At 36.9% G+C, this 112,940-nt stretch carries 124 protein-coding genes, 1 tRNA gene and 1 other RNA gene (2 of these 126 cut by a window edge); 51 read left to right on the top strand and 75 right to left on the bottom strand.

Going from position 1 to position 112,940, the window contains the following annotated elements; all coding sequences use genetic code 11:
* Both V3Z67_RS03605 and V3Z67_RS03610 read right to left on the bottom strand, forming a co-directional pair.
* Positions 1–31 carry the 5' portion of a hypothetical protein gene (locus tag V3Z67_RS03605; protein ID WP_330442014.1) on the bottom strand. Its footprint begins 200 nt before the window's first position, so 31 of the gene's 231 nt are visible here — the first part of the coding sequence; its start codon is at positions 29–31; its stop codon lies beyond the left edge, outside the window.
* A 170-nt stretch (positions 32–201) separates the two neighbouring features.
* The gene (locus tag V3Z67_RS03610; RefSeq protein WP_330442015.1) at positions 202–435 is read right to left on the bottom strand and encodes a hypothetical protein; all 234 of its coding nucleotides are present in this window, start codon (positions 433–435) and stop codon (positions 202–204) included.
* Between the two features lie 353 nt (positions 436–788).
* On the opposite strand from V3Z67_RS03610, the gene V3Z67_RS03615 reads away from it, so the two are divergent.
* The 4 genes from V3Z67_RS03615 (at position 789) to V3Z67_RS03630 (ending at position 3,240) form a co-directional block, all read left to right on the top strand.
* A complete protein-coding gene (locus tag V3Z67_RS03615) occupies positions 789–1,559 on the top strand; it encodes a hypothetical protein (protein WP_330442016.1) in 771 nt (256 codons plus the stop codon).
* Between the two features lie 5 nt (positions 1,560–1,564).
* Positions 1,565–1,780, top strand: a complete 216-nt coding sequence (locus tag V3Z67_RS03620) for a hypothetical protein (protein ID WP_330442017.1) — start codon at positions 1,565–1,567, stop codon at positions 1,778–1,780.
* Positions 1,781–2,040: 260 nt separating this feature from the next.
* Positions 2,041–2,265 (top strand): hypothetical protein, encoded by a 225-nt coding sequence (locus V3Z67_RS03625; RefSeq protein WP_035130248.1) that lies wholly within the window; start codon positions 2,041–2,043, stop codon positions 2,263–2,265.
* 171 nt (positions 2,266–2,436) lie between these two features.
* Entirely contained in the window at positions 2,437–3,240 is an 804-nt protein-coding gene (locus V3Z67_RS03630) for an SRPBCC family protein (RefSeq protein WP_330442018.1), read from the top strand.
* A gap of 95 nt (positions 3,241–3,335) precedes the next feature.
* On the opposite strand, the gene V3Z67_RS03635 is transcribed toward V3Z67_RS03630, so the two are convergent.
* Positions 3,336–3,491: a hypothetical protein gene (locus V3Z67_RS03635; protein WP_157482097.1), complete on the bottom strand. Its 156-nt coding sequence runs from the start codon at positions 3,489–3,491 to the stop codon at positions 3,336–3,338.
* A 164-nt stretch (positions 3,492–3,655) separates the two neighbouring features.
* Here V3Z67_RS03635 and V3Z67_RS03640 point away from each other — a divergent pair, with 164 nt between their 5' ends.
* The 5 genes from V3Z67_RS03640 (at position 3,656) to V3Z67_RS03660 (ending at position 8,188) form a co-directional block, all read left to right on the top strand.
* On the top strand, positions 3,656–4,192 hold the full coding sequence (locus tag V3Z67_RS03640) for an ATP-binding protein (protein ID WP_330442019.1): 537 nt from the start codon (positions 3,656–3,658) through the stop codon (positions 4,190–4,192).
* A gap of 7 nt (positions 4,193–4,199) precedes the next feature.
* Positions 4,200–6,092, top strand: a complete 1,893-nt coding sequence (locus V3Z67_RS03645) for a RecQ family ATP-dependent DNA helicase (RefSeq protein WP_330442020.1) — start codon at positions 4,200–4,202, stop codon at positions 6,090–6,092.
* The gene (fmt, locus tag V3Z67_RS03650) at positions 6,092–7,039 is read left to right on the top strand and encodes a methionyl-tRNA formyltransferase (RefSeq protein ID WP_330442021.1); all 948 of its coding nucleotides are present in this window, start codon (positions 6,092–6,094) and stop codon (positions 7,037–7,039) included. The genes V3Z67_RS03645 and fmt overlap by 1 nt, the downstream gene beginning before the upstream one ends.
* 189 nt (positions 7,040–7,228) lie before the next feature.
* Entirely contained in the window at positions 7,229–7,501 is a 273-nt protein-coding gene (locus V3Z67_RS03655) for an HU family DNA-binding protein (RefSeq protein ID WP_035130259.1), read from the top strand.
* A 126-nt stretch (positions 7,502–7,627) separates the two neighbouring features.
* The gene (locus tag V3Z67_RS03660; RefSeq protein WP_035130261.1) at positions 7,628–8,188 is read left to right on the top strand and encodes a YqgE/AlgH family protein; all 561 of its coding nucleotides are present in this window, start codon (positions 7,628–7,630) and stop codon (positions 8,186–8,188) included.
* On the opposite strand, the gene V3Z67_RS03665 is transcribed toward V3Z67_RS03660, so the two are convergent.
* Entirely contained in the window at positions 8,185–9,027 is an 843-nt protein-coding gene (locus V3Z67_RS03665) for an aminotransferase class IV (protein WP_330442022.1), read from the bottom strand. The two genes, V3Z67_RS03660 and V3Z67_RS03665, sit on opposite strands and share 4 nt — an antisense overlap.
* 52 nt (positions 9,028–9,079) lie before the next feature.
* Positions 9,080–9,472 (bottom strand): START-like domain-containing protein, encoded by a 393-nt coding sequence (locus V3Z67_RS03670; protein WP_035130265.1) that lies wholly within the window; start codon positions 9,470–9,472, stop codon positions 9,080–9,082.
* Positions 9,473–9,623: 151 nt separating this feature from the next.
* Between V3Z67_RS03670 and V3Z67_RS03675 the strand changes: the two genes are divergently transcribed.
* Both V3Z67_RS03675 and V3Z67_RS03680 read left to right on the top strand, forming a co-directional pair.
* Positions 9,624–9,697: transfer RNA gene (locus V3Z67_RS03675), tRNA-Met, on the top strand.
* A gap of 55 nt (positions 9,698–9,752) precedes the next feature.
* A complete protein-coding gene (locus tag V3Z67_RS03680) occupies positions 9,753–11,021 on the top strand; it encodes a tyrosine-type recombinase/integrase (protein ID WP_330442023.1) in 1,269 nt (422 codons plus the stop codon).
* Between the two features lie 182 nt (positions 11,022–11,203).
* On the opposite strand, the gene V3Z67_RS03685 is transcribed toward V3Z67_RS03680, so the two are convergent.
* The 21 genes from V3Z67_RS03685 to V3Z67_RS03785 all read right to left on the bottom strand — a co-directional run bounded on the left by V3Z67_RS03685 (position 11,204) and on the right by V3Z67_RS03785 (position 25,500).
* Positions 11,204–11,707, bottom strand: a complete 504-nt coding sequence (locus tag V3Z67_RS03685) for a hypothetical protein (RefSeq protein ID WP_330442024.1) — start codon at positions 11,705–11,707, stop codon at positions 11,204–11,206.
* Between the two features lie 105 nt (positions 11,708–11,812).
* Entirely contained in the window at positions 11,813–12,106 is a 294-nt protein-coding gene (locus tag V3Z67_RS03690) for a hypothetical protein (protein ID WP_330442025.1), read from the bottom strand.
* Positions 12,107–12,310: 204 nt separating this feature from the next.
* Positions 12,311–12,709, bottom strand: coding sequence for a hypothetical protein (locus V3Z67_RS03695; protein ID WP_330442026.1), 399 nt, complete (start codon positions 12,707–12,709; stop codon positions 12,311–12,313).
* Between the two features lie 15 nt (positions 12,710–12,724).
* Positions 12,725–15,013, bottom strand: coding sequence for a zincin-like metallopeptidase domain-containing protein (locus V3Z67_RS03700; protein ID WP_330442027.1), 2,289 nt, complete (start codon positions 15,011–15,013; stop codon positions 12,725–12,727).
* A 2-nt stretch (positions 15,014–15,015) separates the two neighbouring features.
* The gene (locus V3Z67_RS03705; RefSeq protein WP_330442028.1) at positions 15,016–15,474 is read right to left on the bottom strand and encodes a hypothetical protein; all 459 of its coding nucleotides are present in this window, start codon (positions 15,472–15,474) and stop codon (positions 15,016–15,018) included.
* Positions 15,475–15,477: 3 nt separating this feature from the next.
* Positions 15,478–15,957, bottom strand: coding sequence for a M23 family metallopeptidase (locus V3Z67_RS03710; protein WP_052123180.1), 480 nt, complete (start codon positions 15,955–15,957; stop codon positions 15,478–15,480).
* Entirely contained in the window at positions 15,930–16,487 is a 558-nt protein-coding gene (locus V3Z67_RS03715; protein WP_330442029.1) for a hypothetical protein, read from the bottom strand. The genes V3Z67_RS03710 and V3Z67_RS03715 overlap by 28 nt, the downstream gene beginning before the upstream one ends.
* Before the next feature lies 1 nt (position 16,488).
* The gene (locus V3Z67_RS03720) at positions 16,489–16,740 is read right to left on the bottom strand and encodes a hypothetical protein (RefSeq protein WP_035130276.1); all 252 of its coding nucleotides are present in this window, start codon (positions 16,738–16,740) and stop codon (positions 16,489–16,491) included.
* Entirely contained in the window at positions 16,740–18,116 is a 1,377-nt protein-coding gene (locus V3Z67_RS03725) for a hypothetical protein (RefSeq protein WP_330442030.1), read from the bottom strand. Before V3Z67_RS03725 ends, V3Z67_RS03720 begins: the two co-directional genes overlap by 1 nt.
* 55 nt (positions 18,117–18,171) lie before the next feature.
* Entirely contained in the window at positions 18,172–18,648 is a 477-nt protein-coding gene (locus V3Z67_RS03730; protein ID WP_330442031.1) for a hypothetical protein, read from the bottom strand.
* Entirely contained in the window at positions 18,648–19,097 is a 450-nt protein-coding gene (locus tag V3Z67_RS03735) for a hypothetical protein (RefSeq protein ID WP_330442032.1), read from the bottom strand. Before V3Z67_RS03735 ends, V3Z67_RS03730 begins: the two co-directional genes overlap by 1 nt.
* Positions 19,098–19,108: 11 nt before the next feature.
* Positions 19,109–19,534, bottom strand: coding sequence for a hypothetical protein (locus V3Z67_RS03740; protein ID WP_330442033.1), 426 nt, complete (start codon positions 19,532–19,534; stop codon positions 19,109–19,111).
* Between the two features lie 3 nt (positions 19,535–19,537).
* On the bottom strand, positions 19,538–20,026 hold the full coding sequence (locus V3Z67_RS03745) for a hypothetical protein (protein ID WP_330442034.1): 489 nt from the start codon (positions 20,024–20,026) through the stop codon (positions 19,538–19,540).
* A 16-nt stretch (positions 20,027–20,042) separates the two neighbouring features.
* Positions 20,043–20,237, bottom strand: coding sequence for a hypothetical protein (locus V3Z67_RS03750; RefSeq protein ID WP_330442035.1), 195 nt, complete (start codon positions 20,235–20,237; stop codon positions 20,043–20,045).
* 28 nt (positions 20,238–20,265) lie between these two features.
* A complete protein-coding gene (locus V3Z67_RS03755) occupies positions 20,266–21,060 on the bottom strand; it encodes a hypothetical protein (RefSeq protein ID WP_330442036.1) in 795 nt (264 codons plus the stop codon).
* A 3-nt stretch (positions 21,061–21,063) separates the two neighbouring features.
* On the bottom strand, positions 21,064–21,351 hold the full coding sequence (locus V3Z67_RS03760) for a hypothetical protein (protein ID WP_330442037.1): 288 nt from the start codon (positions 21,349–21,351) through the stop codon (positions 21,064–21,066).
* Between the two features lies 1 nt (position 21,352).
* Positions 21,353–21,718 (bottom strand): hypothetical protein, encoded by a 366-nt coding sequence (locus V3Z67_RS03765; RefSeq protein ID WP_330442038.1) that lies wholly within the window; start codon positions 21,716–21,718, stop codon positions 21,353–21,355.
* 79 nt (positions 21,719–21,797) lie between these two features.
* Positions 21,798–22,370, bottom strand: coding sequence for a hypothetical protein (locus V3Z67_RS03770; RefSeq protein WP_330442039.1), 573 nt, complete (start codon positions 22,368–22,370; stop codon positions 21,798–21,800).
* Between the two features lie 63 nt (positions 22,371–22,433).
* A complete protein-coding gene (locus tag V3Z67_RS03775) occupies positions 22,434–22,988 on the bottom strand; it encodes a hypothetical protein (RefSeq protein WP_330442040.1) in 555 nt (184 codons plus the stop codon).
* Between the two features lie 23 nt (positions 22,989–23,011).
* Entirely contained in the window at positions 23,012–24,025 is a 1,014-nt protein-coding gene (locus tag V3Z67_RS03780) for a hypothetical protein (protein WP_330442041.1), read from the bottom strand.
* Entirely contained in the window at positions 24,025–25,500 is a 1,476-nt protein-coding gene (locus V3Z67_RS03785; RefSeq protein ID WP_330442042.1) for a hypothetical protein, read from the bottom strand. The genes V3Z67_RS03780 and V3Z67_RS03785 overlap by 1 nt, the downstream gene beginning before the upstream one ends.
* A gap of 208 nt (positions 25,501–25,708) precedes the next feature.
* On the opposite strand from V3Z67_RS03785, the gene V3Z67_RS03790 reads away from it, so the two are divergent.
* Both V3Z67_RS03790 and V3Z67_RS03795 read left to right on the top strand, forming a co-directional pair.
* Positions 25,709–26,800 (top strand): hypothetical protein, encoded by a 1,092-nt coding sequence (locus V3Z67_RS03790; RefSeq protein ID WP_330442043.1) that lies wholly within the window; start codon positions 25,709–25,711, stop codon positions 26,798–26,800.
* An 8-nt stretch (positions 26,801–26,808) separates the two neighbouring features.
* Positions 26,809–27,798 carry a hypothetical protein gene (locus tag V3Z67_RS03795; RefSeq protein WP_330442044.1) on the top strand — a complete coding sequence of 330 codons (990 nt, stop codon included), beginning with the start codon at positions 26,809–26,811 and terminating at the stop codon, positions 27,796–27,798.
* Positions 27,799–27,981: 183 nt separating this feature from the next.
* Here V3Z67_RS03795 and V3Z67_RS03800 read toward each other — a convergent pair whose 3' ends face one another.
* The 8 genes from V3Z67_RS03800 to V3Z67_RS03835 form a co-directional block, all read right to left on the bottom strand.
* The gene (locus tag V3Z67_RS03800) at positions 27,982–28,527 is read right to left on the bottom strand and encodes a hypothetical protein (protein WP_330442045.1); all 546 of its coding nucleotides are present in this window, start codon (positions 28,525–28,527) and stop codon (positions 27,982–27,984) included.
* A 905-nt stretch (positions 28,528–29,432) separates the two neighbouring features.
* Entirely contained in the window at positions 29,433–29,672 is a 240-nt protein-coding gene (locus tag V3Z67_RS03805; protein ID WP_330442046.1) for a hypothetical protein, read from the bottom strand.
* 25 nt (positions 29,673–29,697) lie between these two features.
* Positions 29,698–30,039 (bottom strand): hypothetical protein, encoded by a 342-nt coding sequence (locus V3Z67_RS03810; RefSeq protein WP_330442047.1) that lies wholly within the window; start codon positions 30,037–30,039, stop codon positions 29,698–29,700.
* The gene (locus tag V3Z67_RS03815) at positions 30,036–30,266 is read right to left on the bottom strand and encodes a hypothetical protein (protein ID WP_035130336.1); all 231 of its coding nucleotides are present in this window, start codon (positions 30,264–30,266) and stop codon (positions 30,036–30,038) included. The genes V3Z67_RS03810 and V3Z67_RS03815 overlap by 4 nt, the downstream gene beginning before the upstream one ends.
* A 3-nt stretch (positions 30,267–30,269) precedes the next feature.
* A complete protein-coding gene (locus tag V3Z67_RS03820; RefSeq protein ID WP_330442048.1) occupies positions 30,270–31,979 on the bottom strand; it encodes a hypothetical protein in 1,710 nt (569 codons plus the stop codon).
* Between the two features lie 86 nt (positions 31,980–32,065).
* The gene (locus V3Z67_RS03825) at positions 32,066–32,377 is read right to left on the bottom strand and encodes a hypothetical protein (RefSeq protein WP_330442049.1); all 312 of its coding nucleotides are present in this window, start codon (positions 32,375–32,377) and stop codon (positions 32,066–32,068) included.
* Between the two features lie 181 nt (positions 32,378–32,558).
* Complete coding sequence (locus V3Z67_RS03830) at positions 32,559–32,771, bottom strand: hypothetical protein (protein ID WP_330442050.1); 213 nt, start codon at positions 32,769–32,771, stop codon at positions 32,559–32,561.
* Between the two features lie 71 nt (positions 32,772–32,842).
* Positions 32,843–33,040: a hypothetical protein gene (locus V3Z67_RS03835; RefSeq protein WP_157482133.1), complete on the bottom strand. Its 198-nt coding sequence runs from the start codon at positions 33,038–33,040 to the stop codon at positions 32,843–32,845.
* Positions 33,041–33,139: 99 nt separating this feature from the next.
* Between V3Z67_RS03835 and V3Z67_RS03840 the strand changes: the two genes are divergently transcribed.
* The 3 genes from V3Z67_RS03840 to V3Z67_RS03850 all read left to right on the top strand — a co-directional run bounded on the left by V3Z67_RS03840 (position 33,140) and on the right by V3Z67_RS03850 (position 37,753).
* Positions 33,140–33,538 (top strand): helix-turn-helix transcriptional regulator, encoded by a 399-nt coding sequence (locus tag V3Z67_RS03840; protein WP_157482134.1) that lies wholly within the window; start codon positions 33,140–33,142, stop codon positions 33,536–33,538.
* Between the two features lie 55 nt (positions 33,539–33,593).
* Positions 33,594–34,022, top strand: coding sequence for a lipocalin family protein (locus tag V3Z67_RS03845; RefSeq protein WP_330442051.1), 429 nt, complete (start codon positions 33,594–33,596; stop codon positions 34,020–34,022).
* Between the two features lie 662 nt (positions 34,023–34,684).
* Positions 34,685–37,753, top strand: coding sequence for a T9SS type A sorting domain-containing protein (locus V3Z67_RS03850; RefSeq protein WP_330442052.1), 3,069 nt, complete (start codon positions 34,685–34,687; stop codon positions 37,751–37,753).
* Positions 37,754–37,861: 108 nt separating this feature from the next.
* Here the strand turns inward: V3Z67_RS03850 and V3Z67_RS03855 are convergent, their stop codons facing one another.
* Entirely contained in the window at positions 37,862–38,116 is a 255-nt protein-coding gene (locus V3Z67_RS03855) for a hypothetical protein (RefSeq protein ID WP_330442053.1), read from the bottom strand.
* Positions 38,117–38,347: 231 nt separating this feature from the next.
* On the opposite strand from V3Z67_RS03855, the gene V3Z67_RS03860 reads away from it, so the two are divergent.
* A complete protein-coding gene (locus V3Z67_RS03860; protein ID WP_330442054.1) occupies positions 38,348–38,608 on the top strand; it encodes a hypothetical protein in 261 nt (86 codons plus the stop codon).
* Between the two features lie 43 nt (positions 38,609–38,651).
* Here the strand turns inward: V3Z67_RS03860 and V3Z67_RS03865 are convergent, their stop codons facing one another.
* The 3 genes from V3Z67_RS03865 to V3Z67_RS03875 form a co-directional block, all read right to left on the bottom strand.
* A complete protein-coding gene (locus V3Z67_RS03865) occupies positions 38,652–39,167 on the bottom strand; it encodes a hypothetical protein (RefSeq protein ID WP_330442055.1) in 516 nt (171 codons plus the stop codon).
* A gap of 37 nt (positions 39,168–39,204) precedes the next feature.
* Positions 39,205–40,149 (bottom strand): 1-phosphofructokinase family hexose kinase, encoded by a 945-nt coding sequence (locus V3Z67_RS03870; RefSeq protein WP_330442056.1) that lies wholly within the window; start codon positions 40,147–40,149, stop codon positions 39,205–39,207.
* Between the two features lie 111 nt (positions 40,150–40,260).
* A complete protein-coding gene (locus V3Z67_RS03875; RefSeq protein WP_330442057.1) occupies positions 40,261–40,560 on the bottom strand; it encodes a hypothetical protein in 300 nt (99 codons plus the stop codon).
* Positions 40,561–40,988: 428 nt separating this feature from the next.
* Here V3Z67_RS03875 and V3Z67_RS03880 point away from each other — a divergent pair, with 428 nt between their 5' ends.
* From V3Z67_RS03880 to V3Z67_RS03905, 6 genes are all read left to right on the top strand, one after another.
* Positions 40,989–41,288: a hypothetical protein gene (locus V3Z67_RS03880; RefSeq protein ID WP_330442058.1), complete on the top strand. Its 300-nt coding sequence runs from the start codon at positions 40,989–40,991 to the stop codon at positions 41,286–41,288.
* 220 nt (positions 41,289–41,508) lie between these two features.
* Positions 41,509–41,796 (top strand): DUF493 family protein, encoded by a 288-nt coding sequence (locus V3Z67_RS03885; protein ID WP_035130375.1) that lies wholly within the window; start codon positions 41,509–41,511, stop codon positions 41,794–41,796.
* 11 nt (positions 41,797–41,807) lie between these two features.
* Complete coding sequence (locus tag V3Z67_RS03890) at positions 41,808–42,500, top strand: DUF4290 domain-containing protein (RefSeq protein WP_330442059.1); 693 nt, start codon at positions 41,808–41,810, stop codon at positions 42,498–42,500.
* Positions 42,501–42,515: 15 nt separating this feature from the next.
* On the top strand, positions 42,516–43,826 hold the full coding sequence (murA, locus tag V3Z67_RS03895; RefSeq protein ID WP_330442060.1) for a UDP-N-acetylglucosamine 1-carboxyvinyltransferase: 1,311 nt from the start codon (positions 42,516–42,518) through the stop codon (positions 43,824–43,826).
* Positions 43,827–43,903: 77 nt separating this feature from the next.
* Positions 43,904–44,353 (top strand): c-type cytochrome, encoded by a 450-nt coding sequence (locus V3Z67_RS03900; protein ID WP_330442061.1) that lies wholly within the window; start codon positions 43,904–43,906, stop codon positions 44,351–44,353.
* Entirely contained in the window at positions 44,350–44,820 is a 471-nt protein-coding gene (locus V3Z67_RS03905) for a hypothetical protein (RefSeq protein WP_330442062.1), read from the top strand. Before V3Z67_RS03900 ends, V3Z67_RS03905 begins: the two co-directional genes overlap by 4 nt.
* 72 nt (positions 44,821–44,892) lie before the next feature.
* Here the strand turns inward: V3Z67_RS03905 and V3Z67_RS03910 are convergent, their stop codons facing one another.
* Positions 44,893–47,370 (bottom strand): DUF5686 and carboxypeptidase regulatory-like domain-containing protein, encoded by a 2,478-nt coding sequence (locus V3Z67_RS03910; RefSeq protein ID WP_330442063.1) that lies wholly within the window; start codon positions 47,368–47,370, stop codon positions 44,893–44,895.
* 200 nt (positions 47,371–47,570) lie between these two features.
* Here V3Z67_RS03910 and V3Z67_RS03915 point away from each other — a divergent pair, with 200 nt between their 5' ends.
* A complete protein-coding gene (locus V3Z67_RS03915) occupies positions 47,571–47,834 on the top strand; it encodes a hypothetical protein (protein ID WP_330442064.1) in 264 nt (87 codons plus the stop codon).
* Here the strand turns inward: V3Z67_RS03915 and V3Z67_RS03920 are convergent, their stop codons facing one another.
* The 3 genes from V3Z67_RS03920 to V3Z67_RS03930 all read right to left on the bottom strand — a co-directional run bounded on the left by V3Z67_RS03920 (position 47,835) and on the right by V3Z67_RS03930 (position 51,417).
* On the bottom strand, positions 47,835–50,312 hold the full coding sequence (locus V3Z67_RS03920; RefSeq protein ID WP_330442065.1) for a DUF5686 and carboxypeptidase regulatory-like domain-containing protein: 2,478 nt from the start codon (positions 50,310–50,312) through the stop codon (positions 47,835–47,837). It lies immediately after the preceding gene.
* A gap of 3 nt (positions 50,313–50,315) precedes the next feature.
* Positions 50,316–50,732 (bottom strand): type II 3-dehydroquinate dehydratase, encoded by a 417-nt coding sequence (aroQ, locus tag V3Z67_RS03925; RefSeq protein ID WP_330442066.1) that lies wholly within the window; start codon positions 50,730–50,732, stop codon positions 50,316–50,318.
* 130 nt (positions 50,733–50,862) lie between these two features.
* Positions 50,863–51,417: a porin family protein gene (locus V3Z67_RS03930; RefSeq protein WP_330442067.1), complete on the bottom strand. Its 555-nt coding sequence runs from the start codon at positions 51,415–51,417 to the stop codon at positions 50,863–50,865.
* Positions 51,418–51,706: 289 nt separating this feature from the next.
* Between V3Z67_RS03930 and V3Z67_RS03935 the strand changes: the two genes are divergently transcribed.
* Together V3Z67_RS03935 and V3Z67_RS03940 are read left to right on the top strand one after the other, a co-directional pair.
* Positions 51,707–52,276: a porin family protein gene (locus tag V3Z67_RS03935; RefSeq protein WP_330442068.1), complete on the top strand. Its 570-nt coding sequence runs from the start codon at positions 51,707–51,709 to the stop codon at positions 52,274–52,276.
* A 206-nt stretch (positions 52,277–52,482) separates the two neighbouring features.
* Entirely contained in the window at positions 52,483–53,073 is a 591-nt protein-coding gene (locus tag V3Z67_RS03940; RefSeq protein ID WP_330442069.1) for a porin family protein, read from the top strand.
* A gap of 79 nt (positions 53,074–53,152) precedes the next feature.
* Here V3Z67_RS03940 and V3Z67_RS03945 read toward each other — a convergent pair whose 3' ends face one another.
* On the bottom strand, positions 53,153–53,767 hold the full coding sequence (locus V3Z67_RS03945) for a porin family protein (protein ID WP_330442070.1): 615 nt from the start codon (positions 53,765–53,767) through the stop codon (positions 53,153–53,155).
* Between the two features lie 93 nt (positions 53,768–53,860).
* Between V3Z67_RS03945 and xerD the strand changes: the two genes are divergently transcribed.
* The 7 genes from xerD (at position 53,861) to V3Z67_RS03980 (ending at position 63,457) form a co-directional block, all read left to right on the top strand.
* A complete protein-coding gene (xerD, locus tag V3Z67_RS03950; RefSeq protein WP_330442071.1) occupies positions 53,861–54,760 on the top strand; it encodes a site-specific tyrosine recombinase XerD in 900 nt (299 codons plus the stop codon).
* 161 nt (positions 54,761–54,921) lie between these two features.
* Complete coding sequence (locus V3Z67_RS03955; protein WP_330442072.1) at positions 54,922–56,358, top strand: sensor histidine kinase; 1,437 nt, start codon at positions 54,922–54,924, stop codon at positions 56,356–56,358.
* Entirely contained in the window at positions 56,348–56,740 is a 393-nt protein-coding gene (locus V3Z67_RS03960) for a response regulator (RefSeq protein WP_330442073.1), read from the top strand. Before V3Z67_RS03955 ends, V3Z67_RS03960 begins: the two co-directional genes overlap by 11 nt.
* A gap of 119 nt (positions 56,741–56,859) precedes the next feature.
* Complete coding sequence (locus tag V3Z67_RS03965; RefSeq protein WP_330442074.1) at positions 56,860–57,456, top strand: TetR/AcrR family transcriptional regulator; 597 nt, start codon at positions 56,860–56,862, stop codon at positions 57,454–57,456.
* A 193-nt stretch (positions 57,457–57,649) separates the two neighbouring features.
* Entirely contained in the window at positions 57,650–58,786 is a 1,137-nt protein-coding gene (locus V3Z67_RS03970; protein WP_330442075.1) for an efflux RND transporter periplasmic adaptor subunit, read from the top strand.
* Positions 58,787–58,817: 31 nt separating this feature from the next.
* Positions 58,818–62,003 carry an efflux RND transporter permease subunit gene (locus tag V3Z67_RS03975; protein ID WP_330442076.1) on the top strand — a complete coding sequence of 1,062 codons (3,186 nt, stop codon included), beginning with the start codon at positions 58,818–58,820 and terminating at the stop codon, positions 62,001–62,003.
* A gap of 44 nt (positions 62,004–62,047) precedes the next feature.
* Positions 62,048–63,457, top strand: a complete 1,410-nt coding sequence (locus tag V3Z67_RS03980) for a TolC family protein (protein ID WP_330442077.1) — start codon at positions 62,048–62,050, stop codon at positions 63,455–63,457.
* 85 nt (positions 63,458–63,542) lie between these two features.
* On the opposite strand, the gene rny is transcribed toward V3Z67_RS03980, so the two are convergent.
* The 4 genes from rny to V3Z67_RS04000 form a co-directional block, all read right to left on the bottom strand.
* A complete protein-coding gene (rny, locus tag V3Z67_RS03985; protein ID WP_330442078.1) occupies positions 63,543–65,108 on the bottom strand; it encodes a ribonuclease Y in 1,566 nt (521 codons plus the stop codon).
* 57 nt (positions 65,109–65,165) lie between these two features.
* Positions 65,166–65,272: non-coding RNA, 6S RNA (gene ssrS / locus V3Z67_RS03990), on the bottom strand.
* A gap of 56 nt (positions 65,273–65,328) precedes the next feature.
* Complete coding sequence (locus V3Z67_RS03995; RefSeq protein ID WP_157482164.1) at positions 65,329–65,625, bottom strand: cell division protein ZapA; 297 nt, start codon at positions 65,623–65,625, stop codon at positions 65,329–65,331.
* A gap of 6 nt (positions 65,626–65,631) precedes the next feature.
* Positions 65,632–65,922 (bottom strand): hypothetical protein, encoded by a 291-nt coding sequence (locus tag V3Z67_RS04000; protein WP_330442079.1) that lies wholly within the window; start codon positions 65,920–65,922, stop codon positions 65,632–65,634.
* A gap of 181 nt (positions 65,923–66,103) precedes the next feature.
* Here V3Z67_RS04000 and V3Z67_RS04005 point away from each other — a divergent pair, with 181 nt between their 5' ends.
* From V3Z67_RS04005 to V3Z67_RS04015, 3 genes are all read left to right on the top strand, one after another.
* Positions 66,104–67,822: a M23 family metallopeptidase gene (locus V3Z67_RS04005; protein ID WP_330442080.1), complete on the top strand. Its 1,719-nt coding sequence runs from the start codon at positions 66,104–66,106 to the stop codon at positions 67,820–67,822.
* Positions 67,823–67,835: 13 nt separating this feature from the next.
* The gene (locus V3Z67_RS04010) at positions 67,836–70,295 is read left to right on the top strand and encodes a carboxypeptidase-like regulatory domain-containing protein (RefSeq protein ID WP_330442161.1); all 2,460 of its coding nucleotides are present in this window, start codon (positions 67,836–67,838) and stop codon (positions 70,293–70,295) included.
* 67 nt (positions 70,296–70,362) lie between these two features.
* A complete protein-coding gene (locus V3Z67_RS04015) occupies positions 70,363–71,091 on the top strand; it encodes a hypothetical protein (protein ID WP_330442081.1) in 729 nt (242 codons plus the stop codon).
* On the opposite strand, the gene V3Z67_RS04020 is transcribed toward V3Z67_RS04015, so the two are convergent.
* The 6 genes from V3Z67_RS04020 to V3Z67_RS04045 all read right to left on the bottom strand — a co-directional run bounded on the left by V3Z67_RS04020 (position 71,088) and on the right by V3Z67_RS04045 (position 77,654).
* Entirely contained in the window at positions 71,088–71,786 is a 699-nt protein-coding gene (locus tag V3Z67_RS04020; protein ID WP_330442082.1) for a DUF2971 domain-containing protein, read from the bottom strand. The genes V3Z67_RS04015 and V3Z67_RS04020 overlap by 4 nt on opposite strands.
* Positions 71,787–71,858: 72 nt before the next feature.
* Positions 71,859–72,482, bottom strand: a complete 624-nt coding sequence (locus tag V3Z67_RS04025; protein WP_330442083.1) for an HAD family hydrolase — start codon at positions 72,480–72,482, stop codon at positions 71,859–71,861.
* An 87-nt stretch (positions 72,483–72,569) separates the two neighbouring features.
* Positions 72,570–74,396, bottom strand: coding sequence for an ABC transporter ATP-binding protein (locus tag V3Z67_RS04030; RefSeq protein ID WP_330442084.1), 1,827 nt, complete (start codon positions 74,394–74,396; stop codon positions 72,570–72,572).
* Entirely contained in the window at positions 74,397–76,124 is a 1,728-nt protein-coding gene (locus V3Z67_RS04035; RefSeq protein ID WP_330442085.1) for a phospho-sugar mutase, read from the bottom strand.
* Between the two features lie 45 nt (positions 76,125–76,169).
* On the bottom strand, positions 76,170–77,120 hold the full coding sequence (locus tag V3Z67_RS04040; RefSeq protein ID WP_330442086.1) for a glycosyltransferase family 2 protein: 951 nt from the start codon (positions 77,118–77,120) through the stop codon (positions 76,170–76,172).
* A gap of 3 nt (positions 77,121–77,123) precedes the next feature.
* Positions 77,124–77,654, bottom strand: a complete 531-nt coding sequence (locus V3Z67_RS04045; protein ID WP_330442087.1) for a DUF4199 domain-containing protein — start codon at positions 77,652–77,654, stop codon at positions 77,124–77,126.
* Positions 77,655–77,907: 253 nt separating this feature from the next.
* Between V3Z67_RS04045 and V3Z67_RS04050 the strand changes: the two genes are divergently transcribed.
* The 3 genes from V3Z67_RS04050 (at position 77,908) to V3Z67_RS04060 (ending at position 80,067) form a co-directional block, all read left to right on the top strand.
* Positions 77,908–78,159 carry a type B 50S ribosomal protein L31 gene (locus V3Z67_RS04050; protein WP_035130459.1) on the top strand — a complete coding sequence of 84 codons (252 nt, stop codon included), beginning with the start codon at positions 77,908–77,910 and terminating at the stop codon, positions 78,157–78,159.
* A gap of 161 nt (positions 78,160–78,320) precedes the next feature.
* Complete coding sequence (locus V3Z67_RS04055; RefSeq protein ID WP_330442088.1) at positions 78,321–79,496, top strand: GlmU family protein; 1,176 nt, start codon at positions 78,321–78,323, stop codon at positions 79,494–79,496.
* A 10-nt stretch (positions 79,497–79,506) separates the two neighbouring features.
* A complete protein-coding gene (locus V3Z67_RS04060; RefSeq protein ID WP_330442089.1) occupies positions 79,507–80,067 on the top strand; it encodes a thermonuclease family protein in 561 nt (186 codons plus the stop codon).
* A 76-nt stretch (positions 80,068–80,143) separates the two neighbouring features.
* Here V3Z67_RS04060 and V3Z67_RS04065 read toward each other — a convergent pair whose 3' ends face one another.
* The 4 genes from V3Z67_RS04065 to V3Z67_RS04080 all read right to left on the bottom strand — a co-directional run bounded on the left by V3Z67_RS04065 (position 80,144) and on the right by V3Z67_RS04080 (position 84,302).
* The gene (locus V3Z67_RS04065) at positions 80,144–80,581 is read right to left on the bottom strand and encodes a PepSY-like domain-containing protein (RefSeq protein ID WP_330442090.1); all 438 of its coding nucleotides are present in this window, start codon (positions 80,579–80,581) and stop codon (positions 80,144–80,146) included.
* 69 nt (positions 80,582–80,650) lie between these two features.
* Positions 80,651–81,916 carry a sensor histidine kinase gene (gene porY / locus V3Z67_RS04070; RefSeq protein ID WP_330442091.1) on the bottom strand — a complete coding sequence of 422 codons (1,266 nt, stop codon included), beginning with the start codon at positions 81,914–81,916 and terminating at the stop codon, positions 80,651–80,653.
* Positions 81,917–82,588, bottom strand: a complete 672-nt coding sequence (locus V3Z67_RS04075) for a response regulator transcription factor (protein WP_330442092.1) — start codon at positions 82,586–82,588, stop codon at positions 81,917–81,919.
* 103 nt (positions 82,589–82,691) lie between these two features.
* Positions 82,692–84,302 carry an ABC transporter substrate-binding protein gene (locus tag V3Z67_RS04080; RefSeq protein ID WP_330442093.1) on the bottom strand — a complete coding sequence of 537 codons (1,611 nt, stop codon included), beginning with the start codon at positions 84,300–84,302 and terminating at the stop codon, positions 82,692–82,694.
* 87 nt (positions 84,303–84,389) lie between these two features.
* Between V3Z67_RS04080 and mtaB the strand changes: the two genes are divergently transcribed.
* Positions 84,390–85,745, top strand: a complete 1,356-nt coding sequence (mtaB, locus tag V3Z67_RS04085) for a tRNA (N(6)-L-threonylcarbamoyladenosine(37)-C(2))-methylthiotransferase MtaB (RefSeq protein ID WP_330442094.1) — start codon at positions 84,390–84,392, stop codon at positions 85,743–85,745.
* A gap of 57 nt (positions 85,746–85,802) precedes the next feature.
* Here mtaB and V3Z67_RS04090 read toward each other — a convergent pair whose 3' ends face one another.
* From V3Z67_RS04090 to V3Z67_RS04110, 5 genes are read right to left on the bottom strand one after another with little or no spacing between them, the layout of a single operon-like run.
* Positions 85,803–86,336 carry a DMP19 family protein gene (locus V3Z67_RS04090; RefSeq protein WP_330442095.1) on the bottom strand — a complete coding sequence of 178 codons (534 nt, stop codon included), beginning with the start codon at positions 86,334–86,336 and terminating at the stop codon, positions 85,803–85,805.
* Between the two features lie 39 nt (positions 86,337–86,375).
* Positions 86,376–87,011, bottom strand: a complete 636-nt coding sequence (locus V3Z67_RS04095) for a class I SAM-dependent methyltransferase (protein ID WP_330442096.1) — start codon at positions 87,009–87,011, stop codon at positions 86,376–86,378.
* A gap of 6 nt (positions 87,012–87,017) precedes the next feature.
* Positions 87,018–87,734: a 3-ketoacyl-ACP reductase gene (locus tag V3Z67_RS04100; RefSeq protein WP_330442097.1), complete on the bottom strand. Its 717-nt coding sequence runs from the start codon at positions 87,732–87,734 to the stop codon at positions 87,018–87,020.
* A 19-nt stretch (positions 87,735–87,753) separates the two neighbouring features.
* Positions 87,754–88,041, bottom strand: a complete 288-nt coding sequence (locus V3Z67_RS04105; protein ID WP_330442098.1) for a GNAT family N-acetyltransferase — start codon at positions 88,039–88,041, stop codon at positions 87,754–87,756.
* A 5-nt stretch (positions 88,042–88,046) separates the two neighbouring features.
* Entirely contained in the window at positions 88,047–88,769 is a 723-nt protein-coding gene (locus V3Z67_RS04110) for a pirin family protein (RefSeq protein ID WP_330442099.1), read from the bottom strand.
* Positions 88,770–88,887: 118 nt separating this feature from the next.
* Here V3Z67_RS04110 and V3Z67_RS04115 point away from each other — a divergent pair, with 118 nt between their 5' ends.
* Both V3Z67_RS04115 and V3Z67_RS04120 read left to right on the top strand, forming a co-directional pair.
* Positions 88,888–89,556, top strand: a complete 669-nt coding sequence (locus V3Z67_RS04115) for an alpha/beta hydrolase (protein ID WP_330442100.1) — start codon at positions 88,888–88,890, stop codon at positions 89,554–89,556.
* A gap of 48 nt (positions 89,557–89,604) precedes the next feature.
* A complete protein-coding gene (locus tag V3Z67_RS04120) occupies positions 89,605–90,510 on the top strand; it encodes a lytic transglycosylase domain-containing protein (protein ID WP_330442101.1) in 906 nt (301 codons plus the stop codon).
* 26 nt (positions 90,511–90,536) lie between these two features.
* Here V3Z67_RS04120 and V3Z67_RS04125 read toward each other — a convergent pair whose 3' ends face one another.
* The 5 genes from V3Z67_RS04125 to V3Z67_RS04145 all read right to left on the bottom strand — a co-directional run bounded on the left by V3Z67_RS04125 (position 90,537) and on the right by V3Z67_RS04145 (position 94,007).
* Positions 90,537–91,235 (bottom strand): TlpA family protein disulfide reductase, encoded by a 699-nt coding sequence (locus tag V3Z67_RS04125; RefSeq protein ID WP_330442102.1) that lies wholly within the window; start codon positions 91,233–91,235, stop codon positions 90,537–90,539.
* 119 nt (positions 91,236–91,354) lie between these two features.
* Positions 91,355–92,314 carry a quinone oxidoreductase family protein gene (locus V3Z67_RS04130; RefSeq protein ID WP_330442103.1) on the bottom strand — a complete coding sequence of 320 codons (960 nt, stop codon included), beginning with the start codon at positions 92,312–92,314 and terminating at the stop codon, positions 91,355–91,357.
* A 69-nt stretch (positions 92,315–92,383) separates the two neighbouring features.
* Positions 92,384–92,896: a Crp/Fnr family transcriptional regulator gene (locus V3Z67_RS04135; RefSeq protein ID WP_330442104.1), complete on the bottom strand. Its 513-nt coding sequence runs from the start codon at positions 92,894–92,896 to the stop codon at positions 92,384–92,386.
* A 16-nt stretch (positions 92,897–92,912) separates the two neighbouring features.
* On the bottom strand, positions 92,913–93,374 hold the full coding sequence (locus tag V3Z67_RS04140; RefSeq protein ID WP_330442105.1) for a GyrI-like domain-containing protein: 462 nt from the start codon (positions 93,372–93,374) through the stop codon (positions 92,913–92,915).
* A gap of 93 nt (positions 93,375–93,467) precedes the next feature.
* Positions 93,468–94,007: a DUF2892 domain-containing protein gene (locus V3Z67_RS04145; protein ID WP_330442106.1), complete on the bottom strand. Its 540-nt coding sequence runs from the start codon at positions 94,005–94,007 to the stop codon at positions 93,468–93,470.
* 169 nt (positions 94,008–94,176) lie between these two features.
* Here V3Z67_RS04145 and rpmH point away from each other — a divergent pair, with 169 nt between their 5' ends.
* Both rpmH and carB read left to right on the top strand, forming a co-directional pair.
* A complete protein-coding gene (gene rpmH / locus V3Z67_RS04150) occupies positions 94,177–94,338 on the top strand; it encodes a 50S ribosomal protein L34 (protein ID WP_026979292.1) in 162 nt (53 codons plus the stop codon).
* A 172-nt stretch (positions 94,339–94,510) separates the two neighbouring features.
* On the top strand, positions 94,511–97,363 hold the full coding sequence (gene carB, locus V3Z67_RS04155) for a carbamoyl-phosphate synthase large subunit (protein ID WP_330442108.1): 2,853 nt from the start codon (positions 94,511–94,513) through the stop codon (positions 97,361–97,363).
* 42 nt (positions 97,364–97,405) lie between these two features.
* Here the strand turns inward: carB and V3Z67_RS04160 are convergent, their stop codons facing one another.
* Complete coding sequence (locus V3Z67_RS04160) at positions 97,406–98,017, bottom strand: hypothetical protein (RefSeq protein WP_330442109.1); 612 nt, start codon at positions 98,015–98,017, stop codon at positions 97,406–97,408.
* A 149-nt stretch (positions 98,018–98,166) separates the two neighbouring features.
* On the opposite strand from V3Z67_RS04160, the gene V3Z67_RS04165 reads away from it, so the two are divergent.
* The 3 genes from V3Z67_RS04165 (at position 98,167) to V3Z67_RS04175 (ending at position 102,017) form a co-directional block, all read left to right on the top strand.
* Entirely contained in the window at positions 98,167–100,209 is a 2,043-nt protein-coding gene (locus V3Z67_RS04165) for a CotH kinase family protein (protein ID WP_330442110.1), read from the top strand.
* Between the two features lie 108 nt (positions 100,210–100,317).
* Positions 100,318–101,289 carry an ion channel gene (locus tag V3Z67_RS04170; RefSeq protein WP_330442111.1) on the top strand — a complete coding sequence of 324 codons (972 nt, stop codon included), beginning with the start codon at positions 100,318–100,320 and terminating at the stop codon, positions 101,287–101,289.
* Positions 101,290–101,435: 146 nt separating this feature from the next.
* On the top strand, positions 101,436–102,017 hold the full coding sequence (locus V3Z67_RS04175; RefSeq protein WP_330442112.1) for a T9SS type A sorting domain-containing protein: 582 nt from the start codon (positions 101,436–101,438) through the stop codon (positions 102,015–102,017).
* 96 nt (positions 102,018–102,113) lie between these two features.
* Here V3Z67_RS04175 and V3Z67_RS04180 read toward each other — a convergent pair whose 3' ends face one another.
* The 5 genes from V3Z67_RS04180 to rmuC all read right to left on the bottom strand — a co-directional run bounded on the left by V3Z67_RS04180 (position 102,114) and on the right by rmuC (position 108,495).
* Entirely contained in the window at positions 102,114–104,132 is a 2,019-nt protein-coding gene (locus V3Z67_RS04180) for an FG-GAP-like repeat-containing protein (protein WP_330442113.1), read from the bottom strand.
* 36 nt (positions 104,133–104,168) lie between these two features.
* Positions 104,169–105,260 (bottom strand): hypothetical protein, encoded by a 1,092-nt coding sequence (locus V3Z67_RS04185; RefSeq protein WP_330442114.1) that lies wholly within the window; start codon positions 105,258–105,260, stop codon positions 104,169–104,171.
* A gap of 110 nt (positions 105,261–105,370) precedes the next feature.
* Entirely contained in the window at positions 105,371–106,468 is a 1,098-nt protein-coding gene (locus V3Z67_RS04190) for a hypothetical protein (RefSeq protein WP_330442115.1), read from the bottom strand.
* A 62-nt stretch (positions 106,469–106,530) separates the two neighbouring features.
* A complete protein-coding gene (locus V3Z67_RS04195) occupies positions 106,531–107,076 on the bottom strand; it encodes an acyl-CoA thioesterase (RefSeq protein WP_330442117.1) in 546 nt (181 codons plus the stop codon).
* Between the two features lie 15 nt (positions 107,077–107,091).
* The gene (gene rmuC, locus V3Z67_RS04200; protein ID WP_330442118.1) at positions 107,092–108,495 is read right to left on the bottom strand and encodes a DNA recombination protein RmuC; all 1,404 of its coding nucleotides are present in this window, start codon (positions 108,493–108,495) and stop codon (positions 107,092–107,094) included.
* Between the two features lie 96 nt (positions 108,496–108,591).
* Between rmuC and V3Z67_RS04205 the strand changes: the two genes are divergently transcribed.
* Positions 108,592–109,245 carry a putative signal transducing protein gene (locus V3Z67_RS04205; RefSeq protein WP_330442119.1) on the top strand — a complete coding sequence of 218 codons (654 nt, stop codon included), beginning with the start codon at positions 108,592–108,594 and terminating at the stop codon, positions 109,243–109,245.
* 237 nt (positions 109,246–109,482) lie between these two features.
* A complete protein-coding gene (locus V3Z67_RS04210; RefSeq protein ID WP_330442120.1) occupies positions 109,483–110,115 on the top strand; it encodes a hypothetical protein in 633 nt (210 codons plus the stop codon).
* On the opposite strand, the gene V3Z67_RS04215 is transcribed toward V3Z67_RS04210, so the two are convergent.
* Positions 110,112–110,681, bottom strand: coding sequence for an anthranilate synthase component II (locus V3Z67_RS04215; RefSeq protein ID WP_330442121.1), 570 nt, complete (start codon positions 110,679–110,681; stop codon positions 110,112–110,114). The two genes, V3Z67_RS04210 and V3Z67_RS04215, sit on opposite strands and share 4 nt — an antisense overlap.
* 283 nt (positions 110,682–110,964) lie before the next feature.
* Between V3Z67_RS04215 and epsC the strand changes: the two genes are divergently transcribed.
* Together epsC and cysK are read left to right on the top strand one after the other, a co-directional pair.
* Complete coding sequence (gene epsC / locus V3Z67_RS04220; protein ID WP_330442122.1) at positions 110,965–111,780, top strand: serine O-acetyltransferase EpsC; 816 nt, start codon at positions 110,965–110,967, stop codon at positions 111,778–111,780.
* Positions 111,781–111,792: 12 nt separating this feature from the next.
* Positions 111,793–112,701 carry a cysteine synthase A gene (gene cysK / locus V3Z67_RS04225; RefSeq protein WP_330442123.1) on the top strand — a complete coding sequence of 303 codons (909 nt, stop codon included), beginning with the start codon at positions 111,793–111,795 and terminating at the stop codon, positions 112,699–112,701.
* An 84-nt stretch (positions 112,702–112,785) separates the two neighbouring features.
* Here cysK and V3Z67_RS04230 read toward each other — a convergent pair whose 3' ends face one another.
* Positions 112,786–112,940, bottom strand: the final stretch of a protein-coding gene (locus tag V3Z67_RS04230) for a YceI family protein (RefSeq protein ID WP_330442124.1). It continues 415 nt past the right edge of the window; only the last 155 of its 570 coding nucleotides appear in the window; the start codon falls outside the window, past its right edge; its stop codon occupies positions 112,786–112,788.

Genomic DNA, 112,940 nt, shown 5'->3' on the forward strand with positions numbered 1-112,940 from the left:
TTCCTGCAAAATTTATTTTACCATTATGCATAAAGTTGTTGGTTTGCTTAAGGTATTGAGTAGGTGAGGTTGTAGTGCAAGTTGCAACTTAATTGTTATGGTTGGCTTATAGTTTTGTGTTTTAAAGATTACAATATTATGTATACAATAAAACCCCGCTTTGAGCGGGGTTTAGATTGTTTTTTGGTCGTAAAGTGAAAATTATTGAGCGTTCTCCATAATATGGATTTTGCTTTTAGGAATGTCTCCTGAGTTGTCCTGCAGGATTTCAATTCCAAGAATTTCAAACGGACGTTCAATTTGATTGTCATTAAAGTCCAGATAGTCCAAAACAAGTTCGTCAAAATTGTCAGGATGCAACGTGATAGACACGCTGTCTGTTAATTCATTCTCAATAATAAATTCACGAATAGCGTTAAAAGTAATTTTCTCCATAAGCGTTTGGTTATTTATTTATGTTTCGATAAAAATAGATATTCTAATGAATTAAGTTTAGTTAAAATTGTTAAAACTTTAAATTTTAACACTTAAAAAAACGATGTAGGTAAAATATTGTTAGAAAAATGTTAATAAATTTTGTATTTTTAGCAGAAGTTAAAAAGCTGACAATCTGTTATATTACTATATTTTTTGTTAAAAATGTTTTTTAAAAACCAATTTTTAAATAAAATTCATGTTTCCCATGTGAAAATTAATTAAAATTGCTTTTTCTTTAAATAGCGTACCAAATGAGGTTTATTTGTAAACTAACTACTTTACTACTACTTACAATTTTTTGTCCAATAAGCTTGTTTTCACAACATAATGAGAAAGAAATCATGGAGCAGGGCAGGCTTCTCTATAAATCAGAAAAGGCATCCTGGCAGGGAACAGATATGTTTTTAGACCGCTTTCCTGAAAAAAGTAAGCTTGCAGGAGGGTATTTTTCTTATACAGAGAATGACAGGAATATTTGTGTTTTTTATGATAGAGATACTGTACCTAAAACCGTAGCGGTGTTTTCTTTTGATGATACTTATTTATCTGTAAGAGCCCAAATTGATACGGTTGCAAGAGAGTTTAGTGATTATGAAAAAGACCTGTACAGTATAAGAAAGGAAGCGATGTCAGAGCTTAACAGAAATCCTGTTTTTGAATTTTATAGCTATACTTCTTTTAACCCTGTACCCCTTATTTATAAAGAGAAAAAAATGGTTTACTTTTTTACGGGGCCTAAAAAAGGTAATGTAGTTATTTTTGGAAACGATTATCTTATTACCTTTAATGATGATAATACGGTGGAAAATGTTGAAAAATTGCATAGTAGTATGACTCCGGTAAATTATAGTAGTAATTCTTCAGAAACAAATTCACTGCATACTCATACCGAAGATGATATTATAACGGCTACCGATGTTTGTGTACTTATGCTTTATAGTCCCTACACTAATTGGGAAAAGCATTACGTATTATCTAAAACTAAAGTATCGGTTTGGGATTGTTTTAAAAATGAGTTTTATATTATAGATCGTTCAGCTTGGGAAAAAGGGCTTAACGCTGCCAAACAAAATAAAGAGTAATAATTATGAAAAAACTTTTACTGCTGTTGTTGCTTGTTCCTCTTACTGCTTTTAACGGAAGCGGGGAAAGCGATGTGTATATATGTACCGGTAAAAGTTCAAAACGATATCACTATAATAAAAACTGCAGAGGGCTTTCAAACTGTAAAGCAGAGATTAAAGAAGTTACACTCAAAGAGGCTAAAGATAAGGGACGTACTTTGTGCGGTTATGAAGACTGATTTCTTCCTGGTTTTTAAGGCGTTATTAGCCTTATTTGTTAAAAAAGACTTAAAAGTTAGCTTTTTATATAATGTTTTGTAGTGTTTAAAATCGTTTTTTACTGTATTTTATTGATTATTATGGTAGTTAAAAGATAAAATCAAGTATTTGGTCGATAAAATAAATTTTTAGGAAAATTTAAACATTTATTGGCTTTTCCTTACCAAAATTTTAAAGGTTTAAATCTCATCTTTGTAACATTAACCAACACCACGTTACCATGAGAAAAAACATCGACCTTGCTACCATTAAGAGATTTATTCTAACAAATGCCCTTAAAGGAAATGTAATGCTAATGCTTCATCCGTCTAATTTTGAAAGACTGGTAAAAGCAGGAAAAAACAAAGTGAAATCATTACGTGTTTCGGGAATCAATATCATTGCCGATAACAATAATGAGGTGAAAGAAGACGAAATAGACATACTTGAAGTGCATTTCGGTTAAACACATACACTATAAAATATTTTAAATAGTAAACCACCCAACAGGGTGGTTTTTGGTTTTTTATCACATCCTTAAGAATACTTTATCATATAGTTGGCTGTTACTGTTATTATTATTAAATAACTTTATATGAGGCAATTAATCAAAACAATCTCAAAAAAAAATAAAGTTATGGAAGCAAATATTATAAAACCTGAAGAAACAGGGAGTTCAAAAAGGAATTTTTCTAAATACGACCCCTCTGGCACTGATCCTAACCGATATGCTTCGGTTACTAATCGTGAAGAAGCAGATGAGTATCTGCATGGGAAAAAGAGTATAGTACCGGGCTTGCATGTTAATGTAGGTAAAGCAGAGAGAGCTTTAATGATAGCAGGGGGTGCTTATTTATTATATAGGGCACTCAGTAAAAAAGATGAAAGAAAAGTACTGGAGGGTATTACAGCAGGTACGATGTTGTTTAGAGGTATAAGCGGGTACTGCCCGGCATATGACGCTTTGAGTAATTCAAAACTCTTAAAAGGCGGTAGTGTGAGTATCTCATCTGCTTTTACAGTTAATAAACATGTTGCTGAGGTGTATCATGCCTGGAGAAATTTGGAATCTTTACCATTATTTATGGGACATCTTGACAGTGTTAAACAGGTAACTGATAATATATCTGAATGGAAAGCAAAAGTTCCGGGAGGACTTGGTACTATTTCATGGAATGCCGAAATACTGGACGACAGACCAAATGAATTACTAAGTTGGCATTCGCTTGCAGGGGCTGCTATTCATAATTCGGGAAAAGTAAGGTTTAAAGATAACGGTAGCAGTACAGATGTAGAGGTGACTATTTCTTATAAAGCACCAATGGGAGCGGCTGGGGAAGCGGCTGCAAAACTGCTTAACCCTGTATTTGAGAAAATGATAACTAAAGATATTGAAGGTTTTAAAAGTTATATGGAGGCCGGCAATGCACCTATGCCTTAATTTAACCGGTGCCAATTTCTGCATCTTGCCTTATTGTATAAAAAAAAACTCCCCTGTTAAAGGGGAGTTTTTCATTTAAAACGAATTGGCAAAATCTAGTTAAAAATTCCGTATAGACCGCCAATTACCATTATCGCCATAATGGTAATCACGGCAATTTCAATATATCGTATAATTGCATCCTTTCTTTTAAAAGAAAAATAGTGTGCATACTTCTTTTTTCGCGTTAATGTGTTTCCTGTGTCCTTCATAGCATTTATTCTTTATTACGTCATTAAATATATATAACGCGTTTTTTTAGTAAAAAACATTTAACATTGCGTTAAATATAATGTTTTGGTTTAAAATATTCAAATAACGTGCCATGTTTAGGTATTTTGTAAGTTTGATTAATTTTGTGCTTTAATACATTGTTTTGGAAAAGGAGATAGTAGTAATAATAGGAGGACCAGGTTCGGGAAAAACATCTTTGATTAACGAACTTGCTAAAAGGGGGTATACCTGTTACCCTGAAATTTCACGTCAGGTAACGCTGGAAGCCCGCAGGCAGGGTATAGAACAGTTGTTTTTAGAAAAGCCTTTGTTGTTTAGTGAACTTTTGCTTGAAGGTCGTAAAAAACAATATGCAGAGGCGCAGCAGGAAACGGTTCCGATAGTTTTTTTAGATAGAGGTATACCGGATGTGCTAGCTTATATGCATTATATAGGTGATGCCTACCCGGCTTTTTTTGATGAAGCGTGTAAAAATCATCGCTATACCAAAATATTCTTTTTACCGCCTTGGGAAGAAATATATACTCCTGACGAAGAGCGTTATGAGAACTTTGAACAGTCTAAATTAATTGCCGACCATTTGGCTGAAACCTATACAACTTACGGCTATAACTTAATAGAAGTGCCAAAAGAGACGCTGGATAACAGAATTCTTTTTATCTTAGAGCATCTTTCGTGATATAATTATGCAACAACCCCTTGATATCCTTAATAAGTACTGGAAGTACGAAAGCTTCAGGGATCCTCAGGAACAAATTATAAAATCTGTTTTAAACGGAAAAGATACACTCGCTGTAATGCCTACAGGTGGGGGTAAATCGGTTTGTTTTCAGGTTCCGGGAATGATGCTTCCGGGGCTGTGCCTTGTGGTATCTCCGCTTGTAGCATTAATGAAAGACCAGGTAGAGAATCTGTCCCGCATCGGGATAAAAGCAATTGCACTTACAGGAGGCATCTCTACCGATGAAATTAGTGATTTGCTGGATAACTGCCGTTACGGTAATTATAAGTTTTTATATCTGTCTCCCGAGAGGCTTCAGGCAGACTGGATACTGGAGAGGATTAAAGAGCTTCCTATAAATCTTGTAGCTATAGATGAGGCGCATTGTGTATCGCAATGGGGTCATGATTTCAGGCCGGCATACCTTAAAGTTTCGGTCTTAAAAAAATACCTGCCTAATGTACCTTTCATGGCGCTTACTGCATCAGCTACCAAGAGGGTGAGGGGAGATATGATAAAGCATTTGGAGTTGCATGATCCCGCTGTTTTTATCAAATCGTTCGCCAGGAAAAACCTGGCTTATATGGTTTTTGAAACCGAAGATAAGCTGCACCGCATACAACAGATGTTGGTTAAAAATCCGCAACCGTCGATTATATATGTAAGGAACAGGAAGGCTTGCCATGATGTTTCCCGTCAGTTAGAATCGTTAGGTTTCAGGGCTACTTTTTACCATGGAGGTTTAACCTCTTCCGAAAAGCAAAAAAACATGCAGCTGTGGATGAGCGAGCAGGCTCAGGTTATGGTAGCGACAAATGCTTTTGGAATGGGGATAGATAAGCCTAATGTGCGAACTGTAATTCATATACAGTTGCCTGATAATATGGAAAGTTATTATCAGGAAGCTGGTAGGGCAGGTCGTAATAGTGACAAAGCTTTTGCTGTACTGCTCGTTAATAAGGCTGATGCCCAGATAGGGAAAAACCAGTTCTTAGAAGTATTGCCTGATAAAAAGTTTTTAAAACAGGTGTATGTAAGGCTTAATAATTATCTCCAAATAGCTTATGGAGAGGGGATAAACGAAAGTTTTGCTTTTAATCTCAATATATTTTGCAGGCAGTATGATTTGCCTGTGGTTAAAACATATAATGCGCTACAGTTTTTAGATAGGCAGGGTATAGTTACTTTGTCTAAAGAGTTTTCTGAAAAAGTAACCATACAGTTTTTGATTCCGAGTAAAGAGGTGATGCGTTACATTAGTCTTAATAGGAATGATGAGGAAGCTATATTGACTATTTTAAGGAGTTATCCGGGAGTGTTTGATATGGAGACTAATCTTAATGCCGATTTGATTGTAAGGAAGGCTAAAATAAGTGAAGAGGGATTGATGCAGGTATTGAAGAGGCTTTATGAAAAAGAGGTAATATCTTTTAGGAGTTTGGGTAATGACAGTAAGCTAACCTTTAATGAAGTGAGGGAAGATGAGTTAACTATTAATAGGGTAGCTAAATTTTTAGAAAAGCAAAACAATATAAAAACACAGCAGTTTGATGCTGTTATCAATTACATTGAAAATTCGCATACCTGTAAAAGCAGACTCATTCTTACCTATTTTGATGAGGAGGCTACTCAAGATTGCGGAATATGTTCTTACTGCATAACAAAAAATAAAAAAGTAAAAGACCCTTCGCAGGTGGCTTTACAGGTTTTAGAGCTGATAAGTAATGAGGCTTTATCTTCAAGAGATATTGAAGAAAAGCTTGAGCTTACACCCGATGAGATTATCTTTGCAATACAAATACTTTTAGAAAACGATAAGATTAAGATTAATACCAATAATCAATATATATTAAAATAATGAATAAGCTGAGAATCGTGTTTATGGGTACGCCGGAATTTGCCGTTGGAATACTCGATACTATATATAATAATAACTATGATATTGCTGCTGTTATTACTGCGCCCGACAGGCCTGCAGGAAGGGGGCAAAAGGTAAAATATTCAGCAGTTAAAGAATATGCATTGGAAAAAGGTTTACAGGTATTGCAGCCTACTAACCTTAAAGATGAATCTTTTTTAACCGAGCTGAAAGCTCTTAATGCGAACTTACAGGTAGTAGTGGCTTTCAGGATGTTGCCTGAATCTGTATGGAAAATGCCTGAGTTGGGTACTTTTAATCTTCATGCATCGCTGCTTCCTCAATACAGGGGGGCTGCTCCAATAAACTGGGCTGTTATAAATGGAGAATCAACAACAGGTGTTACTACGTTTTTTATAGACGATAAAATTGACACCGGCGCCATGATACTTAAAGAGGAAGTTAGTATTGGAGAGAATGAGACAGCGGGAGAGTTGCATGACAGGCTTATGGAACTTGGTAAGGGTGCAGTTATAAAAACCCTTACTCTTATTGAAGAAGGTAAGGCCGACACTACTATACAACAGGATACTGATGATATAAAAACAGCTTATAAATTAAATAAGGATAACTGTAAGATAGACTGGTCTAAAACCGGAGCTCAAATTCATAACCTTGTAAGGGGGCTAAGCCCTTACCCTGCTGCCTGGACTTATTTTACAGATAATGGGCAGGAATGGAATGTAAAAGTATATGAAACAGCTTTTGAGTCGGTTACGCCAAATGAAGAGGAAGGTGCTATAGTTAGCACAAAAAAAGATATAAAAATTGCGGTTAAAGACGGGTATTTAAATATTAAAAGTTTACAGTTCCCAGGCAAGAAAAAAATGGCGGCTCATGAACTGCTTAACGGAATGCAGTTTTCTGATACAGCTAAGGCGCTGTAACCCTTGTAAATACTGATATTTTAAGAAAATTTTAATAAAACAAAGAAGTTTATTAACATTTGACTTGAAGTTATCAACAAAAAAAAGGAATTAACCTATATTTACTTGCGTAATTTGATTTTCCTATTAAATTTGTAGTACAGGATTAGAAAAACAATAATTTTAACCAAACAATTAATAACATTTATTATGAACAAATCAGAATTAATCGACGCAATGGCTGCAGATGCAGGAATATCTAAAGGTGCAGCAAAAAAAGCTTTAGAATCTTTTGTTGGTAATGTAGGTGATACATTAAAAAAAGGAGGAAGAGTATCTTTAGTTGGTTTTGGTTCTTGGTCAGTTTCTAAAAGAGCTGCAAGAGAAGGTAGAAACCCTCAAACTGGTGCTACAATCAAAATCGCTGCTAAAAATGTAGTTAAATTTAAGCCGGGTGCTGAGCTTGACGGTTCTGTAAACTAATATTATATCTTGAAAATATAAGTTAAAAAGCCTCCTGTTTGGAGGCTTTTTTAATTAAATCTTTAGGTAATTATTTTGGAACTAGGTATTTTTTCTTTAAATTTATTTTAATAAAAAGGTAAGCCCATGATTACACTAAAACCCAAAAAAGGGTATTTGCTGGTAGCAGAGCCCTCATCCATTGGAGATCTGTCATTTAGCAGGTCTGTAGTTTTACTAGCTGATCATAATGATGAAGGTTCTATAGGTTTTATACTCAATAAACCTTTAGGATATTCTATAAAAGATTTGCTTCCTGAGGTGGAAGGAAACTTCAAAATTTATAACGGTGGGCCTGTAGAACAGGACAATCTTTACTTTATTCATAATATCCCCGATTTAATACCTGATAGTATTGAAATTTCTAATGGTATATATTGGGGAGGTGATTTTGAGTCTACAAAACACCTTATCAATCAGGGTAAGATTAAAAAGGGTAATATCCGTTTCTTTTTAGGATACACAGGTTGGGCTGCTCATCAGCTTGAAGATGAACTTGAGGATAACTCCTGGATAGTATCTGAGAATCGTTATGAAAATAAGATAATAGGTAAGTCAAGCACCTCTTTCTGGAAAGAGAAAATAATGGAGCTTGGAGGTGATTATCTTATCTGGTCTAACTCTCCCGAAAATCCTTCATTAAACTAGCCTAGTCTAATAAGTACATTAAGTTTTTTTATCAGTTCGGAAGCCAGTGTGCTGCCGTATTCCTTTTTACGGTATTTTGTTATTGGTTGTATTCCTTTAATTACATTAGTGATGAAAATTTCATCTGCTTTTTGTAGTTCAAAAGGTGAAATACTCTCTTCGCTAACCTCAAGACCTTCAGTTTTGCGGGCAATGGCGAGAACCTGTTTTCTCATTATTCCGTTAAGGCACCCGTCTGTAACAGGAGGGGTAATCAGTTTTTTGCCTTTAAGCATAAATATGTTGCCCTGAAGCGCTTCAATAACATTTTTCTCGTCATTGATAAGTAGGCAGTTGTCGAGGCCGTTTTCATGTGCAAAAATGCTTCCGGTTATCTGTACCATTTTATTGGTAGATTTAATGGTCGATAAAAGCTGTTTTGTTACATAAAAGTCTTTAAACAAATCTACTTCGTAGGTTGAGTTTTCGGTAAAGCTGTATAAAGGTTCCTGTAAAGCTTCGGCAGTAATGATGAATTCAGAATCATTTGTGGTTGGAAGGTAAAAACCGCCTGATTTTCTGAAAAATGTAAGTCGGACACGGCAGGAAGCATTTATGTTTAAAGCGGTAGCCAGGTTTTTAACCTGTTTCTCCATGTATTCCATAGTGAAATGCATAGGGATTTCCATTCTTACAATTCGCATAGAAGCCATAAGCCTGAAGTAATGGTCTTCTGCAAACAATATTTTTCCGTCTACAACTTTTAAAGTTTCAAAAACGGCATCGCCGTATAAAAATCCTCTGTTTTGTTCTACTGAAATGTTTGTGTTTTCTGTAAGATTTCCGTTGTAATTAATCATAAAAAAAGCCCTGAAAATTCAGGGCAAATATAAGTCTTATATAAAAGAATTCCTAAACAGAACCTATTACATGTTTAAGGTCGGAAATTTGGTTGTCCCAAAGCTGTTTTGACTCCTCTACATCGTCTTCATCAGCAAAGTCAACAACTACTAAAGAAACATCTTTTGTAATCTCGTCAACTATAATACGAATCTCAAAATAGTAATCAGTGTCTTTATTGTCTTCATCAAGCCAACGGAATTTTACTTTCTCGCCACTTTTTTTTGAGGCAAGTCTTGCCTTTTCTTCAGAGCCGTCCCAAAGGAAGCTAAAGATTTCTCCTCTTGAATTAACATTGTCGGCAAACCATTCTGATAGTCCCGAAGGTGTTGATATATATTGATATAACAACTGTGGGGAAGATGTTATAGGAAACTCCAGTTCGTATTTTACTTTAACGTCCATACTTTGTTATTTTTTTTGAAATATATAATTTTTAGTTTTGAAATGAAAGCGTTTTGAAAAATAATTTTTTTTCTTGAAAATATATTTGCAACCTTTAAATTTAGTTTTATATTTGCACCCGCATTCAAGGACGTAATGACCGAGAATATTTGGCGAGGTAGCTCAGTTGGTTAGAGCGCAGGATTCATAACCCTGAGGTCACGGGTTCAACTCCCGTCTTCGCTACAGAAACGCAATATGCAGCCAAGCGGTTTTAAAGCAATTTAAAACCGCTTTTTTTATGCCTTCAATCAACAGGATATTACGCAATGAATACGATTTTGAATACGTTTTTGAATACAATTTGAAGAAACAAAAACAATATGGAGGGCCAACAATATACGATGGAGGCGGCGACCTTAATAGAAGGTGGTACGTTTACTATTCTTTTAGAAATCCTGAAACGGGAAAGTTAGAGCGTCAACCGCCTATATATGCAGATTTAGATAACTACAACACTGTTAAGGAAAGACTTTTACGCGCCCGGGCTTTGTGTAAGTCTGTAAAGTTAATATTGGAGGAAGGTTTTAACCCTTATACTCCTGAACCTGATAACAGCATTTTATCCGGCCAGTCAGATAAAGAACCGGTTAATATCAATTCAGCAAAAAAAGTTGCTGAAGCAATTGACTTTGCGCTCGAGTACGCAAAGAACCTACATTCAGAAAGCTCCTATAATGATTTTAAAAGCCGTATTACGAGGTTTAAGGATTGGCTAGTAGATAATAAGCCTGCTACGACAAAAATGAATGAGATTAAAAGTATTGATGCTATAGGTTTTCTCAATGAAATATTGCAACGCACAAGCCCGAGAAATAGAAATAATACGAGGGCAGCCTTATCATCGTTATACAAAATCCTTAAAAATAATCAGATAGTAAAGGAGAATATTATCGAAGGTATAGACGTGCTAAAAAGCAGCCCTAAAAAAAACAAAACCTATACTAAACAGCAGGAAGAAGATATTCTAAAATTAATGGCTGAAAAAGACAAACATTTATTGTTGTTTGTGAAATTCATATCTATTAATATGCTGCGGCCGGTAGAAGTATGTAGGCTGCAAAAAAAAGATATTCATATAGCCGATAAAGTTTTGAAAGTCCGCGCAAAGAACCAGCCCGTAAAAACTAAGATAATCCCCGATATTCTTTTACAGGATATTCCTGATTTAACACCTTATAAAAACACTGATTTTATATTTACACCCAATGGTGTGGGTGAGTGGGATGCTAAAGAGGTTAACAGACGTAATCACTTTGGGAAGCGATTTAAAACTATTAAAGATGAATTAGGGTTGGGGGAGGAATACGGCCTTTATAGCTTCAGGCATACTTATGTTACAAGGATTTATCGTGAATTAAGAAAACAGCTTACACCATTTGAAACTAAAAGCCGGTTAATGCTTATTACCGGACATACTACAATGGATGCACTGGAAAAATACCTGCGTGATATTGATGCGGAACTACCTGAAGATTATTCTCATTTATTAAAAAAAGAAAGCCGCTAAAAATCGGCTTACTAAACTAATAAAGAAATTATAATAAACGTTCCCTAATTGGGTAGTGATTACAAATTAAGCCCCGAATATGAAACCACATCTTACACGGGGCTGTAATTTAATTGACACACCTTACCTTGTCAATACTACAAAATTAAAAAAACCGCTTTAGAAAGCGGCTCTTTTTGATTTTATTTTGAAGGGTGCAAAATACCATAACTTCTACCTGCGAGAACAAGTTTAGTTTCCATCTCTGCTTTTTCTTCAGGTGTTTGCCATACTATTTGTTTAACGGCTGCTTTATTTTTTTTAAGGTATTCATTTACGATTTTACTCTTTTCAGCATCGTCAATACTATTAGTAATGGCCAGTAACTCAAAGAAATTATCTAAATGAGCAAAATTTTGTTCAAGATTTAATTGTTCGTAAACAAAGAATCTCCTTTGTTCTTCATTTCCTTCTCCTTTTAGCAAAGCTTTATTAATAATAATTAGCCACGTATTTTTAAGGTTGGTATCAAAGTCAGTGCCTTCGGATAATTGAATATCTTTTTTGTATAGCTTAACCATATCAGAAAAAGATTCAGGCTTAATTTCTCCCATGAATACTTGGTTGATACCCATAGCACTTGGGATTTCTCCTTTTACTCTTCCTTTTTCAGAGGTCATTTTTTTGCTTAATCCGTCATCGTTCATGTTTGTGTCTTTTTCATCACTACAGCTAACGAAAAGAAACATTAGGGCAAGTATATAAAATAAGGTATTTTTCATAATTTGTAAATTGTTAATTAATAAATGGTTTTAAGCTGCATCGTCGCAACAAGCCCTTTGAGCCTGATTAGGGTTTTCATACTCAACGTATCTTATCATAGTATAAGTACCATTATTATTATCACGCCAAGTTAGTGATAAAGCTGGCTCATTTTCACTAGTATAAGCTAAGCCTATTGTACAGCAATTTGAACCATTTTGACCTGAACCAAATACACTGTACTCAATAGTAGTACCGCTGGCCATTGAACCACATGCACAACGTTCAGCGTATAGTACACTAAACATTCCAAAAACTAAAAATAAAGTTAAGAACTTTTTCATAATTTAGATAAATTAAGGTTAATAATAGGTTGATTTTGTGCAAATTATAAAAAAGTGTGAAAAATACAGAATAGAGAATGTTAAAAAGTAGTTAAAACGGATAAACGGTAATATTTATCCTTAAAAATCTAATATTGTTGAAGTTATATAAGATAAAGTAAAAAGCCCTGAAAATCAATTCAGGGCTTTTTATATCAAAATAGTTTACCATCTTACTAATTTTCCGGAACTGTTTATATACTCCAGTGTATTACTTGGAATTTGGTCAAATTCACTTTGAGGTAGGTCATAAGTTTGTCTTGAACCATCAGCGTAGTACCCCTCTATACTTTGATATACCACTCTCTTACCATTAATCACCCTATACCAACCGGCATCGTTCGGGGTTCTCACTACACCACCTTCGTATTTAGCTGCAATAGCATTATTATTGCCATTAGTATTTCCAGTACTACCAGTATTACCTCCGGTGTTTGTGTTACCTCCGGTACTTATATTTCCGGGTGTGTTTTGAGTGCTGGAATCGCCAAAAATCTTGTCTTTAAAGGTTAACAAGGCTGCACCGGTTAAAAGTGTTACGCCAAGTATCATTTTTTTATTCATAACTTAGTTTTTTAATTATATAACTTCAAAATTTAATTCTTCTATATCCGTTGCAACGGGTTCGGTCTCGCCTTCAGTTTCAGGCTCAATGGGGTTGTAAATTGTACCACTGGCTATATTGTACCTAATAGTTTCGATAGGTACTTTAGTGTACCTGTTTTTATCGAAATAGGCATAATTATCAGCAAAACGCGGTTCTTTCACCATTTTTATAATTATATCACCATCAAAGACAACTTCAGCACCTCCTTTGGTTCTACCGGTGGTAGTTTGCTGAAAAATTATTACGAAAACTTTACCGTTAAACTTCTTTCGTAAATCTTCATCGAGGTGAATAGTACCTACCATTCTTACAAGCTTTTGCCAACTGTCAATAAATATTACCTCGTAATCTTTAACAAGGCTGTATAAATCTTGTGTGTCCTTCACGTCGTCAACAGTATCAATATTTGATTGTGCTGCGGGAGTTAGATAATCTTCTACTTTTTCCTTTGCTAAGGAACTGGCCGGATGCTCTTCACCTGAAATAAACAAACAACGATTACCAGGAGTAGCAAAAGCGTTCATAAACTTGTATAGTGTTGTGGTTTTACCTGCTCCCTGCTCTCCATCCATTGTAATAACTACACTATGTTTGGATTTACGTTCTACAGCTTGAAGGAACTTGCCTACTTCACCGGCGACAGTATAAAATTCAGCCGGCACTTCATTGGCCGCTGCACCTATATTTAAAACTCGAGGGTTTTTAGTTGATGGTTGTACAACGGGCGGTTGTATTACTTCCGGAACTGTTATGAGTTGTTGCGGTTCTGCCGGTGCTACACCATTAAGAACAGAACGTTTTTTATTACCGTTTAAACCAAAAAGGTTTAACTGTTCCGATTTAGAGGGTTGTTTTTTACGAGTAGTGGCCGGCTTTGGCTTCAGAACTTTTTTTGATTTGGCTTTTGGTGTTTTTTCTTTTTTCTCTTTAGCCTCTTTTTCTTTGGCTATCTTTTTCAAATCATTGAAGTATTTAGGCTCTCCTGATTTATTGTACTCTAACACGTAATCAGCTGCGGCCTGTGCCTTCGTTGCAGCACGCATTAAAAAACGGTTATCATCTTGAAGGTGAGTAAGTGCTGTATTCCATGATTTAAGGTAAGCCGGGTGATTTGTATTAGTATGCCATAATATACCAGCCTCGGCACTCAAAAAGGTTGCTGTAAATTCGGCTATCAATTCTTCAAAAGCATATTTCTTTGACCCTTTACGTCCGGTCAAATCCCTGTCAAGTCTTTTACTATATCCCGTACTATGGCCATATTCATGAAATAGCGTTCGGTAATAATCCTGTGAGGTTTCAAAATCCACAATATGTGGCATTTGAATACGGTCGGAGGTAGGTGAGTAGTATGCCCTGCCACCGCCAAAACCTAATTTTGGTTGTGGTGAAGGATAAGCTTTGATAATGGCTTCAGCTATTGGCATTTTATGCTCTTCGGTTGCCGGTAACTCATTTTCAATATATCCGCGTTTAAAGTTGTCAAGATCAAAGTCAATGCCTTCAACGTCTTTCCCGTTGAAAACCTTATAATATTTTAGGATTGGTAGTTTATTATTATTCGCAATCTGCTGGGCAGAAAGCCCTGCTTTAAATTCAGGAATATTACTTCTGTTTTCTTCAAGTAAAGCAATGAATTTTTTTAGGTTGTAACTCCCTATATCTACTTTCGTTGTAGGGTTGTAGTACTTATACAGTTCTGTAAAATATACAACAGGAATCCCTATACTTCCTTTTTTAAGTTTACCTCCTAATTCTTCAATTTGTTTAAATGTTAGGTAAAACGGGTTTTTTAATGGCTCTAAATCAGTAAGAAGATAACGGTTAATACCTCTGTACATTTTTTTTGAAACGAAATTAAAAGGTAATAGGTAGCCTTTACCATATACTTTAGCATCCCATTTTTGTACATACCTTGGGGTATTTGCTTCCCGTATTTTTTCTATCATTCTATCTGTAATCATCTGATAAATTTCATCAGGTGAAACAGCTTTACCTAAACCAATACTTTCATTATCCGAATCCTGTTCACAGTCTAAACACTTTAAAAAGCTTTCCGGTACTGTATCTATAGCCGGAATAGTATTTTTTCTAAATCTGAAAACATCATCATCCGGGTTACTTTCAAGTACATTTGTTAATCTTGAAGCCAACTTAAATTGCTCCTGTTCTACAGCTGCCCTAATAAGGGTTTTTATTTCTTCCCTTTTAATATCTTTACGCCTCCCTATGAGGCCATTAAATTTTTTTACTACTCCCATAATTAGCCCTCTATGTAATATTCTTTTCCTAATATGTCAACTACGACAACAAATGTTAGTTGTTCCACTGAAAAGCTTTCAATACTTAATGCATTTTGAATTACAATATTTGATGAAATCTGAAAGGGAACGTTTTTTAATTCAAATGAGTTGAATGCCGGTATGTTTACCATGTTAAGGTTTAGTGTGGCCATTCCTAAAAAATGACCGTTACGGTAAGCTAAAACTCTTTTAAAACTGGCAGTATTTCCGGCATTTAAAGAAAATGCTTCAGTAGTTGGGTTTTCAATAATTAGGTCAAGGTTAAAAGTAAAGTAGTCTACCCCAATCTTTACATTTCTTAGCCCTGAAGGTTGGATTTTCATTTGATTAAAAATTTCCTTCAGCTTTTGAACTTTCCTGTAACCGGCATAAGCAATACCGCCAATAATAAGACCGGCAATAACAATAGTTTTTTTCATTACTTAAAATAAGTCGGTTGGGTCAATTAATTGATTTAAACTGTTCCTTACTTCGATGTGAACATGATTAGTCATTGCAGCCCCATGTTTTGCACTGATATTTTGTGCTACCCCTATTTTATTACCGGCAGTAACTACTGAAGGGATTGCAACTGTAGGAGACATATAAAACATTTTAACCTTATATTTTTCGTTCACAATTTCAACCCCGGTATAACTTAAATCACTTGCGTACGGGTAAGCTATTCGTGTTACCTTTCCGGTTATAGGTGAATATATATCCTCACCCGGAGTGGCTATAATGTCAATGCCTTGATGTGTATGTGTTCCCCTTCGTGCGCCAAAAGAGCCACACCCCAGCGGATCGCATCCCCTTATTTTTTGTTTTTTTGTAATTGCAGCTAAAGCCTTGTTAGTGTTTGACATAAGAATAAGTATTAAAGTGGCTGCAACGCCTATGTAAATAATTTTTTTGGCAGCCATGATTTTAGTTTAGTTAGTAAATAGTTAATTAGGAACAATGCAGAACCCCATCCGAGATAAGCACTATACTTGTAGAAAACAGGAATTATGTAAACAGGTACTTCGGTTACCACTTCTTTTTTTTCCTGTTTGAACTCCTGTTGGTGCTGTTCGATATTTTCGCTTTTAGTAGCCGCTATTTGGGCTAAGACTTCTAACGTTTTGTTATGCTCGTTGTAAAGAAGTTGATACCTATTGTTTCCGGATTCAATTTCTCTGTTAATACTTTTAAGCATTTCCCTTATTCGGGAATTACAAATACTATCACAGTCAGAACTACCGGTTTTTACATCAGGAAGATAGAAAGAGGTTCTGTCTTTTATTTCTCCGTTAATCTCTGTAAACTTTTTAAAAACCTGTTTAAGACTGTCAATGTTGACAGTAGATGTGTTTTGTTTTAGAAGCTTTTGATTACGGCATCCTGAAGCCGAAAAAAGTAAAAAAAGGATAATTAAAAAGCTTACTGGCCAAGTGTTTTTTTTTGTTTTCATGTTATGCTGCTTTACAATGTTGGCACTTATTTTTCCATCCCTGTAATTCAAGGCGTAAGGATGATATTTCGGTTTTCATTTCAGTGTGCCTTTGGTTTGTGTCCTGTACAAATGTGGCATAGGCTTTTTGCAGTTCCTGTATTGCTGTGCTTTCTGTTATTTGTACTTGTGCTTTACGTGATGACCATGCTACGTAAACACTTACAAGTGTAGTACTGCCAAAAAATAAGTTTAATAAGTGAGAAATATCCATTATGGTTGTGTTGGTGTTAAATAGTATTGTGGTTCTATTCCAATCCATATTCCGTCAAAAGCTGTTTTACGATAGAGTACGGGAGTAGATACATTAGGGCAAAACACTTCAAAACCCTCAAAAGCATTCGGGTAAAGTGTATTTAATTCTTCAGCGGTTTGAAGCTTAACAATATTGTTGTTTTGGATTTTAGCTGTTATAGATATAATTCTGTACTCCGTTCCGTCATGGATAACTTCAATAGTGGTTCCCGGAACAAGTATTATGGAATCCTTTCCGTTTATAGTTCCGTTATTTGTTACTGATAAAGTAACATTGCCGTTTCCTGAAACTTTAACAATAAAAACTTTGCCTTTAAACGAGGCTGCTCCACTTAGTTGTATAGTATGACTATCGTCCGGGAATAGTTCAATGTAATAGTCTTTAGAGCCTACACCGCTTGCACCATTATATAACTTTTTGACATAGCCCCATTGACCGCGAACAAAACCGGCATCGGGTATTGTTCTATCAAACTGTACCATCCATTCGTTATTGTCAAGCTGATACTGAAAGAACCTTCTTATCTCGGTATGGTCATTATAGAAGCTTATACCAGTATCTAAATAGCCACCCTGTCCTACACCGACTTGCAGTTTTGCAAGGATTGGATTTGAATTATTACTAACATAAAATACGGGTGAATTTTGATTAGTACCATACATATTGAAAATAACACCCGGACTCAGAAAAGAGTAAGCATTGGCTGTTAATGCACCGTTTTCCTGTAGTGTGTCCATCCATGATGGTGTTCCCATATCAGGAAGTTGGCCAACTCTTAATTTCTTATCAGAAGTAACTAATAGTACATCTTTCGGCTGTATTTCATCATCTGGGTTAACAGCGGGTACATTTAAAGAAACGTCAAGGCTTCTCCTGACACTTTCATAACCTGAAAGGTCATAATCTTCAGTATTGATTTTAGGTATGAAATAAACAGGGATTGAATCGTTAAAAAGAAAATATTCAGCTGTAAATTCTGTAGGTTGGCCGTCTATAGCAATATATACTTTTGTGTTAAGCCCAGTGTCGTTAAATTCATCATTAAATATCTGTACCATTGACCTATCCTCATATCCGGGAAACGGTACTTCTGTATACAAGTCCATATTTGGTGTTTCCTGAATTTCATCGAAAGTGAAAGGTATAAAACCCTCTACAGCAACGCCATCAAGATTAAATTCTGAAAGGTTGCTTAACGATAGAGATTTACCGCCCATATCAACAGACCTATCAACCGTTGAGGCGTTATCTTCAATTCCAAATCTTCCATCACTGCGGCCGCTACTGTTGCCAATGGCAAAAGCTTCAACTCCTGTTCCTATTTGTCCGCTCATTTTCTTTTGTAGATTTTATAGCCGATAATGCCGGCAATGATTAAGGCTAAAAAGATTAGTAGCCCTTTGCTACTGCTTTTTTTTTTAACGGTACGCCAAGTATTGCAATGGCATCCCTGTAGTCTGAATCTGTTATTAGCTTGCTGTACTGCTGTCCATTTTCTACCGTTACAATGATTTTGCATAGTGCAATAAGGGTTTCCTGACTTAGTTCGATTGCAATTGTTGGTGAAATCCCTAATGTTTTTGCAACCGTTGCAACGTAACCAGCAGTATCGTTTTCAAATGCTGGTGATAGCACACTGATAAGTCCGGTAACAGTATTATTACCTTTGTTTACCTTGCTAATAATGTTTCGTATCATAGCCCTGATACCGTAACGTAACTCGGTAAACTGTTCAAATTTTCCGTCGGTATTTTGTGAGTTAGGTACTTTACCCTGCCAGTTCTCATTTGTCAGGATGATATTACCCGGATTATTATTCCTTATACCTCGGGGATAATCGTTATTGTTTAAAAAGCTTTTTGCCATTATACAGTTACTATTTTTGCTTTTGGTAATGCTTTGGGTTTAGGTTTAACCGTTGCAACGGTTTTACTTTTAGCGGTTTGTTTCTTTTTGTCCTTATTACCGATAAGTATAGCTGCTATAGCTGCTACTGCTAACGTTCCTACTGTAAAATATAAGACTGTCTTATTTGACTTTGGTCGTGTTACTGTTATTACCGATTCATCCATTGGATATAAAGGAATTGCTGTAGGTATATTTTTAGCTAAAAAAAATTGTTCCTTGTAACCCGGACTTGTTATTTTAATTTTGGAATTTTCATTATCAGCGAAAAAAACAAAGCTTCCGGTATCTTCAGCACTAAGTATATTAGCTATTTGCTGGCCGTCACTGTTTATCTCGGCTATTATTGCTTGTTGGTAAATTGGGTAGCCATCATCACCGACAACTTTACCTGTAATTTTATAAGGCATAACTTTCGTTTTTAGGTTAATTGCGGGTATTTCAGTTTAAGCTTATTGTATTCGCTTGTGGTTAATTCGTTTTTAAGCCATACCTGTAAAGGTTCTAAAGGAAGAGGATCCCACGGCGTTAAATTGATTTGATTGCCTAAATACTTGTTATAGCTTTGTTTTCCAAACTCTTTAATTACTTGGTCGAACATGATTGCATTTACATTTTTTAATGCAAGTAATATGGCCTCTTCATCAGTACCGCTTTCTTTCATAGCATTGTATAAACTATCTGCTATGACTGAAGGGTTTACCTGAATACAGTTCTGACCGTTGCCAGTGGGGTCACATTCTCCACCTGAATTATCGGTTTTTTTCCTTAATACAAAATAAAGTATCGTGCCGGCTACTATTACACCGGTTGTGGCTATGATTATTTTTTTTGTTTTTGCATCCATAGGTTAAAGTATTCCGGGTAAGATGAAGTTTATCTGTGTCCTATCGTAAGAGCTTGTAAATTGGTTATTAAGCCACTCCGTTAATGTCATATCACCACCAATTGCCGGCGAACGTTTTCCAAAGGCATTAAAAACCTCTACATAAGCATTGTAGTTAAGCCCTGCTAATGTTTCTAAAACAGTGTCAAGATTTGCACCCCAACCGTGCATAGCTTGATAAAGTGCTTCTGCTTTGGCTTTGGCTTGGTCTTTAGTAATATTAGATTTTGGGTATTTTGAGTTTGTGGTCATGCTCACAAATCGGTTTTTATACATCCTATAGGCTATATAACCACCAATACCTACAACCGCCACGATAGCTGTTATTTTAACGACTTTCAGTGTTGTATCTACAGCACCGCTTATGGCTTGTTGCCCGGCGGGAGACGAAGCAAGTGCAAGAGCCGCCGGGTTTGATAAGCCTTTTTGTTGTATGTTTTCTTTAACTGCCATTAATTGATTTTAGGTTTTAGAACATTGATTTAAGCAAATTCCAGTTTTTTTTAAGTGCTTCCCTTGCTTTTGGGTTAATCATTATTTGTTCGATTCGTTCTTGGTCTTCCATATCAAGACGGGAGAAATCCTGAAGGATTTTCTTTTTTTTCTGAAGGTCAAAGACATTTCCAGCTTTTACTTCAAAATTTAGATTCACTTCTCCACTCATATTTTCGGTGTTATTAGTATTTGACATTTTAAGTTTGTATTAGATTGTTTGTTTGTAATAGTTTTAATAGTTCAATTGAAAAGGGTTCGTTTTTAGTCATACCCGTGAGTACGGCTTCTAAGTAGTACACTATACCGTCACTTTGGTTTTTTAAGGCTTCTATCAGGTGCTTTTTTGCATCTGATATTTCGGTTGTTTCAGCGTCAGAAGAACCGTTAAGGCCACCCTGTACGCTTTTCGACTGTGATAGCATACCCATTACAGTTGGGAGTGCGCCAAGAAGTTCAGAAACAAGTTCTTTATTCCCATTAGCCTTATTGTCGGAAAAATCACGTTGCATTATTTCTTTTTCAAGACTTGCAACCTCTTTTTTTAAATTTTCATTTTCCGTTTTTAGCCTGTCGTTTTCAGTCGTTACCTTTGGGTAATCCTGATAGCGATAAGCCATGTCAAGGCCATTTAGCCCGGCCATAAGTCCGAAGATTGGGTTTTGGCCGGATGATGGCTGGTTCAGGGCAGGAGAGTTTGAAACTACAGGAGTAGCTTCATAGGAGTGTTCACCTTTGGGGCGAAGCGATAATTTAACCGGTTGGCCATCATCTTTAAATGATGTACCGTTTTTTCTTCGTGGATTGATAGCGATTTCAGTATGACCTTCTTCAACTATTTTATTAAAATATTTTTCTACGCTCCCGGCTTCTTCAACCATTTGCGATGCCATTCTGTTTGTACATACGGTTTTGTATGTTTCCCTGTCAGTAATGGTAACGGCGAAATATTGGTCGTTTTTTAGTTTTTGAATTATGGTTTCGAGTTGCTTCATCTCTTAACATGCTTGCGGGTTATAAACTCTGTAATCTAAAATGGCATATTTGCTATTACCATTGAATTTGATTTCAATGGTAAGGCTGCAGGCTGTACCATCACCGGGAAGGTTATAAGACATTGGAACACCTATTTCCGGGTTAAAAGCCGGTACAGGGCGAGGTACATCATTAACAACAACTGTTATAGGGTCAGAACCATAGTTAGATATTGTTAAGCTGGTGATGTCCTTCAATTCCGTTTTATAATCACCTCCTATATTTCGTGAGATAAGGCCTGTTTTTTCCATTTTAGCATTGTTGAGTTAAGTCGTTTTCGTAAATTAATACTAACTGACATTTAAAATCTGATTCAAAGGGCTGGTCGCTGTTTACTTCAAATTCATACATTTTTTTACCTGTTTCAAAGTATAGCGGTTTGCATCCTTCCTTATATCCGGCCTCTCTGCTTCTGTAATTTCTTATATCAGCAGGTGCAGATACCGCCTCACCGTTTTGGTCAGTGATTTTTGCAGTTACAAAACCGGGGTTTGTTGCGCCATTAGTGTAAATCACGCAGCCTATTACTAGTCCTGCCATTGGTTGAAAGCTTATAGAGCCAAATTGGCTACCGCCTGCAATGGTCAGGTTTACGATTTCTTCTTGTTTTTTTAACATGATTTTTTGAATAACAAAAGCCAAAAGCCGCAGCTTTTGGCTTTTTAATTAACAAACATTAAACTAACCCAAACTATGGTTATGATTTTGTGGCATCGGAGAAATCCAATCCATCCAGTTCAACTTTAACAGCCATACCAGCAGCTGCTGCACCAGCAGTTAAAACCTGAATGTCAAAAGGCACACCCGGACGGATAAGGAAAGGGATTACTGGCATGAACTCTACATCTTCTGATAAAGAATAGTCGTTCTTTGTATATGCACTTATAGGGTTGTTGAAAAGGTCACCCGAGCCTTCCTGTGTTATTTTAATCTCACCGTTTTTAAATGGTGCTGGGGCTTCATTTTTATAAGTTGCATTTAGCAGGGTTACGTCAACTGTAGTGTCGAATTGTAAACGCACACCCGTTACTAAGAAACTACGTCCTTCGTTAAGCATATTTCCGTTGTCAAAGTTCGTGCGGCCAATAGCTTTTTTTGTTCCTGATTCGATTAACCTACCATCAGAGGTGATGTCAGTTGTTCCGGTGATTGCAGCTGTAAAATAGGTCTTTCTTTTAACCTTTTTACCTGTTGGGCTTAAAGTAACACCATTACCGTTTTCAATACTTGGTAATAGGCGGATTATTTCTGGAAATGTTAGATGTTGCATTGTATTTTTTTTTTAGATTTTTTACTTAATTTATTTTAAAATTTTGATCGTTTGATTTATGGGTTAGGCACTTGCCGGTGAAGCCCAAATATCTTGAGCATTCCAAATGTCACCACCGGCCAAACCAATCCCGTTATCAATTCTTTCATTCTCTAAAGCTATATCTGTTTTTACATAGCGAGGGGAGAAGGTAGGGGCGTTATACATAAGGCCTTTAGTTTCGTTGCAAGGGCAACCTAAGCCGGCAATTTGAGCCACTACTTTTTGGGATTTTGTTGTGGCTGAAACTTCAGGTGTGACACCAGCGCGAGAGGCTAATGTTTTAACTACTTCTAATCCCTGTACTACTGTGATACCGATACATAAACCTTTTACAAGTGTTGCAGCAAGGTCTTTTCCGTCAATGAATACAGCAGCTGTACCAGCAGCGGCGGACATTGCTCCGCGCTTAATTAAAGCTGTGTTTTCCTGTTTTTTGGCGGCAGCTGCATCTTCAGTCGCTTTGTTTTCGTGAATTAACCCGAAAATTCCACGGGAAGCAGCACCACCGGCAAGGACACCACCAGTTAATACTATGGTGTCTTTCACTTTGTTTCCTGATGGTTTTTTTAGTTCCATGTAATTATGATTGTTTTAAATTTTTACTTGTTTTTAGTAGCCTTCTTTGCAATCGGTTTCTTTTTTTCCTTCTTTTTGGAAGCCGCTTTTGTAGCCGCAGCAGCAAGAGCAAGAAGTATTAAGCCGCCAACTACTATTTTTGTTGTTCTCGAATTTTTAGAGTTGTTGTTAGGGGTGTTTTCAGGAACATCTGTTATAATTTCTACGTCTAATACTTCATCATCTTTTCCAGTAGTATCGTTAGTTCCTTCTTTAGTCGGAATACCTCCCGTGTTAATTGGCACTTTTGGTATGGTGACTACTCCACCCGGAAATGTTGGTAACGTGATAACACCGCCCGGTTTAGTTGGAAGCTTAGAAGGGCTTAAAACATAATTTTGGCTTATAACCGTTGTAATTGGTGTCTGACTAAAAAGAGGCTGGAAATTATAATTGTTAATGGCAAAATTCACCTCTTTAATTGCAAGTGTAGCCGAACCTTTTACCTTCTCTAATCCTTTTACAGCTGCATTATGTACAACCTCTAAAACAGTATAGATATAGGCGTTTCGCTGTTCCAATGCATTTGCTGATAATCCAGCCGTTTTAGTTGCGTTGTAGTGGTCTTGTATAGCATCTATCTTATTTAAAACAGCGTTTATACCTACGAGTACAGATTTAAGGTCTTTTAGCTGTAGAGCTGCATCCACTTCGTCCAGTAATTTTTCAGCAAAAGGGTCAAATATTAAAACCCATTTGTTTAATATTTGCTGTTCAGATGCCGTAATATTGACCGTTGGTAATAGTATACTTCCGTTAAGTCCGGAATCTACAAGAGAAGTGTCGATTTGGTCTGCAACCCAATTAAAGCCTGCTTGTACATCATCGGCCAACCATGCTAAAAGAAAACTTCCCTTTAATTTATGGTACATCTTTTCACCTACATTCCTGATAACACCACCGAGCCATTTACCTACTCTGATTTTTTTTCCGAAAATACGAAGGCCTAAACCCGGTATTTGTTCCGGGCTGTAAAAGCCCTGTTTTACTAAATTCATTACTTTTTGCTTTTAGAAGTTGTTTCTGTTGATGGTTCGGGATCGTCGTCTGTTTTTTCTTTGGCTTTAGCGGGCTTATCTTTCATTTCAGAAAACAGTATAGCAGCACCGGCACTGAATATCATAAAGCCTGCAATACCACTACCTATACCGGCTTTAGTTACATTGTTGCCCTGATTGTATGGAACTCCTGTTGATGGGTCAACATTATTTCCTGGGTTATCGTTGTTGTTACTGGAATTGCTGTTTGTAAAAGAGGCTACAACTGATGTTATTCCCTGAAGGAATTGCCCTAAATCAAAGCTTTCCTGTGAGTGGTTTGATGAAATGTACTGTGTAACAACAAACTGCTTTACTTCAGTAGTGTTAGCCTTTGGGGTTAGTTTTATTACCTTTAAAGGTTGAACCTGTGTAATATCACTAAGAACATCAAAAGAGATAGGAATATCAAAGGTGTTGTTAGGAACACTATCTGTGGTAGTAGAAATATCAAAATAGTATCTTAACCATTGTTGGAAGCCAGTGTAAACAATGTTATAGTAATAGATACCCAAATCTTTATAAGCGTTTACAGCTGCCCTTGAACAACTTGATTTCCAATTGCCGGATGCTTTTAGTTCTGAATGGCTTTTTATCTGAAGGGAAATCCTGAAAAGAGCATTTACATTATCCAAGAGAGCATCGTCGCCGTACCTTACTGACATATTTGCTTTGTAAAACATATCATCAAAGGCCATTGCAACGTTAGCAAGCGTTTGGTTAAAGTGGTTCATGTTTAGAGAACCTCCTATACATGAAAAATTCCATGAACCGGAGAAAAGCCCTTTAATATCGTTGAGAGATACACCCGCAACGAGTGGTTTATCCATAACACCATTCATACCCGGGTGCGCGCCATTTAGGCCGTAATGTTCCATATCCATAAATAAATCACTGTTTTGTATATATGCTGATTCCTGAAGCGTTGCAACTGTTCCGTCAATTACGTAGTAACCTTCTTTAAGCTTGCTGTTTTTTTGATTTTTAGGTACAACTATGTACACGTGTGTCCATAAGTCAGGTAAAAAACTGGGTTGTTTTATTCGCCTTATATAATGCTTAATACCGAGGTTAGTAAGAATACAGCTTGCAATTATTGAATAACTTTTACAGTCTATCCCATCAAATCGGCTAAGCCATGAACATGAAGGGCTTCGGAGATACTGGATAGCTTTATCTGCTTTGTACTGAAAATGGTCATAGCACCATTTATGTATTTCGTTGCAGGTTCGTTGCAACGGTTTATTACTGAAGTGTTCAGCAACCTTTGACATTTGACCGTAATACTTATTAACCATAACTGCCATTTCATCTACTGAAAAATCAGTTGTACCTTTACCAAGAAAAGTGGCTTTGCAGTTGGTTTTTGGTATTAGCTTATCAAACTCGTAACCGGGTTTAACCTCTCTATGTAGTAAGTAATCAAAATCGTTCATTGGTTGCTGAATCACATTGCAAAGATGGTTTAGAGCGATTTTGAATTGAGAGCTTTTGTAGGGATAGGGGATACCTAAATACTTTTTGTAATTATTTGATAATTAATGTGAAGTTGCCGGGTTTAGTTCTAAAAAGTTTTTAAGAGTAAAATTACAATAGCTATTTTTTTATTTATTTCTATATATTTGAAAATAAAACCTTACCGATATGCTTTCTCTACAGCAAAAAGAAATTCTGAAGAACATATTAGCTCAATTGAATCTCATAAATATTGATCTTATATCAACTCACTTATCCAATAACCAAAAAGAAATATTTATTGATACGTATACTTTATCGAAAAAAAGTTTAAAGTTGTTAATAGATATTGAGGTTGAATTTCGTTTTTCTGAAAGGACTTATGGCTCTTTGCTTACTGTTTTTAATAGATTCATTAATTTTCTGTATTACTTGCAGGCTAATTCATTAGATAAAAAAGAGAGGGCTATTCCTCTTGTGTCTAATCATGAGTTAAATAAACATAGAGATGCATTAGAAGCTCTGTTTAATGTACTTTCTAAGATTGTTACAATAATAGCTAATGGAGCCTTCGATTATGATAATAATGTTTTTCAACATTACCTTAATATAATAGATGGTATATCTGATGGTGATGACGTGAAAAAAATAGAATTAGATCAATCTTTAAGAGAGTCACAACAACTATATAAATCATTAGAAGCACAAGTAGAGGAATTACGAGCCACAAATAAAGATTTGATTGAAAGCACCAGATTAGTAACTCAAGCTGCTATGTTTAATGAAGCAGCAGAAAAAAATAAGAATGAGTCTTATTTTTGGATTGCTATGATATTTGTTTCAGTGGGTATTTTTATATGGATAATATTCCATTTAATGAATAATTTTTGTTTTGACATGGCTTGCTATATGCCTGAGGAGTTAAAAAAGTTTAATTCAGTTTGTGAAACTTGTGGGCAAAGTGTACTATGGTTAGAGATTATTAAATCAATAATATTTAGATTGTTGATAATTTCTTTTGCCCTGTATTTAGTTACTTTCTGTATTAAAAACTATAATGCAGCAATGCATAATAAGACAATAAATAGGCATAGGAATAATTCATTTGCAGTAGCGTTTCATTTATTCAATAACACTACATCTAAGAATAAGGATGAGATTTTATCTAAAGCTGCTGATTCAATATTCCAATATCAAAAGACAGGATATTATGGAAAAGATAATCAGCCTATTAATCCTAACGTAATTCAAAATATTTTTGATAAACTTAGTAGTAAATAATTATTCTAATGAGCGAAGTTTTTGAGTCTATATTTAAATACTTAGCACTTGCTTTAACAAGCTGGTTTGCTGTAGAGCCTTACTTTTCTAATAAGAAAAAGAAGAAAAAGAAGAAAAAGAAGAAACAGAAGAAAAGAACTAAGTTGGGTAAATTTTTTGATGGAAACGGTAAACTATTTGTAATTTTAATTTCAATATTGATTGCTTTTATTCTTCAAATCTTAAGTGATAATGTTCAAAACGATAAAGAGGAAAATTTGCGTGAACAATTAAGCTCTCAGGATTTGCAATTAAAGGGACAAAAAAGAAAAACTGATTCTATTTATAATTTACTGGCAAATACAAGGGATTCAATCACAAATAGTATTGAGTTTAATAAGGTAAATTTTGATAGTGTTAACTTAGCTCTTTTTCGAGCTAATTCCCTTAATTCAAAACTGATTGATGATGTTTATAAGTATAAAAAACAGACTGTTTCAGCTATAGATGGCTCTGGTTATCCCGTTGTCCATCTAGTTAACTTTGAAAAAAATAATTTAACTTTTGGATTGGAAGTTAAAAATGGATATGCTTTATATGAGACTGATGTTGATATGTATAAAATGGAAGATTTGGCTCAGTGTTATGATTTTAAGAAAAAGGATACAGTAATTAGTTATGAATGTAATAATTCCTACGTAAGGCAATTGGCGATTGGAAGTAATTATTATAAAAATAGAACATACAATTTTACATACTTGTTGAATATTAAATATTTACCTCAGTTTTTTACTTTTAGAACTTCATCGAGACATTCTGTGTTTATTCAATATTCAATTTTATACTATGATAAAGATAAACATATACCAATACATTCATATCAGATATATAGGCTTGATGCAAACCATGAGTACGTTTTTATTGAACAAGATGGAGTAAAATATGACCAAGAAGTTTGGGAAGATCATTTTTTTTATAAACGTCGTGTAAGAATTTTAAGAAATAATAATATTGATTAAATAAATTTTATTCCTTCACCTTCCACATTACAAAAAGTTCTAAGTCTGTGGCAAGTTATAAAACTGACCTTAAGGAGGTAGTAACTAGCTTTTGCATAACATGGGGTAGGGTGGAGTATTCAGAGTTGAGAAGGTATAGTGTTTAGTTAAGTGATGATTAACTCTATATTAATGTGTGTAAATCTATTTATTAATTTTACTTTGAAATTCTTTATTCCATTCTGGTCTGATAGTTATAATATAGTGACAAAGAGCTCTTTTTATTTCAGCAGTTGCAATCGCTGAAATATGATTGTTTGAATCTTTTTTTTCAAAGTAATATCTTAATTCTTGAAATGATTTATTGTTTATTTCTAAAGCTTTATTTAAAGTTAGATGGACTCCATTAATGGTATATCCTCTAAACTGCTTAAGTTTATAAACATATGCATAAAAATATTTTTCAACATTCTCTTGTGCTTCAGAAGATAAGTCACTGAATAAACTTGTTAATTCATGTCCTGACCTAAAAAAATTATTATTTTCGATTGCTACAATACATTTAATATAAAGCTCAATAGCGAATATTTCATTAACTAAAAAAGGTGTGTCTAAGGAAACAACTAATGAGATTTTTTCTTTTAATTTTATAGATGCGTAATCAAAACCGGCTGCAGCAAAAAATAACTCTTTAGGATTAGTCTCAATATTAAATTTAGTGTTATGAGGTTTTGAATGAGGTTCTTTCATAATGAAGTGGTGAAAAGAATTAAAAGTTAAAAGCAACTTAAAAGTATAGAAGGGCGGTTTAAGTTTATTATCTTTATAATAAGTAAAGAGAGTAGTGCCAGAGAATTGACCATTAATTTATCAATCACTACCCTCTTTGCAATTTAATGCATTACCTGAACCAAGCGGTTCATGCCTGTGCTACTACACAGGCACCCAAATAGGAAATGGTCTCCTTTTGGCTCTTATAGTAACCCCATTTCTCACATAGGACCACCTAAAGATTAGCTTGTGTTCAACTCCGTTGATAAACTTTGTCATTGTTATACGGTTTAAACGGGGCGGGTTAATAAACGTTATTCCTGTAAATAGCCCCTGTCATTACAGGTCGCTACCTTATAGGTAACTAAAACCCTCCGATGTCTGGACATCGGAGGGTTTGTTTTTTCATCTAGTAGAGTACTTCGATAATAGACTTACTATTTCCATAATCAACCTTAGATTTTAGGAATTAGTGCTATTTAAAATAAATTTGAGTAAACGTATTAACGTTTTACTTCAAGTACTTATCGTAGGTGAGAACTACTCAACCCACTAGATGTCCGTATGTTTTGACAAATAATCAACGCTGTGAAATTAATGAATATGTTGGTTAATTGAGCTGTTTTTTTAAAAAAAATAATATTTTTAATGATATTTAAGTAGAAATACGTAGTGCTTAATACGTGTTTTTACGTATTAGATATCTTTTTAATACATATATCTTCATTCTTTTATCCTCCACATAAAACAAAGTCCGAAGCCGGTGGCGAGACAACAAAGTGACCATATTGCAGTATTGCAATTACCAATTGCAATGGATGTTGCAACGGTAATTACTACCGCTGCAACCGTTGTTATTATTTTAGCTGTTTTTAGCATGTTTATTAGTATTTATATCCTTTGGGTAGTCCGTATGTTTCTACAAATTCAATAAGCTCACAGTTCCAAATCTGTTGTTCGTAAACAGGTCGGTTAGGAGGTAGGTTGCGGTTATCTGCAATTATGGCGTTTATTCCTTCCCTTATTTGGCGTTCGGTCATGCCGCTGGCTAAATACAATGACATTAACTGTTTCTTTTTCATAGCGTGCGGCAACTTCAGTAAGTTTACTTCTTGTGTGTTCATATCGGTTAACCGGTTTAGTTGGTGATTAAATATTCTTTAGTTGGTTATCAATTATAGTTTTGTATTTTTCTGCTACATGATCTTCGTAAGGAGAGCGGTTCTGTCCTGACCACATAAAACATTTGAGTAGTGTAGCGGCTTCAGATACCTTTAGGTTAACTGTAAATTTTTCCTGAACCCCTTCAACCTTTTTCCTGAATGTTAACCATAACCTGAAGCTTATATCTATTGTAGAGATTACATTTAGGAAATCTTCTATTTCAAGGCCTTGAACGGTAGATGTTAAAGCATCTGAATAAAGTAATACCTGTTCCTGCATTACTTTTATTTCGTCCTGTTTTACTTTAATTAGATTTATATTTTTCATCCTTTGTACTCTGCTATTAGTTGTTTGGTTTTGTTGTCGTAGAATTGCAGTACTTGTGCAATTCTTGCGTAAGTGCTGTTTTGTAGCCTTCTTAACATTCCGTCAATAATTGTTTTTTCAGGTTTGTTTTTCTCTTTTTCAAGGCTGTACCAAGTGATGTTTTTTTCTCCCGGCTTAGTAAGTATTACAAGCTTTATACGGGCGGTGTTTTTGTCGAAAATTGGCATAGGTTATGGTTTAAATGTTAATTCAAGATTTTTAAGGGTTTCCGGCAATTTTGCGTAAAACTGTGCTGGTAGATTATTCTGTACATAGTCTATCAAGTCCGGGAGAGCTATTTTGTTTTTTAGGAATCTCTTGATCTGATTTTCGTATTTTTTAGCGTGGTTGATGTCCTGTAGCCTTAAAGCGGCCTTGCGTTCCATCTGTCTTTTTTTAACCGGTGCGCTTTCCATGTATTTTAAATGGTTTTGCCATGCTTTTTTAGTGTACTCAAATCCGATTTCCTTATTCGTTTTGCGGGTTATATCAAAGTAATTTGAGGGGTAAAGAGGTGTTACACCTGTACGCATGAACCATTTTCGGGCGTGTTCAAGTCTCCATCTTATTTCCTGAATTGAATCGAATACACTGGCTTTGTTGAATGGTAGCCCATTGTAAGTGCGGAATTTATTTTGCATCCAGTGGTTTAAGGCATTTTTCCAACATCCGGGATATATAGTAGCATCCCTGTACAGCTTTGTAGCAGTTTTAAACAAATCCTGAATGAATAGTTCAATATATTCTTCGTTGGTAAGTGTCCCGGAAAAAGCTTCTTTCTGTAGAATCCTTATGTCAATAGGGATGTAGTTGTTATAATCACCATCCGATAGGCCTAACGCCAGTTCATGGCGGTGGATAATACGCTCTCGTAGTTTATCACTTAAAGTTTTTTCTTTTTTAACATCTTGCGCCGCGCCGCCCACCGGTGAATTTTCTACATTGCCCCCAGTGTTCTTGTAAAAAACGGTCTTGTAGTGAAAAGAGCCTGTGACCGGAGGGAACTCCTTATCACCAAAGGAGTGCGTAGCATCCTTACTTTTCTTATATTCATCTTTATATGCTCCTGTAGTTTCATTGGTATCCGGAAACTTTTTCCCTTCTTGGGGGGTAACAGGTTGATTTTCAGTAGAGGCGTATTTGTTAGTTTGAAGGTCGAAAATTGCTATGATTTCAGGATTTAAAACCACTTTTACACCTTTTGTATGGCCTTCAAAACGCGAATTAACGAACACTCCTGCCTCTTCTAATCTCCTTCTATGGTTACGTACCGTTTTAGAGCAAATAGCTAAGCTGTGAACGTTATTTCGCTTCAGGTTGGTAAGGAAGTAGGCATTAACATCTAAATCCTGAATAGGGCGAAGGGTGCGAACGCCTAAGCCCATATATTCCCTGTTACGCTTCATTAATTGTGAATTGTACACGTGTAGCATATTTTGAAAAATCTGCTCTGTAGAGTATTTTACAGTCTGTATACGCCTTTTTAAAAGTAGCTTTTGTAGTTCGGCCGGTTGTTTTTCAATCTCTTTGTTGTATTCCCGATCTGATAGGTTTTTATATCGTTTAGGAAAGAATTGTATAAAAACAGCCTTATCTTCTGTTAGTTTCTCGTTTTCTTTGAGTTGCAACAGTTGTTTAACTTTATCATTATGGCTTTTTATAGCTTCATTTTCCTCGTGTGTACGGGTATTATATTCTGCAATAAAAGCCCGGTAGTTATTCATCGTTTTAGAAAATGCTTCGTCAGTAAAAGCAGGGTAAACAGCTTTGATGCAGTTATCAGCTGCAATATTCCTCGCTACTTCCTTTATGCTTTGTTTTTCTTCTTTTTGTTGGGGAGTACCAGCACCAAAAAGGTTAATTGCTAATTCTCCAAACTTTAAAGTTTCCTTACTTCTCATTACTCTTTTTTTTAACCTGTCCGCTGCGGGTACATATAGCACCCGCGAGCATCAAGGGAATTGAGCGTACTTTGCTCCCAGTGCTGTTATTTCTTAATGTTTGATGATGTCTCTATAAGCTTGATTTTGATAAATCGGTTTTCGGGATTTACATTGATGAAAACCGGCTTTATATCATTGCTTTTAAAGCAGTCAAGTGCTTTTCTGTAGTTCGTGTTTTCGCTGTCCGAAAACATAATGTGCAGCATGGTTGTTTTATCTTCCTGCATATGGCCGGTTATTACGCCGGCCACACAGGATAAACCTGTAAGAAGTAGTACAGGTTTTTGTAATAGAGTAGGAATCTTTTCCAGTACCGGGAAACTTCCCAATACTTGGTTAAAGTGACTATTTTCCATAATTAAAATGTTTGGTTCAGGGTCTTTTGCAACGGTTCGTTGCAACGGTGGTATTATTAGTGTGTTATTTCTTTTTGAGTAATAAAATTTTTATTAGTTTTGTCTTAATTCCATAATTAGCCGTTGCAACCGGCTAATTTGGTTTCAGGGCAGGCGAGGGTGGTACCTCGCCTGATTTTTTTTATACAGGGGTTAATGAATTAGCAAATTTTTTTGCCTTCCTGTCGTTTAATATCTTCAAAGCCATTTCTTTATATTCTTGTATTAGGTTATCCATATTCTCGTTAACCTTCTTAGTTTTTTCCTTTTTGGTCATACCCAACATTAAGAATAGCCTGTTTTTCTCCTCTTCCGGGAGAGCCTGAATAACGTTGTATGCAGTTTCGGCTTTCAATTGGTTTATAACTTGTTTTCTTACTAAAAATGTTAAAGTGGCATGGTTTTTATTCTACACCATTGCAACGGTTATGCAAGGGGAGAGTTAGAATAAGATTTTACAAATAGGATGTTCATTATAGTTGATTTACCGAGGTTAAACTCATCCATTAAAATTGGATAGGTTTCTCTACAGGTCATTATTACTTTAAGGTCTTCATATCTACTCAATATTTTTTTATTGCGGCTCAATTTCCTTTCGTTTACTCTTTCTTTGGTCGTTGCCATATTGCCTTAATTATTTAATGTCTATATTTATAAAGACAAATATAGCACAAATAACAATAATAATTACAATTTGTAGTAATTAATATTACAAAAAATAATATGAATAACTTTATAGGTTTGAATATTAAGTACTTATGTGATAAGAATTATTTATCGCAAAAAGAGTTTGGAGATCTGTTTGATATTAAACAGTCAACAGTTGCCAGCTATGTAGGAGGTCGGAGTAATCCGAACGTTGAAACTATGCAACGTATTTGTGTTCATTTTGAATTAATGATAGATGATTTTATAAATAAAGACCTAAACGCCGCACAATACACTCAAAAAGAAGTACCCGCCCAAAAGCAACACGTTAGTGTTGCAAACGAACAGAACACACCTTACAACCACGAAAAAGATGCTTTAATAGCTGCGCTGAGAGAAACTATCGATACCCAAAGAGAACTGATAGCAACCTTGCGCAGTCGGCTTGACAATACTCAGACGAAAGCGTCATAATTATTGAATGGAAGGTGTTTAAGAATTAAAATCAATTAATTTTTAATAAACACGAATGAAAAACCTATTACTTACAGGATTAATTACAATTACATTATTTTCATGCAGTAGTGACGACAACAACCAGCCAAGTCAAGATAAGATTATTGGATCATGGCAAAAAACAAGCTTAGTTGTTGAAGGAGTAAATCAGAATTTGAGCAACTGTCAGTTGCAAACAGTTTATAATTTTAATGCTTCTCAAAATAGCTTTTGGAGTAATATCTATGAAGAAAATTTTGAAGGTGAATGTACGCTGTTTACAGAGGATGGAGATTGGGAAAAATTGAGTGAATCAGTTTACACCGTTTACACTGAATCTGAAGGGACTGTAAACTATGAAGTTGAATTTCCTAATGATAATACTTTGAAGTTAACCTATAATGATGGTTCAGTAGAGCAACCACATTTGGCTGTAACTACTTTTGTAAGAGTAGATTTATAAAGAACAGCTGAATACAAATTAGAATACGATTAATAAAATTTATATATAACAAAGCTAGTAAAACCGCTTGTTTTTATTGCGTTTTCGGGAGAATTAAAATTCATAACCCTGAGGTCACGGGTTCAACTCCCGTCTTCGCTACTAAAAGTAGTAATAGGCTGTAAGTGTTTCACTTGCAGCCTTTTTTGTTTTTTGTCATTTTCAGAATAGAAAAATATTCGGTTTTATCGATGTTTTTTTTGCTTTCTCAACTTCTAAATTAGACTTTTTGATACGCTTTTTTTATTTGTTTATTCCAAACCATTCTTTTTAGTTATAGTTATTTAATTGATAGTCTTGAAAATGAAAAGAATAATTTTTCATTTTCAAGACTATCATAATTTCATTTTTATATTATTTAAAATGTGAATATATATGTTTTTTAAGACTTGTTATTTGTTATTTAAATTAAAATTATCCTTTTTTAATTAAATTATGGTTTTATTTCTTAAAAATAATGTAAAAAAATAACACTACAAGGTAACTTTGTTAGTGAGTTAACAAATAAAAAAATCTTACAAGATTTAACAGATTAAACTGGTTATATTTGTTAAACTCCTACTTTTTGTGGGGGTATATATTGAAATTACGCTAATTAATTTAATCAACTAAATTTTGTTTCTATGAAGTTAAAATTACCACGTTTTCTATTTACGTTGGTTCCTTTAATGTCACTTGGTGTGGCTGCTCAGGAATACGTACACCTGGACGTAACGACCGGGTACAATCATGATGTTGTGGCAAATGGTTCTGCCACTTCTATGGCATCTACGACTATCGAGGTGGACAACGATAGTTATGCTTTTTTAAGTACTGATTTCCTTTCGCCGGGGGGTAACTCATATGCGAGTGCACTGCCGGCTACCGGTTTAATTAACTCAGCCGCTACTGCCGGCTTAAGTTATCAAATGGCTCCGTTTGACGAGAATAATACTATGCGTATACCAACTACTTCTACAAGTTTAACGGCAGTATTCTCAAATCAGATAATGGCTAGTCAGGTTTTTCTTCTGGCTACTTCAGGTAGTGGTAGTGCAACAGTTACAATAACTGTAAACTTTACAGATGATACTTCACAGCCGGCAACAGGTGTTGCCATACCAGATTGGTATAGTGGTACATCGCAGCCCACTGCTGCTTCTGGTTTTGGTCGTGTAAACCGTAATACAGATGGTATTGATACACCATTTGGTAACCCAAGGTTATACCAATTAACTGTAAATATTGATGAGGCTAACCAGGGTAAACTAATAGAGAGTATTGAGGTAACTAAAACCTCTACTGCTGCAGGTGTAGTTAACGTTATGGGTTTTAGTGCTAATGCAATACCTACATGCCCGGCTCCGCTAGGCATTACTGCTACATCTACTGCAGATAGTGGTACAGTATCATGGTCTGACGCTCCGGTTATTCCAACAGGAGGGTATGACTACTACATGTCTACATCACCAGATGCTCCAACGGCGGAAACAGTTGTTACTAACGTAGCTAATACTGTTAATGAGGTTACTTTTAGTGAACTTACAGTAGGTACTACTTACTATGTATGGATTAGATCTAACTGTGGTGCGGAAGAAGGTAGCTGGGTAATGACGAGTTTTACTACAGGTCAAATGTCTGTTACTTACACAGAAGGTGATGGTAGTACTTTGTATAATACAACTGTAAGTGCTAACTCTACTACTCCCTGTCCTACAACAGTATCTGTTGATGTTCCTGCAGGATATCAGGTGGCATCTGTAGATGTTGCTTATTCAATGACTGCTATAAGTAATGCATGGAGATCTGAGCAGCGTTCTCTTCTTTATTGTACAACAACATCTATGGGTGAAGCATCTGTAACATCTGGTCCAGCAATAAACTCAGCAGGTACAGCTACTTATAGCCGTACAGGTCTTAGTATTGCTGACGGTGCAACAGGTACTGTAGAATTTGAATTGAGAGCATGGAGAACATTTGGAGGTTCGGATTGTGGTACTGACTTCAATAAAGTTGACAACAATACTCTTGTTGTTACTATAACTTATGAGCCTTTTGTTTGTGAATTAGAGGCTCCAGAAGCAGACGATCAAATCGCTTGTGGAGGTATAGGTTTTACAGTTTCTGATTTTGTTGTTACAGGATCTGGTAATGTAGACTTCTATTTCTATGATACTATCGATGCTCCTGAGCCTTTAGATCCGGAAACTCTTGTTGAAGAATCAGGTACTTATTATGTTTCTCAATATATAGGAGATTGTGAGAGTGACAGAACAGCATTTGAAGTTACTCTTAACTCGGTTTCTGCACCAACTGCTGATGCTGAGCAGGAAGTTTGTCCAGGTTCATTAATTTCTTCTTTATCTGCACAGGCAGATGAGGGTGGTGTTTTATTATGGTTTACATCTCAGGACGCTCCTGCTCCTGTAGGTACTAATACTGAACTTGAAGAAGGTGCTTCATACTGGGTAACACAACAAATTTCAGGTTGTCGTGGTCCAAGAGTAGAGGTTGTTGTTTCATTTACAGATGTTCCGCTTCCGGTTGCTGAAAATCAGGAAGTATGCGAAGGTGCTACAGTTGCAGATTTATATGCTGATGCTCTTGAAGGTGCCGAACTACATTGGTATGCTACTGCTGATGCAGAGTTTGCATTAGGTCAAAATACGGTTTTAGTAGAAGGATCTTACTTTGTTTCTCAAACTCCGGAAGATTGTGGAGAAAGTGATAGGGTAGAAATAACTGTATCATTTACTGAAATTCCTGTACCTACAGCTCCTGAAAACCAGTCGCTTTGTGAAGGTGCTACAGTGGGTGATTTAATGGCTACAGGTATAGAAGATGCTGCCTTAAACTGGTATGCTACTGCTGATGCCCCAACCCCGTTAGATGATGAAACGGTTGTTGAGGCAGGTTCTTACTTTGTTTCTCTTGTTCTTGAGGGATGTGGAGAAAGTGAAAGGGTTGAAGTTGTTGTTGACTTTAACGAAATTGCAGCTCCGGCTACAGAGACTAACCAGTATTTTTGTGGTAGTGTAACTGTTGATGAACTTTTTGCAGAAGGTATGGCAGGTGCTACAGTACAATGGTATGAGAGTGAAGAGGCTACTGAGCCAATCGCTGCAGGTACTACACTTGAGCCGGGAACTTATTTTGCAAGGCAGGTTGTGGCTGCAGGATGTGTAAGTGCTGCAAATGATACTCATGTGTTTGTTAACGCAGTTCCTGATGCTCCAACAGGAGATGATTATCAGGAGTTTGAATCAGGCGCTACACTTGAGTCTCTTGACTTTACAGTGGCAGAAAATGCAACTGTAACTTACTATGTAATGAACGAGTCAGATGAGCTTGTGGAAGTAGAAGCAGGTGCTGAATTAATGGATGATACGGTTTACTATGTAACTCAAACTGTTGAAGGTTGTGAGAGTGAGCCGCTTGCTATAGAGGCTGCAGAACTTCTGGGTGTTGCTACTTTTGAGTCTGCCGGACTTAAAGTATTCCCTAACCCGGTAGAAAGTGTTTTAACGGTTACCGGTAACGTTACAATTTCTCAATTAACTGTGACTAACCTTTTAGGTCAAAAAGTTGTGGAAGTTAATGTAAACGGTACAAATACCGAGCTTAATGTTTCTTCATTACCACAAGGTACTTATGTACTACAGGTAACAGGAGATACAGGAGCTTCTTACACTACTAAAATTATCAGAAAATAATATACTTTTAAACTGATATAAAAAAGGACGCTTATTAAGCGTCCTTTTTGTTTTGTAAAGCCCTATAATACTAATTTGTGAAAATTGCATACAGGGCTTTTGCTGTATCTAACGTATGACTTTTAGTTCGGTATTGTAAGCGTGTTGTTGTATACTTTCGTTTTGTGTTGTTTCAGTATATTTAATTTTAAACATAGAGCGTATTATAGTTACGGCACTAATAAGGCTTATTAAAAATACTGTAAGATGAAGCATTTTGAATATTAGGTAATTTGGTTCTCCGGATTTGGCAAATTCTAAGGAAAGGTTATATCCTGAAATTGCCATTAGTACAGCTGTAGGTATTAGCAATATCAATTTCATAACAATAGTTTTTTTGATTTGTATACTGCAATTTCGCTCTTATAAATCATAATTTTCGCTAATCATTTACTAATTAATACTTAAATTTTTTTATTGTAATGGGTTAGTTAACAATGTGATAAAATTACATGTGACTGATTGTAGTAATAATGTAAAATCTGTTACGTTTGTATTAATGTATACGTGCTACCAAAAGATGTAGTAAAGAAATTTGTAATTTTAGGGAAGAATATGAAGCTGAACGAATACAAACAACTAAGTGAAGAAAAGCAGTATGATATACTTTGGGATAAAGGTGTTTTGATAGATGCCTGTATGCAGGGAAAAGTAAAAAAACTGCTTTATGCCATAGACAATTTTTTTGTTGAACTATGGTGTGATGTTTTTTCTAATAAAGTACTTTGGAAACTAAGTTTTAAGCAGGGTAGACTCTTGGAAAAATATCTTGACAAATACCCTTTTGAATTTAATGATATTATAGAGAAGGAATAAAAAAGGCACTCAATGAGTGCCTTTTTTATAAAATAAATATGTTTTAATCTAAATTGATGGAGTTTGAAACTTTAGTCAACATAATATTGTTTGGTATATTAAAGTCAGGTTCATTAGGCTCTCTAACTCCCTGAGCTTTTTTAACTTCCCATTGAGCTGTTGATCCTAATGGATAGTTAGGTGTGAAAATAAATTGCTCTTCAATGAATCCTCTTTGGTTATTTACTGTATTGTCAATTATTGGTCCTCCAAATGATTGTGAGTAACCACTACTCATATCTCCAAAGTAGACAGCATGAGGCCAGTCTATACCACTATTGTGAACTTCTTTTTTAGAATTATATACTATTCCTGTTTGTTGTCCGTTGCTGTCAACTGTAATCATTTTGTAGTGACCTAACATTATATTGTTTGAGTCTATCCAAATAGATAAAATGAATTTTTGATTTCCATTTTGATGCTCCCATGTTCCGGTATATGGATTCGCTTGTGCAAATACATTGGTTGCGGTGAATAATGCAAGTGTAATGGTAAATACAGTTAAAAAAGCTTTTTTCATTTGTAGGTGTGTTTTGGAATATGATATTGGTATGTAATTATTTTACAGGAACAGCTTTGTCTGTTAGCCAGGTATAAAGGCGCTTGGCATCTTCTGTTTTAAATAGTCCTGTTCCCGGGTTCATGGTGGCGGCAGTACCACAGGCAACTCCCATGCATGCCATTTGTGCAGCAGTTCCGTTTTGTGCAATTATAGAAACCATGCCGGCAACCATGCTATCTCCGGCTCCTACTGTACTCAGTTTTCTAACCGAAGGGGCAGGCACATGTAAACATTCGTCTTTAGTAACCATATAAGCTCCCTGTGGTCCCATAGAAACTACTATCATTTCGGCTTTTCCTTCCTCAATAAGTTTTTTGGCGGCGTCATCGGCACTTTCATTATCAAGGTTCTCAATACCTGTAAGACGGCTTAGTTCGCCCAGGTTTGGTTTTAGCAGGTATACGCCCTCTTTAAGTATTTCGGTTAGAGCATCGCCCGATGTATCGGCAACTACCTTGGCATTATTCTCTTTAGCAATTGCTGTTATTTTTCTTAGTATATCAGGATTAGTACCGGGAGGTAAACTGCCGCTTATTACAACTATTTCCGGAAACGGACTGTAGTTGGCTATGGTTTCAAGAGTATTATCTATTTCTTGCTGAGTTAGCGGCTCTCCAGGCATCCCGAAACGGTACTGTTCGTTGCTGTTGGTGTCTACAACCGTAAAGTTTTCACGGGTTTCTCCTTTTGTTTTTACCGGTAGTATGTCTACATGCTCTTTCGTAAGCAGGTCTTCAAGCAGTTCGCCTGTACGTCCGCCGGAAGTAAATAATGCGGTTGATTTGATATCAAGGCGTACCAGTCCGCGTGATACGTTTATACCTCCGCCTCCCGGTTCATATTTTGGAGGGGCACAACGCAGCTTTTTTTCGGGTTTAATATTTTGTACCTCACTGCTTTTGTCTACAGTAGGGTTTAGGGTAATGGTAAGTACTTTCATTAAGGTATAGCTTATTATTTTAGATAAGGGCTAAATTACCAAAATGATTATTTAATGCAAGTGATTGCAGTAATTTGTAATAATAAAAAAATGGAAGGTGTGTGGGAGGGGTTATCTTAGAAAACGTTCTAAGATGCTGTACTCGTTACTTAGCTCTATGTAGTAACAGTTTTGTGGAATCTCAACATCAAATTTTGAGATTTGCTTATCAGTGAAGCCTCTTTGCTTTAGTTCTTCATGGGTGTGCAGTAAAACGGGTTCGTCGCCTACATAGTAGAGGTTGGCGTCATTTCGGCTAATTTCTTTAACCTTGCCTGATATACCATAATCCATAGAATTATAAAACAAATCTTTTTCAAGCTCTTCCTCAGATAGCTCATTAATCCACGCTTTAAGATCTTTTAGCTTCATACGCTATGTAATTTTTAAGCTTAGCCGTGGGGGACTAAAGTTTGTTTGTAAACATTAAAGTTCGGGGTAAAACTATTAAAAATTTGTTAATTTTTTATTAATTAAAGCAAATTTTATGTGCTTAAATTTGTTCTATGGCTATAAAATTATACTTCTAAAAGTTAAATTAATACTGTTATTGCTTATTTTGAGTAAGTTTTGATGTGTGTTTGGTTAGTATTTAGATAATTTTCTTCATGAAAGGTAAGTCGTATAATACAGGTAAACAGCTGCTGCATTTTTGTGTTTTCATAATGAAGGCTGTATTTTACCGAAGAATTAGGGCTAATTAAGATAAGGTTAAATACGGTTTTTATTCAATAAACCTTTTGTTTAAGCGTTATATTAGTACACAAAAAATATAGAGCTTTCAAAATGAGGGATTTTAAATGAAGAAATTAGATGTTAAGCACACAGTATACCATGTTTTGGTTGCTGTTTATTTTTTATGGGTAATTGTAATAGGTATACTGGTGGCTATGGCTATGTATAACTACATTAATACTCTAGATGCCGGGCTTAACCAGGTGTTTTTTAAATGGATAATTTATAACTTTTTAACGGGTACTATGTTGTTTGTGGTGATAAGGATGTTTAGGCAAAACAAAAAACTTAATAGGGTTGTACTTTATAGTTATACCTTTATGCTAGGAGTATCGGTTACTACATTGCTGATGATAAGGGGATAACAAAAAACCGCCACATGTAATGCAGCGGTTTTTAACCAAATAAACAATCTAAAATAACCTAACCTTTTTATGAAGATTTTATTATTAGATGCAAATAATGTAAAAAGGTTGCTTGGGTAAAGAAAATATTTGTGTACTTTGTAATTCGATGATCCTGTAGCTGATTTTTAATGAAGTTACAGGGCTATAATGTATATTTGCGTTTATTTTTTAATGAAGAATGGATAAGAAAAGCGAAGAATTTTATAAAAGACTTAAAGAAGAACTTGAAAATACTACGGCTAAATGGCCAACAGAATATTTATTTAAGTTTATAGTGCCGTCTCAGCCTCAAAAAATTGAGGAAATTGAAAAGGCTTTTGACCAAATGGGAGCTGTTATAGAAACAAACCAGTCCAAAACAGGTAAATATACCAGCGTTTCTATAAATGTAAGAATGAAAGATTCCCAGTCGGTTATAGATAAATACATTGAAATGTCGTCTATAGAAGGCATCATTTCACTATAAAAACACACAAAATGGAATACAATCCTGATAACGCCATAAACGCCTTAGAATATAATTCTGAAAGGCCTAAACTGATTATTCCCGAATACGGAAGACACCTTCAGAAGCTTATAGAACAGGCAGTGGAATTAGAAGACAGGGAAGAGCGAAACAAAGCCGCAAAATATATTATCTCGGTAATGGGAAGCCTTAACCCGCATCTTCGTGATGTGCCCGATTTTCAGCATAAACTTTGGGATCAGATTTTTATAATGTCTGATTTTAAACTTGATGTTGATTCGCCATACCCAATACCATCTAAAGAGATGCTGGAGCAAAAGCCGGAAAGGCTTGCTTATCCGCAAAACTTCCCTAAATACCGTTTTTACGGTAATAATATTACCAATATGATTGCGGTAGCTAACAAATGGGATGACGGGGAGCTTAAAACAGCCCTTATAATGGTAATCGCAAACCATATGAAAAAATCATACCTGAGCTGGAACAAAGATACCGTGAAGGATGAAGTGATTTTTGAACACTTATTGGAACTGTCGGGAGGGAAAATAAACCTTCTTAAAACAGATGAGGAACTGTCCAATTCTACTGACCTGATGAGGGTAAATAAGAAGAACAGCAATAAAACCCAATTTACCAGCAACAGTAAGCAAAAAGGGCACCGAAGCAATAATAATAAGAACCAAAATAATAAGAACAGGAAATAACCTCAAAAACGCCGCATGGGAACATTTAAAATTGAAGGTGGAATACAATTAAAAGGTGAAATAACCCCTCAGGGAGCCAAAAACGAAGCATTACAAATATTATGTGCAGTGCTTTTAACCCCCGAAAAAGTTACTATAACCAATATTCCCGATATTATTGACGTTAACAAGCTGATTAAGCTGTTAGGGAATTTAGGTGTTAAAATAGAAAAGCTGGCACATGGTGCCTATACTTTTCAGGCAGATGAGGTTAACTTAGCTTACCTTGAATCAGAAGGTTTTAAGGAAGAGGGTAAATCGTTAAGAGGATCTATAATGATTGTTGGTCCGTTATTAGCCCGTTTCGGTAAAGGATATATTCCAAAACCGGGAGGTGATAAAATAGGACGCAGAAGACTTGACACTCACTTTGAAGGATTTATCAATCTTGGTGCTAAATTCCGTTACAACAGAGAAGATTATTTTTATGGTGTAGAAGCCGACAGGCTTAAAGGTACCTATATGCTTCTTGATGAGGCATCGGTTACCGGTACGGCAAACATTATTATGGCTGCTGTACTTGCCGAAGGTAAAACTACAATATATAACGCAGCCTGCGAACCATACCTGCAACAGCTTTGTAAGATGCTAAACAGTATGGGGGCTAAAATTACCGGGGTAGGATCTAACCTTATCGAGATAGAAGGCGTAGAAAAACTGGGCGGATGTGAGCACAGAATCTTACCTGATATGATTGAGATAGGTAGTTGGATTGGTCTTGCTGCCATGACCCGAAGCGAAATCACTATTAAGGATGTAAGCTGGGATAATCTTGGTGTAATTCCTAATACCTTCAGGAAACTGGGTATTACTCTTGAGCGTAGAGGTGACGATATTTATATTCCTGCACACGAAGACGGTTACGAAATTCAAAACTATATTGACGGGTCTATACTTACCATTGCAGATGCTCCGTGGCCTGGTTTTACCCCCGATTTGTTGAGTATTGTGCTTGTAGTGGCTACACAGGCAAGAGGTAGTGTTTTAGTTCACCAGAAAATGTTTGAAAGCCGCTTGTTCTTTGTTGACAGACTGATAGATATGGGAGCTAAAATCATTCTTTGTGATCCGCACAGAGCTACGGTTATTGGGCACGACTTTAAATCACAGCTTAAAGGTATCATGATGTCATCACCAGATATCAGGGCCGGTATCTCGTTACTTATTGCAGCACTTTCTGCAAAAGGTACAAGTACCATTCAGAACATTGACCAGATAGATCGTGGTTATGAAAGAATAGACGAAAGATTACGTGCTCTTGGTGCTAAAATTACCAGAGAAGCATAATTTTTACTACAATATGAATTAAAAGGCTGAAGTTATTCAGCCTTTTTTTGTTAAATTTGGTAACAACCATTTTATCAATGATTAAACGTATTACATATGGTGTAATTTTTGGCTCTGTGCTTATCATTACCGGAGTAGTATTTTTATGCGTTTTTATAGTTTTTCCCGACAAGCTTCAAGAGGTTCTGACTGAAAAAGAGCCTGTGTTTATTTGCGGAACATCAAATCCACCACAGAAGTCGGCTAAAGGGATAGAAATTATGAGTACAAACTGTGCAGCCTGTCATAAAGTAAATGGTGATCTTGGCAACGGAGCACTTAAAGGAATTGATAAAAACTACAGTGCAGCTTTTTTAATGGGCTACATAAACAATGAGGATTCTCTCATTAAGACTAATAATAATATTGTAAAGCGACTTCATAAAAAGTATGGAGAAAACGATTACAAGCACAAAAACGAATTTACTAAAGGGGAAATAGAAAGTCTAATCTCTTATATAGTATTTTACCAAAACAACAGAAAATGAAAAGCGGATTATTATTTTATGAGAAACAACAGTTTAGGCAATGGTGGCTTTGGGTACTGCTTGCTGTAATAAACGTTGTTATGGTGTATCCGCTTATTATAAATTCAGATATTGTAAGGCTGCCGGCGCTGGTAGGAGAAACGGTTTTACTACTGATTACTTTTTGGCTATGGCGTTTAGCATTGGTCACAAAAATTGATAAAAAAGGGATTTATGTAAAATTTGAAAGCTTTCACAGAAATTTTAAATTTTACGATTGGAAAAATATCGACTACTGCGAAATAAAAAAATACAATCCTATTATGGATTATGGCGGATGGGGGATAAGGATAGGAGCTTATAATGTGTCGGGTAATACCGGAGTTTTAATATATTTTAAAGATGGTAAAAAACTTATGCTGGGCACAAATAAGGAAGAAGAACTATTTGCTGCGTTAAACCAAATAGAATCAAAAAATCCCTCCTGAAAAGAGAGGGATTTTTTTTGTGTAAAACTGATTGGTTGGATTGATGACTGAACCCTTTTTTCGGGTTTATATTTATTGAATAATATCAAGGAATTTTAAACCGAACATTACTCCGTCAGTTACATAGCCACTACCTTGGTATGATCTAACATAGTCTATTCTAAACATTCTGAATTTACCAATACCTACGTTATCAAACCCGGCAGTAAACTCATGGTAAGGAGTGTAGTTTGGAGTGGCAATACCGTGATACCCTACAACAAGATTCCATTGTAGCTTGTTCAGTAAAGGAACTTTATTCATAAGGTAGCCTTTAAAGTTGTGCTCAATATGACTTTCAAAATAAGAATCGTTTGCGCTGTGAGAGTAGTATGGTAATAGGTTAAATGCATTGGTGTTACTGTTACCCGAATTTACGTGTGTTTGATTACCGTTAAAGTGTTTGTAGTCCATAAACGCAATATTATCTGCATTGAAGAATTTACCTGCTTTAAGGTTGATGCCAAAATCCCCTTTGTTACCTAGTGTGATATTGTAATACGTTCTTGCAGCTATGAAGTCGTATTCATACTTACTGTCGCTGGCTGCAAAAGCCTTGGTGTACTGTAGTGAAATAGTAGGGTAGTTGGCAGTATTTACATTAAGTTTACCATCGGGTCTTGTAATGTATTTTTGACCAAAACGAATGGTAGCACCTATGTTAGCTTCCATTAAGTTATGGGTGTCAAAAGCAGGTGTAGTATAATCGTTTGGGTTCTGTGGATTGTTTGATGTATAATCGTGGTCGTTTTTAATAAGTACGTAGTCGGTATTATTGAAGAGTTGCTTACGCCTTGAATACTCAATGTTTGCTCCCATAGTAAGCCCTGTGAATATCTCCCTTCCATAGCTTAATCTGGCAAAGGTTTTATCGTAAAGCTTCATATAATTGTCTTTAAATAGTAAAGAGCTTATCATGTTCATAGCCGGAGATATAGGCTCGCTTGCATTAAACTGCTCTACAGTATTACCTCCTGTAAGGTAGAAAGTGCCAACTTTGCCAAAACGATGTGTAAACCATCCGTTTACCCTTAAACGATCTTCGGCTATACCATAATTAAATTTAGCACCAAAAGAAGTGTATTTCTTTTCGTCAGCATCATAATGCCTAAAGGAAAGCCCTGTATTAAATGTCCATCCCTGTACTGTATTGAATATGGGTACTTTTAAAATACCGTCGTACGAATAGCGGTTGTGTTTTTTAGAGTCTCTGTAGCTGTAGCCGCTAATAATGTCAAAAGGACGGAATTTATTATACTTTCGGTCTAATGAATCAAGATATTCAGGCGATTTGGTTACGGTATTAATACTGTCTTTCTTAAAATAATCCTTTACCTCTTCTTCGGTTAAAGGGATAGGTCTGGCAGTTTGCCAGTATAGTGAGTCTTTCTTGTTAGAGTCTTCTTCTATATACACAATTTCTTTCCCGAAGGTTTTTTTATCAAAATGATCGTGGAAAACATAATTGCTGTAAACATGAGTAAATGTACCGGAGAAAGTCATTCCTAATATTCCGGCTTTAAAATCAAATATCTGGGAGTTTTTTGCCCAAATCCTGCTACTGGTATTAAAACTGAAATTTTGTTTTAAATTCAGGTTTTCCAGTATTGGCTGTTGCATTCTGTAACCTTTAATGTCAAAGTCCACGGCATATATTGCCCAGGTCTCGTTTACAATGTAAATGTAGCCTTCAAAAACAGGTTCCTTATCGCGTTTTGGGGTTACCTGTATTTTGTTTATCAGGTTATTGTTGTCGTCAAAAAAGCTACCTTCCAGTTTAAATTTATAATAATTAAAAGCATTGTTTGCTAAAGGCGAAATCATTTTCAGGTCAAACTCCACATAGTTGTTGTAAAAGTTATAGTAGGTTCCCAGTGCGGTATTGTAGCTAAATCCGTTATCGTCGCCACTTATTTTTGAGGCGATAATTCTTTCCTTTAAGTTGTTAGGTTGTTCAAAAGTAATTTTAGATACGGTTTCCGAAAGGTATAATACCCCCGCTCCGGTAGAGTCCAGTATTTCTCCTTCCATTTCCTCTTTTACTTTTATTCCCATAATCTTATCAGGAACATCTTTTATGCGGAAAATACCTTTAGAGTAAAAATCGGCTTCAAAGCGTCCTGCTTTTTCCGAGTTTTCTTTTTTGTGGGCTATGGCCTCCCTTATAATCCTGTTGGCAGGATTTTCGGTATTGCTTATAACCACTTCATTAAGAGTGTAGGTTTCATCCTGTAGGGTTATATTTAGTGTGTAAGGGAGTGAGGTAATGTTTACTGTTTCTTTTCTGGTTTTAAACCCTATCGATTGGAATACCAGTGTGTAGTTTCCGGTTTTTTTAATGCTTAGTTCGTATAATCCGTTTTCGTTTGCAGAGGTGTTATTATAAGTGTTTTCAATACCTATGCTGGCAAAAGGTACGGGTTCGCCATTCGCAGAGGTTATTTTTCCTTTTATTTGGGCAAAGCAAGTTGTTGCAAACAGTAGTAGTAAATAAGTGGTTACTTTATGCATTGTTTAAAGGTTAAGGTATAATAATAGATTATTGGTTTTATTAGTAGACGTTTTAAAACTAAAAATGGTTGTATGAAAATTCTTTTTTTTATGATTAAGACTTGGAGAAGTATATTTTGTTACACTTTGAGTGTGCTTTATAGCGGATGATTATTGAGGTACATTGTGTATCTTTGAGCTTTATTTTTACTCACTTTGCCATGAAAAAGATTAAAGAAGCAGAGCTGCGCAAAGACAGTTCGGTTAATAAAATTCAGTTTGATAAAGAATGGTTTTATGTGGTGCACGATATGGAAGACTATCTTAATGAAGATTTAACCGGAGTAGAAACTGTTACACTGCCTATTTCGATAGACGGAGTGAAGTTTAATATGAAATGTTCTACGCTTGAAGACATTGAACGTTTTAGGCAAAAAGAACCTCTTGAAGATTTTAAAACCAGTGTTTTCAGGAATAAAAGGTAGCTATTCCAAAATGTCGAGGAAGGTTAATCCGAAAATAACCCCATCACTCATTTGTTTGCCGTCATACGAACGGATATAGTCTATCCTCAAAAATCGAAAACGATCCCAACCCAAATTATCAAGACCTACCGTAAACTCCATATACGGTTTTTGGTTAGGTACACCAAGTACATGGTAGCCTGTAACCAAGTAATAGTTTAATTTATTAAACAACGGAACCTTATTGGCGAGATACCCCTTAAAGTTATATTCGGCATGGGCTTCAAAATACTTGTCGTTGGTGCTGTGAGTGTAGTAAGGCAGGAAGTTAAATACGTTTAAGTAACGTTCTGATTTACCTACATGGGTTTGATTGCCGTTAAAATGCCTGTAATCGGTAAAGGCTATGCTGTCACTATTAAAAAACTGACCTGTACGTATGCTTATTCCTAAATCACCAACATTACCTATAGTGGCATCATAGGTTATTTTTGCCGATAGGTGATCGAAATTGTAGTTGTCTACACTGGAAGCAAATCCCTTTTCATATTTTAAAAGTATCCTTGGATATTTGGTGCCCAGGTTTATTTTTTCGTGTGGTCTCAGCATGTATTTCTGCCCAAAGGTAAATCTGGTTGAAACAGATGTTTTTATCATGTTATGCTTCTCGAAAGCAGGGGTGTCATAAGCTTCCGGGGCAAGCGGATTATTTGATGTATAAGGCTTTTTGGCATTTTTAATGGTAGAGAAATTAGTATTATTGAATAACGAACGTTTACGGTTGTATTCTACCGATCCAAAAAACTCAATACCATTTACCAGTTCTTCCTCATAACTAAACTTAATGAAGTTTACATCATACAGTTTCATGTAATTATCCCTAAAAAATAAGGTGCTCACACTATTTACCATCCTGTTAATAGGATTTTCGGGATTAAACTGTTCTATGCTACTTCCTCCGCTTAGGGTTACTGTAGGGTTGCTTATATTATTAAACTTATGAATTATAAATGCATTTGCCCTAAAGCGTTTTTCTGCAAAACCATAATTTAGGTTGATGCCATAAGTAGTATAAGCTTTAGTCTCGGGATTTGTTTTGGTAAAAGTAAAAGTAGGAGCCAAGTGATAAGCCTGTACTGTGTTGAATCCTAACTTTCTGGCAAGTCCCGAAAATGTAATTTTCCAGTTCTTATCGGTATTGTAATAGGTATAGCCTATAGGTAGTGAAAAGAGCAGGAACTTATTTTTTTTACGGTCTTGTAGTTCAATATATTCCGGACTCTCCTTTAGTTTTTCAAGACTGTCTTTTTTTATGTAGTCTTCTTTTTCTTCCTGTGTTAACGGGATAGGTCTGGTTTTATTCCAGTAGCTATTGGGTTTGTTATTAGCATCCTTGTTAAAGTCCAGTACTTTATTGGTTAGCGGATTACTTTTGAAATCAGTATCAAAATTAATGTTGCTGTACACGGCACTAAATCTACCTGATAGGCCTACATCAAAAATCTCGGCATTAAAATCAATAATCTGTACGTTTTTAACCCATGTTTCTTTTTGACTGTCATAACCAAAATTTTGATTTATGGTAAGTATGTCAACCAGTGGTTGGTCTATAAGTAATCCTTTTATGCTAAGATTCACGGCATATAGTTCCCAGCTGTTGTTTACAATATATATGTAGCCATACATAGTAGGCTCACTATCTCTTTTTGGCGTTACCTTAATTTTATTAATTAAATGACCACTCTTGTCGTTAAAAGTATTTTCCAGTTCGTAGCTGTAGTAATTAATAGCATTACCTGCGATAGGAGAGATAACACTGGTTTCAAACGGTAGGTAGTTTTCATAAAAATCAAACTCGGCGGCATAGGCATTGTTATAGCTCATGCCGTTATCGTCTCCGCTTACTTTTGAGGCAGTAATAACTTCGTTAATTTTATAAGGGCGTTTGTAACGTATTTTAGAAACAGTTTCCGAAAGGTATAATACGCCGCTACGGGTAGAATCCAGCGTACCGCTAAAATTACCTACTTCCTGTCCTAGTATTTCTTTGGGTACATCATGTATTCTAATGATTCCTCGGGAATAGAAGTCGGCTTCATAAAAAGCTGTTTTTTGCCTATTAACTTCTTTGTGTTCAATAGTTTTTTTTATGATGGTATTAGCCTGATCTTCCCTGTTTTCAATTACCACTTCTTTAAGTAAGTATTCTTCGGTGTTAAGGCTGATATTGAGTTCAAACGGAAACTCATTTATTGATAGTGTTGTCTCTTTAGTCTGATAGCCAAGGGAACGGAATACAAATGTATAAGACCCTTTCTCGGTAATAGGTAAATAAAACTCACCATTTTCGTTTGATGAGGTACCATATTGACCGTTTTTAACCGTTATGCTGGCATAGGGAACTGCATCACCCGACTGTGAAGAAGTTAACCTGCCCCTTATTTGAGCATTAGTAAGTGAGCTATATAGCAGTAATATCAGTAGCAGGCATTTTTTCATAAATTAAGGTAGTAAGGACTGTAAAGCCAAGTCATAGCTTTTTAACCCAAAACCTATAATAACACCAGCCGCAACAGGAGATATGTAGGATTGATGCCTGAAAGTTTCCCTGGAAAATGTGTTTGAAATGTGTACCTCTATAGCAGGTGTGGTGACTGCTTTAATAGCATCACCTATACCTATGGAAGTATGGGTGTAAGCCCCGGCATTAATAACAATACCATCATAATCAAATCCGGTTTCCTGTATTTTAGAGATAATTTCCCCTTCAATATTACTTTGGAAATAGCTTAATTCCAGTTGAGGGAAGCGATGCTTTAGTGTTTCAAAATAATCGTCAAAACTCCTGCTGCCATATACATCAGGTTCGCGCTTTCCAAGCAGGTTAAGGTTAGGTCCGTTTATTATTATAACTTTCATTTCAGTCTTTTTGTAAAAGTAGATAATCGGCAGTAAGAATGCATACTGCGTAAGAAAAAATTTAACATTTAAAGGCATAAAAAAGCCGGATACAAAAATGCATCCGGCCCCGAATTATAATTACCTGATTTTAGAAATAATATCCTACTGATAATTGGAACACTCCGTTTTTAACATCAACGTCGCTGTTGTCGCTTACATTGGTTAAACCAATGTTGTAACGTGCCTGTGCAAATAGTCCCATAATAATTTTTAACTCCACACCACCTGATGCGGCAAGATCAAAACTTTTGGTTTCAAAAGCATCTTCAGCATCATTTACAAGGAAAGAGAACTGTGGTCCAGCCATAAGGCTTAATTTACCCGGTACAACATAAAACTTGGCAAGTACCGGTACCGAGATATAATCAAGGTTAATATCTTCGGCTACACCGCCAATACCTTCAGCTTCGTATTTTGCTTTACCTCCCTGAGAAGAGAAAAGCCCTTCTGCCTGTACAGAGAACATTGGTACAAGGTTAAGCTCTAAAGCTAAACCGGCGTGAAAGCTTGTTATACCATCGCTGTTAATATCACCCTGAAAGTTAGAAAAGTTAGCTCCGGCTTTTACACCAAGATCAATACCCTGAGCATTCATGGCAAAACTTCCGGCAAGTGCAGCAATTAAAAAAAGGAATTTTTTCATAGTACTATATTTAAGTTGGTTACTCCACATTATTGTGGCTTGTTTTCAAACAAATTTATATAATAACTTTTGAGAAAAGTAGTACTAAAGCCAACATTTATGACAGTTTTAGGTTAAAACTTTCTTAAATACTAATTATTTATTTTTCTGTTTTTAACTTTAAATTAACTGTTTTATTATTTATTATTTAAATAATGGGTTGAAATTAATGAAATAATATTAATTAGAAGTAATTTTCTTATTAAAAAAATTATATATTTGGCGCGTAACAATTAAAACTAACAAACCAATGAAAAAAAATTTATTATCAGTTGCAGCCATAATGGCTTTCGGTTTTGCTTCACAGGCACAGGATATTAAGTTTGGTGCTAAAGCAGGTTTAAATATTGCTGATTTTGGCGGAGACGCAGAGACTGATGGTTCAAGAACTGGTTTCCATGTAGGTGCAGTTGCTGAATTTAAACTTACAGAGCAGTTTTCTATCCAGCCAGAACTACTTTACTCTATGCAGGGTGCAAGTGTAAAAGAAGGGGATATGGATGAAGATTATAAATTGGATTATTTAAACGTGCCTATTATGGCTAAATATTATCTTTTTGAAGGGTTTAGTATACAGGCAGGTCCTCAGGTAGGTTTTCTTATGAGTGCTAAATATGGAGATACAGACATAAAAGACTCATTTAAAAGTATTGATTTTGCTCTTAACGGAGGTGTAGGTTATGAGCTTCCTTTAGGAGTTTTCTTCCAAGCAAGATATAGTGCCGGTTTAGCAGATATTAATGATTTTGATGTTGAAGGAGCAGAGGCTACTAAAATCAATAACAATGTTTTCTCACTTTCTGTAGGATATAAATTTTAATTAAGTTTAGAATACACATACCAAATCTTAATGACCTCCCTTTTTGGGAGGTTTTTGTTTTTATAAAAACAATATTTTTAAGTTATTAAATAGTTATTTTGTTTTAATTTATTGATTTTCAATACTGTTTTTTATCTAAAAAATCTTACATTTTATTGTTACTCTTTCTATAATTTTGATCTCGTAACAATTAAATTCAAAAAACGATGAAAAAAGTATTATTATCATTAGCAGCAGTTTTTGCTTTTGGTTTAGCTAACGCTCAGGAGACAGAGAACAATGGTTTTGCTAAAGGAGATGTTTTCCTTTCAGGTTCTGTAGGTTTCTCTTCAGAGTCTACAGGTGATGTTAAAACAAACGGATTTAACATTACTCCAAGTGCAGGTTATTTTGTTAGCGAAAACATTGCTGTAGGGCTTTCGTTAGGTTATACTTCTACTAAAGATGAAGCTCCTAATAGAGAAGACATAAAGTACAGCGAATTTGGAATAGGCGCTTTTGGTAGGTATTATTTTACACCTGCTAACAAATTCTCTTTATTTGGTCAGTTAGGTGTTGGTTACCAAAATGGTAAGTATGAGCAAGGTTCTACTGAAGTGAAATCAGATGGTTTTAACGTTGCAGTAGCACCGGGTATTAACTATTTTGTATCAGAGCATTTTGCGCTTGAGGCTACTTTTGGTATCCTTAGCTACTCAACTTCAAAACCTGATTTTGACGGAGCAGAATCTACAGACAATTTTGATTTTGGTGTGAATTTAGATAACATCAATTTCGGTATTGTTTACAAATTCTAATTGTTTTAGTTATGTAATAAAGAACGCCTCCTGTTAGTACGGGAGGCGTTCTTGTTTTAAATGTTGTGGGGAGTGGGGTTTAGAATTTATATCCTATACCAATTTGAAATACAGAGTTTTTAACGTCTCTGTTATTTACAATATCGGTAAAGCCCTGTGTGTATCTACCTGTAGCAAATAGTCCCATAGGGGTTTCAAAGGTTACACCTGCAGCTACACCAAAATCAAAGTCTTCAGCTTCATCAAGGTTAAGGTCTCCGTCATCTGCATTAGCGTTGGCATCAATTTCCTCATTTACTTTAAATCCGAATTGCGGGCCCGCCTCAATACTCAGTCCGTCTAAAATGTACACTTTAGCCAGTACCGGTACATTAATGTAGTCAAGTTGGTACTCTACCTTACCTTCACCACCAAAAATTTCACCGTCCAGATCACTCTCAAATCCCTGTCCGGAATAAAGGGCTTCAGCCTGTAGTGAGAACATTTCCGTTAATGGGAATTCTGCCAGTAAACCAACATGGAAACTGGTTCTTGAGTCGGGACTGTCAAAATCATCTCCGGTAATACTGGCAAAGTTAACACCACCTTTTATACCAAAACTAGGTGTAAGTGCATCGCTACTTTGCGCATTTGCCGTTGTAATTGCTCCAATCATTAAAATCCCTGCCGAAAATAATTTAATTAGTCTTTTCATCTTTTTCATGTTTTTTGTTTTGCATCTCAAAATTATATTATTAATCTTGGGCTAATTATCAAGGATTTCTTAATTCACATAACTTTAACCTGTATGAAAAGTTGGACTAAATTTATATCAGACTATAAATCGTACCTCAAAATAGAGCGTGGTTTATCTGTAAATTCGGTTGAGAATTATTCCTTAGACATTAATAGGCTAGTGAGGTATTTAGAGGGTACAGGACAGGACCTTTCGCCATTAAAAATTACCGAAGAAACCATACAGGATTTTATCTATAAAATGGCCGAAGAGCTTAACCCGAGATCGAGAGCAAGGCTTATTTCCGGACTCAAAAGTTTTTTTAATTATCTTGTTTTTGAAGATTACAGGAAAGACAGCCCTATGGAACTTATTGAGGTGCCTAAAGTAGGGAGAAAGCTGCCTGATACGCTTTCTACAGATGAAATTGATGACTTAATTGGAGCTATTGATTTAAGTAGTAATGAAGGGGAACGTAATAGGGCAATGCTTGAAACGCTTTACAGTTGCGGGCTAAGGGTTTCAGAATTGGTAGGTCTTAAAATTTCAGACTTGTTTTTTGATGAGGGTTTTATAAAAATTACGGGTAAGGGTAATAAGCAACGTTTTGTACCTATTGGTAATAGTACTCAAAAATACATTAACCTATATAGGGACAGTATGAGAAACAAACTGGAAGTTAAAAAAGGGCATGAAGATACTCTCTTTCTTAACAGACGTGGAAGCGGGTTAACCCGTGCTATGGTATTTACTATTATCAGGAGACTGGCCGAAGTTATTGGGCTAAACAAAACCATAAGCCCCCATACCTTTAGGCATTCGTTTGCTACACATCTTTTAGAAAACGGTGCAGACCTGCGTTCAATACAGCTTATGATGGGGCATGAATCCATCACTACAACTGAAGTTTACATGCATTTGGACAGGAAATTCCTGAATAAAATTTTAAATACTTACCATCCAAGAAAATAAAAAATTGCATAACTCTTAAAATTTCACTAAGTTTCATTCGGATTAATTGTGCTTGCTTTCGTAGGGTAACGTACAGTTTTCAGAAAAGATATATGACTGTTTCCCAACATAGCCAAAAAATAGACGGCCTTTATAAAAAACTACTAAATCAACTACCTGATATGATTTTCTACATATCATGGGATGAGGTGAATGGTTATACGGTACTTTTTTTAAGTGAAGCGGTTAACGATGTTTTTGAATATACCGTTGACGAACTGATGGCAAATCCCCGGATGTTTTATGATGACAGAATACTGGAACAAGACAGAGATGTGTTTATAGAAGGACTGGACTATTCACGTAGAAACCTGGTAAACTGGAATAAGGAATTCAGGATTCTGTTGCCCAAAAGGGGCTTACGTTGGGTAAGGCTTAATGCAAAGCCTGAGAAACAGGAGGACGGTAGTATTCACTTTTACGGAAGAATAGGTGATGTCACCGAGCAGAAAGAGCAGGAACACCAGTTACAGGTTTCAGAAGAACGTTATAAATTTGCACTTAAGGCAGCGTCTGAAGGGATTTGGGACTGGGACATGCAAACCAATATGGTATATTTTTCGGCTCAGTCCATGAAAATTATAGGCAAGGAAGAAAAAGAAGCTATCATACCTTTAAGGGATTGGCAGGAACGTATGCATGTTGAAGATATAAGAGAACATGCTCTGGCTAAAGAAAAACACCTTATTGGTGAAACGCCTTCGTTTGAAAATATTTACCGTATAAAAACAGATGAAGGTAAATACAAATGGGTATTAAGCCGAGGTAGGGTAGTACAGTTTGATAATGAAGGAAGTCCAATACGGTCTATAGGAACCCATAAAGATATCACCCAACTCAAAGAAAAAGAGATAGAACTTGGAAATACTATTGATATTGTAGGTGAACAAAACAACAGACTTGTTAACTTTGCACATATAGTGTCTCATAATCTTAGGTCGCATGCCGGTAATCTTAAAATGCTTATAGATGTGTTTAAGAATGCCGATCAGGAAGAAAGGGAGGAAATGCTTGAACACCTTGAGGCAATTTCAAACGGACTTTATGTTACCATAGGGCACTTAAAAGAACTTGTAGAAATACAATTTGAGGTAAAAAACGTAAAGGAAAGATTAAACCTGCGTCATTACCTAAAGAACATTTTGAACATATTACATAACGAAATAAAAAAACATGGTGTAAATGTTGAGGTTAATATCCCACTGGATGTAATGGTAACATATAATCCGGCGTATCTCGAAAGTATATTGCTTAATTTTACCACAAATGCCATAAAATATTCGAGTCCCGAAAGGTCTCCTATTATTATGTATGACTTTGAGATAAAAGACGGTAAAAAAGTACTTTCCATTACCGATAACGGTTTGGGTATTGATCTTAAAAAACACAAAAATTCTTTATTTGGTATGTATAAAACATTTCATAAAAACCAAAACTCTAGGGGTATTGGACTGTTTATTACAAAAAACCAGATAGAAGCCATGGGCGGAAGCGTAGAGGTTTACAGTGAAGTGAATAAAGGAACTACGTTTAAAATTTATTTTAAAGATGAAGATTAGGAGTTTATATGTTATAGATGACGATAAAATTTATCATTTTTTGCTCAAGAACCTTCTTAAGCAGAATAAGATTGATGTTAAGTCTTCTTTTTTTCAAAACGGACAGGACGCCATAGATTTTATGAGCTCCCGTACCGATGTTAACGATTTACCTGATTTAATATTACTGGACGTTAATATGCCTATTATGAACGGATGGCAGTTTTTGGAAGAATATATTAAGGTTAAAGATAACTTTGACAAGTTACCAACAGCCATTTATATGATAAGTTCATCCAATAATGAGGTCGATATTAATAAGGCAAGGGAATTTACAGGGGTCGTTAAAGACTATTTTTTAAAACCAATTTGTAGGGAAGACTTAGATAAAATCTTTATTTAAGCCATAAATCAATTTTGTTTATTACAACTATAAGAAAAAACAATAATCAAAAGTATTGCTATAATTTATAATCGTCATACTTTTGCTTAACACTGTTAAGTAATTTAAAAGCTTTAAAAATGGGGAGCAAAGAACGCATATTGAGACAGAAGGAGGAGACCCGTGCTAATATACTTACAGCTGCCAGAGAGATTGTGAAAGATGAAGGGTGGCAGGGGCTAAGTATGCGAAAAATTGCTGACAAAATTGAGTATACTGCGCCCATTATTTATGAGTACTTTGCAAATAAAGAAGCTATACTGCAGGAGTTAACCTGTAAGGGCTTTACTATATTGATTAAGGATTTAGAGGCTGCTAAAGCAGATTCAGATGAGCCTGCGAGTCAGTTAGAAGGCATGTGGTTGGCCTACTGGAATTTTGCTCTTAAGAACAAAGAAATGTATCAGCTGATGTATGGGGTAGAGATGACCTGTTGTGCCCAGCGAACTAGCGAGTCAGATACGCCTTATCAGTTAATAAGTGGTTGTATTGCAAAACTGATGAAGGTTGAAAAACCTGATCCTCATGTTATAAAGCAAAAATATTTTACTTTTTTCTCTGTTATTCATGGATTAATATCCATTAATATTGTGGGTAATGGACTTTCAGATGACATTAATAAGCAAATTCTTAAAGATGCCATTACTGGTATAATACGTTATATAGAAGAGGAGTAATCCTTTTTTTTGACCAGTAACTTAACACTGTTAAATAGTTTAAAACCGTAAAAACAATAAGCCTTACACTTTTTTTAATCATTTACTTAACACCATTAAATAATTTAACTAATGTAGACAAACAGTAATCATTCGTTCAATCATCAATTTTTTTATCTAACAATTTAACACCATTAAATAATTTAATGCTATTATGAAAAGAATTTCATTACTCTTAGTTCTTGCAGCAGCTTTATTTTTATACGGCTGCTCAGGCAAAACTGCCACGGCTCCTGCAGCACAGGAGATTGCGGTACCTGTTTTAGCTGTAAGCAAAGGACAAGCCACTACATATCAGGAATATCCGGTAAAAGTTGAAGGGCGCGTAAATGTTGAGATACGTCCGCAGGTAGATGGATACCTGGAGAAACTTTATGTAGATGAAGGCGCTTTTGTTAAGGCCGGACAGCCTATTTTTAAAATAGACGACCACCGTTATAGGGAACAGCTTAATAGTGCTGTGGGTAACTTAAACGCTGCTGATGCTGCCCTTTTAAATGCACAGCTTGAGGTAGAGAAGCTTACACCTCTTGTAAACGAAAAAGTAGTTTCTGACTATCAGTTAAAAACAGCCAAAGCTTCGCTTAAAATGGCTGAGGCTAATAAAAAACAGGCCGAAGCGGCAGTAGCATCAGCACAAATAAACTTAGGTTATACGCTTATTACTGCTCCGGTAGACGGTTATATTACCAGATTACCCAAAAAACAGGGGAGTCTTGTTTCGGCAGCCGATCCACAACCGTTAACAACCCTGTCTGATATTGCTGTGGTTCACGCTTATTTTTCACTTGGAGAATCAGAGTTCCTGAGCTTTAGAAACAGGTATGAAGGGAATACCCTTAATGAGAAGATTAAAAACCTTCCTCCAGTATCATTGGTTTTAGCTAATAATACGGTTTATGAAACACAGGGTAAAATTGACATGGTAGACGGTCAGTTTGACAACACAACAGGTGCTATCACGTTAAGAGCCAGTTTCGCAAATGCAAAAGGTTTACTTCGCTCGGGTAATACGGGTAGGATACGTTTAGGTATGGATCATAGTGATGTTATACTTATACCACAAGCTACTACTGTTGAGGTACAGGACAGAATATTTGTGTTCACTGTAGACAAAGACAACAAAGTGGCTAAAAAACCTATTACGATATTAGGTAAAAGCGGTACCTATTACTTGGTAAGTGAGGGACTTCAGTCTGGCGACAGAATTGTGTATAAAGGCTTTGAAAACCTTCAGGAGGGTGCCGTTGTGACTCCGCAAAAAGCAGAAACCGAAGTAGCTTCTAAATAATTTATAACCAACAATTTAATTTTAGAACATAATGTTTAAAAAATTTATAGACCGGCCGGTTTTGGCTACGGTCATATCCATCCTATTGGTAATTGTAGGGGTATTGGGACTCTTTAAATTACCATTACAGCAATTTCCTGACATTGCGCCACCGGCGGTTCAGGTTACGGCGCTGTACCCAGGGGCAAATGCCGAAACGGTACTTCGTTCGGTTGCTCCGTCACTGGAAGAGTCTATTAATGGTGTGGAGAATATGATTTACATGAGCTCTACAGCCAGTAACGATGGTTCACTTGTAATTACAGTATACTTTAAACTGGGTACAGACCCCGATCAGGCTGCTGTAAACGTACAAAACAGGGTGGCTCAGGCTACCAGCCAGTTACCTGCCGAGGTTATACAGGCAGGGGTTACCACAGCCAAGCAGCAAAATAGCCTTATTATGGTGGCTGCACTATACTCTGAAGACGAAAAAACATACGACCAGACCTTTCTTACCAACTATGCCCAAATTAATATTATCCCTGAGATAAAAAGGATACCGGGTGTAGGTCAGGCAGCAATTTTTGGTGGTAATAAAGATTATTCGATGAGGGTATGGCTTAATCCGTCCCAAATGACATCTTATAACATTACTCCACAGGAGGTAATGGCTGCAATTCAGGATAAAAATCTTGAGGCCGCTCCGGGTAAATTTGGTGAAAACAGTGCCGAATCGTTTGAATATGTTATTAAATACAAAGGAAAGCTTAACAAGCCGGAAGATTATCAGAATATAATAATTCGTACTAATCCTGACGGGTCCATACTTCGATTAAAAGATGTGGCTAAGGTAGAGTTCGGGTCTTATACCTATGGTAACTTTACAAGGATTAACGGTAAGCCGGGTACTAACATTATGGTTATCCAGTTGCCGGGGTCTAATGCTAATGATATTCAGATAGCGATTAATGACCTTTTGGTTAAAGCCGAAAAAAGCTTCCCTAAAGGTATAAAAAGGGTAGGTATTTATAATACCAAAGTAATGCTTGATGCTTCTATAGCTCAGGTAAAATCTACCCTTATTGAAGCGTTCTTACTGGTGTTTATAGTGGTGTACATTTTCCTTCAGGATTTCAGGTCTACATTAATTCCGGCAATTGCCGTACCGGTAGCAATTATGGGTACCTTCTTCTTTATGAACCTGTTTGGGTTCTCCATAAATTTGCTAACGTTGTTTGCACTGGTTCTGGCGATTGGTATTGTGGTGGATGACGCCATTGTGGTCGTCGAGGCTGTACACTCTAAGATGGAAAATGGTATGGACCCTAAAAGGGCGACCACATCTGCCATGAGTGAAATTACAGGTGCTATTATTTCGATTACACTGGTAATGTCGGCAGTGTTCCTTCCGGTTGGTTTTATGGAAGGCTCTACCGGGGTATTCTACAGGCAGTTTGCATTTACATTGGCTATCGCAATTGTGATTTCGGCGGTTAATGCACTAACACTTAGCCCGGCACTGGCGGCACTTTTCCTAAAGGATAACCACAGTCATCATCAAAACGGACAGGAGAAAACCAGCTTTAAGCAACGCTTCTTTACCGGATTTAATAATGGTTTTGAAAAAGTGACAAATCGTTACTTAGGCAGTTTACGTTTTCTTGTGCGTCACAAATGGTTAAGCCTTGGCGGACTTGGAGTTGTGATACTGGCTACCGTATGGATGGTGAATACTACACCTTCAGGATTTATCCCGTCAGAAGATCAGGGATTTATAGCGGTATCGGTATCCATGCCGGCAGGTACATCCCTGGAACGTACAGTTAAAACACTTGAAGAGTCAGAGAGCATAATCCGTACTGTGGAAGCCAACAGGGAAATCGACGGCCTTTCGGGCTTTAATATGCTTACGCAGTCATCAAGCCCATCGTTTGGTGTGCTGTTTCTTAACCTTAAGCCTTTAAAAGAAAGGGGAGCGGTTAGTGATATTAATGATATTATGAATGAGGTAAGAGGGAAACTTTCTGCTATAAAAGGGGCTAACTTCTTTGTGTTTACTTTCCCAACCGTACCGGGATTCAGTAATATTGACGGACTTGATTTCGTGCTTCAGGATCGTAGCGGAGGCAAACTGGATAAGTTTAGCCAAGTAGGTAACCAGTTTATTGGTGAGCTTATGAAGCGTCCTGAAATTGCTGTAGCCTTTACACCATTTAGGGCCGATTATCCGCAATATGAAATGGAAGTGGATGATGTTAAGGCCGAACAGCTTGGTGTAAGTGTTAAGGACTTACTGCAAACCGTACAGGCTTATTATGGTAGTGCGCAAGTGTCTGACTTTAACCGATTTGGTAAATACTACCGTGTAATGGTTCAGGCAGATAAGGATAGCCGTGCTACAGCACAGTCACTTGATGCCGTGTTTGTGAAAAATAAAAACGGCGAAATGGTTCCGGTTAATACACTTGTAAAACTGGAAAGGGTTTATGGCCCTGAAAATGCTTCAAGATATAACCTGTTTAACTCTATTGGTGTAAATGCCATACCTGCACCGGGCGTAAGTTCGGGTGATGCCATTAAAGCTGTGGAAGAAGTAGCTGCACAATACCTGCCACAGGGATATTCATACGAGTTCTCGGGTATGACAAGAGAGGAAATTATATCAGGAGGACAGTCAACAGTAATATTCCTACTGAGTTTACTGTTCATTTACTTCCTGCTTGCAGCACAGTATGAAAGTTACATCCTTCCGTTAGCGGTTATACTTTCTATTCCTACAGGTATATTCGGAGTATTTGCAGCGATAGGTCTTACAGGGATTTCAAATAACATTTATGTACAGGTAGCACTGGTAATGCTTATAGGTCTTTTGGCTAAAAATGCCATCCTTATTGTTGAGTTTGCCGTACAGCGAAGAAGGGCAGGGAAATCATTACTGTCGGCTTCAATAGAGGCGGCTAAACTAAGGTTAAGGCCTATTATCATGACCTCATTTGCATTTATTGTAGGGCTTATACCTATGATGTTTGCCGTAGGACCATCTGCACAGGGTAACCACTCTATCAGTATTGGTGCTGCCGGAGGTATGCTTTCGGGAGTAATACTGGGTCTGTTTATCATTCCTGTTCTCTTTATAGTGTTCCAGTACCTACAGGAAAAAATATCAGGTAAACCACACCTTAAACCGGTTAAACATGAGCATCCGGCAACAGCCGAGCTTGAACTGATGAATTAAATTTTTAAGGCTCTCCGAAAGGAGAGCCGTTCTAATCGATAACAATGAAAAATTTAAATATATATATAGTATTCACGGCCTTTTTGGTACTTACGGGGTGTAAGGTTTCTAAAGATGTGGAGGTGCAGCCCGAGTTGCCCGAAGCTTACAGGAACGCTGTTGTAACTGCAGATACCTTAACGATTGCCGATGTTGAATGGAAAACATTTTTCCCGGATGCTGCACTACAGGATCTAATAGGTGAAGCTATATCTGGGAATTATGATTTACAGATTGCCATTAAAAATATTGAAGCCTCACATCAGATGCTAAAACAGGCCAAATGGGGTAATGTACCTCAGGCTAACCTGTATGTGAATGCCAATACCACAATTCCGTCTGAAAACAGTTTAAACGGGCTTAGTGCCAAAAACTTTTTGGGTACCAGTCATGTTGAAGATTATAACGCAGGGATAAACCTTTCGTGGGAGGCAGACATCTGGAGAAAAATTAATAGCAGGAAAAAAGAAGCACTGGCGCAATACCTGAAAACTGAAGAAGCTAAAAAAGCGGTGCAAACCGAACTGGTTACAGGTGTAGCAAAAGGTTATTATAACCTGCTAATGCTGGATGCGCAGTTAAGTGTTGCTAAAAAGAATCTTGAATTAAGTGAGAATACGTTACGTATGGTTAGCATGCAGTTTGATGCGGGTCAGGTAACATCACTTGCTGTAGAGCAGGCCAATGCACAAAAACTGACTGCTGCCAGAATTGTGCCTATGCTTGAAAAACAGATAGCTATTCAGGAAAATGCATTGAGTATACTTACAGGCGAACTTCCGGGAGAGATAGCTAGAATAACTTCTTTAGACCTGGAGCCTGTTTATGAAAATATAAGTACGGGACTTCCTGCTGCTATTGTAAGCAGAAGGCCTGATGTGAGAATGTTTGAGTACGATCTTGCAGCTGCCAATGCAAGGGTAGGAGTAACCAAAGCCCAAATGTATCCGGCTATTAATATAACAGCTACAGGCGGATTAAACTCATTCAAATCTGATAATTGGTTTAATATGCCGTCGTCACTGTTCGGTATGGTAGCGGGTGGATTAGTCCAGCCATTACTTAACAGCAGAAGGCTGAGGACTGAATATGAAGTAGCAAAAATAGAACGCGAAAAAGCAGTTCTGTCCTTTAGGCAGGGTGTACTTGTTGCAGTGGGCGAAGTTTCTGATGCGTTGGTACAGATTGAAAAGCTTAAAGATGAACAGGATTTTGCACAACAACGTGTGGAAAGCCTGCAAAAAGCAACTACGAATGCTGATAAACTATTTAATAGAGGGATGGCTACTTATTTAGAAGTGATTACCGCACAAAGTAATGTGCTTCAAAGTGAGCTTGATCTTGCAACCCTGAAGAGAGACCAGCTTAATGCAGTGACCGATTTGTACCGTGCACTGGGAGGCGGCTGGAAATGATGGTGTTTATTGTTTGTTTTATTTAAAAAAGAAAAAGCTGCCGAAAGGCAGCTTTTTTGTTGTTTATTTATATGGTTCGGGTAAATTATTTAGCGATGTTAACCGCTCTTGTTTCACGGATAACCGTAATTTTTACCTGACCCGGGTAAGTCATTTCTGTTTGGATTTTGTGTGAAATCTCAAAAGATAGGTTAGCAGCCATTTCATCGCTTACTTTTTCACTTTCTACAATTACGCGAAGCTCTCTACCTGCCTGTATAGCGTAAGCACTCTTGACACCACCAAATCCATAAGCGATATCCTCAAGGTCTTTAAGACGCTGAATGTATGAGTCAAGAACCTGTCTTCTTGCACCCGGTCTTGCACCAGAGATTGCATCACAAACCTGTACGATAGGTGAAAGTAACGATTTCATTTCGATTTCGTCGTGGTGAGCACCAATAGCGTTGCAAACCTCTTCTTTCTCACCATACTTCTCTGCCCACTGCATACCAAGTAATGCGTGCGGAAGATCACTTTCTGTATCCGGTACTTTACCTATATCGTGAAGTAAACCTGCTCTTTTTGCAAGCTTAACGTTAAGGCCAAGTTCTGCAGCCATAAGACCACAAAGTTTTGCCACCTCACGCGAGTGTTGTAATAAGTTTTGTCCGTAAGAAGAACGATACTTCATTCTACCAACAATTTTGATAAGCTCTGGGTGTAACCCGTGAATACCAAGATCGATAACAGTACGTTTACCTACTTCAATAATTTCGTCTTCAATCTGTTTAGCTGTTTTAGACACAACCTCTTCAATACGTGCAGGGTGAATCCTACCGTCTGTAACCAGTTTATGTAGTGCTAAACGAGCAACTTCCCTTCTAACAGGGTCAAAGCATGAAAGGATGATAGCCTCTGGCGTATCGTCTACAATAATTTCAACCCCGGTAGCAGCTTCAAGCGCACGGATATTTCTACCCTCACGACCAATGATTCTACCTTTCACATCGTCAGACTCAATGTTGAATACAGATACACAGTTTTCCACTGCCTCTTCGGTACCTACACGCTGAATAGTGTTGATGATAATCTTTTTAGCTTCCTGATGTGCTGTAAGTTTAGCCTCCTCAATAGTGTCCTGAATGTGGGACATAGCAGTAGTTTTGGCTTCAGCTTTTAGGCTTTCCACAAGTTGGTTTTTAGCTTCCTCAGCAGATAGGCCTGAGATCACCTCAAGTTGCTCTACCTGGCTTTTATGTAGCTTATCTATTTCCTGTTGTTTCTTGTCTAGGAAATCTATACGGTTGTCGTAATCTGTAACCTTTTTGTCAAGTTCGTCATTAAGCTTTTTGTTTTTAGCAAGCTCGTTTGAAACCTGAGATTCTTTATCACGTGTTCTTTTTTCTGCCTCGGCAATTTTTTTGTCTTTGCCAAGTATTACCTGTTCATGTTCAGCTTTAAGCTCAAGGAATTTTTCCTTAGCCTGAAGTAATTTATCCTTTTTAATGGCTTCGGCATCTGTCTTGGCATCCTTCAATATCGATGCCGCCTCCTTCTTCGCATTCTTGATTAGGGTAGATACGTTTTTCTTCTCAAGAATCTTTGCGATCCCGAATCCGATCCCTAACCCGGCGAAACTGCCAATAATTATAAATAGTGTCGAGTCCATAGTTTGTTTTTATGTAAGATATATATATAAAAAAAGCCTACATCAGGAAGATTGTATAAACTCGTAAATGACAAGTTTTGAGCTAACTCGCTGTTCAAGGATCTGCTCGGGGCAGCTTGCTTTAGTAACGATGATTCACCCATTTTAATTTGTTAGTGTTGAGTTTATCAAATATGTGCTAATGTAGGCAGTATTTTTGACGTATTTTTAAGAACGTATTTTATTTATCATCGAGAAATTTTCCCAATTTTTCATCCATTAACTGGAGTTTTTCAAAAGCATCTTTGACATCGGTAAACTTGTCTATCTGCTTTTGTTCTATTTGTGCGGCAAATTGTAATGCGCACATTGCCAGTACATCCTGCTTATCTCTCACGGCATAACTCTCTTCAAACTGCTTGATCATGGCATCAATTTTTTTAGAGGCGCTTCTCAGTCCCTCTTCCTGCGATGGTGTAACTGTTAACGGGTACACCCTATCGGCAATTGATATCTTTATTTTAAGTTTATCATCCATTTCATGCTAGTCAGAAAGTTGAGCTATGCAATAATCAATCTCGCGGATCAATGAATTTATTTTGAGTTTTGTTTCTCGTTTGTTATCGTCACTGCCCAGTAATGAATTAGCTGTTTTTAAGGTCTCAATGTGTTTTTCCAATGAGGCAATCTGTTCAGCCTGACTGTGGATTACCGAAGCCGATTGGGCTATTTTGTCCCTTAACTCCTGATTTTGCTGCTCAAGCGCTGCCTGTTTTTGGATCAGCTTATTTAGCTTATTTTCAAGAGAATCAACTATTTCGGATAGTCCGTTCATTACAGTCAATTTTCATTACATTATTCTACAAAGTTAATATTACTTTAATTAGAAACAATAGTTTGTTATAAAAAATGTTGAATTGTGTTAAGATTATATGTAATAATTTGCTATGTAAACAGTTATAACAAACACGGGGCGTTAGGCTTTTTTTAAGACGCTTTTTTTATATTTTAGCCTTATGAGAATTTTCTTTTTACTACTACTTTCAACTACAGCGCTGTTTGCCCAGGAAAATTATCCGGAAAATTATTTCCGTTCCCCAATGGATTTACCGTTGCACCCTTCGGGGACTTTTGGAGAGTTAAGGCGTAACCACTTTCATGCCGGTATAGATTACCGTACAGAACAAAGGGAAGGGTTGCCTGTTTATGCCGCTGCCGATGGTTATGTATCGCGCATAAAAGTATCCAGTTACGGATATGGTACGGCTTTGTATATAGATCATCCCAACGGATATACCACGCTTTACGGGCATCTTAGTAAATATGCTCCTGAAATTGAAGCGTATGTTAGAGAAAAGCAGTATGAAAAGAAAAGCTTTGATATAGAACTATTCCCTAAGCCGGGTGAGCTACCTGTTACAAAAGGTGAGCTGGTTGCTCTTTCGGGTAACACGGGCGGATCGGGTGGACCTCACCTGCATTTTGAGTACAGGGATACCAAAACAGAGGAAATCATAAATCCGTTATTTTTCGGTCTGAATAAAATAATGAAGGATGGGCAAAAGCCTACGGTTTATGGTGTTATGGCTTATGCTTTAGGAGATAAGGCAGTGGTGAACGAATCGGAAAAGCCTGTTGCACTAAATCTTAAACTTTTAAAGGACGGGACTTATCTGGCAGATAAAATTTATGCACGTGGTGCGATGGGGTTCTCTATAAATGCTACCGATAAAAGTACGGGGAGCCTGGGTAATAACGGAGTGTTTAAAATAGAAACCTTTATAAACGGTAACCGTGAGTTTAAGGTTGTTTTCGATCAGTTTGCTTTTGATGAGAGCAGGTATATTAATAATTTTATAGATTATCAAAAGTACAACGCTACTAAGCAACGCTACCAGAAATTGTTTATCAATACACCTTATACACTTGGAGTGATTAGAGATAATGCTACTAATGGTAAAATTGACATTAAGGAAGATGAAACAATAAACTACCGCATAGAGGTTTCTGATTTTCACGGAAACAAACGTATAGTAAACGGAAGTATAGAGTATAGCGACAAACCGGCTACTATAACCCAACCTAAAAAAGTTACGCCTTATTTTGTTAAGGCTGCAAATGATAACAGTTATACGAAAGATGGTGTTTCGGTATTTATACCGGCACATGCATTGTATGAAGATTTTTACATGGATTTTGATGTGAAAGATTCCATTTTGTACCTGCATGATGATTCGGTGCCTGTGCATGGCAATATAATAGTTTCGTTTGACGTTAGCCATTTGTCTCCGGAGGTACTGCAAAAAACATTTATAGCAGGGGTAGATGGAAAAAGACTGTTGTATAATAACAGTTACATGGAGAATGGCAGGCTTACGGCTAAGGTAAGGTACCTGGGGCAGTTTAAACTGGCGCAGGATGATACGGCTCCTAAAATTTACAGTGCAAGCTTTGCCGAAGGGAAATGGTTAAGCAACAAGGATAGGTTTAGCCTTAAGATTAGTGATGACCTTGCAGGTATTGCTACATTTGATGCATGGCTAAACGGTAAGTGGATATTAATGCATTATGATTACAAGACCCGAATAATATTTCATAATTTTAGCGACGGAATTGTAGACGAAGGGCGTAACGATTTGAAAGTTACGGTTACAGATAATGTAGGAAATTCTACTACCTTTGAAACGCATTTTTTCAGAACACAAAAAACAACATCTGTTGAAAAAGATAAATAAGTTATTTACACTGATGCTTTTTATGCTCAGTGCTGTGGCTTTTGCCCAACAAAAGCCTATACTATACGGAATTCTCTTAGACGAAAACAGGCAGCCTATTGAAGGAGTTAATGTTTACTATGCCGATATTGAAGGTACGGTAAGAACAGTATCTGATGCTAACGGTGTTTATAAAATTTCAATTCCGATTGACAGGGAAGTTGTTGTTTGGTTTGAACATACCAGCTTTAAGCTATCATCGCTTGATTTGGAAATGTCAGAAAATGATACTGCCGAAATGAATTTTATACTGCTTACAGGACATACTGAACTGGATAATGTAGTTATTGATAAAAACACTGAAGAAGACAGGATTGAGGGGATTATAAAAGTATCTCCGGCAACCATCCGAAAATTACCTTCGGCTTCAGGAGGAGTTGAGGAGTTTATCAAAATTGTGAGTGGTAATTCCAATAACGAGCTTAGTACGCAATATGCTGTAAGGGGTGGTAACTACGACGAAAACCTGGTATATGTGGAGGATATAGAGATATACCGTCCGTTCCTAATCCGTTCAGGACAGCAGGAAGGATTGAGTTTTACAAACTCCAGTATGGTGGAAGACCTGAGTTTTTCGGCTGGTGGCTTTCAGGCAAAATATGGTGATAAATTATCTTCGGTGCTGGATATCTCTTACAGAAGACCGGAAGAATTCGGTGCTCAGCTTGAGGCCAGTTTCCTTGGCGGTAGCCTTACATTAGAAAGTGCTTCCAAAAATAAAAAATGGAGTGGTATTATAGGCGGACGTTACAGGGATAACAGCCTTTTAGTTAACAGTCAGCAAACAGAGACAAACTATAAGCCAACTTTTGCTGATGTACAGACTATGGTAAACTTTAAACCTAATGAAAAATGGGAGATAAGTTTTCTTGGTAATATTTCTGAAAATAAATACCATTATCAGCCACTATACAGGCAAACTAACTTTGGTACTATTGATGAGCCTATTGCACTTCAGATTTTTTATGACGGACAGGAAAAAGATGAATACAAAACTTACTTTGGAGCAATAAAGTCAACTTACAAAGTATCTGACGATTTTACGCTTAAGGTTATAGGTTCTCTTTACCATACACAGGAGCAGGAACATTTTGATATTTTGGCTCAGTATGCCCTTGGTGAGGTAGATACCAATATTGGATCGGAAACTTTTGGTGATGTGCGTTTTGCCAGGGCTGTAGGTTCTCAGTTAAACCACGCCCGTAATAATCTTGATGCACTAATTGCTAACCTTGAGGTAAAAGGGTATCACAATATTAAAAAGAACAAAATAGAATGGGGTGTTAAATATACCCGAGAAGATATACGCGACCGTTTGTTAGAATGGGAAGTTATCGATTCGGCAGGATTCTCACTTAATCCACCGGTAATAGACCTGCCCGTAAACGATCAGCCATATAATCCATATACAGGTCCACTTGTGCCTTATAACAGTGTGAGGGCGCTAAACTTTACTCAAATCAACAGGATTTCGGGTTATGCACAGTGGAGCAGAAGAGCTAAAATAGGAGAAAGTGAAATATGGATGAATGCCGGTGTAAGGGCACATCAGTGGCAGGTTACCCAAAGAGATGGCGAAGACGGCGATAGCCAGATAGTAATTAGTCCGCGTGCACAATTTACTTTAAAACCAAACTGGGAAATGGATATGCTTTTCCGTGTTTCAGGAGGTTTTTATTATCAGCCGCCGTTTTACAGGGAGCTTAGAGGGAGTGATGGTGCTGTAAACCCTGATGTGAAAGCACAGCGTTCCATACATTTTGTGGTAGGCAACGATTATAGTTTTAAAACGGATAAGGGTAAGAAGTTCAAATTGGTATCTGAAGCGTATTATAAAAAACTTGACGATGTAAATACGTATACTATTGAAAACGTAAGGATTCGTTATCGTGCAAATAATGATGCTGTGGCTTATGCTTACGGACTCGATATGAGGCTTAACGGTGAACTTGTACCGGGAACTGAATCATGGTTAAGTTTTGGTTATATGAGAACCGAGGAGAATATTAACGATAGGGGGTATATTGCCCGTCCTACAGATCAGCGCCTTAAATTTGGTATTCTTTTTCAGGATTATGTACCTACAATCCCGAATCTTAAAATGTATCTTAACCTTGTTTATAATACAGGATTGCCGGGTGGTTCGCCATCGTATGCTGATTCTTATGTGTATCAGTCACGACTTAACGATTACCGCCGTGCAGATGCAGGTTTTGCTTATGTGTTTACAGATGGTAGTGAGAAGTTTGAAGACGGACACTGGCTATCGGTGTTTCAGGAGTTGTCATTAGGTCTTGAAATATTTAACCTTTTTAATAACCAAAATGCCATTACCAATACATGGGTAAGGGATGTGTATACAAAAAGCCAGTATGGTATCCCTAATTATTTAACATCTCGTGTATTTAGCATTAAGCTTACTGCGAGAATTTAATTTTTTGAAACATTTTCTTTATTTTTGATAGAGTATTCAATACTGGGTACCTAATATGTTGTGACGAATGAAAAAAGCTGTAACTGTTATATTGGCTCTTTCAACTCTTATTGCGGCTTATAGCTGTAAACAGGAAGAAGAGAAGCCAAAAGTGAAATACATGGAACCTGCAGAGGTGAAAAAGCCGGAAAAGAAAGATTCTTCCCAAATTAAGGTTGCCGATTTGCCGGTTCATATGGAAGGGACAAAATACCTTATACATCCGGTGGGAGATATGCGTATTTATGATAAGAGTGCCTACAAAACCTATGGCAGCAGGATGAATGATAACGTGAGTTATGCTATTTCCAACTACAACCGTTTTGAGCTTACAGGTTATTTTGAAAACCTGAAGTTTCAGCATATAGATTCTACAGCACTAAATCCACTAACCGATAAGCAGGTACAGATACAAACAGCAACCTATCTTAACACCATTGCCGAAAGGACCAAAAAACAATTACTGGTTTACACGTTGGTTGATAGTGATACCAATCAGGATGGCAAGATTGATGCAAACGATATCAGGTCACTATATATTAGTGATATAAGCGGAGCCAACTTTACAAAGCTCTCAAAAGATATGGAGGAGCTTATTGACTGGAATATTGTTGAGGTTCAAAACAGAATATACTTCCGTACTATTGAGGATATCAATAAAAACGGCGCTTTTGATAAAAACGATATGGTACATTACCAGTTTTGTAACCTGATTGCAAACGAGTGGGTAGTAGAATCATACGAGCCTGTAAACTAAATAAGGATATCGCTTTCCAGGTCAGATTTTTCGACTTGGAAATTAAAGCCTAATTGTTCCATTAGCTGGAAAACAAGGTTTTTATACCAGTTTTCTGATTTTGGGTGGATGTATATTTTTTCAATAAGCTTATTGATATCGATATTGATTTTTACCCCTTCATTAATATTAAGATTGTGTTTTGCTAGGTTTGATATTATCCTTACCTCTTTTTCATACTGAAAGCTTTTTCTTTTAAAAAGAAAAGGGAAAAAGTTATTATCAAACGGAATATGCTCCTTTTTGTAGTCGATGTATTTTACTTCTCCAATGTGCTGTTCATAACGCCCTTCGGGGATTAGGGCTTCCTGTAATCTTTTTACAGTAGACTGTATGGCTAAGCCTTCACTGTTTTGGGTGAAAATTTGCCACATAGCATACGATTCATATTCGTTAATATGCCAACTGCTTATCACTACATTTTTGCGGTGGCTTTTGTAGTAATCCATAAATTCCGGATTGTTTTCAGATATCTTTTTAAGCTCCTCGTAAGTAGGTTCGCTAAACGTACCCTCATACTGGTCTTCAAACTTATCTGATCGCGACATAAACAACTGTTTGCATAGCAATAAATCCAGAAACTTAGAAAGATCAAGGTATTTCCATACAATGGTATCTGTTTCCGGTAGTGTTATCTGTTCGTTAGAAACATACATAGGGGAAGTATTATTTGAACTTAAAGTTACGAATGTTTCTGTTACACTGATTAAAATACTGTTATTAGTTTTTTAACCTTTCAGGAAAATAGGTTTTAGTTCCTTAAAGTGTGATATGGCATAAGTTGCCGAGTCCAGCGGATGCCAGTCGAACTTATTGTATAAAACTGTATCTATGCCAAGATCTTTTGCGGCCTGTATCTCAGAGTTTGGATCATCACCAACCACAAGTACTTCTTCCGGTTTATAGTTATAACGCTTTAAAATATCGGCAAAAACCTCTTTTTTACTAGTAAGTACCGGGTTAACTACATGGATTTCCTTAAAGTCATTTTCTATACCCATTTTGGTGATTTTTGCCCTTTGCATTTTTTGAAAACCTGTAGTAACTAAAAATCGTTCGGCATCAATGGTTTTGATTTCGGGGTAATCATCAAAAGGAACTATAGGTTCGTCATAACCTAAATTCTCCTGTAGGTTTATAGCCTGGGTGGTAAGTTTTTCACTAAGTCCGAATTCTTTTGCTACGAGCCTGAAAGGAGTACGCATGGTTTCCTTTTTTATAGCTTCTATATCCTCATTATGTTCTCCTGTTTCGATAATAAGATCAAAAAGAGGACCGAATAGTTTTTCTCCTATAGCATGAACAGGGTATAGGGTGTTGTCAAGATCGTAAATTATAGCTTTTTTTGGCATAGTAATTTTTATGTAAAATTATCTCATAATAAGAAGAGCTGCAATAGTGCAGCTCTTCTTAACGTATTATTATATATCGTTTTAGTACTATTCAAACGACTGCATTTCTACCAGTTTTCTATAAGTACCATTTTTAGCCATAAGCTCGTCATGAGAGCCCTGTTCAACAATACGCCCTTTTTTCATAACGACGATGTTATCTGCTTTTTGGATGGTTGAAAGCCTATGAGCAATTACTACCGATGTGCGGTTTTGCATCATGTTTTCAAGGGCCTGCTGTACCAGTCTTTCACTTTCGGTATCCAGGGCCGATGTTGCCTCGTCCAGAATCATGATAGGAGGGTTTTTAAGTACGGCACGCGCAATACTTAAACGCTGTTTCTGTCCGCCCGAAAGTTTGTTACCACTATCACCAATGTTTGTATCAATGCCTTTTGGTAAATCTTTTACAAATTCGTAGGCATTGGCTATTTTAAGAGCATCTATTATATCTTCTTCGGTAGCGTCGGATTTACCAAGCATTATATTATTACGTATAGTATCGTTAAACAGAATACTATCCTGTGTAACAAGTCCCATTAGGCCACGTAGGGAATGAAGGCTGAAATCTTTTACATCGATACCGTCTATTTTTACGCTACCCTCCTGTACATCATAGAAACGGGTAAGTAGGTTAGCAATGGTACTCTTACCACTACCGGACTGCCCTACAAGGGCAACTGTTTTTCCTTTTGGTACGGTTAAGGAGAATTCTTTAAGTACATTTTCATCTTCATACCTAAAGTTAATGTTTTCTATAGCAATTTCTTTTTCAAAAGTATTTTTTTCAATAGCTCCCTGTTTGCTAACAATAGGGTTTTCCTGTTCCAGTATTTCCATAACACGTTCGGCTGCCGCGTTACCTTTCTTAACATTATAAGAAGCCCTTGATATGGCCTTTGCCGGAGTAAGGATGTTATATGCAAGTCCCATGTAAGAAATAAAATCGGGAGCATCCAGTGTGCCTTCAACAAGTACCATATGACCGCCAAACCATAAAAGGGCTGCGATAACTACTATACCCAAAAATTCACTTAAAGGCGTAGCTACATTTTGCCTGTTCAGTATTTTGTTAGATAAATTGAAAAATCTTGTGTTTGAGTCTCCAAATTTTCCTTCAAAGTTTTTTTCAGCGTTAAAGCCCTTTATAACTTTTAGTCCTCCCAGGGTTTCTTCAAGTATTGATATAAATAACCCTTGTTCTCTTTGAGCTCTGTCTGACTGTTTTTTTAATGATTTACCTACTATCGAAATAAGCCATCCTGAAAGCGGAATAAAAATAAAAACGAACAGCGTTAGTTTGACACTTATTACAAACATTGTTATGATTGTAAAAAGTATGGTTAATGGCTCGCGTACTATTAGTTCCAGTATAGAAAGGAAGGAGTGTTGTATTTCAAGTACATCCGATGATACACGTGACATGATATCTCCTTTTCTTTTTTCTGAGAAAAAAGAAATAGGTAGTGCTATCGTTTTGCTGTAAATAGCATCTCGTATATCTTTAAGTACTCCATTTCTTAAAAAGGTAATAAAGTACATAGCGCCATAGTTACAAAGGTTTTTTAACAGGAACAGGGAAATAATAAGCCCTATCATGATGGAAAGAACATACTGTTGCCCATGTTCAGCAGAAGTAGTACTGATGTAATACCCCATATAATCCTTTAGGTATCTTCCCGTATCCATAAAACCTTCATAAACAGGTTTGGCAAAAATTTGTTCCTCTTTTTCAAAAAGAACGGTCATCATAGGTATAAGTGCTACGAAAGAAAGCGCACTAAATAAAGCATACCATACATTGAAAAATATATTTAGGTAAGCATACCTTTTGTAGGGTTTCGCAAAGCGAAATATTTTTTTAAAATAATCCATTTATATCAAGTTCATCTCTTCAATAATATTCCTGATTTTATGATCAAGAATTGTTTCCACCTCACGTGCGTTTTCTACTTTATCTAGCATATCGTTTACACTGAAGTAAAATTTAATTTTAGGCTCTGTTCCACTTGGTCTTGCACAAATTTTTGTACCGTCTTCAAGGTAATATATCAGTACGTTAGATTTTGGTAAAGTTAGTGCTTCTTCTTCACCTGTAAACAGATTTTTTGCGGTAGAAGCCTGATAATCTTCAACCATAACCACACGCTCACCGTTTATTTCTTTTAACGGACTCTCGCGCAGGTCAATCATCATCTGTTTTATTTCCTGAGCACCATCCATACCTTTTTTGGTTAGTGATATAAGGTACTCTTTATAAAAACCATACTTCGTGTATAGTTTTAACAACTCCTGATACAGCGAACTCGCATTGGCTTTTGCCTGTGCTGCTATTTCGCATAATAAAAGGGTAGAGGTAACAGCATCTTTATCGCGTACAAAGTCGCCCACCATATAACCGAAGCTCTCTTCACCGCCGCCTACAAACTGTAGCTCAGGGAAATCAACAATCATTTTGGCAATCCATTTAAATCCGGTAAGTCCTACTTTACATTGTACGCCATAATTAGTAGCCAGTTCCATAAGCATAGGTGTAGACACTATAGTTGAACCTATAAACTGGTTCCCGGTAAGTTTGCCCTGCTTTTTCCATTCTTCCAAAAGGAAGTGCGTCATTAGCATCATGGTTTGGTTACCGTTAAGCAGTGTCATAATACCTTGGCTGTTTCTTACGGCAACACCAAGGCGGTCACTGTCGGGGTCGGTACCTACAACAATATCAGCATCGGTTTGGTTAGCCAGTTCAATAGCCATTGAAAGAGCTTCAGGTTCTTCAGGATTTGGCGATTTTACTGTTGGGAAATTTCCATCCGGTACAGCCTGTTCGTTTACAATATGTACGTTACTGTATCCGGCATCCTCAAGCAAATCAGGGATAAGCTTAACCGATGTTCCGTGAAGCGGAGTGAAAACCACTTTAAGCGCATCTTTTGCTTCCTGAGGTGTATTGAAAGTAGCTGCCCTCAATGAAGCTCCAAGGAAAGCCTTGTCTACATCATTATCTATATATTCAATCAGGTTTTCGTTAGCATTAAAGTTTATTTGATCGTACTCTAAAGCTTCAATAATACTAATGATTTCTCCGTCCTGTGGTGGTACAAGCTGTCCGCCATCCTGCCAGTATACCTTGTATCCGTTGTATTCCGGTGGGTTGTGTGAGGCTGTAAGTACAATACCTGCATGACAGCTAAGGTGTCTTACGGCAAAAGAAAGTTCGGGCGTTGGTCTGAGGTCGGTAAATAAAAATACTTTGATACCGTTAGCCGAGAAAACATCGGCAACCACTTTGGCAAGGGTATCACTGTTGTTACGGCAGTCGTAAGCAATAGCTACTTTAATTTCTTCACCTGTAAAAACCTTTTTAAGGTAATTACTAAGTCCCTGTGTTGCCTTGCCCAGAGTATATTTATTGATACGGTTAGTTCCCGGTCCCATAATACCGCGCATTCCCCCGGTTCCAAACTCAAGATTTTTGTAAAAGCTGTCTTCCAGTTCTTTTGGTGACGATGTCATCATTTCTTTTACAGCTTCCTGTGTCTGGTTGTCAAAAAGGGGTGATAGCCAAACATTTACTTTATCCAGTATCTCTTTTTTGATATCCATAATTTTATATTATTTGGAAAAAGACATATTTGTGTAATATGCCTTTTATAAAACTTCGCTTATTTTATAACGTTCTTCGTTGTTTTTTGTCCTCAATATTATCTCACCTAAAAATCCGGCAAGAAACAATTGAGTACCTATAACCATAGTGGCTAACGCTATATAGAACCACGGGTTACTGGTTACCAGTATGGTTGGTTCGTTGTTATATAACTTATAAAGTTTGATTATACCTATATATAAGGCAGAAAGAAAACCTATAATAAACATAAGTACTCCCATGGCACCGAAAAGGTGCATTGGTCTTTTACCAAAGCGGGAGAGGAACCAAATAGTAATCAAGTCAAGGAAGCCGTTTATAAAGCGGCTCATTCCAAATTTTGATGTTCCGTATTTTCTAGCCTGGTGTATTACTACTTTTTCGCCTATGTTACCAAACCCTGCGTTTTTTGCCAGTACCGGTATATAACGGTGCATTTCGCCCGATACCTCTACATTTTTTACAACTACGTTTTTGTAAGCTTTAAGTCCGCAGTTGAAATCGTTAAGTTTTACCCCCGATGTTTTTCTGGCAGCCCAGTTAAACAGTTTGGAAGGCAGGTTTTTTGCGATTACCGAATCGTAACGCTTTTTTTTCCAACCCGAAACCAAATCGTAATCCTTAGCTGTAATCATATTATACAGTTCCGGTATTTCGTCCGGACTATCCTGTAAATCGGCGTCCATAGTAATAATTACGTCTCCCTGCGCTTTGGCAAACCCGGCATGCAGTGCCTGAGATTTACCGTAATTGCGCAAAAAGCGTATACCTTTTATGTTGGGGTTTTGTTCCGCCAGTTGTTGTATGCTGTTCCAGGAACCATCAGTGCTGCCATCGTCAATAAAAATGACCTCATAGCTGTAATTGTTAGCCGTCATAACGTTAACAATCCACTGGTGTAATTCCTGTAAGGACTCCTCTTCATTAAGGAGTGGTATAACTATGGATATATTCATTAATTATTGCTCGTGTGTTGTATTTTTTTTGAATGCAGCGGCACATATAAGACCAACAACAGAATAACCAAGTATTGAAATTGCCAGACCTTTTAGTTGTGAGGCGACTCCAAAACTATCAGCTTTTTCCATTTCGTCAACCATTTTCTTTATATCCTCTGTGCTACTTCCGAAACTTTGAAGAGTTTTTGCTGTTGATTCAATAATAAGATCCATTACAGTTGTTTTTGCAGAAGGATCAATTACATTAAATAATAGTATAACAAATAATGTAGAGCCTAATGAGCCTATTACTATAGTTAAAAAATATGCTGTAAAGGCTTCTTTAAAACTTATAAAACCCTTTAATGCAACTTTTGCTTTTGCTATAGCTATAATCCCAAGAACAATAAAAAGGATCATTTTAATAATGTTAATCCATGGATTAACAAAAAGATTTATATCAACTGTATATTGAATAGTTATTAGTGCTATTAAAAGTATTCCCAGAATAATACCGAAGTTTACGCCATTCTTTTTTATTGCTTCTTTCATTGCTGTTGTTTTTTGATTTGGTTTATTTAATCTACAAATATACTAATTACTCTATAATGAGTAGCGAAAAACAAAAAGTGTTACAGTCAAAAAAAATAATTGTAATGATTTGTTTTTAAAAAAATAATTGTACTTTTGCGCTCTGAATTGAAAAGATTTAAAAACTAAAAAGCTGTGAGGCGTTTACACCTTTCCTGAAAGAAGGGAAGCCGCGAAATAGTTTTGCAGCCAGAACAATACAAAATTTACAAAGATGAAAAAAGGTATTCACCCAGAGAATTACAGATTAGTAGCATTCAAAGATATGTCTAACGACGATATTTTTATCACTAAATCTACAGCAGATACAAAAGAAACAATTGAAGTGGACGGAGTTGAATATCCGGTAGTGAAAATGGAGATCTCAAGAACTTCACACCCTTTCTACACTGGTAAATCTAAACTTATCGATACTGCAGGACGTATTGATAAATTCAAAACTAAATACGCTAAATTCAAAAAATAATTTTTGGATTTATCTATCATACAGAAAAGCCTTCCGTTTACGGAAGGCTTTTTTATTTGTAAGTATTACAATTACTACTGCCTGCCCGTTAAGAAACTTTTTTATTGAAAAGATTTGATGTAAATTCGTGCTGTTGCTTTTTAATGCTAAACACCACAGTAATGAATTATATATTATTTGACGGAACGGTGCGCAACGCCCTGTTACCTTTTACCTTTACTAGGCCGGTGGCCGATATACGTGTGGGAATACTTACCATACGTGAAAAATGGGAAAAATACCTGGGCTATACCACAACTACGCTTACCGAGGAGTACCTTATGGATAAATATCCTATGGTAGAGATGGAGGAGAATATAATGATTAATGCGTCATTCCTGCCAAATGAGGTACTTGCCGAAATGGTACAGAGCCTTGAGGAAAACCAGGCTATATTTTATGGTGATGAGATAATTGCCTTTTACACTAAAGATACTCAGGAAGAAGTGGATTTTGATAGCTATGAGGCGATTGAATATACCGAAGACTGCCTGCGTGTTGAAAATCCGTGGGATATATTTAAAAATAATGATGCAGCCATAAGGGAAGATTTTGAGCTTCTTACTGCCGACAGGGTTTCTCAGTCTATACCGTCGAGCGTTAATGTTATTGCAGCCGAAAATATATTTATTGAGGAAGGAGCCAAACTGGAGTTTGTAACTCTTAATGCCTCAACCGGACCTATATACATAGGTAAGAATGCCGAGATTATGGAGAACTCTGTAATCCGCGGGCCGTTTGCGCTTTGCGAAGGGGCACAGGTAAAACTGGCTACTAAAGTATATGGTGCTACTACTGTTGGACCTCATTCAAGAATTGGCGGAGAGGTTAATAATTCGGTACTTTTTGGTTATTCCAACAAAGGGCATGATGGTTTCTTAGGGAACTCGGTTCTTGGGGAATGGTGTAATATTGGTGCCGATACCAATAACTCCAACCTTAAAAATAATTATGAGGAAGTAAAACTGTGGAGCTATGAAAAAGAAGGTTTTGTGAAAACCGGACTTCAGTTTTGCGGACTTATGATGGGTGACCACAGCAAATGCGGAATCAATACTATGTTTAATACGGGTACGGTAGTAGGGGTGAGTGCGAATGTTTTTGGTAGCGGTTTCCCTCGTAATTTTGTGCCGAGTTTTTCATGGGGTGGTGCGTCAGGATTTACCACTTACATCACTAAAAAGGCTTTTGAAACTTCTCGTATAGTAATGTCAAGACGCCATGTGGAGTTTACTCCAGAAGATGCTGCGATATTGGAGCATGTTTTTGAGGAAACCAAAAAGTGGAGAAAAGAATAATTATACTGATTTGAATAAACGTAATAAAAAATCAAAATATAGTATAGGAAGCCTGCTGTTACTGCTGGCTTTCTTTTTTTATTTTGTATTCGTAAAAAACGGCAGCCTACCAGATTTAGAGTCAAAACCTAAAACTGAAAAGGAAGCGCCTTTTTCCCAATTTACAGGCAAGGTTGTTAGTGTAAGTGATGGTGATACTTTTAAAGTATTGTATAACGGTAAAAAAGTGAAGGTTCGCCTGCTAGATATTGACTGCCCCGAAACTAAACAAGCATTTGGCAGTAATGCTAAAGATTTTGCTAATAAATTATGTTATGGGAAAACGGTTACTGTTGATCCAAAAGGCGGGAAGGATCAGTACGGTCGTATATTGGGTTATGTATATGTTAATGATACCATTAATGTAAATGCTCTGTTGGTAAAGGAAGGCTTAGCCTGGAGGTATAAATATTCCGATAACGAGGAATTTAAGAAGTTGGAAAATCAGGCTCGTATACAATATAAAGGGTTGTGGGTTCAAAAGGATCCTGTTGACCCGTGGGAGTGGAGAAAACTCCATAATAGGAAATAAAAAAGGCTGCTAACAGGCAGCCTTTTTTGTAAAAAGAATATCAAGAATAATCGAGGTACTCATACCCGATTTGTTTTTAGTCGTCCAGTCTTAAAAATTTACCGTTGTTGTCAAACTCCAGCTCTAAGTCGTTTAAAAGTTCTACTTCATAACCCCAGCGTTTTTTCTCGGCTTTTTCAACTCCATGTCCTTTGTAATTTTTATGAATATATTCCATAATTACTTTTGGTAAAACGGTATCGGGTAAAGCATAGCCGTTTCCGTCTATTTCCTTGCAGTTTCCCTTTGCATCAAATTCCATTTCCACACCACCTGTCATTACCACTTCATATTCGGTTTCCCTTATGTCTTTATCTTCTATTACATAAGACGGAGCCTGATTGGGGAAGTTTTGGGAAATAAAGGTTTTTGCTGCAGGTGGCAGGTCGTTAAGGGTTATTTTTCGTTCCTGTCCAAAAGCAGTAACAGTGAAAAGAATAATTAATAATGTTGAAAGTCTCAAAAGTGTTTCCATAACTATATGTTTTTATTTTATAGTACAAGTTTATAACCCGAATCTGGAAACAATTGGGAAATTAAACTTTTAAGGGAAAATAATCCTGAAAATATGTTTTTGGTTGTATTCGTAACCAACCTTAAGATTGTAGTTTGAAGCGATAGACTGTACAATGGCAAGCCCCAGCCCGGTGGACTGTTCGTTTAATGTACTACGGAAGAAACGGTCAAAAATTTTGTTTTTATCAAGAGGATTTTCTCCGGTATTTAGGAATGTTAGCCTGTTTTTGTCGGCAATAATTTCAAGACTGCCACCAGATTTGGTATGTGTAATGGCATTTTTAAGCAGGTTGTTTACCAGTGTTACTGCCAGTCCCTTATTCATGGCAAAATTGAGTTGGGAAATATTGACGGTGTTAATGGTTACTTCCTTATAGTCGGCAAAGTCTTTAAACTCTTCGGTAAGTTCATTTATTAAAGTATTAAAGTCAATATTTTCCTCTTCCTCAAACTGTCTGTTCTCAATTTTAGAGAGCATGAGTAACGATTTATTAAGGCGTACCAGTCGGTTTAGGGTATCGTTTATTTTAGAGATTTCAATAAGCTGTTCTTCATTCAGGTTATTGTTTTCTGCCAGTAGTTCGAGTTTGTTAAGGCTTATGGCAAGCGGAGTTTGTAGCTCATGAGAGGCGTTTTCTATAAATTGTTTCTGACTGCTGTATACCGTTTCGTTTTGTTGAAGTACCTTTTCCAGTTCCTGTCCCAGTACTTTAAATTCGGAAACAGGGGAGTTGGGGGCTTCAAACTTAACGCCCGATCCCAGTTTGAAACCTTTAAGCCTGTCCAACATTACATAAAAGGACTTCCATACTTTTCTTAGGATAAAATGATTTAGTACCGCGATACTTACTACCAACATAATATAGAGCGCAATCAGGGCTGTCATTAAGTCTTCAAGTAGTTCGTCTTCCTCTACCATAGAGGCACGTATGGTTAACTTATACGGATTGCCGTGCCTGTCGTTAAATACGGTTTTCAGGAGGCGAACAGGTTCTTCATCATCGTCATACTCCATGTACTCGAAATCAGAAGAGAACTTATCTGAAAAATCATATAGCGGGCCTTTAGGTAACGGTTCTACCTTAAACTGGTTAATGCCATATTCCCTTATATTTAGTATATCGTCGTTAGCGTATGATTCCCTAATAATAAGAATCTTGGAGTTCTTGAGTCCGTCATCAATATTGTCATACACTTCGTCCAGTATAACCACATAGTAAAGGCTGGCCCATAGGGCTATAACAGCCAGTAGAGCTATAATAAGATAGCGTAATGTATAATAACGGAGTTTCATTTATGTCATTTTATAACCTATCCCGTAAACCGACTGTATATCGGCTTCGGCATTGTTGTCCTTTAGTTTTTTACGGAGGTTTTTTATTTGTGAATACACAAAATCCAGATTATCGGCCTGATCGGTATAATCACCCCAAACCGATTCAGCCAGTGCTGTTTTATTAATAAGTCGGTTAGGATTTATCATAAAATAGTAAAGCACATCATATTCCTTTCGGTTAACTGTGATAGAGTTACCGTTTATAAATACTTCACGGTGTTCGGGGTCTATTTTAATATTACTCCACTCAATGACGTTATTGCCATTATGGCTTTTTCGTCTCACTGCCGATTTGATTCTTGCATGTAGTTCGGCAAGATGAAAAGGTTTTGCAAGATAATCGTCGGCACCAAGATCAAGACCTTTAACCTTGTCATCAACAGCATCTTTTGCCGAAATGATTATAACGGCATCACGACGTTTCATATCCTTTAGCTCCTTAACCAGGCTAAGGCCGCTTCCGTTAGGGAGCATTATATCTACCAATATGCAATCGTAATCATATCCGCCTATTTTTTCCATTCCGGAAATGTAGTCGTAGGCAGTTTCTACAATGTATTTTTCTTTTTCAAGCGATTGGGTTATGGTGTCCCTAAGATTGGCTTCGTCTTCTATTATTAGAATCTTCATTCGGTCATTCAATTAGGTATATCAAATATACGCATTTGGAATCCCAACATAATTCCAAATTTGGAAAGAATTGGGAATTTCCTACAGAATGTAGGGGGTTGCCTTATTCTTTTTCGGCTTTTTTAACCCTTTTAAGTGTAAGCAGGTTTAACGGGTTAATGCCCAGTCCGCTTACATCTTTTCCTGTAAAACGGGAAGCCTTGTCATAAAACAATGCTATTACAGGAGCTTCTTCCATAACAAGTGCATCCAGTTGTTTGTAGATTTCCTGACGTTCCTTATCATCGGTAATCAGGAATGTTTGCTCGTACAATCTGTCGAATTCCTCATTTTTAAAGTGTGTATAGTTTGGCCCTCCCGGAGAGAAGTTCTTGCTGTAAAACAGGGAAAGGTAGTTTTCGGCATCCGGATAATCGGCAATCCAGCTGGCTTTAAAAAATGATGTTTTTCCGGTAGAAATAGCCTGTGTTAGGGTAGATGGCGGATTCACATCTACTTCCACATTTAGCCCTATTTTTTGCCATTCGCGTTGCAGATATTCGGTTATATCAAGGTATGAGGCACTGGTGCTGATTTGTATTTTAGGATTATTATCGCCCGTATCAGCCTTGTAGGAAGCTACGAGCTCTTTTGCTTTTATAGGGTTGTAATCATACCCTTCACAACCGTAACCTCCAAGTCCGGTTGGTATTATTCCGTTTATGGCAGGGGTACCCATACCGTTTCTAAGATACATAATCATTTTGGCTCGGTCAAAACCATAATTAAGTGCCTGCCTTATTCTTTTATCTTTTACGGCGGCATCGGGTCCGTCCAACCTGAAACCCATATATTCGGTATTAAGGTAAGGTCCGGTAATCATGTTTACCCTGTCGGCATATTTGGGTTGTAGCTGTCCCTTTGGTGTAAGTATCTCATCTTTATAGGATGGGTCAAGCCCCGATACAAAATCCATTTTTCCCTGTGCAAATTGCAGGAAACCACTTTGTTTATCAGGTAAAAAGGTGATGGCTACAGCTTCAAGGTAGGGAAGGCTGTTGCCTCGTTCGTCCTTTTCATAATATAACGGATTTTTGCGAAGTACCAGTTTTACATTCTCTTCCCAAATTTTAAACTGAAAAGGCCCTGTACCGATAGGGTTTGCCCTGAAATTATAACCCTGTTTTTCGAAAGCCTCATGAGGCACTACCGATGCATATTTCATGGTAAGTAATCCTAAAAAGGCAGGGAAGGTTTTATTAAGTTGTATTTGGAAAACCGAATCGTTAACGGCATGGAATGTCTCTACGTTTTGCAGTATCCATCTGCCGGGAGCGGCTACATTTTCATCTAGTAAGCGGTTGAGGCTGTAGGTAAAGTCGGCGGCTGTTACGGTACGGGTACTGTCACTGCCAAACAAGTTGCTTTTATGAAAGTATACATCATTTCGCAGGGTAAAGGTATAGGTCTTTCCGTCTGGAGATATTTCCCATTTTTTTGCGATGTCCGGTTTAATGTTCAGGCTGTCATCCAGTTGTACCAGTCCTGTAAACATCTGGTTACAAACCCAAATGGACGGTCTTATGCGTGAGAAAGCTGGATCGAGCGAGTTTACTGCAGCATTTTCGTTATACCTAAAAACAAGATGGTCGCGGTTTTGGCTTTTGTCGCCGGAGCAGGATGTAAAAAGGAGAAATAAGCAACAAATTGATATGTAGGTTATTATAGATTTCATCAAGTCGATTTTTGTATGTAAATTTGCAACCTCTTTTTTGTAGAGGTAAATATAATTAAAGTTACTGCTTTACAAGGAGCTTATACAATGGAAAACAGGAAAAAAGTCGCTTTTTATACTTTAGGATGTAAGCTGAATTTTTCAGAGACATCTACTATTGCCCGCAACTTTCAGGATGAAGGATTTGATCGTGTTGAGTTTGAGGATGTGGCAGATATATATGTTATCAATACCTGCTCGGTTACCGAAAATGCCGATAAGCAGTTCAAACAGATAGTAAAGAAGGCGATAAAGAAGAATGATAAGGCTTTTGTGGCAGCAGTAGGTTGTTATGCACAACTTAAACCCGAAGAACTTGCAGCAGTAGACGGTGTAGACCTTGTACTTGGTGCAACAGAGAAGTTTAAGATTACCGATTATATAAACGACCTTTCCAAAAATGATATGGGTGAGGTACACTCCTGCGAAATATCGGAAGCCGATTTTTATATGGGTAGTTACTCTATAGGCGATCGTACCCGTGCCTTTTTAAAGGTGCAGGATGGTTGTGATTATAAGTGTACTTACTGTACTATTCCATTAGCAAGGGGGATTTCACGTAGTGATACTCTTGAAAACGTACTTAAGAATGCTAAAGAAATATCTCAACAGAATATTAAGGAAATCGTACTTACCGGTGTAAACATAGGTGACTATGGTAAAGGGGAGTTTGGTAACAAAAAACACGAACATACTTTTTACGAACTGGTACAGGCATTAGATAAAGTAGAGGGAATTGAGCGTTTAAGGATTTCGTCTATTGAGCCTAATCTGCTTAAAAACGAAACGATTGAGTTTGTATCACAAAGCCGTACGTTTGTGCCACACTTCCATATACCGTTGCAGTCGGGCAGTGATGATATTCTTAAACTGATGAGAAGGCGTTACCTGCGCCATGTGTATACTGAGCGTGTTGCTAAAATTAGGGAAGTAATGCCGCATGCCTGTATTGGGGTTGATGTTATTGTAGGTTTCCCTGGTGAGACCGACGAACATTTCCTTGAAACCTATAACTTCCTTAACGAGCTTGATATTTCGTATCTGCACGTATTCACTTATTCCGAAAGGGATAATACTCCGGCAGCCGAAATGGATGGGGTAGTACCAATGAATGTAAGAAGCAAACGAAGCAAAATGCTAAGAGGGCTTTCGGTTAAAAAGCGTCGAGCGTTTTATGAAAGCCAGATTGGTACCACCAGAACAGTACTTTTTGAAGGGGAGAACAAGGAAGGATATATTCACGGATTTACCGAGAACTATGTAAAAGTTAAAACACCTTGGAATCCTGAACTGGTTAATACCCTACACGAAATAAACCTGACTAAAATTGATGAGGACGGAATTGTAAGGATGGAGTTTGTAAACCAACCTGTGGAAAGCATTTCCATTTCCGGAGAATTATAAAATTCAATATTCATATAAATAAAAACAGCCCTGCTTGTAAGCAGGGCTGTTTTTATATTATCGCTCTATTTTTTTACCAATAAATTTTTCCAGTTCTGTATACATATCTTCAATAGAAAGTACTTTCAGGTCTGGGTGTTTTCTTAGCCACTGCGCATTTAGTGCTACAAGTGCTTCGGGTATTTCAAAATAAGTGTCGTCGTCTATTTTTTGTTTCACAGGGCTTTTACCAAACTCCTGATTCATAAAACCGTCAAACTCCTTACGGGTAAGGGAGTCAATTTTTTCGGTTTGCATCCTGAAGTAATCCAGGTGTGCCTGCGAACCTACTTTTTCAAATCCTTCTTCCAGTACTTCGTTAAGCTCTTCAGTCCACTGTGAGTGGTAAACAAACTTAGCAAAACCATCGGTGTTTACATTTGAAGTATAGTAATCGAGGTAATAGCTTATAAGGGAGTCAGGGTGTATATCCTCATCAGAAACACCTTCTTCACGAAGCAGGTTGATTACGGCAATGTTAGAGTTCAATATGGCGTTGGTGTCCTCGCTGTTAAAAGCGCTTTCGGAAACAATTATCTTATCAAATTTCATATGTGTCTATGTGTTATTTACTGCAAAAGTAATGATTACTTATAACTCTAGTATTATGAGTCTTTTTTCTATGGTTAACTTTTTGAACTGCAGTTTTTCCCTAATCCACTCCATGGCATTAGCGTGGTACATAAAAACATGAGTATGGTCATTTTTGTAATACCAACTGCCAAAGTCCCGAGCCTCATCAAACAGGTCGGTCATCAGGTAGAGTTTTCCGTTAGGGAGTAGCAGGCTTTTAAGGAGTTCAAACTCTTTGAGCGGTTCTTTAAAATGTTCGGCTACTTCGGTACAGGTTATATAATCGTATTGTTTTTTTAGCAATGCAGTGTTGTTATGGAAAAACAGGTCGTATTGTTCAATGATATATCCGTTATCCTGTAAAACCTTAACTATGGGTGACCCGGTACCCGATCCAAAATCGAGTCCGTTATGTTGAGGAGAAAAATCCCTTAATACGGCATTGGTAGCAGGGCTAACAAAGTTTTGATAACCTGTATCTTCGGGATTGTTGTTATGGTGTTTATAGTGTGCTTCTTCTTGCTCTGTTGTTAAATAATTCTTTGGGTGCAGAAAAACAGAAAGGCAAAGGTAGCATTGTAAAAACTCCCTTTGCCCTTGTGTATAAAAGCTTTTAGATGAACCGTTGCATAACGGGCAGTAAAGGCTTTCCATATATTGTTAAGGATTAGTAGACCAAATTCCACTTTCCTTGATGAATACCCTACGGTTTAGCTTAAGTTGAGCAACAATTAACTCGGCAATATCTTCTGCCTGCATTACTTTTTCAGGGTTACCATCGGTAAGGTTCAGGTTAATGGCCATATCAGTAGCAACAGTACTTGGAGTAAGTGCAGTTACCCTAATGTTGTGTTTACGTACTTCCTGCATAAGGGATTCAGTAAGTCCCATAACGGCAAACTTAGAAGCACTGTAGGCACTTGTTATAGCAGCGCCTTTTAGCCCGGCAGTAGAGGAGATGTTAATAATATCTCCGCCCTGTTGTTCAATCATACCAGGCAGTACTGCTCTTGTGGTATAATAGATTCCGAAAAGATTCACTTTAATGATATTCTCAAAATCTTCAGGAGTCAGGTCAAGGAACTTTCCAAACTTACCTATACCTGCATTGTTGATAAGAATATCTATAGTTTTGAATTCGCCCAGTACAGTGTTTACCGCTTGGTTAACCGAATCGATATCGGCAATATCAGCAGTAACAACAACAGTTTTTACACCATAAGGTTCAATTTCTTTAGCAACCTGTTCCAGATCGGTTTTAGTACGAGCCAATAAGGCTACATTTACACCTTCGGCAGCCAGTGCAAGTGCTACGGCTTTGCCAATACCTTTCCCTGCACCTGTAATAAGCGCATTCTTTTCTTTTAAGTTTTGCATTATATTATTTAATAGATGTTTAGATCCTTATTCCAGGAGGAAGCATTTCCTTGTACCCAGGGTTCTTTTTGAAAAAAGCTGCAATTTTTGGATATGTAGGTACTACCCTCAACCTTTTTTCTTCAGCAATCGCTAAGATTTCTTTTAAAAAATCCGAAACAATCTCATCATCTTCATCAATTCCTTCAGGCACGTTAATTTTAGTCAGGAAAATTTTTCGCTCCTGTCTGGAATATTCAACTGACATCATTTTGTCGTCAACCGTTGTTTCAAATTGTCTTGAGAATTCGTTGTCTTTAATTTCCATGGTTTTTAGTTAAACTTCATGGGAACCTCGATTACCAGTATCTTGGACTGCTTGTTTGTTTTGATTTCAAAATTTTCAAACTCTACAATGCCATAGGCATCTCGCTCCCTGATGGTTTCATTATTAATTTCAACCTCTCCTTCTATAAGGAAAAGATATACTCCGTTTTCGGGGATTTTTAAATCATAAGTAATAGTTGTGCCAGCCTCAAAAATGCCAAGGCTCAAAAATGCCTGTTGGTAAATCCATAGTGCATTTCCGTCGTTTTTATCTTCAGGCGACACCACTGTAACAAATGAATTTTTACTTGCTTCCAGGTCAAACCCCTTTTGGTCGTAACGGGGACTAACATTATCTTTTTCGGGAAAAATCCATAATTGCAGTGTTTTGGCTTCTTCAGTCTCACTGGCATTAATTTCGCTATGCTGTATACCGGTACCTGCACTCATAACCTGTACTTCGCCAAACCTTACGGTTTCCTGATTACCCATACTGTCCCTATGGGTAAGCCCACCTTCAAGCGGAATAGTAATAATTTCCATATTATCATGAGGATGGGTGCCGAACCCGGTACCTCCTGCAATGGTGTCGTCGTTTAATACACGTAACATACCAAACTGAACCATGTCAGGGTTATAATAGTTGCCAAAAGAAAAAGAGAAGTTGGCTTTAAGCCAGCCATGATTTGCAGTTCCTCTTTTGTTTCTCGGAAAAAGCCTATGCCTCATAAATTATTGATAAATTAAAACGGTGTGTATTCCGGTGAATGGATAAAAACTTTAATTTTATACAAATTTCGTAATAAAATTTGATAAAAGGGCTTATTTAAGCGTTAAAACTCAATAAATGGAGAAGATTCCTGTATATTTTATGCCCGGACTGGCTGCAAGTCCAAAGATTTTTGAAAACATAAAACTGCCTGAAGACAGGTTTGAAATGTATTATTTAGAGTGGATAATGCCCGAACCACATGAATCACTTACCAATTATGCTAAAAGAGTGGCTGCCAATATTAAACATGAAAACCCGGTTCTTATTGGAGTATCTTTTGGCGGAATACTGGTGCAGGAAATCTCTGGGATTATTAATGCAAGGAAGGTGATTATTGTATCGAGCGTTAGGTCGAGCCTTCAGTTTCCGAGACGAATGCGTTTTGCTAAAATGACAAGAGCGTATAGGGTGTTTCCTACTACACTTATGCAAAAGGTAGACTGGTTGGCTAAAGTTTCTTTTGGTAATAATATGATTACCAGAAAACTTAATTTATATGAAAAATATATGTCGTTTAGGGATAAGAAATATCTTGATTGGGCGTTTGAAACTGTAATAACATGGAACAGGACAGAAATAGATGAAAAGGTAGTGCATGTACACGGTACTGCCGATGAGGTTTTCCCGGCTCATTACATTCATAATTTCATTCCCGTTAAGGGCGGCACACATATTATGATTGTAAATAAATACAAGTGGCTTAATGAAAACCTGCCCCGCCTTATTGAAGGAGAAAAGGAATGATTTTTGTAATTTTACTTAATAATTAAAAACAATATAAAACTAACTAAAATGGACTGGATGAAGAAAGCCGGAGTTATAGCTTCGGTGATAGTAGTGGGAGGGGCGGCAATACATACCGCAACAGATAATAAGACTGAAAAATCAGTACCGCAGGAAGCTGCTACTGAGTTTGTATATCCTTTTCCGGCTCAGGCCGATTTTGCCGGTGAAGCTGTGCCTTTAAATATTATTGATGTTCATGAAAGGCTGGACAGGGAGCTTATGGTTAATGCCAACCTGCATGCTTCTACCCAGTTGGTTATTAAAAGGGCTTACAGGGCCTTCCCCGTAATAGAGCCTATATTGAAAAAATATGGTGTACCGGATGATTTTAAATATTTGGCAGTTATTGAAAGCGGACTGGTAAATGCGGTTTCTCCTGCAGGTGCGAGGGGGGTGTGGCAGTTTATGCCGGCCACAGGGCGTGAGTATGATTTGGAAATTAACGATTATGTAGATGAGCGTTATCATCTTGAAAAATCTACTGAAGCGGCCTGTAGATATTTGGTTTCTGCAAAAGCCAGACTGGGTTCATGGACACTTGCTGCTGCATCTTATAACGGAGGTGTAGCCGGAGTGAGCAGACAGATTGATTTTCAGCAGGCAGATAATTATTATGACCTGTTACTAACAGAAGAAACATCACGTTATGTTTTCAGGATACTGGCACTTAAAGAGATTATGAGTGATCCGCTTAAATATAACTTCAGGCTACTGCCAAGTGATATGTATCCGGTAATTCCGGTAAGGCAGGTAGAGGTAACTTCTTCAATTCCTGATTTGGCTGTTTTTGCTAAAGAGCAAGGTATAAATTATAAAGTACTTAAACTGCACAATCCGTGGATGCGAGACAGGAAACTCGATGTGAAAAACGGAAAAAAATATGTTGTAGATATTCCTACCGAAGGATATTAACACAAAAGGCGCTAATGCGCCTTTTTTTATTTTCCTGCAAGAGATTCTTTTTTTAGTTCCTTGCCCATTATTATGGTTGATAGTCCGTCAAGGTAAGCGTTGTAGTTTAGGGCGTAAGCTTTTCTGTATGTAGTTCTTTTAGGGGATAGCTTAATGCCGCAACGCCTTATATCGACAATTTTTTTAGTGTCATCAAGATAAAAACTGGTTGGGAAGCCTAACGTGTGCTTGATGGATGCAATAGCCGATTCATCGTGTTTATAGGTTTCATGAGCATAGCATACAATAACATTATGACTAAATTTGCGGGCAACTTTTTTCATGTCGCGCCTTTTGTTCCAAAAAACGACTACAAACTGTACATCTTTACCGTATTTTTTTGCCAGTTTATTTAAAGCCGGTATTTCTCCGGGGCTGGTAATGCACCATGATGCATAGGTTATTAATACGATTGGTTTTTTGATTTTGTTTAGCTTTAGTTTTCCGCCTCGTACTTTTTTGAAAACAAATTCGTCAAACCGTGTACCCACAAGTCTGTTTTCTACCAGTGAATCAAAAAGGAATTTTCCCTTTTCAAAATCACCTTTGCGGTAGGCCAGTGCACTTTCTCTTTTGTACTTTTTAAGGTCTATTTTGATGGCATCAGAAAAATAGAGACTATCGCTCTGGCTGTGTAACAGGAGCGGGAAAAGTATGATTACTGCAAGTAGTAATATTCTTTTCATAGGTTTTAACTATTTTATTGTATAAAAATAGTTAAAATTAACCTAAAAACATATTTTATTAAGGAGAATATGTAAACGGTAAAAAAATCCGCTAAACTGCTGATTTAAGAGTATACGTGTTAAATTTTGACTACAAAGCGGGATCCCGGAGGTTCTTTTTCACCCCATGTTTTCTCAATATCTTTTAGTTGAACAATTTCAAAATCTATTGTAAGTCTGCCTTCGGCTGCCAGGTGGAAAGCTTCCGGTAATTCCTTTTGCATGTAATTGTTTAGCTCCTGTGGAGAGATGCTGCCAATGCCCGAACCTAACATTTCTATTTGTGTACTACGCAATATCGATGAAGGAAGGTTAATATTTGCTCCCGCCATTTGACCAACAGTTATTATTTTAGTTTTATGCGGAGGCATTTTACCTATTACCTTAATGATTGTTTCGAGAGGAGAGCCCCACAAATAATCCAGTACAATATCAATAGGGGTAGATTTGCATATTTGTTCTAATTGGACTGAGATATCTTTTTCATTATTACTTAGGTTAATTACTTCATCAGCTCCTATTAATTTTAATTGTTCAAGAATTTCTTCGTTACGACCAGTCGCAATCACTTTTGCAGCACCACGATGTTTAGCCATTTGTACAGCTATTTTTCCTGTAACACCTGTAGCTCCGTTTATCAATACGGTATAGGCGGGCTGTATGTTGCCTCTGTAAAGTAATGCCGCGTCCGATCCTAATAATGCATTAGGTAAAACGGCTGCCGTTTCATAATCTATATTATCTGGTAAAACGGTCCATTGGTTTTTGGTTACAAGTGCTTTTTCGGCAATCATTCCCGTTTTACCCCAGGCGTAAATACGGGTGCCGTTTTCAAGTATTCCTGCTCCGTCTATCCCAACTGTTACGGGTATGGAAGGGTAGGAGATGTAATGTCTGCCTGCCGCTTTCATTCTGTCAAGCTGTTTTATGGATGCCGCTTTTATAGTTATTAAAAGCTCATTGTCGTTTTGTGGAGTCGGGGCATTAAAATCATCATATTTTGGAAGTGTTCCCAACTCATGTAATACTGCTGCTTTCATGTTTATTAATTTAAGGCAAAATTCGCAGTAATGTCTCGGACAGGCGATAACAATTGTTAAGAAATAGGCCTATTTACGGTTTCGTATACGGCTTAGAGAAACAGGGGTGATTCCTAAATAAGAGGCGATATAATGCTGAGGTACACGCTGTAAGATGTGAGGGTGTTTTTCTAGTAACTCATTATATCTGTCCTGTGGTTTATCTTTTAAATAAGTTATAAGGTGTTTGGAATAGTAAAAAAAGCGGTCCAGGATGAGTTTGTCAAACCATTTTTTGAATTCGGTGTCCGATTCCAGTGATTCCATAAACTGATTTTTAGGCATTACAAGCAAAATACATTGTTCTATGGATTCGAGAGTGAAGTCACTTTTTTCATTCTTTAGCAGGCTTTCCATTGAGGCGATTGCTTTTCCTTCAAAAAAGAACTGAGTGGTTATTTCGTTGCCATTATTATTAAACCACATCCTTAAACAACCCGACTTTACAAAATAAACAGCATGCGATTTTTCCCCTTCATTAAGTAAAATGGTTTTGGGAGGGACGGTTATTTCCTCTAAATCGAATGCTGTTATGAGTTGCAAAGTATTGATAGTGCTATTATTTTACTGATAGGTAGATATCTATTTCTGCATTGTTCCAGTCGGCAGCCTTAGCTCCGTAAACCTCAAAGTCAAAACCGTAGGCTCTGTTGCTGTCGTTTTTTTTCCAAATTTCCTTCCAGGTGTCGGCTACACAGTTGGGCATTTGTCCTTTTGCAATAACCGTTTCATAGTTTTGGGAAGGGATGGTTATGGTGTCAACTCCATTAGGGATTTCCGCATCTTCCGGAACACGATATCCTATAAAGTAAGCATAGGGATTTGTATGGTCGCCTTCGTAGTCAAAATATACCGCATAAACATCGTTGCTGAGTTTTTGTGGTAGTTTATTGCCTATAAAGCTTCCGCTGAAGTGCTGCCACAGTGCGCCACAGTCTTCCATGGCTTTGTTGTTTTCGTTTGTGGTTTTAAAGCCGAGCTTTAATCCGGCAAGTTTAAATGATGTGTTTTTGATTTCCATTTTTGATTGATGATATTATTTGATTGTAAAAATAATGTATTGCAATAAAAAAACCACCCGAAAGGGTGGTTTTAATAATATTTGGAGTCAATATTAATATCTTCTCATTTGTTGTACCGGTCCGCGCTTCATTTGCTGTTTCATCATAGTGATTTGATCTTTCAGCATACCTTGCTTATCCAGCTTTTTTGCTTCTGCTAAAAGTTTTTCGGCCTCCATTTTTCTGTTTTTGCTCATGGCTATACCGGCAAGGTTAAGTTTTGCCATGGCAAGATCCTGATCCATGCTAAGTCCAAGCTCAACAGCTTTTTTAAGGTACTTCTCGGCAGCATTAAGATTTGTTTGTGAAACCATAAGTCCGTTAAGGTAGTTATAGTATCCCTGTTGTTTTCTTACTAAAGATGCCTCAGGGTTCTTTATTTTATCCAGCCATTTTTTAGCTCCGTCAAAATCCTGCTTTCTAAGTTTAAGGAAAGCCATGATTATTATTTCGTTTTTGAAGTATAATAACACAAAAATCAACGAAAGTAAAATAAGGAAAATACCGTTACCTATATTCTTTTCGGTGAACTGCCATACGGCAGTAAAAATTAACAGGGCTGTAATTACCAGCTTAATGTTTTTGTTGAACATGATATTTTTTTAATTTTGTGACTGCAAAGGTAAGAAAATGAATTAAAAATATTTTTATAAAACCACTTGCAGGAAAAAAAAGACTTCGTATATTTGCACGCGGTTTTAGGACATCAGATTTCTGAAAGCTCGAGAAGATATTTCAATAAAGATTTAAAGATACATTACAATGAGTAAGAGAACGTTTCAACCATCAAAGAGAAAAAGAAGAAATAAGCACGGTTTCATGGAAAGAATGGCTTCTGCCAACGGTAGAAAAGTGCTTGCTCGCAGAAGAGCTAAAGGAAGACATAAATTGACTGTGTCCAGCGAACCAAGACATAAGAAATAATGTTTGTATTTAGAACATATATAAAGGTGTTACTTTTTAAGGGTAACGCCTTTTTTTATGCCTAAGTAAAATTTTGCCCCCAAATGCAGGGGGATTTTTTTAAAATATAAATAGTAACTTTGCAAAGTTTCTCAAGGAGAGAACTATAAACTACAACTACTTAATATATACAATGCCGAAAGACACTTCTATTAAATCAGTTTTAATTATAGGTTCAGGTCCAATCATCATCGGACAGGCCTGCGAATTTGACTATGCCGGATCACAGGCAGCACGATCTTTAAAGGAAGAAGGGATTGAGGTTATCCTGATTAACTCTAATCCTGCAACAATCATGACCGACCCATCTATGGCCGATCATGTGTACCTTAAGCCTCTTAACACTAAATCTATTATTGAAATTTTAAAGGCTCACCCGAATATCGATGCTGTATTGCCAACAATGGGAGGTCAAACAGCTCTTAACCTTTGTCTTGAAGCAGAGGAAAAAGGGATTTGGGAAGATTTTAATGTAAGGCTGATAGGTGTAGATATTAACGCAATCAACATTACAGAAGACAGGGAGCAATTTAAACAGCTTCTTGAAAGGATTGAGATTCCTGCAGCTCCGGCTAAAACGGCTAACTCTTTCCTTAAAGGTAAAGAAATTGCACAGGAGTTTGGATTCCCGCTTGTAATTCGCCCTTCATTTACACTGGGTGGTACAGGTGCAGCTTTCGTATATAAAGAAGAGGAGTTTGATGAGCTGCTTACACGCGGTCTTGAAGCTTCACCAATACACGAGGTTCTTATTGATAAAGCACTTTTCGGATGGAAAGAGTATGAGCTTGAGCTTCTTCGTGATAAAAATGACAATGTAGTTATCATCTGTTCAATTGAGAACATGGACCCTATGGGTATCCACACGGGTGACAGTATCACTGTTGCTCCGGCTATGACCCTTTCTGATAGCACTTATCAGAGAATGAGGGATATGGCAATAAAGATGATGAGAAGTATAGGTAACTTTGCGGGTGGTTGTAACGTGCAGTTTGCCGTAAGCCCTGATGAGAAAGAAGATATCGTGGCTATTGAGATTAACCCTCGTGTATCACGTTCATCTGCACTGGCTTCAAAAGCAACGGGTTACCCAATTGCAAAAATCGCTTCTAAACTGGCTTTAGGTTATCACCTTGACGAACTAATGAACCAGATTACTAAGTCAACTTCAGCTTACTTTGAGCCAACACTTGACTACGTAATCGTAAAAATACCTCGTTGGAACTTTGATAAGTTTGACGGTGCTGACAGAAGACTTGGCCTTCAGATGAAATCAGTAGGTGAGGTAATGGGTATTGGTCGTTCATTCCAGGAAGCACTTCACAAAGCTACACAGTCTCTTGAAATTAAGAGAAACGGTCTTGGAGCCGACGGTAAAGGATATACTAACTACGAGCAGATTATAGATAAACTCACTCATGCCAGCTGGGATAGAGTATTCGTAATCTATGATGCTATCCAGATGGGTATTCCGTTAAGCCGAATCAACGAGATTACTAATATCGATATGTGGTTCCTTAAACAATATGAGGAGCTTTATATATTAGAGAAAGAGATTTCTACATATACTATAGATACGTTACCGAAAGAACTTCTTCTTGAGGCGAAACAAAAAGGTTTTGCTGACAGACAAATTGCTCACATGATGGGTTGTCTTGAAAGTGAAGTTTACAAAAAACGTGATGAAATGGGAGTTAACCGTGTTTATAAACTGGTTGATACCTGTGCGGCAGAGTTTAAGGCAAGAACGCCTTACTACTACTCAACGTTTGAGGCTGAAATCCAAAAGGCTGACGGTACAAGATTTGTAGATAATGAAAGTACTGTAACAGATAAGAAAAAGGTTATTGTACTTGGATCAGGCCCTAACAGAATTGGTCAGGGTATTGAGTTTGACTACTCTTGTGTACACGGTGTACTTGCAGCTTCAGAATGTGGTTATGAAACAATCATGATTAACTGTAATCCTGAAACGGTTTCTACCGACTTCGATACGGCTGATAAGCTATACTTCGAACCGGTATTCTGGGAACATATTTATGATATTATCCGTCATGAAAAACCGGAAGGTGTAATTGTACAGCTGGGTGGACAAACAGCTCTTAAACTTGCTGAGAAACTAGACAGATACGGTATAAAAATATTAGGTACAAGCTACGAAGCACTTGACCTTGCTGAAGACAGAGGACGTTTCTCTGAACTACTTTCCGACCTTAAAATTCCATTCCCTAAGTTTGGTGTGGCAGAAAGTGCTGAAGAGGCTTCTAAACTTGCCGATACACTAGACTTCCCACTACTTGTAAGACCTTCTTACGTGCTTGGTGGTCAGGGTATGAAAATCGTTATCAATAAAAAAGAACTTGAAGAGCACGTTATCGACCTGCTTAAGAGTATTCCGGGTAACAAACTTCTGTTAGACCACTACCTTGATGGTGCAATAGAAGCAGAAGCTGATGCGATTTGTGATGGTGAAGATGTTTACATCATCGGTATCATGGAGCACATTGAGCCTTGTGGTGTACACTCTGGTGACAGTAACGCAACACTACCTCCGTTCAACCTTGGAGAGTTTGTAATGCAACAGATAAAAGACCATACTAAGAAAATTGCAGTAGCACTTAAAACAGTAGGTCTAATCAATATACAGTTTGCTATTAAAGATGATACAGTATACATTATCGAAGCAAATCCAAGAGCATCGAGAACGGTTCCGTTTATCGCAAAAGCTTACGGTGAGCCTTATGTAAACTATGCTACTAAAGTTATGCTTGGAGAGAAAAAAGTAAAAGACTTTACTTTCAACCCTCAGCTTAACGGATATGCTATCAAACAACCGGTATTCTCTTTCAACAAGTTCCCTGGTGTAAACAAAAAACTTGGACCAGAAATGAAGTCTACAGGTGAAAGCATCCTGTTCATTGAAGATCTAAAAGACGATCAGTTCTACGAGCTGTACTCAAGAAGAAAAATGTACTTAAGCAGATAAGTTTAGCTTAATATATAAGAGCCCGCTTTTAGCGGGCTTTTTTTATTGTAAAACTTGTAGATAAAGCTCCGTTAATTCTTTTTCATTATCTATGTCTTCACCTATGATTTTTAATTTATTTAGCATAATGAAGTCAGGGTCAATTTGAGATATTACATCGGGAAAAAGGTCTCTAATATTAGTGCATATTAGGTATATTATTCCATCAAAGAGTATTTTTTCCGAGATAGTATTTGGTATTTTATAAATCTCTACTTCATCAGTAGAAAAGAAAGATTTGTTATTAGTTCTAAAGTTATGGGCTACTAATTTATTTCTAAAACTATATAAATCTTTCCATTTATTTATTCTTTTTAAAATAGGTTTATTTAATTGTTTTAGAGATGTAATACGATCTTTGTATACGGAATTATCGATTTGAGGTGTTAAATAACGATTGTATTCATCTAAAAAAGAGCAAAACATGATTATAGATTGGTTTGATAGTAAGCCTTGAACTGATTTTTGAAAATTAATATCTGAATTAAAACTAGTTAATTCAATTTGATTAAGTAGGTTCTCATTTTTAGTACACTTCTCTAATGTTTCTATAAGTAAATGTATTTGTCCTTGTAGATGGAATAAAGTAGAAATTACATTTTTTAACTCACTCATAATTATATTATCTATGTGTTTTCTGTAAAAATAAGTCAAATGTCGCCTTTTTTACCATTGCTTTTTGTAGAAATAATTCGAGTGTTTAATTACGGTTAAGTTATTATGATATATTTGTTAAAAATACACGAAACCAACTAGTTAAAAACATGAATTTAAAAATTACTCTTAAGCATTTATATGCTTTTGTGCTATTGCTGCCCGCAATGGCATTTGCTCAGGTTACGTTTACAGACAGTAACCTTCCTATTGTGATTATTAATACCGACATCAATCCTGATACGGGGCAGCCGACAGTGATACCGGATGAACCTAAAGTATGGGCCGATATGAAAATTATTTTTCATCCTGACGGTACCCGTAACTATATGACCGATCAGGATAATGCCGATTTTCTGGATTATGATGCCCGTATTAAAATTGAATTAAGAGGCTCGACCTCACAGTCACTTCCTAAAAAGCAATACGGATGGACAACCTATGATGCCAACGGAGATAAACAGAACGTAAGTATACTGGGCATGCCTAAAGAAAACGATTGGATATTAAACGGACTGGCGTTTGATGCTACCCTAATGCGAGATTACCTTGTGTATAACCTGTCCCGCCAAATGGGTCAGTATGCATCGCGTACACAGTATTGTGAAGTAGTGATAAATGGTAATTACCGCGGATTGTATGTGTTACAGGAGAAGCTGAAAGATGATTCTAAAAGGATTAATATTGAAGATATAAGTGAAGACGATATATCGGGTATTAATTTAACCGGAGGTTATATTACTAAGGCCGATAAAACTACAGGGGGCGACCCTGTAGCATGGGTAATGCAGTCTGACGCACAAAATACCGATTTTATCCATGCGCTTCCTAAACCGGATGATGTTACCGTGGAGCAGGATACTTATATTCATTCACAGTTTACAGCTCTGGAAACAGCAGCAAACAACAGTGATTCTGATTTGATTACCGGATATCCTTCTGTAATTGATGTTCCTACTTTTGTTGATTTTATGATATTGAATGAGCTTTCCTCAAATGTGGATGCCTACCAAATAAGTACTTATTTCCACAAGGACAGGGGAGGTAAGTTAAGGGCAGGACCTGTGTGGGACTTTAACCTGAGTTTTGGTCATGATGAGTTTGGAGACAGGAGCCATACTGATATTTGGCAATTTGATAATAACGATAATGAAGGACCACGTTTCTGGAAACAGTTATTTGCCAATACCGAGTTTAAATGTTACCTGTCTAAACGCTGGAATTCGCTTACCGCTACCGGTAATATTTTAAATTATGATAATCTTAGTGATTACATAGATGAAACGGTAGAACTTATTAGTGAAGCATCGGTAAGAGAGCAACAACGTTGGGGTACGGTGCCTAACCATGCGGCAGAGATTACGATACTTAAAGCTTTTATAGCTGAAAGAATTGACTGGATGACAGATCATGTAGGGACATTTACAGCCTGTAATGACCCTGATTTGCCACAACTTGTTATAAACAGAATAAATTACCACCCGGGAGAATCGGATGAATTTCCGGAGTCTGATGATCAGGAATTTATAGAGATTAAAAATGTGAGTAACGAAACTGTAAACCTTATAGGGGTGTATCTGCGTGAACTGGGTATTTCATACCAATTCCCGGCTAATGCTACTCTGGAAGCAGGGCAGGGGGTATTTATCGCCAGTAATCCTGAAGTTTTTGAAGCAAGGTATGGTTTTGCTCCTTATGATAAGTTTGAAAGAAACCTGTCTAATAGTACGCAGCGACTTGTGTTAGCTGATGGTTTTGGTAATGTTATTGATGATGTTGAATATGATGATGATAGCCCTTGGCCGGATGCCGATGGAAACGGAAGTTATTTGCTACTTACAGACACTTCTTTAGATAATAGCTTAGCTTCAAGCTGGACAGCAGTTGAAGAAAGCTCGCTTTCGATTTCAGATTATGTTATGGCTTCGCAGTTTATACTGTATCCTAATCCTGTAAATAATGTACTTACTATACAGGCAGCCGAAAATATTGATGCTGTTGCTGTTTATGATGTTTATGGCAAACAGATAATAGCAGCGAACACAAACGGTGTTGGTATTGAGGTAGATTTTAGCCAGTACCAGTCGGGTATCTATATTGTTACAATTACCACTGCTCATGGAACAACCAGCAAAAAAGTGATTAAGCAGTAAGTTTTAATCCATATATTTAGGGAAGTCCGCTTGTAAAAGCGGACTTTTTATTTTTATTAATGAAAAAATGAATCTTTATATTTGATAAATCAATTTTACCATAGCCCAATGAATGTTTTTAAAGGAATAATAAATACAAAAGCGAAGACCGACAGTAATACCGGATTTAGCAGTAACCCTTCTACTTATGGCGGACGTTTTATAAATAAAGACGGTACAGCCAATATTGAGAAAAGAGGGATTTCATTTTTAAACCGCATTAGTTGGTATCATATGATGCTTAACATGAACGGCTGGAAATTTATAGCTGTGCTTTTTACTTTTTATGCAGGCATAAACTTTATATTCGCCAGTTTGTATTATATAATAGGTTTAGAATATCTTGACGGAGTAGGGAACACGGGTAGTGAATGGGCTAAATTCGGTAAGGCTTATTTTTTTAGTGCGCAAACCTTTACTACTGTGGGGTACGGACATATTAGTCCTAACGGATTTTTTACCAGTGCACTCGCCGCTACCGAGGCTTTAACCGGGCTGCTTAGTTTTGCTATTGCTACAGGTTTGTTTTATGGTCGCTTTAGTCGTCCAAAGGCTTTTTTAAGATTTTCCCAAAATGCCCTTATTGCTCCCTATAAAAATATAAATGCTCTTATGGTAAGACTGGCTCCATTTAAGAATACTAATCTGATAGATGCAGAGGCTCGTATGACAATGGGTATGAGTGTTAATGAAAAAGGAATAATGGTTACCAAGTTTTATACCCTGAATCTTGAATTACAAAAAATCAATTCACTTACCCTAAGCTGGACACTGGTACACCCAATAGATGAGAATAGTCCGCTTTATGGTTTTACAGAAAATGATTTTGCCGGTACAGAAGGCGAGATTATAGTTTACATTAAGGCTTTTGATGATTTGTTCAGTTCTACTGTTGCAACCACCACATCTTATTTGTTTGATGAGATAGTGTATGGAGCTAAATTTGAGATTATGTACAACGAGAACGACGATAATACTACAACTGTATTGCATCTTGATAAGATTAATAAGTTTAATAAAATGGAATTAAACAAATACTAAGTCAAATTGGTTATTTACTAAGTCTTTTCTGTCGTATACTAAATAGGTAAAATGTTTTAGGTTTTTATAAAGTTACTTTGTAGTGGTAAATTAAGTTATTATATAAACTACAGCAAATCAAGTTTTAACAACCTAAAGCAAAACGTATGAAAAGAATTTTACTATTATCAGCATTATTTGCAACTATTGGCCTTTCGGCACAAACTACACACCATATTAACAACTGGGCTATGGGCATTACTAATCAGGATGCATCATTAACCATAGATGAGGGAGATACGGTAGAGTGGACATGGGGTGATGGCATGCCACATACAGTTAGTTCTACAGGCGGTAGTACAGAGACTTTTGACAGTGGTACCATTACAGGTGCCGGACAAACTTATAGCTATACTTTTACAGAAGTAGGATCTAATCCTTACCAGTGTAATGTACACCCTGCAATGAACGGTACTATTGAAGTACAGGCAATTTTAGGTATTGATGATGTAAACAAAGTAACATTTGAATACTACCCAAACCCAACTACAGATATTTTGACTATTAATGCAGGTGATGTTATAGATAATATTGCTGTGTATGATATGAGCGGTAAGCTTGTAATGCAGTCTGACAATGCTGGTAATTCAAGCAGCAAAATTTATATGCAAAATTATAATGCCGGTACTTATTTTGTTAAGGTTATGGTAGCCGGACAAACAAAAACCATATCGGTAGTTAAGCAATAATTAAAAACATCAGTTTTTAGCTAGATTAAAAAGTGTGTGTGTGAAAAAGCCTGTCTGTATAGACAGGCTTTTCTTTTTATAGAAAATTAAAAGAGGTTATTCTTTAATTATTTTTGATGTGTGGTATTTACCGGTATTATCCTGAAGAATTACCGCATAAGTACCCTGAGCAAGTTCCTTAACTGAAATAGTATTGTTAGTGATTTGACTGTCGCTTACAATTGTTCCGTTAACTGTATAGATAAGAGCTCTTGTTATTTCAATATTTTGGCCTTCTATCTGTATGTAATCTTTAGCAGGGTTAGGGTATAGTTTAAACAGGTTGTTTTCAATATCAGATATACTTAATACTGTTTCACCTTCGGTTACATGAGTAGTTTGGTTTATCTGCGGATTGTTTACAATATCTACAACACCCGATGGCCATTTGATAACCAATTGATCCACCGTTTCGGTTAATCCTAGACCGAAATGTACATTCAATGAGCTCATATATCTAAAACCGTCACCGCTTCTTACATCACGTATTTGCTGTGTCCAGGTTCCGGTAGAAGCATGTATTTCAACTCTTGCTCCAATACCGTTTCGGTTACTGTCTACCCCATCAAGGGTAATTTTCATCCAGTTATTGTCGTTGCCGTTATTGTAATAAATTTTATTCCCTGTAAATACATCAAGGAAACCATCGTTATTTAGATCGCCAATAGGACCATGACCAAAATCAATAGGCATAGGTGTGAATGTCATATCACCATTATTCATCATTATAGCATTACCGCCACCAAAAACATCTACAAAACCATCGTTATCAAAATCATGGCCTACATGTTCATTGTTAATTCCCGGAAAGGTATCATAACCGGAATCTTCTGTACCGTCAGTAAAAGTACCGTCGCCGTTGTTTATCATGAATTTATGTCCGCCATTTGCAAAAGAGCTTGCTCCTATAAGTGCATCCATATCTCCGTCATTGTCATAATCAGCCCAGGCAGATGACCACGTTTGTATCATGTCTGCCATGTTAGACTCATTTGTGTCAATACTGGCAACTGTGGTAAATACTCCATTTCCGTCATTTCGGTGCAGTTCATTAACAGAAGCGAGGCTTGTACCGCCTTTACATTTAGATATAAATAGATCTGGGTCATTATCATTGTCATAATCTACCCAAATGGATCCGTAGTTTCCGCCATCAGGGTGATCACCTAATCCTCCCTGAATAAATTCGTATCCGTCTTCACCATTGTTTAAAAAGTAAACATTGGGCTGTACATCGTGGCAAATGAAAGCATCCAGATTTCCGTCGTTGTTAATATCTACAAAGTTTGTTCTTTGTGAGAAAAGGAAAAATTCGGGATTACTTTCTATTTTTTCTGAAAAAGAAGTTCCTTCATCATCGGCCAGCATAATAGCTGCTCCCGATCCGTTGCCGTAAAGTAGGTCATTGTAACCGTTTCCGTCATAATCACCGGCTGCCATACTCCATCCGGGCATAAAAATTGTTGAAGGTGCTGTTAACTGAGCAGATGTAAATGTACCATCTGCCGTTTGATACAATACATTTACAAAACCTTCCACGGGAGATACAATGTCATCAAGATAATCGCCATTAAGGTCTACCACGCAGTTTTTAAAAGATCCTGATAAGGTTACATACTGTGATGTGAACATAGGCGGACTAAATGGCATTTCGGTTAAAATAAAACTAAAGTCATCAGAGTTCCATTTGTTGTCAAAAGCGAAAATAAAAGTTTCTCCTGCCATTGCACTAAAGGTAATGTATGAAGTAAGACTTCCTCCGCTATCATCATCACCACCTATACAGGTTAAGTTGCCACATTCACCTGAATAAAGCATTATTCGTGTATCAGTAGTTGCAACACCCTGTACGTTAGTAGAAATATTAATATTTTGATCTTCAGTCGCTGTATAGGAATACCATGCACCCATAGTTGCTATATCGGTATTTATACAGTTTTGCGGGACTTCACTCCCTTCATTAAAAGACACATTATACTGTCCTTGGGTAACACTCAGTGCTTCATCACAGCTTTGCTGTGCATACAGGCTACAGCAGCCTGTAAAAGCTAATAATAGAGTAGCAATTCTTTTCATAAGCTTAGTTTGGTTGTTGGTTTGTTTTTTAATTTTTTAAGGGCATGGTTCTTCCATGCTGCTAATCCATTCGTCCATAAGTTCAAGCGCTTCTGTATGCTGTATAGTCCTTCCCAAAAGGGGCATTCTTTCGTTTTCCAGTACCGAGTTTAACCTGTAATACATTTCAGATCGTTGCGTACTGCCTCGTGATATGATATGAGTAAGGGAATTGTTTATAAATTCCTGTGGTTCTACACATACTCCGAGGTTTGAAGGAGTAACAGTTTCATTAAAGGCTAGCCTTATAGGGCGATAATCACAATGTGACCCTTCGCGATGGCAATGGGCACAGTTAATGTCAAGATAAGAGCGAACTCTTAATTCCAAAGGCTGGGTTTTATCTGTCCAGTCTGTACCAGTAGTAATATTTGTTGGTAAATTATTTTCAAGATAACCCTGTTCAACCCACTTAGTTAACTGGTTTTTTGTGCCGTCACTATAATTAAATAGTTTGTTTAAGTTTTGAGGCTTTGGACCTATAGGGAGTGAGTCCTGTTGTGATTTATGGCAGGTAAAGCATTCTATTCTTGAAGGTATACGGTAGTTTGTAGTTTTAGTTTCGTTGCCCTGTTGCCAAGATATATTGGTAAAGCTTCCGTTCATACTAAACGAGGCTTCTGTTTGCTCATCATTCCAAACATAATTAGCAAATATCCATTTGCCTTCTTTTTTTATCATTAGTCTGGTTTCTATAATTCGGGTGGTGTTGTCAGGTTGTATATTGTTGTAGTAAAAATTCTTTATGAGCACAGCACCATCAGGGAAGTTGAGTATATCGGTATCTGAAACATACGATGCCTTTACATTTTCCGGCATCCATACAAATCGTTTTTTTAAAGCATAGTCAGTAAAAAGTGTACTGTTAAGGTCGTACGGCATTACACCTTCAACAGGGGTAAGGCTTTTCATTTCGCCTTCAAAAAAGTTATAATCCGATAGTTTCGGATAAGGAACAGCATCAAGATCCATTACCACCTTAGAGGTGTCTGGTAATTCGGAATATTCGCCCGAATCGTCCTGTCCGCATGATAAAAGTGTAACTATTGTGCTAAAAAACACAACAATATATAGGGTAAGGCTTTTCATATTATTATATAAGTAATTTTAATTTAAAAATAACAAATATATAATAAAACCTTAAATTTCAAACATTTAGAGTTAAAAAAGCGTTAAAATGATGTTTTTGTTTGATAAAATCACTCACATGGAGTTTCCATATCGTTTATCCAGGCATTAATCATTTGGACCGCATCATCGTCTTTAAGAGTACGTCCTATTTGCGGCATCATTTCAACCGGATCAAGGCTTGCCATTTTAAAAGGAAGAAGCGAGTTTCTGGAATCTCCGGCTTTTATGATATATTCCTGTCCGCCACTGGCAAAATCTAATGGAGGTGTGCATATCCCAAAGTTTTCTGTAGCATTACCTGCACTGTAAGCCAAGTTCATTGGGGTATAACCACAATAGGTATTAGGAGAGTGGCAATGGGCACAGTTGATATCAAGATATGATCTAACCCTCTCTTCAAGAGGTTTGGTTTCATCATGCCAGTCTACTGTCGATACGATTTCTGAAGGTAGGTTACTACCGTTAAGGTAACCTTCTTCAACCCATTTTTGCAGTTGATTGCTGTTGCCATCACTAAAATTAAAGTTCTTGTTCAGGTTTTGAGGTTTAGGGCCAATTGGTGTATTGGCTTCAAAAAGCTGATGACATTTAAAACATTCCAACTCAGAAGGGATTCTATAATTGGTTTGTAATGTAACACCATTCTGTTCCCATGAAATAGGGACAGTATTTCCGTTTAGGCTATAGGTAGCTTCGGTTTGTTCATCATTCCATATATAATTGGCAAATATCCATCCGTCTTCTTTTTTAATCAGTACACGAGTTTCAATTATTTTGGTGCTATTATTAGGCTGTACATTATTATAGTAAAAGTTCTTTATAAGTACTGCGCCTGTTGGGAAGTTTAGTATACTGCCATCGGTATCATAAGTAGCAGTTACATTATCAGGCATCCATACAAAACGCTTTTTAAAAGCATAGTCTGTAAACAGCGAACTGTTAAGGTCGTATGGTAATACTCCGTTTACGGGCTCAAGGTTTTTCATTTCGCCTTCAAAGAAATTGTAATCAGATAATTTAGGATAAGGCACGGCTGTAATATCAAATACTACAGGTGACTCTTCAGGTATCTCAGAATAGCTGTCACTATCATCTGATCTGCATGATATGAAAAAGCTAAATAATAAAGAAATTACAGCTAAAGGTAAAAAGTATTGTTTTTTCATTCGTTATATCCTAAAATTATTGTAAGGATAACAAATATATATAAAACTTTAAAAAAACACCTTTACAGCTCAAGTTTAACATTATACAGGCTCAAACCATCCAGAGCTTCTTTAGAGCTGTGGTCAAAAGTTTCCCTGTGCAGGTTTCTTTCTTTTTTAAGAGCCACACGTTTAACAGAGTTATAAAATCGTCTTACCTCTTCAAGGTCTGATAGTATCAAGGTGGGTACTTTTACATTATTACCTTCCTCATCTTTTGCTACCATAGTGAAGTAAGATGAGTTACAGTGTTTAACAACCCCAGTTTGAATGTTTTGTGCAGTAACCCTTATACCTACAACCATAGAACTGTTACCAACATAATTTACCGATGCTTTCATGGTTACCAGTTCGCCAATTTCAATTGGACTTAGGAAATCTACCGTATCTACCGATGCGGTTACACAGTATCTACCCGAATATTTAGAGGCACATGCAAAAGCAATCTGGTCCATTAACATTAGTATGTAGCCACCGTGTATCTTTCCGCTAAAGTTAGAGTGCGACGGTAACATCAGTTCTGATATAGTAACCTTAGAGGTGCTTACCTTTCTTGGTTTGGTATTCATAGTATAGGATATTAGTTACAGGTTGGGCAGTTCGTTATTTTCATCTTCATCAGTATCATTTTCATTTGCAGCGAGCAGAGCCCTGTTTACAATATTTTCAGGAAGTGCTTTTTTAGCTTTAGCTCCCATTTTTTTAAGTTTTTCGATACTGGTTATTATGTTTCCGCGACCGTTAACCAGTTTATTCATAGCGCCTTCGTAGGCTTTTTTACCTTCGTCCATACGTTTACCTACCATAATAAGGTCGCCTACAAAACCTTCAAACTTGTCGTAAAGTGCTCCTGCCTGCCTTGCAATCTCGTAGGCATTTTCCTGTTGCTTCTGGTTGGTCCACATACTGTCTATAGTACGTAGGGTTGCCAGCAGGGTACTTGGAGTAACGATTACTATATTGCGCTCAAAAGCCTTGTTATATAGAGTTGTATCTTCATTAAGTGCTATAGCAAAAGCTGGTTCTATAGGGATGAAAAGCAAAACAAAATCAGGGCTTTCCATTTTATAGATATCATGGTAGTTTTTGTCACTTAACTGGTCTACATGCCTTTTAATAGACCCAACGTGCTCTTTTAAGTGTACAGTTTTAAGAGTTTCATCTTCTTCATTTACATAACGCTCGTAAGCTACAAGTGAAACCTTAGAGTCAACAATCATTTTCTTGCCATCAGGAAGGTTTATAACCACATCGGGCTGAATTCGGTTTCCTTCTTCATTAACATGACTTTGCTGTACCTCATACTCACGTCCTTTTTCAAGACCCGATTTTTCCAGTACGCGTTCCAGTATAAGTTCCCCCCAGTTACCCTGCATTTTAGAGTCACCTTTAAGTGCTTTGGTAAGGTTAAGTGTTTCACGGCTCATTTGTTCGTTCATTTCACGAAGCCCTAATATTTGTTGGCGCAGAGCCGCATGGTAATCAATACTTTCCTTGTGAGTGTCTTCTACTTTTTTCTCAAATAGGTGTATTTTTTCCTGTAATGGGGAAAGTATGTTTTTGAGATTTTCTTTATTCTGTTCGGTAAACTTATTGGATTTTTCCTCCAATATCTTATTGGCAAGATTCTCAAATTCTTTAGTGAATTTTTCCCTTAACTCCTCGGTTTCCTTTCTTTGCTCGCGCATGCGCTCCATAAGGTTATCAAAGTCGGTTTCCTTTTTGGTAAGTTGTACGGTAAGAGCATCTTTAGCCGTTCTTAAATCGTCACGTTCGGTAATTATCTGGGTAATTTGTTTTTCTAAAACACCTTTTTCATTTACAGTCTGCTGTTTAAGCTGTTCTATGGTAAGCATCAGGCTGTTGTTGCGTTCTTCAAGTACTTTTTTGTCTGAAGATGATTTTGAAGAAAATAAAATCCTTCCCAAGTAAATTCCTAAAGCTAAGGCAATAATAAAGGCGAATAGTAATGTAATTGTATCGGGCATTTGTAGTGTATTTGCTTAAGGGTAAAATTAAGGAAAATATTGCTAGGCATTACGCAAAAAAAATACTGTTATATTTGTTTTTATAAACCAACAATAATGAGTGAAATAGTAGCCTTCAAAAAATTTACTGATGTGGTTCAGGCTAGGGAACTGAAAGAGTTCTTGCAAAAAAACAATATAGAGTGTTATCTGGCAGATAATGAACCCTCGGTAGATAGTTTTATAATAGGTAGTCCTATGACCGACTATGAGGTGAAAATTAAGCAGGAAGACTTTGAAAAGGCTGCCAAGCTGGTAGAAGAAAGGTTTGCCGGGATGCTGAATAATATTGATCCTGATTACTACCTGTTTTCATTTACCAATGAAGAACTGTATGATATTTTATTAAAACAGGATGAATGGAATGAGTTTGATTATTTGCTGGCTAAAAAGCTTTTAACTGAAAGAGGTAAGACTGTTGATGAGGATATGTTAAACAGCCTAAAAAAACAGAGGATTGCTGATATTACTAAAAAAGATCCCAATGAAAATGTATGGATGGTAGCAGGCTATATTTTTAGTTTGCTTGGAGGCTTTATAGGGATTATTATTGGGTATATGTTATGGAAATCTAAAACATCACTTCCTGATGGTAAATCGGTATATAGTTATACCAAAAAAGGAAGAAGTCATGGTTTTAATATCTTTTGTATAGGTATTGTGGTTACGGTTATCTCTCTTGTATATCGGTTTAATTTGTATACGTCTTAAAATTCAGTTTATTAGTGTTTTAAGAAATATATTTTAGTACTATTTTAAATACAAAATAATTGTTAAAGTTGTTTTGCTATCTTTTTGATGATTTTAATTTTACGGAAATCCGCATACAGAGAGGTTTTGTTAAAACTTATCTATAAGTTTTCTTTAAATTATTGGTTATCTGATATGTAAATGAGATTTTTAGGAGGTTTTTCCTATATTTGGAGAACCACCATCTATATAAACCAAATGAAAAGAACATTTACTACTTTAAAGACTTTTCCTGATTTAGATCAGGCAAAAGAACTGAAGCGTTTTTTGTGCAAAAATGAAATCAGAAGCTTTTTAAACGACAATCACGACTCTCCTGCTGGTGATTTTGAGGTTAAGGTAATTACTACCGATCTTAAAAATGCCACAAGGTTGCTGGAAGAAAAAACCGAGCAAATGGTAGGGGAGGTAGCAGGTGATTATTGCTTATACTCTTATACAACACAAAAGTTGTATGACATTCTGGTTAATAAGGACGTTTGGAGTGACTTTGATTTTATGCTTGCTAAAAAGATACTTCATGAGAAAGGCATGCCAACAGATGCTGATACCCTGTACAGTATAAAACAGGAAAAAGCCAAAAATACTGCTAAACCAAAAACCAACCAGATATTGCATATTCTTGCCGGATATGTTTTAGCACTTTTAGGAGGTGTTGCCGGTATAGTGATTGGTTTTTTAATGTGGAATTCCCAAAAGCAAATGCCCGGAGGTGTAAGTGTATTTAGTTACACAGACGTTGAAAGGAAACACGGCCGAATAATTTTTGGGTTAGGTATCCTGATATTTGCGGTTATAATTAGCTTAAGATTAAGGCAGATTCCGAATTAAATCTCTAACCAGTTTTTAAGTATTGCCTTCCCGTTAGGAGTCAGTACCGATTCAGGATGGAATTGCACACCCCTAACGTCATACCCCTTGTGACGTAGTGACATTATCTGTCCGTTTTCATCCAGAGAAGTTATTTCCAGTGTTTCAGGAAAATCTTCTTTATCCACGCACCAGGAATGGTAGCGCCCCACACAAATTTTTTTATCAAGCCCTTTAAAAAGCGGGTCGTCTTCTGCTACAATAGTTATCGTAGTGGCTACGCCGTGGTATACCGTATCGAGGTTTATGAGCTTTCCGCCAAAAACTTCGCCAATAGCCTGTTGCCCTAAACAAACGCCTAATATACTTTTAGAAGGGGCATATTTTTTAATTATACTTTCCAGTAATCCGGCATTGGCAGGAAGGCCCGGGCCGGGTGATAAAAGAATTTTATTAAAATCTTCAACATCTTCAATAAGGAGTTCGTCATTCCTTATAACGGTAACCTCACAATCCAAACTTTCCAGATAGTGTACCAGGTTATACGTAAAGCTGTCGTAGTTATCTATTACAAGTACTTTTTTCATATTTAATGCAGGTGTGCAAATGTATGAAAGTGAACCGAAAAAAAATAATCTTAAAAATCTACTAAATTGGTAGACTAATAAAAATATTTAATTATATTTGTTAGGCACAAAAGAATATATGGCAGTTTTAACAAGCAAGTGTACAGAGTGTAAGTGTTTCCCTTTATACGGGGATGCATTAACTGTGCACGAAAATTAGGTTCATTCCTAAACAGTAAACAGTTAAAGGCTCCTCGTTACCACGAGGAGCCTTTTTTATTTATAGCCTTTTAATGATTAATATATGAAACATCCCGTTTATACCGCAAATTATTTGAAATCGGGGGTGTTGCCCGATAAACAGAAAACAGGGTACTGGACAGAAGAATTTTTTCAGTGGTTGTTTTGCATAGGGCCGCAGTTTACCGATTATGATTTCTTTTTAAATAAAGAAAAAGAACTGGACGGAATACTATCTGACCTGCTTTGCCTTTCGGGGCTGCAGGAAGAGAGAATACAACCGTTAATAAACCACCTAAAGGAAAAGGTGGTAGTGCTGCACCAAAAAATGGAAGATAGCCTTAAAGCGATTTTTGCTTTTGATCCCGCAGCGAAGTCAAGGACCGAAGTATTGGTGTCCTATCCTGGCTTTTTTGCAATAGCAATTTATCGTGTTGCACATGAGCTTTGGATTAATGATGTGCCTGTATTGCCAAGGCTCATAAGTGAATATGTACATGGTAAAACAGGTATTGATATTCACCCGGGAGCTACTATAGGTGACCGTTTTTTTATAGACCACGGTACAGGTATCGTGATAGGGGAAACATCAGTAATAGGTAACGACGTAAAAATATATCAGGGAGTAACACTTGGTGCGCTTAGTGTGCATAAGGAGGAAGCATCTGTAAAGCGACATCCTACAATTGGTGACAATGTTACCATTTATGCCAATGCCACCATTTTAGGAGGAAACACCTTAGTAGGCAACGATTCTGTAATAGGAGGTAACGTTTGGCTTACCCACTCAATACCGGCACATTCTCTGGTATATCATAAAAGTGAAATAACAATAAAATCTAAGGAAACATTTCCTGAACCATTAAATTTTGTAATATAAAACAGCATAGATATGAAAGCAAATAATATTTTAGAAACTATAGGTAATACCCCTCACGTAAAACTTAACAAGTTATTTAAAGTTAAAAACGTTTGGATTAAGCTGGAACGCAATAATCCGGGCAACAGTATTAAAGACAGGATTGCACTGGCAATGATTGAAGATGCCGAGGCTAAGGGTCTTTTAAAGCCGGATAGTGTTATTATTGAGCCTACTTCGGGTAATACAGGTATCGGACTGGCATTTGTAGCAGCAGTAAAAGGATACAAACTTATTCTTGTAATGCCTGAGTCGATGAGCGTGGAACGCAGGAAACTAATGTCTATTTATGGTGCCGAATTTGAGCTTACGCCACGTGAAAAAGGGATGAAAGGAGCTATTGAAAAGGCAAGGGAATTAACAGAGTCTACACCAAATGCGTGGTCGCCAAGTCAGTTTGATAATCAGGCGAATGTTGATATTCACCGTAAAACCACTGCTCAGGAAATTCTTGCCGATTTCCCTGAAGGAATTGACTACCTGATAACGGGTGTAGGTACAGGCGGACACATAACAGGTGTGGCTGATATTTTAAAACAGAAATTCCCTAACCTTAAAGTGTTTGCTGTTGAGCCGGAAGCCTCTCCGGTATTAAGTGGTGGTGATCCTGGGCTTCACCCTTTACAGGGAATAGGAGCAGGGTTTATACCTTCTATTTACAGAAATGATCTTATTGACGGTGTAATTACAGTAGGGAAGGATGAAGCATTTGATTTTGCCCGAAACATTGCAAAAACCGAAGGAATACTGGCAGGTATCTCTACAGGGGCATCATTAGCGGCAGTAAACAAAAAGCTGGCTGAAATTCCTGATGGAGCTACAGTACTTACCTTTAATTATGATACAGGAGAGCGTTACCTCTCTATTGAAGGATTGTTTTAAGAATTGCTAACATTAATTTTGGTTAATAAGAAAAGCCCCGATGGAAACCATCGGGGCTTTTAATTTCAATTTAAACTCTAATTATTAGAACTTAAGATTTACAGTAAGTTCAAATTCGTCGTAAATCATGTTGTCACCAAGACCGTCAAAAATACTTCCTGACTTGTACTCAATACCATACTTAGTTCTGTCTACATTAAACGCTGTAGTTGCAGAATTGTTGTTTACAGTTAAATCAA

The sequence above is a fragment of the Flavobacterium sp. C4GT6 genome (assembly GCF_036347315.1).
GTDB lineage: Bacteria > Bacteroidota > Bacteroidia > Flavobacteriales > Flavobacteriaceae > Flavobacterium.

Bases quoted from the DNA above. Each gene is read 5' to 3' on its own strand.
- V3Z67_RS03610 (WP_330442015.1), bottom strand. From the start codon at position 435: ATGGAGAAAATTACTTTTAACGCTATTCGTGAATTTATTATTGAGAAT.
- V3Z67_RS03620 (WP_330442017.1), top strand. From the start codon at position 1,565: ATGAAAAAACTTTTACTGCTGTTGTTGCTTGTTCCTCTTACTGCTTTT.
- V3Z67_RS03625 (WP_035130248.1), top strand. From the start codon at position 2,041: ATGAGAAAAAACATCGACCTTGCTACCATTAAGAGATTTATTCTAACA.
- V3Z67_RS03630 (WP_330442018.1), top strand. From the start codon at position 2,437: ATGGAAGCAAATATTATAAAACCTGAAGAAACAGGGAGTTCAAAAAGG.
- V3Z67_RS03635 (WP_157482097.1), bottom strand. From the start codon at position 3,491: ATGAAGGACACAGGAAACACATTAACGCGAAAAAAGAAGTATGCACAC.
- V3Z67_RS03645 (WP_330442020.1), top strand. From the start codon at position 4,200: ATGCAACAACCCCTTGATATCCTTAATAAGTACTGGAAGTACGAAAGC.
- fmt (WP_330442021.1), top strand. From the start codon at position 6,092: ATGAATAAGCTGAGAATCGTGTTTATGGGTACGCCGGAATTTGCCGTT.
- V3Z67_RS03655 (WP_035130259.1), top strand. From the start codon at position 7,229: ATGAACAAATCAGAATTAATCGACGCAATGGCTGCAGATGCAGGAATA.
- V3Z67_RS03660 (WP_035130261.1), top strand. From the start codon at position 7,628: ATGATTACACTAAAACCCAAAAAAGGGTATTTGCTGGTAGCAGAGCCC.
- V3Z67_RS03665 (WP_330442022.1), bottom strand. From the start codon at position 9,027: ATGATTAATTACAACGGAAATCTTACAGAAAACACAAACATTTCAGTA.
- V3Z67_RS03670 (WP_035130265.1), bottom strand. From the start codon at position 9,472: ATGGACGTTAAAGTAAAATACGAACTGGAGTTTCCTATAACATCTTCC.
- V3Z67_RS03680 (WP_330442023.1), top strand. From the start codon at position 9,753: ATGCCTTCAATCAACAGGATATTACGCAATGAATACGATTTTGAATAC.
- V3Z67_RS03685 (WP_330442024.1), bottom strand. From the start codon at position 11,707: ATGAACGATGACGGATTAAGCAAAAAAATGACCTCTGAAAAAGGAAGA.
- V3Z67_RS03690 (WP_330442025.1), bottom strand. From the start codon at position 12,106: ATGAAAAAGTTCTTAACTTTATTTTTAGTTTTTGGAATGTTTAGTGTA.
- V3Z67_RS03695 (WP_330442026.1), bottom strand. From the start codon at position 12,709: ATGAATAAAAAAATGATACTTGGCGTAACACTTTTAACCGGTGCAGCC.
- V3Z67_RS03700 (WP_330442027.1), bottom strand. From the start codon at position 15,013: ATGGGAGTAGTAAAAAAATTTAATGGCCTCATAGGGAGGCGTAAAGAT.
- V3Z67_RS03705 (WP_330442028.1), bottom strand. From the start codon at position 15,474: ATGAAAAAAACTATTGTTATTGCCGGTCTTATTATTGGCGGTATTGCT.
- V3Z67_RS03710 (WP_052123180.1), bottom strand. From the start codon at position 15,957: ATGGCTGCCAAAAAAATTATTTACATAGGCGTTGCAGCCACTTTAATA.
- V3Z67_RS03715 (WP_330442029.1), bottom strand. From the start codon at position 16,487: ATGAAAACAAAAAAAAACACTTGGCCAGTAAGCTTTTTAATTATCCTT.
- V3Z67_RS03720 (WP_035130276.1), bottom strand. From the start codon at position 16,740: ATGGATATTTCTCACTTATTAAACTTATTTTTTGGCAGTACTACACTT.
- V3Z67_RS03725 (WP_330442030.1), bottom strand. From the start codon at position 18,116: ATGAGCGGACAAATAGGAACAGGAGTTGAAGCTTTTGCCATTGGCAAC.
- V3Z67_RS03730 (WP_330442031.1), bottom strand. From the start codon at position 18,648: ATGGCAAAAAGCTTTTTAAACAATAACGATTATCCCCGAGGTATAAGG.
- V3Z67_RS03735 (WP_330442032.1), bottom strand. From the start codon at position 19,097: ATGCCTTATAAAATTACAGGTAAAGTTGTCGGTGATGATGGCTACCCA.
- V3Z67_RS03740 (WP_330442033.1), bottom strand. From the start codon at position 19,534: ATGGATGCAAAAACAAAAAAAATAATCATAGCCACAACCGGTGTAATA.
- V3Z67_RS03745 (WP_330442034.1), bottom strand. From the start codon at position 20,026: ATGGCAGTTAAAGAAAACATACAACAAAAAGGCTTATCAAACCCGGCG.
- V3Z67_RS03750 (WP_330442035.1), bottom strand. From the start codon at position 20,237: ATGAGTGGAGAAGTGAATCTAAATTTTGAAGTAAAAGCTGGAAATGTC.
- V3Z67_RS03755 (WP_330442036.1), bottom strand. From the start codon at position 21,060: ATGAAGCAACTCGAAACCATAATTCAAAAACTAAAAAACGACCAATAT.
- V3Z67_RS03760 (WP_330442037.1), bottom strand. From the start codon at position 21,351: ATGGAAAAAACAGGCCTTATCTCACGAAATATAGGAGGTGATTATAAA.
- V3Z67_RS03765 (WP_330442038.1), bottom strand. From the start codon at position 21,718: ATGTTAAAAAAACAAGAAGAAATCGTAAACCTGACCATTGCAGGCGGT.
- V3Z67_RS03770 (WP_330442039.1), bottom strand. From the start codon at position 22,370: ATGCAACATCTAACATTTCCAGAAATAATCCGCCTATTACCAAGTATT.
- V3Z67_RS03775 (WP_330442040.1), bottom strand. From the start codon at position 22,988: ATGGAACTAAAAAAACCATCAGGAAACAAAGTGAAAGACACCATAGTA.
- V3Z67_RS03780 (WP_330442041.1), bottom strand. From the start codon at position 24,025: ATGAATTTAGTAAAACAGGGCTTTTACAGCCCGGAACAAATACCGGGT.
- V3Z67_RS03785 (WP_330442042.1), bottom strand. From the start codon at position 25,500: ATGAACGATTTTGATTACTTACTACATAGAGAGGTTAAACCCGGTTAC.
- V3Z67_RS03790 (WP_330442043.1), top strand. From the start codon at position 25,709: ATGCTTTCTCTACAGCAAAAAGAAATTCTGAAGAACATATTAGCTCAA.
- V3Z67_RS03795 (WP_330442044.1), top strand. From the start codon at position 26,809: ATGAGCGAAGTTTTTGAGTCTATATTTAAATACTTAGCACTTGCTTTA.
- V3Z67_RS03800 (WP_330442045.1), bottom strand. From the start codon at position 28,527: ATGAAAGAACCTCATTCAAAACCTCATAACACTAAATTTAATATTGAG.
- V3Z67_RS03805 (WP_330442046.1), bottom strand. From the start codon at position 29,672: ATGAACACACAAGAAGTAAACTTACTGAAGTTGCCGCACGCTATGAAA.
- V3Z67_RS03810 (WP_330442047.1), bottom strand. From the start codon at position 30,039: ATGAAAAATATAAATCTAATTAAAGTAAAACAGGACGAAATAAAAGTA.
- V3Z67_RS03815 (WP_035130336.1), bottom strand. From the start codon at position 30,266: ATGCCAATTTTCGACAAAAACACCGCCCGTATAAAGCTTGTAATACTT.
- V3Z67_RS03820 (WP_330442048.1), bottom strand. From the start codon at position 31,979: ATGAGAAGTAAGGAAACTTTAAAGTTTGGAGAATTAGCAATTAACCTT.
- V3Z67_RS03825 (WP_330442049.1), bottom strand. From the start codon at position 32,377: ATGGAAAATAGTCACTTTAACCAAGTATTGGGAAGTTTCCCGGTACTG.
- V3Z67_RS03835 (WP_157482133.1), bottom strand. From the start codon at position 33,040: ATGGCAACGACCAAAGAAAGAGTAAACGAAAGGAAATTGAGCCGCAAT.
- V3Z67_RS03840 (WP_157482134.1), top strand. From the start codon at position 33,140: ATGAATAACTTTATAGGTTTGAATATTAAGTACTTATGTGATAAGAAT.
- V3Z67_RS03845 (WP_330442051.1), top strand. From the start codon at position 33,594: ATGAAAAACCTATTACTTACAGGATTAATTACAATTACATTATTTTCA.
- V3Z67_RS03850 (WP_330442052.1), top strand. From the start codon at position 34,685: ATGAAGTTAAAATTACCACGTTTTCTATTTACGTTGGTTCCTTTAATG.
- V3Z67_RS03855 (WP_330442053.1), bottom strand. From the start codon at position 38,116: ATGAAATTGATATTGCTAATACCTACAGCTGTACTAATGGCAATTTCA.
- V3Z67_RS03860 (WP_330442054.1), top strand. From the start codon at position 38,348: ATGAAGCTGAACGAATACAAACAACTAAGTGAAGAAAAGCAGTATGAT.
- V3Z67_RS03865 (WP_330442055.1), bottom strand. From the start codon at position 39,167: ATGAAAAAAGCTTTTTTAACTGTATTTACCATTACACTTGCATTATTC.
- V3Z67_RS03870 (WP_330442056.1), bottom strand. From the start codon at position 40,149: ATGAAAGTACTTACCATTACCCTAAACCCTACTGTAGACAAAAGCAGT.
- V3Z67_RS03875 (WP_330442057.1), bottom strand. From the start codon at position 40,560: ATGAAGCTAAAAGATCTTAAAGCGTGGATTAATGAGCTATCTGAGGAA.
- V3Z67_RS03880 (WP_330442058.1), top strand. From the start codon at position 40,989: ATGAAGAAATTAGATGTTAAGCACACAGTATACCATGTTTTGGTTGCT.
- V3Z67_RS03885 (WP_035130375.1), top strand. From the start codon at position 41,509: ATGGATAAGAAAAGCGAAGAATTTTATAAAAGACTTAAAGAAGAACTT.
- V3Z67_RS03890 (WP_330442059.1), top strand. From the start codon at position 41,808: ATGGAATACAATCCTGATAACGCCATAAACGCCTTAGAATATAATTCT.
- murA (WP_330442060.1), top strand. From the start codon at position 42,516: ATGGGAACATTTAAAATTGAAGGTGGAATACAATTAAAAGGTGAAATA.
- V3Z67_RS03900 (WP_330442061.1), top strand. From the start codon at position 43,904: ATGATTAAACGTATTACATATGGTGTAATTTTTGGCTCTGTGCTTATC.
- V3Z67_RS03905 (WP_330442062.1), top strand. From the start codon at position 44,350: ATGAAAAGCGGATTATTATTTTATGAGAAACAACAGTTTAGGCAATGG.
- V3Z67_RS03910 (WP_330442063.1), bottom strand. From the start codon at position 47,370: ATGCATAAAGTAACCACTTATTTACTACTACTGTTTGCAACAACTTGC.
- V3Z67_RS03915 (WP_330442064.1), top strand. From the start codon at position 47,571: ATGAAAAAGATTAAAGAAGCAGAGCTGCGCAAAGACAGTTCGGTTAAT.
- V3Z67_RS03920 (WP_330442065.1), bottom strand. From the start codon at position 50,312: ATGAAAAAATGCCTGCTACTGATATTACTGCTATATAGCTCACTTACT.
- aroQ (WP_330442066.1), bottom strand. From the start codon at position 50,732: ATGAAAGTTATAATAATAAACGGACCTAACCTTAACCTGCTTGGAAAG.
- V3Z67_RS03930 (WP_330442067.1), bottom strand. From the start codon at position 51,417: ATGAAAAAATTCCTTTTTTTAATTGCTGCACTTGCCGGAAGTTTTGCC.
- V3Z67_RS03935 (WP_330442068.1), top strand. From the start codon at position 51,707: ATGAAAAAAAATTTATTATCAGTTGCAGCCATAATGGCTTTCGGTTTT.
- V3Z67_RS03940 (WP_330442069.1), top strand. From the start codon at position 52,483: ATGAAAAAAGTATTATTATCATTAGCAGCAGTTTTTGCTTTTGGTTTA.
- V3Z67_RS03945 (WP_330442070.1), bottom strand. From the start codon at position 53,767: ATGAAAAGACTAATTAAATTATTTTCGGCAGGGATTTTAATGATTGGA.
- xerD (WP_330442071.1), top strand. From the start codon at position 53,861: ATGAAAAGTTGGACTAAATTTATATCAGACTATAAATCGTACCTCAAA.
- V3Z67_RS03955 (WP_330442072.1), top strand. From the start codon at position 54,922: ATGATTTTCTACATATCATGGGATGAGGTGAATGGTTATACGGTACTT.
- V3Z67_RS03960 (WP_330442073.1), top strand. From the start codon at position 56,348: ATGAAGATTAGGAGTTTATATGTTATAGATGACGATAAAATTTATCAT.
- V3Z67_RS03965 (WP_330442074.1), top strand. From the start codon at position 56,860: ATGGGGAGCAAAGAACGCATATTGAGACAGAAGGAGGAGACCCGTGCT.
- V3Z67_RS03970 (WP_330442075.1), top strand. From the start codon at position 57,650: ATGAAAAGAATTTCATTACTCTTAGTTCTTGCAGCAGCTTTATTTTTA.
- V3Z67_RS03975 (WP_330442076.1), top strand. From the start codon at position 58,818: ATGTTTAAAAAATTTATAGACCGGCCGGTTTTGGCTACGGTCATATCC.
- V3Z67_RS03980 (WP_330442077.1), top strand. From the start codon at position 62,048: ATGAAAAATTTAAATATATATATAGTATTCACGGCCTTTTTGGTACTT.
- rny (WP_330442078.1), bottom strand. From the start codon at position 65,108: ATGGACTCGACACTATTTATAATTATTGGCAGTTTCGCCGGGTTAGGG.
- V3Z67_RS03995 (WP_157482164.1), bottom strand. From the start codon at position 65,625: ATGGATGATAAACTTAAAATAAAGATATCAATTGCCGATAGGGTGTAC.
- V3Z67_RS04000 (WP_330442079.1), bottom strand. From the start codon at position 65,922: ATGAACGGACTATCCGAAATAGTTGATTCTCTTGAAAATAAGCTAAAT.
- V3Z67_RS04005 (WP_330442080.1), top strand. From the start codon at position 66,104: ATGAGAATTTTCTTTTTACTACTACTTTCAACTACAGCGCTGTTTGCC.
- V3Z67_RS04010 (WP_330442161.1), top strand. From the start codon at position 67,836: ATGCTTTTTATGCTCAGTGCTGTGGCTTTTGCCCAACAAAAGCCTATA.
- V3Z67_RS04015 (WP_330442081.1), top strand. From the start codon at position 70,363: ATGAAAAAAGCTGTAACTGTTATATTGGCTCTTTCAACTCTTATTGCG.
- V3Z67_RS04020 (WP_330442082.1), bottom strand. From the start codon at position 71,786: ATGTATGTTTCTAACGAACAGATAACACTACCGGAAACAGATACCATT.
- V3Z67_RS04025 (WP_330442083.1), bottom strand. From the start codon at position 72,482: ATGCCAAAAAAAGCTATAATTTACGATCTTGACAACACCCTATACCCT.
- V3Z67_RS04030 (WP_330442084.1), bottom strand. From the start codon at position 74,396: ATGGATTATTTTAAAAAAATATTTCGCTTTGCGAAACCCTACAAAAGG.
- V3Z67_RS04035 (WP_330442085.1), bottom strand. From the start codon at position 76,124: ATGGATATCAAAAAAGAGATACTGGATAAAGTAAATGTTTGGCTATCA.
- V3Z67_RS04040 (WP_330442086.1), bottom strand. From the start codon at position 77,120: ATGAATATATCCATAGTTATACCACTCCTTAATGAAGAGGAGTCCTTA.
- V3Z67_RS04045 (WP_330442087.1), bottom strand. From the start codon at position 77,654: ATGAAAGAAGCAATAAAAAAGAATGGCGTAAACTTCGGTATTATTCTG.
- V3Z67_RS04050 (WP_035130459.1), top strand. From the start codon at position 77,908: ATGAAAAAAGGTATTCACCCAGAGAATTACAGATTAGTAGCATTCAAA.
- V3Z67_RS04055 (WP_330442088.1), top strand. From the start codon at position 78,321: ATGAATTATATATTATTTGACGGAACGGTGCGCAACGCCCTGTTACCT.
- V3Z67_RS04065 (WP_330442090.1), bottom strand. From the start codon at position 80,581: ATGGAAACACTTTTGAGACTTTCAACATTATTAATTATTCTTTTCACT.
- porY (WP_330442091.1), bottom strand. From the start codon at position 81,916: ATGAAACTCCGTTATTATACATTACGCTATCTTATTATAGCTCTACTG.
- V3Z67_RS04075 (WP_330442092.1), bottom strand. From the start codon at position 82,588: ATGAAGATTCTAATAATAGAAGACGAAGCCAATCTTAGGGACACCATA.
- V3Z67_RS04080 (WP_330442093.1), bottom strand. From the start codon at position 84,302: ATGAAATCTATAATAACCTACATATCAATTTGTTGCTTATTTCTCCTT.
- mtaB (WP_330442094.1), top strand. From the start codon at position 84,390: ATGGAAAACAGGAAAAAAGTCGCTTTTTATACTTTAGGATGTAAGCTG.
- V3Z67_RS04090 (WP_330442095.1), bottom strand. From the start codon at position 86,336: ATGAAATTTGATAAGATAATTGTTTCCGAAAGCGCTTTTAACAGCGAG.
- V3Z67_RS04095 (WP_330442096.1), bottom strand. From the start codon at position 87,011: ATGGAAAGCCTTTACTGCCCGTTATGCAACGGTTCATCTAAAAGCTTT.
- V3Z67_RS04100 (WP_330442097.1), bottom strand. From the start codon at position 87,734: ATGCAAAACTTAAAAGAAAAGAATGCGCTTATTACAGGTGCAGGGAAA.
- V3Z67_RS04105 (WP_330442098.1), bottom strand. From the start codon at position 88,041: ATGGAAATTAAAGACAACGAATTCTCAAGACAATTTGAAACAACGGTT.
- V3Z67_RS04110 (WP_330442099.1), bottom strand. From the start codon at position 88,769: ATGAGGCATAGGCTTTTTCCGAGAAACAAAAGAGGAACTGCAAATCAT.
- V3Z67_RS04115 (WP_330442100.1), top strand. From the start codon at position 88,888: ATGGAGAAGATTCCTGTATATTTTATGCCCGGACTGGCTGCAAGTCCA.
- V3Z67_RS04120 (WP_330442101.1), top strand. From the start codon at position 89,605: ATGGACTGGATGAAGAAAGCCGGAGTTATAGCTTCGGTGATAGTAGTG.
- V3Z67_RS04125 (WP_330442102.1), bottom strand. From the start codon at position 91,235: ATGAAAAGAATATTACTACTTGCAGTAATCATACTTTTCCCGCTCCTG.
- V3Z67_RS04130 (WP_330442103.1), bottom strand. From the start codon at position 92,314: ATGAAAGCAGCAGTATTACATGAGTTGGGAACACTTCCAAAATATGAT.
- V3Z67_RS04140 (WP_330442105.1), bottom strand. From the start codon at position 93,374: ATGGAAATCAAAAACACATCATTTAAACTTGCCGGATTAAAGCTCGGC.
- V3Z67_RS04145 (WP_330442106.1), bottom strand. From the start codon at position 94,007: ATGTTCAACAAAAACATTAAGCTGGTAATTACAGCCCTGTTAATTTTT.
- rpmH (WP_026979292.1), top strand. From the start codon at position 94,177: ATGAGTAAGAGAACGTTTCAACCATCAAAGAGAAAAAGAAGAAATAAG.
- carB (WP_330442108.1), top strand. From the start codon at position 94,511: ATGCCGAAAGACACTTCTATTAAATCAGTTTTAATTATAGGTTCAGGT.
- V3Z67_RS04160 (WP_330442109.1), bottom strand. From the start codon at position 98,017: ATGAGTGAGTTAAAAAATGTAATTTCTACTTTATTCCATCTACAAGGA.
- V3Z67_RS04165 (WP_330442110.1), top strand. From the start codon at position 98,167: ATGAATTTAAAAATTACTCTTAAGCATTTATATGCTTTTGTGCTATTG.
- V3Z67_RS04170 (WP_330442111.1), top strand. From the start codon at position 100,318: ATGAATGTTTTTAAAGGAATAATAAATACAAAAGCGAAGACCGACAGT.
- V3Z67_RS04175 (WP_330442112.1), top strand. From the start codon at position 101,436: ATGAAAAGAATTTTACTATTATCAGCATTATTTGCAACTATTGGCCTT.
- V3Z67_RS04180 (WP_330442113.1), bottom strand. From the start codon at position 104,132: ATGAAAAGAATTGCTACTCTATTATTAGCTTTTACAGGCTGCTGTAGC.
- V3Z67_RS04185 (WP_330442114.1), bottom strand. From the start codon at position 105,260: ATGAAAAGCCTTACCCTATATATTGTTGTGTTTTTTAGCACAATAGTT.
- V3Z67_RS04190 (WP_330442115.1), bottom strand. From the start codon at position 106,468: ATGAAAAAACAATACTTTTTACCTTTAGCTGTAATTTCTTTATTATTT.
- V3Z67_RS04195 (WP_330442117.1), bottom strand. From the start codon at position 107,076: ATGAATACCAAACCAAGAAAGGTAAGCACCTCTAAGGTTACTATATCA.
- rmuC (WP_330442118.1), bottom strand. From the start codon at position 108,495: ATGCCCGATACAATTACATTACTATTCGCCTTTATTATTGCCTTAGCT.
- V3Z67_RS04205 (WP_330442119.1), top strand. From the start codon at position 108,592: ATGAGTGAAATAGTAGCCTTCAAAAAATTTACTGATGTGGTTCAGGCT.
- V3Z67_RS04210 (WP_330442120.1), top strand. From the start codon at position 109,483: ATGAAAAGAACATTTACTACTTTAAAGACTTTTCCTGATTTAGATCAG.
- V3Z67_RS04215 (WP_330442121.1), bottom strand. From the start codon at position 110,681: ATGAAAAAAGTACTTGTAATAGATAACTACGACAGCTTTACGTATAAC.
- epsC (WP_330442122.1), top strand. From the start codon at position 110,965: ATGAAACATCCCGTTTATACCGCAAATTATTTGAAATCGGGGGTGTTG.
- cysK (WP_330442123.1), top strand. From the start codon at position 111,793: ATGAAAGCAAATAATATTTTAGAAACTATAGGTAATACCCCTCACGTA.